We start from the raw sequence: 114,297 nt of genomic DNA on the forward strand, positions 1-114,297 counted from the left end.
ACCCACTAACGTTGCAAAGTTAGGGGATGACCTGTGGCTGGGGGTGAAAGGCCAATCAAACTCGGAGATAGCTGGTTCTCCCCGAAAGCTATTTAGGTAGCGCCTCGGACGAATACTACTGGGGGTAGAGCACTGTTTGGACTAGGGGGTCATCCCGACTTACCAACTCCATGCAAACTCCGAATACCAGTAAGTAATATCCGGGAGACACACGGCGGGTGCTAACGTCCGTCGTGAAGAGGGAAACAACCCAGACCGCCGGCTAAGGTCCCAAAGTTCTGGTTAAGTGGGAAACGATGTGGGAAGGCTCAGACAGCTAGGATGTTGGCTTAGAAGCAGCCATCATTTAAAGAAAGCGTAATAGCTCACTAGTCGAGTCGGCCTGCGCGGAAGATGTAACGGGGCTCAAACCAGGCACCGAAGCCGCGGATTCACACTTATGTGTGAGTGGTAGGGGAGCGTTCTGTAAGTCTGCGAAGGTGTGTCGAGAGGCATGCTGGAGATATCAGAAGTGCGAATGCTGACGTAAGTAACGATAAAGGGGGTGAAAAGCCTCCTCGCCGGAAGACCAAGGGTTCCTGTCCAACGTTAATCGGGGCAGGGTGAGTCGACCCCTAAGGTGAGGCCGAAAGGCGTAATCGATGGGAAGCAGGTTAATATTCCTGCACGACTTGTAATTGCGATGGGGGGACGGAGAAGGCTAGGTGGGCCAGGCGACGGTTGTCCTGGTGAAAGTGCGTAGGTGGTGTTTCTAGGCAAATCCGGAGACACAACACTGAGACACGAGACGAAGCCACTACGGTGGTGAAGCCATTGATGCCCTGCTTCCAGGAAAAGCCTCTAAGCTTCAGATTACAAGTCATCGTACCCCAAACCGACACAGGTGGTCGGGTAGAGAATACCAAGGCGCTTGAGAGAACTCGGGTGAAGGAACTAGGCAAAATAGAACCGTAACTTCGGGAGAAGGTTCGCTCTTGACAGTGAAGTCCCTTGCGGATGGAGCAGTTGGGAGTCGCAGTGACCAGATGGCTGGGACTGTTTATCAAAAACACAGCACTCTGCAAACACGAAAGTGGACGTATAGGGTGTGACACCTGCCCGGTGCCGGAAGGTTAATTGATGGGGTTAGCGCAAGCGAAGCTCTTGATCGAAGCCCCGGTAAACGGCGGCCGTAACTATAACGGTCCTAAGGTAGCGAAATTCCTTGTCGGGTAAGTTCCGACCTGCACGAATGGTGTAACCATGGCCATGCTGTCTCCACCCGAGACTCAGTGAAATCGAATTCGCCGTGAAGATGCGGTGTACCCGCGGCTAGACGGAAAGACCCCGTGAACCTTTACTACAGCTTGGCACTGAACATTGAACCTACATGTGTAGGATAGGTGGGAGGCTTTGAAGGCGTGACGCCAGTTGCGCTGGAGCCGTCCTTGAAATACCACCCTTGTATGTTTGATGTTCTAACGCAGGGCCCTGAATCGGGCTCGCGGACAGTGCCTGGTGGGTAGTTTGACTGGGGCGGTCTCCTCCCAAAGAGTAACGGAGGAGCACGAAGGTTGGCTAATCCTGGTCGGACATCAGGAGGTTAGTGCAATGGCATAAGCCAGCTTAACTGCGAGACGGACAGGTCGAGCAGGTACGAAAGTAGGTCATAGTGATCCGGTGGTTCTGAATGGAAGGGCCATCGCTCAACGGATAAAAGGTACTCCGGGGATAACAGGCTGATACCGCCCAAGAGTTCATATCGACGGCGGTGTTTGGCACCTCGATGTCGGCTCATCACATCCTGGGGCTGAAGTCGGTCCCAAGGGTATGGCTGTTCGCCATTTAAAGTGGTACGCGAGCTGGGTTCAGAACGTCGTGAGACAGTTCGGTCCCTATCTGCCGTGGGCGTTGGATGATTGAAGGGAGTTGCTCCTAGTACGAGAGGACCGGAGTGAACGAACCTCTGGTGTTCGGGTTGTCACGCCAGTGGCACTGCCCGGTAGCTAAGTTCGGAATCGATAACCGCTGAAAGCATCTAAGCGGGAAGCGAGCCCTGAGATGAGTCATCCCTGACCCCTTGAGGGTCCTAAAGGGCCGTTGGAGACCACAACGTTGATAGGTGGGGTGTGTAAGCGCGGCGACGTGTTGAGCTAACCCATACTAATTACCCGTGAGGCTTAACCATACAACACCCAAGAAGTGTTTCTGGCCTTGTAGCAAGTGCGTGAACTACTAACTAATTCAGTGATAGCGACGAGCCATTAAGGCCAAGTCGTTATTCACGTCAGCTTTCCGGATGAAGTTTTTTGCCTGGCGGCCATAGCGCCGTGGAACCACCTGATCCCATGCCGAACTCAGAAGTGAAACGCGGTAGCGCCGATGGTAGTGTGGCATTCGCCATGCGAGAGTAGGACACTGCCAGGCACCCAATTAAACAGTTGTGCACACATTGCATGATTGGCCGAGAGGATGACACCTCGTTGAGACGGCAGAAGATTTAGCGAAAGCTAACCGAATGCGGAGCGGTAGTTCAGTCGGTTAGAATACCGGCCTGTCACGCCGGGGGTCGCGGGTTCGAGTCCCGTCCGCTCCGCCACTAATTTGAAAGGTCTTCCCTAACGGGAAGGCCTTTTTGCTTTTGGATATTCGCGAACGGGATTAAGGAAACAAGGGACCACAGACAGGGCTGCGACTTGCCACTGGCAACTCGGTCCCTGCCTGTGGTCCCTTGTGCTTGAGCCGGACCGTGCCCGTCTCCCCGTCCGCTCCGCCACTACTTTGAAAGGCCTTCCCTCGCGGGAAGGCCTTTTTGCTATGCACATTCAGCACGCGAGTCAACAAGCCCAGTCAACAGACTGGGCTTTTTCGTGTTTGCAATCTGACTGTGATGAGTGGCGAATTGGGCGACCAGGGGGCTGGTTCGCGGCAGTGAGTATGCGTTGGCGGTTGGCCTAATATGCGTAAAAGAGATAAGCAAAGCGCTTTTTCTTTCTTCCTGATATATGTGGAAGGCGGCATTCTGTACTCAACCCAACGATATGGAGTATCACCATGAAACTGCGAATGACCGCCCTGACCCTGCTCTCTCTGCTGACACTCGGCCAGGCCAATGCGGCCGAGGTGCGCCTGCTCAACGTCTCTTATGACCCGACCCGCGAACTGTTCCAGGAATACAACAGCGCCTTTGCCAAGGAGTGGAAGGCCAAGACGGGTGATGATGTGGTGGTGAGCCAGTCACACGGTGGCTCCGGCAAGCAGGCGCGTGCCGTGGTGGATGGCCTGGAGGCTGACGTGGTGTCCCTGGCGCTGGCCTATGATGTCGATGCCGTGGCCAAGGCGGGTCTTACCGCCAGCGATTGGGAGGGGCGCCTTGCCAACAATGCGTCTCCCTATACCTCCACCATCGTCTTCCTGGTGCGCAAGGGCAACCCCAAGCAGATCAAGGACTGGGGTGATCTGGTTCGCAAGGATGTCGCCATCGTGACCCCCAACCCCAAGACCTCCGGCGGTGCGCGCTGGAATTACCTGGCTGCCTGGGGCTATGCCCTGAAGAAGAGCGGCACTGAAGAGGGTGCCAAGCAGTTTGTCGGCGACCTGTTCAAGAACGTGAAGGTGCTGGATTCCGGCGCCCGGGGCGCCACCACCAGCTTCATCGAGCGCGGCCTCGGCGACGTCTTGCTGGCCTGGGAGAACGAAGCCCTGCTGGTGCTGAGTCAGCCGGGGACCAGCGACAAGTTCGAGCTCGTGGTGCCGTCTGTCTCCATCCTGGCCGAACCCCCTGTTGCCGTGGTGGACAAGGTTGCCAAGAAGCACGGCACCGAAGCGGTCGCCAAGGGCTATCTTGATTACCTCTACTCCGACGAGGGACAGCGGATCATCGCCAAGTACCACTATCGCCCGAGCAACCCGGCGATCCTGAAGGAGACGGCGGCCCAGTTCCCGCAGCTGGCGCTCTTTACCGTCAAGGATCTGGAAGGGGATTGGGACAAGGCACAGAAGAAGCACTTCGCCCAGGGCGGGCTGTTCGACCAGATCTACCAACCTGGCCGCTGACAGTGACTGGCCCCTGTGACAACAGATAGGAGCACCATGATGAACAAGATCCTTCTGGTTCCCGGTCTGCACAACAGTGGGCCGGATCACTGGCAGAGTCGCTGGCACCAGCAATTTCCCCAGTGGCAGCGGATGCTGGGCCTGCCCTGGGACAAGCCGGACCTCACCGTCTGGAGTGCCAAGCTGGCGAGCAAGCTTAGAAGCCGCCGCAGCCGTGTCCACCTGGTTGCCCACTCCTTCGGCGCCCTGACGGCGATTGCCGCCGCCCGGCTGCAACCGGACAAGGTTTCCTCCATCCTGATAGTGGCACCTGCGGATCCGGCCCGCTTCGGCATCCCGGACGAGGCGCTGGCGGGATCCATCAAGGTGTCCGCCCAGCTCATCGCCAGCCGCAACGATCCCTGGATGAGCTTCGAACGTGCCGAGTATTGGAGTCGTCAGTGGCAGGTGCCGCTGTTCGATGCCGGCGAGGTGGGCCACATCAATGCCCAGTCCGGTCATGGGGAGTGGAGTCAGGGGCTCAACCTGCTGAACACCCTTCATCACAGGGCCGAGATGGTAGTGGATCCCGTCTCGACCGAATGGGATAGGCGGGCGGCCCTCAGCTTCCGCTGATCCTAGACCCATATGACAAGGAGAGTTCCCGCAAGATATAAGACAGGCTCGCCACCCGGATCCCATAGTGACTGTCTTTGCAGCTCAGGTTTCACCGCTCCGTTTGTTAGGTCTTTTATTTATATAAAAGACCTTTTTTTCTATTCATCGCTCTAAAAGCCCTGGTTTGCCGTTGTTAGACAAAAAAGTGCTTAGCAAAGGCGTTATTGGTGTTTGTTGTCACTGGCGGTCGTGAGCAGAATCAGCGTATCGAAAGTTTTTATAACAAACGGATGTGTTATGCGATTAAGTTCTTATTCCGTCCTCCCTGGCCTGGGGCCGACCCTGGGCTTCAGCCTGCTCTACCTGAGCATACTGGTGCTGTTGCCCCTCTCTGCACTGGTGCTGTTCGCGGTAAACAACCTGACGGCCGCCGAGTTCTGGCAGGTGATAGGCTCCCCCCGGGTGCTCGCCTCCTTTCGCCTCAGCTTCGGGGCCGCCTTTATCGCCGCCCTGCTCAACAGCCTGTTCGGGCTGATCCTGGCCTGGGTGCTGGTGCGTTACAGCTTCCCCGGTCGCCGCTTGGTGGATGCGCTCATCGACCTGCCGTTCGCCATGCCGACCGCCGTCTCCGGCATTGCCCTGTGCGCCATCTTCGCCCCCAACGGCTGGATAGGTCAGTGGGTTGCCCCCTTTGGCATCGAGCTCGCCTACAACCCCATAGGGGTGGTGATCGCCCTCACCTTCATCGGGCTGCCCTTCGTGGTGCGCACCCTGCAGCCCGTGCTGCGAGAGGCGGAGACCGAACAGGAAGAGGCTGCCGCCAGCCTGGGGGCCAATCGCTGGCAGACCTTCGCGCGAGTGTTGTGGCCTACCCTGATCCCGGCGCTGCTCACCGGCTTCGCCCTGGCCTTTGCCCGTGGGGTAGGGGAGTACGGCTCCGTCATCTTTATCGCCGGAAATTTGCCGATGGTTTCGGAAATCGCGCCGCTGATGATCATGAGTCACCTGGAGGAGTATGACTATGCCGGGGCCTCGGCCATCGCCTCCGTCATGCTGCTGATCTCGTTTGTTTTGTTGTTGATCATCAACAAGTTGCAGGCCTGGAGCTGGGCACGCATCGGAGGAAGCCGCATATGAATGCATCCAACGCAAGCCTGGACCTGGCCCTCGATGGGGCCCCTGCCACTCAGGTACGCCAGCCTGCCGTGACCCGTGAGCCCGTCTGGGTGAAGTGGCTGCTGATCAGCGTCGGACTTGGCTGGTTCGCCGCGCTTTTGCTGCTGCCGCTCGCGACCGTCTTTATCCAGGCCCTGAGCCCGGGCCTCGCCTTCTTCTGGCATGCCATCAGCGAGCCGGATGCCCTGAGCGCCCTCGGGCTCACCGCCCTGGTGACCCTCTGCTCGGTGCCGCTCAATCTGCTGTTCGGGCTGGCCGCCGCCTGGGCCATAGCCCGCTTCCGTTTCCCGGGCCGACAGCTGCTCATCACCCTCATCGATCTGCCGTTCTCGGTGTCGCCGGTGATAGCGGGCCTGATGTTCGTGCTGATGTTCGGCAGCCGCGGCTGGTTCGGTGACTGGCTGAGCGAGCACGACATCAAGATCATCTTCGCCACTCCGGGGATCATATTGGCGACCACCTTTATCACCGTGCCCTTCGTGGTGCGCGAGCTGCTGCCCCAGATGGAGGCCCGTGGTCCGGAAGAGGAGGAAGCCGCCATCATGCTGGGGGCGAGCGGCCTGCAGATGTTCTGGCGGGTCACCCTGCCCGGCATCCGCTGGAGCCTGATGTATGGCTTGCTGCTCTGTACCGCCCGTGCCGTGGGGGAGTTCGGTGCCGTCTCCGTGGTCTCCGGTCATATTCGCGGCCAGACCAACACACTGCCGCTGCACATCGAGATCCTCTACAACGAGTACCAGACCGGCGCCGCCTTCGCGGTGGCGAGCCTGCTGGCCCTGTTCGGGATCTTCACCCTGCTGGGGGAGACCCTGCTGGCCCGGCTGCGCGCTCAGCCCACCCAGTCCCATTGATATGGCCTGGCCTGCCTGCCGGCAGGTCAGCCCGGATAACCATGAATCCGGTTTAACGGTTTAGAGAGGCAGCCATGAGCATTCAGGTTCAACGACTCAACAAGCATTTCAATCAGTACGCGGCCCTGGCAGACATCAACCTCGATTTTCACGATGGTGAACTGGTGGCGCTGCTCGGTCCCTCCGGCTGCGGCAAGACCACACTGCTGCGGATCATCGCCGGGCTGGAGCAGGCCGACAGCGGCAACGTCATCATCCGCGGCGAGGATGCCTCTGATCTCCACGTGCGCGAGCGCAACGTCGGTTTCGTGTTCCAGCACTATGCCCTGTTCAGGCACATGACGGTGTTCGAGAACGTGGCGTTTGGCTTGCGGGTCAAACCGCGTTCCGATCGGCCGAATGAAGCCAGCATCCGCGCCCGGGTCAAGGAGCTGCTGGATCTGGTGCAGCTCAGTCACGTGGCCGCGCGCTATCCGACCCAGCTCTCCGGTGGCCAGCGCCAGCGGGTCGCCCTGGCGCGCGCCCTGGCGGTGCAGCCCAAGGTGCTGCTGCTGGACGAGCCCTTCGGCGCACTCGACGCCCAGGTGCGCAAGGAGCTGCGCCGCTGGCTGCGGGAGCTGCACGACGAGCTGCACGTCACCAGCCTGTTCGTGACCCACGATCAGGAGGAGGCGCTGGAGGTGGCGGATCGGGTGGTGCTGATGAACGCAGGGCGGGTCGAGCAGATCGGCACCCCGGCCGAGGTCTATGACCAGCCCGCCACCGCCTTTGTGCACAGCTTCCTCGGCAGCGTGAACCTGTTCCGCGGCCGGGTGGCCGGGCAGGGGCTCGGCATAGGTGAGCAGCAGCTGGGTGGCCCCATCAGCTCCCAGCTGGCACAGGGCAGCGCTGCCATTGCCTATGTGCGCCCCCACGAGCTGGAGATACTGCCGGCGGATGCACCGGGAGGCATCAGCGCCACCATCACCCGATTGTTGCCCATGGGGCCGCGGATCCGGGTGGAGTTGCGCGGGGATGGCGAGACCAGGGGCGCTCACTACGAGGCCGAGCTGAGCAAGGAGGCCGCCCGTGCCTTCGCCCCCGGCCAGGGGGTACGCCTGGTGGCCCGGCATGCGCAGCTCTATCCCGACTACCAGATTTGAAGACGAGCCCCCAAGGCGAGACTCTTTTCAGGCTTGCAGCCGGATCCTGATCCGGTCGCCCAATAACAAGAGGACGGTGGCAGCATCCACCGCCACTCAGCGCAGGAGGCGATGAGGTGAATTTTCAGCAATTACGCATTATCCGGGAAGCGGCGCGGCGGGATTACAACCTGACCGAGGTGGCCAATGCCCTCTTTACCTCCCAGTCCGGGGTCAGCCGCCATATCCGCGAGCTGGAGGAGGAGCTCGGGCTCGCGCTCTTCATCCGTTACGGCAAACGGCTGCTCGGCATGACGGAGCCGGGCAAGGAGCTGCTGGTGATCGCCGAGCGTATCCTGGGGGACGCCGACAATATCCGCAAATTGGCCAGCACCTTTGCCAACCGGGATTCCGGGCGGCTGCTGGTAGCGACCACTCACACCCAGGCGCGCTATGCCCTGCCCCGGGTAGTGAAGGCGTTTCGCGAGCAGTTCCCCCTGGTGCAGCTGGAGCTGCGTCAGGGCAGTCCGGAGGAGATAGTGCGGCTGGTGCAGACCGGCGAAGTGGATATCGGCATCAGCAGCGAGCAGCTCGACAAGAGCGAAGGTGTGGTCGCGTTTCCCTACTACCGCTGGCACCACAACATAGTGGTGCCGGAGCAGCACCCGCTCACCGCCGAGCGGGAACTCACCCTGGCGGCGCTGGCCCACTGGCCCATAGTCACCTATCAGGCGGGCCTGACGGGCCGGGTGCGGGTGGATGAGGCCTTCGCCGAGGCGGGGATACATCCGCAGATCCTGCTGACCGCCCAGGATTCCGACGTCATCAAGACCTATGTCGAGCTGGAGATGGGGGTGGGGATACTGGCGGACATGGCGTTCGATCCCCAGCGGGACAAGGGGCTGGTGCAGCTCGACGGCAGCCGGCTGTTTGCGCCGCACACCGCCTGGATCGGCCTCAAGCAGGGGCAGTTCCAGCACAACTTCACCTGGCAGTTCATCCAGCTCTGCAACCCAGAGCTGGCGCTGGCGGAGATCCAGGCCAGGGCCATGAGCAACGAGCCCCTGCTCGACTACCAGATCTGAGCCGAGCGGCGCATGAGAAACGGGGAGCCATGGGCTCCCCGTTTTATTGATGTCACTGCGACAGCGTTATTGTGCGATCCAGGCTTCCTGCCAGTGGGAGCCTATGCCCGGCTCATACTGGGTGGCCGTGCTGGACCACTGGCTGCACCAACCACTGTAGGGGAAGGGCTTGCACTGATAGACCTTGCCATTCTTCGGCTGCAATACCCGGGTGCCGGCCGTATAGGACTTGAGCCCTTCCGGGAAGCTGAACTGGTAGTCGCCACCGGCCGGATCCTTGAACATCAGATCCAGGGTCTGCTGCACCACTTCCCCCCCAGCCTTGGGTTTGCCCTCTATCACCAGCTGGTGGTGGCCCGCACTCAGACCCGTGGCCTCCATGGTGAAGCTCTGGCTGCTGTCCTTGATGTCTGCCCCGCTCTGGCCCTTGGCGACACCGCCATGGTCATACAGGGTATTGGTGACGGCGAGATCCCCTTGCGCCGTGACGGTGAAGCTCAGGGTGACCTTGCCGTTGTCGAGCTGGTAGTCGCTCGCCAGGCCGCTCACGTTGATGCTGTTGCCCACCGGCGGTTGCTGCTGCTCGAGCTGGATCTCGACCCGTTGCAGGTTGCTGCCGGCTTTCAGGTAGATGGGGTTCTGGCCGTAGACGGGGTTGAACTGGCCATCGGCCCCCTGCTGGCCGGCGCGGATCTGGGTCTGTTCGGCATTGATCTTGCCTGCCAGGGCGTGGGCCCAGTTGTTCTTCTGGCCCTGCTCGGCGCTGGCTATGGTCAGCACCGTCTGCAGGTCGGCACGCTCGCCGCTGGCATCAAACACCCGGGTCTTGGCCTTGTCACCTGCCGCAAGATCGATGGAGGGGTAGATGGTCCCGCCCTGGCTCCAGGTCAGCGGGGGCTGGGTGCCACCGTCGAAGCGGGCGTCGATCAGGTTGTAGAAGCTGTTGGCGGTATCGCCCACCTCCCAGACCCCGAGGATGACCTGATAGCCGGTGCGTGCCGGCAGGGTGCACTGATGGGTGACCTGCTTGGGGGGCTGCACCATGTTGCCGTCGATCACGCAGAACGGATTGAGATCGAAGGCGTCACGGGTCAGGGGCTGGTTCGGGTTCCAATCCTGCTTGGTGAGGTAATAGCGCCAGTTGCGGGTCACGTGGTTGGCGGTGAAGGTCCAGCTGATGGCGAAGGGACCGGCCTGCACATTGCGCTTGGTCCAGCGATCGCTGGTCTGGGCATTGAGCTCTCCGAATTGCGGGTGCCCGGCCGAGGCGATCTGGCCGTCGGCGGGGCCGCCATCGGGGAAGCCGGACGGCGCCTCCAGGCTCTGGGGCTCCCATTGAATGGCGCCACACTGGCTGTTGCCGCCGGTCTTGCACAGATAGTTGCGCCCTTCCGGCTGGCTGATGTAACCGTGGGCGAGCACGCCGCCGCTGGCCAGCAGCGCCAGCGCCGCGGCCACATGATTGAGTTGGATTTTTGCTGCCATACATTCCTCTGTTCGGTGATGTGGGCAGTCAAGTTGGCAGGGGAGTTCCCCGTGACACACCTGGGTGTGGCAACCCCGCTATCCTGGACGACATGTCTTTAGACCGGAGGCTTTGCGTCCTGGCCTTTCAACCAGTTTGCCAAATGACTACATAAAGGGTCAGGGTGCCGCCCTTGAGGACGGCGCCACCATGATGGCTTCTTTTGATTAAATTATTAAGTGTAAAACTTAACAGCTTGACCTCATCGGAGTAGGGTAATCACTTAACTATCTGTTTTTAAAATTATATTTAATTCATCAAGTTTGGTTTTACTTCGCCCGCTCCGTCAAAAGATGCAAAATCGCGACATTTTTCATCAATGAAAAAATCCCCTGTCGGCGAGGCCGGCAGGGGATGGGACTGTGTCAGACGGTCAGTGGTGCGGGTACTGGTCTGTGCGGCGGGAGGACGAGGGGCGCGGGGCCTGACCGGTCGCCAGATCCCGGGGGAGGGCATTGCCGAGCCTGAACACCGCCAGCCGTTCGTCCAGGCTGCGCGAAAGTCCGGCCAGCAGCTCGCTCTCCCGGGCCAGCTGGGAGGCGGCCTGGGACATCTCCAGGGCCGAGTCATTGATGCCGCTGACGTTGCGGTTCATCTCCTCGGCCACCATGCTCTGCTGTTCCGCCGCCGTGGCTATCTGGGTCGCCATGTCGCTCACGTGCTGGATGTGGTTGACGATGAGAGAGAGATCCTGCCCCGCCTTCTCGGACTGGCCGACGCTGCTCTCCGCCAGCTTGCGGCTGGCATCCATGGCGCTGGCGGCGGTCACCGCCCGTTGCTGCAACTGGGTGATGGTGCTCTGGATCTCCTCGGTGGAGTGGCGGGTACGGCTCGCCAGCTGGCGCACCTCGTCGGCCACCACGGCGAAGCCGCGGCCCTGCTCGCCGGCTCTGGCCGCTTCTATGGCGGCGTTGAGAGCCAGCAGGTTGGTCTGATCCGAGATGGCGCTGATGACGGCGGTCACCTCCCCTATCTGCATCACTCCCTCCTTGAGCCGATTGACCTGATGGGTGGCCTGCTCCACCTCGGTGGCGAGCGCCTGGATGCCGTGCACGCTGGCGTGGACGTCCTGGTTGCCGAGCCCGGCCTCGCTGGTGGCGTCCTGGGTGTCGCGGGCCGTGTTCTCGGCGTGACCCGCCACATCCGAGATGGTGGCGCTCATCTCGTTCATGGCGGTGGCGAGCTGGGCCAGTTGATCCCGCTGACTGTTGACCGCCTGGTTGGTCTGCTCGGCGGAGGCGGCGATGCGCAGGGCGGCATCCGCCACGTTGCGGGCCCCCTGGCTCGCCTCCAGCAGGGCGCGGCGAATGGCGTCCAGCCCCTGATTGGTACAGCGGGCGACGGCCCCCAGCTCATCCTTGCCATGCACGGGTATGCTGACCACCAGATCCCCGGCCGCCACCTGGGCCATGGCCCTGTTGATCTCCGCCAGCGGGTTGACGATGGAGCGGCTGATGGCCACCCCCAGCCACCCCATCAGCAGGATCACCAGCAGGGTGGCGCCCCCCATCAGCTGGTACTGGGACCAGATGGTGGCCTCTATGTCCTGCAGCAAGAGGCCGGAGCCCAGGATCCAGCCCCAGGGCTGGTAGCCGGCCACTAGCGACATCTTCTGGGCCGCCTCGCCGGAGGGGGAGATCCACTGGTATTCCAGGCGACCCTGATGGCCGCCCTTGCCGAGATCCACCATGCGCTGCCAGTGGGATTCGGCGGGCGTCCCGCCCATCTGCTGGCCGACCAGCTCTGGCTTGGCGGGATGCACCACCACGTGGCGGTTTTCATCCAGTACGAACAGGTAGTTGTCTCCATCGAAGCGCATGCCGTCGAGCATGGCCTTGGCTTGCGCCTGGGCCTCTGGGGCGGGCAGGGTGGCGGCCAGGGTCTGGATCCGGCTCATGGCCAGATCCAGCACCGCCTGCAACCGGGCTTCCCGCTCACTCATCAGGTTGCGATGCAGGGCACTGGCGGAGATGAGCAGCAGTGCGATGAAGCCGACCAGCGCCACCGAGAGCAGCAGCATCAGTTTGCGACTCACGGCGATATCACCGAGCTTGAACATAGTCTTTTCCTTCTTTCCCGTACGGATCTGGTGAGGGCCAGTCAGCTGGCTGGCCTTGATTGTTTTGTGTTTAACATTTATTTAACTTTCAAAGGGTTGTGATGGTTGGTTGCCAATTGAGTGTGTTGGCAACCAGTATAGCCAGCAGACAGAAACCCTCGCTTTTGGTAGCGTGGTCTGGCGCATCCCGGCGCACCATTTGTCGGCTCTATTTGCAAGAAGTGTGAATGAGTTGGCATTTCACCAAAAAGGAGTGGGCGCCTTCGCGGCCGCCCCATAACAAGAGGGAATTTATGAGTTCCATTGCCAGGAATTACTTGAACCAGCTCAATGCCGACTACCTGCGGGTACACAGGCGCAAGGAGGATCTCTTCTGGTCCACCTACATGGGCACCAGCGACGATCAGGCCGGTTTCACCGCCGCCGAGCAGGCCTACAAGGCGTTTTGTGCCGATCCGGCCAGGCTGCCCGCATTGCGGGAGATGCTGGCCCAGGCCGAGGGGGCGGATCTGAAGCGGGGTCTGGCGGGCTGGGCTGCCTTCTTCGAGTGCAACGTCATCGAAGATCCGGCCGCCGCCGCCCTGATGGACGAGCTGGTGGCCGCCGAGGCGGATCTCTTCGCCCGCCGCAAGGGGCTCAAGCTGACTTTACTGGACGAGCAGGGCCAACAAGTGGCCGGCAGCCTGCCCGCCGCCAGCACGGCGCTGGCCGCCAGTAGCGACGAGGCGGTGCGCCAGAGTGCGCTCGCCATGTTCCACCGCCTGGAGCAGTGGGTGGTCGGAAACGGCTTTCTCGAGGTGGTGGCCCTGCGCAACCGCTTCGCCCGGGCCATGGGCTATAACGACTACTTCGACTACAAGGTGCACAAGAACGAGCAGATGAGCCCGGAGCAGCTGTTCGCCGTGCTCGACGACTTTATTACCCGCACCGAGCAGCGGGTGCACCAGAGCCTGGCGGAGCTGAAAGCCGCCAAGGGGGAGGCGGCCCTGCTGCCCCACAACCTGCGCTACAGCGTGAGCGGCGACGTGACTCGTCAGCTCGACCCCTATGTGCCCTTCTCCCGGGCGCTGAAGGATTGGGTCCAGAGCTTCCGCCGCCTCGGCATCCAGTATCGCGGCGCCACCCTGACCCTGGATCTGCTGACCCGGGAGGGGAAATACGAGAACGGCTTCTGCCATGGCCCTGTGCCTAGCTTCTGGCAGGAGGGGGAGTGGGTGCCCGCCGTGGTCAACTTCACCAGTCTGGCCGATCCGGCCCAGGTGGGCAGCGGCTGGAGCGGCCTCAACACCCTGTTCCACGAAGGGGGACATGCGGCCCACTTTGCCAACGTGACCGGCAACGCCCCCTGCTTCTCCCAGGAGTTTCCCCCCACCTCCATGGCCTATGCCGAGACCCAGTCGATGTTCTGCGACAGCCTGCTGGACGACGCCGACTGGCTCAAGGGCTACGCCAGAAATGCGGCGGGAGAGGCGATCCCCGATGGGCTCATCAGGGCCATGATAGAGGCGCGCCAGCCGTTTCGGGCCTTCAACGAGCGCCAGATAGCGCTGGTGGCCTACTTCGAGCGGGATCTCTACGCCATGGCAGACGCCGAGCGTACCCCAGAGGCTGTGCTGGCACTGGCCCGCCAGTGGGAGCGCACCATCCTCGGGGTAGAGAGCCCGCGCCCGCTGCTGGCCATTCCGCACCTGCTCAATCAGGAGTCGGCCTGCGCCTACCATGGCTATCTGCTGGCGCTGATGGCGGTGGAGCAGACCCGCGCCTACTTCCTTGCGCGCGACGGCTACCTCACCGACAACCCGCGCATAGGGCCGGATCTGGCGGCTCACTACTGGGGGCCGGGCAACGGCATGACCCATGACGAGACGCTGCGCAGCCTTACTGGCGAAGGCTTCAGTGCCGTGCCATTGGCCGAGGCGTGCAACCAGAGCGTGGCGCAGGCGTGGGCAACGGCCGCGGCCTGCATGACGGCGGCGAGCCAGCGCCCGTCGGCAGGAGAGGGGACGCCGCTCGACGCCCAGATCCGGGTGATGCACGGCGCCGAGCTGATTGCCGACAACAGCGAGTCGGAGGCCAGCATGCTGGCCGACTTCGAGGCCTGGATCCGGCGCCTGGAGGCGCAGCAGAGGGCCGAGCCGACCCGGGCCTGAGCCCTGGCATGACAGACATAGCAGGGGCCCCGAAAGGGGCTCTTTTTTTGGCGGGATGACCGGGCGTGATGGCGCCCCACGGCAGCGTCGCCGGGAAAGAAGATCGGCCTTCGGGGTGAAGCATCGGAGGGCACGGCCAGGGTGAAATGCCATGACGGCGATTTATGTACGGAAAATTGATTTAAATCTGTTTTATCTTTGATTTTAACCGTTGCTTACATTTTTAATATGGACCAATCCGGGTCTTGAGTAGATGATAGACAAGCCACCCTCGGTGTGAACCGGGTTCGGAAAGTCACAGATCTCATTCCATGAGATGGCTGGACTGCCTTTGACGAGGGTCAGAGGACTCGCCTCCATATTTGTTCGATACCCATTCATGATGATGGCCCGCCTCAGCAAGAGCCGTGCGAACAGGGAATCTGTTGCGCAGACCAGTCGTCGCTGGTCTCGCCGCATCGGATCACTGCCGGGCGATCACCAGTTGGGGGTCAGTGCCTCCCTCTGCTTTCTCATCCTCCCGTAGCCTTGTAACCTATTGAAACCATACGGCAGTCGGCGCAGTGTTGCCTGGGTTGGTCGTCTAGACTCCCTGCTGTGACAAAGGCCCCGTAAACGGAGTGCATTGCGATGAAGAAAATCATGATGGTGTCGGGCACTCGCCCGGAAATAATCAAGCTTGCCCCTCTCTATCACGCCCTCAAGCAGGCCCCCTGGGCGGATGTACGCTGGGTACACACGGGTCAGCATGACAGCATGGCCACCCAGTTGCTCGACTGCTTCGATATAGCGCCGGACTGGGAACTGGTGCGTCAGGGCACCAGCCTGTTCGAGTTCAGCCAGGGGTGCCGCGCCCAGCTCGAAACCCTGATGAGCCAGGAACACTGGGACATGGTGGTGGTGCAGGGAGACACTGAGAGTGTCTTTCTCGGCGCCCTCACCGCTTTCTACCATCAGGTGCCCGTGGCTCATGTGGAGGCGGGACTGCGCACCTATCGCCTAGACCGTCCCTTCCCGGAGGAGGGGCTGCGCCAGATGGTTGGTCGTATCGCCAGTCTGCACCTGGCTCCGACCGAGGGGGCCCGCGATTGTCTGCTGGCCGAACAGATACCCGCGGACAAGGTGCATGTGACGGGCAATACCGTCATCGATGCCCAGCTTTGGGCCGCCGAACACCATGGCCTGAATCGCAACAACCCCCGGCCTGGTCATCTGCTGGTGACGGTTCACCGGCGGGAGAACTGGGGAGACGAGGTGGCGGGGATCTGCCGTGCCATCGCCCGCCTTGCCATGGCCCACCCCGAGATGCGGGTGCTGTTCCCGGTCCACCTCAATCCCGTCATCAAGCAGGCGGTCCATCCCCTGCTCGGTCATCTGCCCAACGTCACCCTGACCGAGCCCCTCGACTACCTCGCCATGCAGCAGGCCATCGCCGACGCCTGGCTGGTGATGACGGATTCCGGTGGCTTGCAGGAGGAGGCGCCGACCTTCGGGGTACCCCTGCTGGTGTTGAGGGAAGAGACGGAGCGGCCCGAGGCGGTGGCCTCAGGTTATGCCGAGCTGATGGGAACGGACGAGGAGCGGATCGTCCGGCGTGTCACCGAATTGTGGCAGGTGGGGGATTTTGCCCCGCGCGCCATGGCCAATCCGTTCGGAGATGGTCAGGCCTGTGCTCGCATCGTCGCCATCATGGCGGATACATTGCAGGGGTAATTGGATGTCGGAATATTGGTTGGTCGATGGCTTTGCCACCTATCTCTATGGTCTGAAGCTGATCGCCATCGTCGTGGCCATGGCCATGCTGATAAGCGGGGTGGACGATCTCTTCATCGATGTCGTCTACTGGCTGCGGGCCTGCTGGCGCCGGATGACCGTCTATCAGAAGCATGATCGGCTGGAGTATCAGGCGCTGTACGAGCGGGAGGAGCAGCCCCTTGCCATCATGGTGCCGGCCTGGCACGAGACAGGGGTGATCGGCCAGATGGCTGAGCTGGCGGCGACCCGTTTCGACTACGAAAACTACCAGATCTTCGTGGGTACCTATCCCAATGATCCCGATACCCAGAAGGATGTGGACGAGGTGTGTGCCCGCTTTCCCAATGTGCACAAGGTGGTCTGTGCCCGCCCCGGTCCCACCAGCAAGGCGGACTGCCTCAACAATGTGCTCGATGCCATCTTCCAGTTCGAGCGCAAGGCCAACCTGTCGTTTGCCGGTTTCATCCTGCACGATGCCGAGGATGTCATCTCCGACATGGAGCTGCGGCTGTTCAACTATCTGGTGGGGCGCAAGGATCTGATCCAGATCCCCGTCTATCCGTTCGAGCGACCTTGGTACAACTTCACCTGCCTGCATTATCTGGACGAATTTGCCGAACTGCACAGCAAGGACGTGCCGGTGCGCGAGGCCGTCTCCGGCCAGGTGCCGAGCGCCGGGGTGGGAACCTGCTTCAGCCGCCGCGCCGTCATCGCCCTGCTGGAAGACGGTGACGGCATCGCCTTCGACGTGCAGAGCCTGACCGAGGACTACGACATCGGTTTTCGCCTCAAGGAGAAGGGGATGGCGGAGGTATTCGTGCGTTTCCCCGTCATCCGCGAGGCCAAAAGTACCCCGAACAAGCGCTGGCGCCTGGGCATGCACGAACGGGATACCAACGTCATCTGCGTGCGGGAGTATTTCCCCGACACCTTCCAGACCGCGGTGCGCCAGAAGTCGCGCTGGATCATCGGCATCGTCTATCAGGGCTTCAAGACCCACAAGTGGAGCAGCAACTGGAAGCTCAACTACTTCCTGTGGCGGGATCGCAAGGGGGCGCTGACCAACTTCCTCAGCTTCACCGCCAGCCTGATCCTGCTGCAATTGCTGGCCCTCATCCTCTATCAGTGGCTGGCGCCGGACCCTTACTATTTCCTCTCCATCTTCGAGGGGGATGCCTGGCTGGTCACCCTGCTCTGGATCAACATGTTCCTGATGAGCAACCGCATGTTGCAGCGCCTCATCTTCGTGACCCGATACTACGGCCTGATGCAGGGACTGATGTCCCTTCCCCGGCTGTTCTGGGGCAACATCATCAACTTCATGGCGAACTGGCGGGCCCTCTCCCAGATCATCGCCCAGGGGGATCCGCGTCGGGTTGCCTGGGACAAGACGACCCATGACTTCCCGAGTCTCGGGGAAGAGAACCGCGCCCGTCGTCCTCTCGGCCAGATCCTGGTGAGCCAGGGGGCGCTGAGTCAGGCGCAACTGGAGCAGGCGCTGCTGGAGCGGGAGCCCGGGCTGCGCCTTGGCAGCAGCCTGGTGCACCAGGGCTGGATCGACAGCGAGCAGCTGGCGGCCGGGGTGGCAGAGCAGAGCGGCGTCGGCTGGGAGCATGTGGATGCCTGCTCCCTGCCCACAACGCTGTTGCAGAAGGTCTCCCCCAATGTGGCCATCCACTATGGGGTCCTGCCGCTTCGCATCGAGGAGAAGAGACTGATCCTGGCCTGTGAAACCTATCTCGACCCTGTCTCGCTTGGCGCCCTGTCCCGCAAGCTCGGCACCCCCGTCTCCTATGTGATTGCCTGCAAGGGGGAGGTGACAGTGGGTCTGCGTCGCTGGTATGCCAGGGGTCAACGCCAGGATCCCTATGCCGTGCTGCTGCGGGCGCAGGCAGAAGGTCAACTGGACGAGGCGCAACGCCATGCCGCCTGGTCCCGCTACCTGGCCAGTCAGGTGATGTTGCCGGAGATCCTCATCTCTCTGGGTCACATCGATGAGGCCGCGCTACGTTCCCTGCTGTTACGGCACGAACGCAGCGAGCTCACCCTGGCGCGCTTTCTGATTGAGCAGGAGGTGATTGGCGAGCAGGTGCTGGCCCAGGCCCAGGCGCTGCAGGCCAGTTATCAACGAGAATTGCATGAGGTGTTGCGTGAGGCCGGGGTCGACGAGTCCTGGTTGATGCAGCTGCCAGAGGAGACCCGCTGATGCGCCCCACACTACTGCTACTGTCCGGCCTGTTGCTGAGCCAGGGAGGACTGGCTGCCCAGGTTGAGTACGATTTGGGGCCGGATGTCAGCAACTATCAGCGCTTCGTGCTCTATCCCCATCTGCAGAAGGGCTTCTCGGCCCTGGAGCGGGGCCATCGTGACCGTGCCATTGCCGAGTTCGAACAGGCTCGCAGGCTGCAACCCCGCAACCCTGTGATCACCCTCTATCTGGCCAGGGCCTATGAACGGTTTGGCGAGGAGCCACGGGCGCTGGCACTGGTACGCGAACAGCTTGCGATCACGCCGGATGATGGCGAGCTGCTCGCCTTTGCCGAGGCGGTGCAGCGCAAGCATCCGCTGGATCCTGCCTGCAAGCTGCTCGAGTGCAAGGTGGCGCGGGCCGATCGCGATCTGCAGGATGGCGATCTGGTCGGTTTGACCGCGGCCCTGGCCGATCCTGCCCTGGCCAGGAGCACCGAAGGGATGGGGCTGAGGCGCAATCTGTTGCAGCGGGCCCTGGGGGAGCAGAACTGGGCGTTGGCGCAGGCGCAGTTCGCCTGGTTCGAGGATGCCGGCACCCTGAGCCAGGGGGAACGGAAGCAGTGGGTCACCATGCTGCTTGCCCAGGGTAAACTGGAGCAGGCCATCGCCCTGCGCCGCCGTCTGCCGAGCCAGGATGGCGAGTTGGACCTGGCCATTGCGCTGGCCCTTGGCAAGGATCAGCGGGGGGCGACCCTCGACCGCTACCAGCAGGCCCATGCCCCGCAGTTCCAACGGGCGGATCAGGAGCGGGAGTGGTTGCAACTGGCCGCCAATAACCAGACCCTCGACAGCGACGAGACCCTGCAATTTGCCGAGAATCAGGGATTTTATGCGGGCCTGATGTTGCCGGTGCTGCGCCGGGAGGGACGCTGGGCCGAGCTGGACAGGCTGCTGGCCATGGCGCCGGCGCAAGGGAATGCGGAGCTCGCTTTCGAGTCCGCCCTGCATCAGCGCCAGTGGAACAAACTGGCCAGCGAGGGGCGTCAGCTCATCAGGAGCTCGCGCCAGCCCATGGCTACGCTCGAGCAGGTGAGCTATCGCCTGCAGCAGGCGGGCCTGACGGCCGCGAGCCGGGCCCTGCTCATCGAATACTGGCCCTATCGAGGGGCCACTCAGGCTGGCAGGGAAACCCTGATCCGCCGGCTCAGCGCATTGCAGGAAACGCCGGGCGCAGGTCCCTTGCCGGCGCGACTGGCCGTGCCCCTGTCGGACCCCGACTTACGCTCCTTGCAAGCGAGCCTGCTGGCCCGGGCGGGCCAGTGTGATGGGGTGAGACAGGTCTTGGGGGATCTCTCCAGTCGCTATGATACCAGCAGCTGGCGGGCGCTCGGCGCCTGCTACCGCCAGGACAAGCCGGGGTTGGCGGAATATGCCTTTGCCCGCGCCGCCAGCTTCGGCCTGCCACAAGATGTACGCCAGCTGGCCTATCAGGCCTATGAGAATCGCCACTTCGATGCGGCACTTCACGCCTGGCAGCAACTTGTTCTGGCGCCAGAGGAGCAGGAGCAGATGGCGGCCATCCGCTCGGCGCTGGATGCAGGTGATCTGCCCCAGGCGCGCCAGTGGCTGAACCAGTATCGCGCTGCCGGGTTGCCCCTTGGTGCGGATTACTGGCGTGCCCTGGCTCGAACTCAGGAGGATGAACAGGCCATCGCCAGCTTGCAGCGGGTCATCGCCATGGCTCCCGAGGCTCGCGACTATGCCGCCCTTGCCCAGCACCAGCAGAGGCTGGGCAACAAGATAGAGGCCAGGGACGCCCTGCATGCCGCCAATGGACTCGAGCCGGATAATCGGGAGTATCAGCTTGCCTACGGCTATGCCCTGCTTGGCAATGACGAACGGCAGGCAGCCAGTGACTGGTTGGAAGGCGTCTATCGGGAAGGGGACACCCAGCTCGCCGAGCAGCTGGCCTACATCAACCAGTCGCTCGCCCGCAACCAGAAGGCCCGGGACTATGCCAGCAAAGCCATCGACGGGGAGCCGCCTGCCCAGGTGAGTTACGATCTGAGACGGCTGCACGAGGATCTGGGACGGCGCTGGACGGTCAGCGTCGACGCCTGGACCGGTACGGGGCAGGGCACTGTGAGTGGCATCGGCGGCAACGCCGTGGCCCAGAGCTATGCCCAGACCGAGTTGGAATACCGGCTGGGAGATGAGCCCATCCGTGATGGCAAGACCCTCTCCCTCTACGGGCGTCTCTATGGCAGCAGCCAGAGCCAGCGGATCTACCATCTGGATGAGGGCTCGCCTGATGACGGCACCTATGTGGAAGGGAGTGGCGGCAACCCCCTCGATTTTCGCGATCCCACCCTGGGAGTGGGGGTTCGCTGGAAGCCCTTCAGGAGCCAGGCCCTCTTCTTCGCGGCCGAAGAGCTGCTGCCCCTCAACAGCAGCCAGGGGGGCGAACACGATACCCTGATCCGGGCCAGCACCTCCTTCCTGAACGACGGCAAGTACAGCGACGAGTGGCACGTGGGGGAGAGCGGCTGGTGGGCCCAGAACCTCTATCTGGATGCGGCCCGCTACCTGCGTTCCCGGCAGACCAGTCTGGTGGCCGATTACCGCCTCAGCTATCACCACAAGATCCATCTTGGAGACACCCTGGAGCCTTACGGGCATGTGCAGGGGCGTCAGTACTGGAATGACAAGAGCCCGGACACAGGTTACTACAGCCAGAATGGCGAGACGCTGGCCTACTCCTCGGGATCGGATGACTACAGCCTGCTGATGGGGGGCGTGGGGGTACGCTGGAATCACTGGTTTGGCGAGACCCGCTACGATGCCTGGCCCCACAAGCTGAGCCTGGGGATCGAATACCAGCGCCGCCTCAAGAGCGACCCCGCCATCCGGGAGATAGAGTCGGGCAAGGCGTATGACAAGGACACCCTGATGATGACCATGGGAGTGAGATGGTGATGAGACACTGGATAACGGGGCTGGCCTTCATGCTGCTGGGGGCGGTATTGCCCGCCCAGGGGAGCCAGGGGATCTTCTATCAGCCCCAGTTGCGGGATGCCGCCCTTGGCGAGTCGCGTTGGGACGAGATACTGGCCCAGGTGAAGGGGGAGGGGTTCGACACCCTGATAGTGCAGTGGACCCGCTATGGCGATGCCTTTGCCAAGCCGGAGGAGCAAGGGTGGCTGGCGGCCAGGCTCAAGCGTGCCCAGGAGGCCGGGTTGACCCTGATCCTGGGTCTCTACTCGGATCCGGCCTTCTTCCAGCGCCAGGATCAGAGTGCCGGTTACCTCGAGCGTTATCTTCAGGGACTGGAGCGGTTGAATCTGGCCCAGGCCAAGGCGTGGCAGGACCGCATCGGGGAGGCTCGCATTGCAGGCTGGTATCTGCCCGCCGAGATAGATGATCTCAACTGGCGGGATCCCGAGCGTCAGGGGTTGCTGGCCGGTCATGTCCAGCGTTCGGTCGCGGCCCTCAAGGTGCTGGGAAACCAGCCCGTCTACATCAGCAGCTTCTTCACCGGCAAGATGAGCCCCCAGGCGTACCGTGAGCTGATGGGCAGGCTCAGTGGCGAGGGGGTCAGGCTGGTGGTGCAGGATGGCAGTGGCACCGGAGTGCTCAGCGTGGCGGAACGAGCGCTCTATCTGAGTGCGCTTGAACCCTGCCAGGGGAGGGTGGCCGGCCTGGTGCATGAGCTGTTTGTCCAGCAGAGCGGCGAGGGGAGCTTTCGAGCCTCCCCCCTGGCCGAGCCGCAGCAGCGTGCACTCTGGTCCGCGCCGACCCGCTGCGGCAGCGAGCGCTGGTTCTTCTCCCTGCGCTACCTGCCGGGGCTGGCCGACATGCTGTGACCCGGTGGCGACATCGGATGTCGCGCCGAGAACGGGGCGATTTGTTAATTCATAAGGGAAATAATCTACCCAGATTGCTCGGGGTGACGACGAGGAGGTGGCCCCCATCCAATGGGGGCCACCTCCTCTCCCTGCTCCGTTCATTTTTTCTACCGTGAAATTACTTCGTCCCATCCTCGGGACGGCTCCTCTGCCCCCTGGGCCCTGCCGTTGACTATTTCCCGGCCAGACCCAGAATCGACCCCCCTCGCCACCCCCGACGCGAGTCGGGCTCGGAAAGTCGCAGGTCTCATTTCAGAGACGGCTGGACCGCACATGAAACATGGCGCCAGCTCCCAACCCCTTCATAGCGTTCGCCATTTTCATGACCTTCGTCGAGAGAGTCGACGATGCCGTCGGCATCAAACCTGGCCGAGGGGGATGCGCGCAGATGCGATGCCTCTTTACCAGCCATTGTCCCGTCCTGAATATGGTTTACACCTTTCCCCCCAATAAATGGAGAACCCGATGGGACAAGGTGTGAAACGGACACAGCGCGATTACTCGCTGACTTTTAAATTGGCACTGGTCGAGCAGATTGAAAAAGGCGAGCTCACCTGCCAGCAGGCACAAGCCCGATACGGCATTCAGGGCAACTCCACCGTTCTGGTATGGTTGCGTAAACATGGTCGGCAAGATTGGAGCCAGGGGGCTTCTGTGCGCGCCGGCAGGAGCATCACTATGCCTGACCCCAACAACCAGACGCCCGAACAGCGCATCAAGGAGCTCGAGCAGCAGCTGGCGCTGATGAGCCAGAAGGCCCAGTTCTTTGAGGCCGTCGTCGATGTATTGAAGAACGACTACGGCGTCTCCATCGTAAAAAAGCGACCCGGCAAGTCCTCTCGCAGCGGCAAGTCCAGAGGCTGACCATCGTCAGGGCTTGTCGGTTTCTGGGGATAAGCCGTCAGGCTTACTACAAGCGCAATCGGGTTGCCGACCTGCGCCATGCACAGGGGCTGCAGGTGGTGCGCTTCGTGCGTCAGGTACGGCTGCGACAACCACGGGTGGGCACCCGCAAGCTGCATTATCTGCTTCAGGGTCAGGATGATGGCGGGCTCAAGGTCGGGCGGGACAGGCTGTTTCAGATATTGGCCGAGCACCGCCTGCTGGTGCAGCCAAAGCGGGCGTATCACAAGACCACCCACAGTTTTCACCGTATCTACCGTCATCCCAACTTGCTCAAGGCCGGGCCGGAGCAGGTCACGCCGGTGGCACCGGAGCAAGTCTGGGTCGCCGACATCACCTATCTGCCAGCCAGGAGCGGGCCGCTGTACCTGAGCCTGGTGACGGATGCTTACTCACGCAAGATAGTGGGCCATCACGTGCACGAAGGGATGCACGCCGAGTCGGTGGCGATGGCGTTCAGACAAGCGCTGAAGCAACGGCGTGGCGGCGGGGAGCTTATCCATCACTCGGACCGCGGCGTGCAGTATTGCTCGGGCCTGTATCAGTCATTGCATGCCCGGCACGGGGTGAAATGCTCAATGACGGATGGTTATGACTGTTACCAGAATGCGTTGGCGGAGCGGGTGAACGGGATTTTGAAAGGGGAGTTGTTGTTGCAAAGCCCGCAGGACCTGGCGCAAGCGCGGGAGATGGTGCGTGAGGCAGTGGATATTTACAACCTGGAGCGACCGCATCATGCCTTGAAATACAGAACCCCCGATGCAGTGCATCGGGGGTTCTGAGTCACGTGAAGCTAGACGAAAATGTGTAAACCTATTTCAGGACTAGACACATAGTTGATGCTGAGGTGCCGGTTCCTTCATTGAGTCGGTGCCTGTTTTTTAGTCTATGGAAGAGGCTATGTCCCATGATGAGTACGAGTGAACAACCCTGCCCGATCGCGTTGCTGGGAGGCTCGGTGGATGTTGCCACCCAGGCTCTTGCCGATTGGTCTCAATGGAATGCAGAGCAACAGCCGGTGTTATTGCTCAACCTGCCGGCCGAAGAGCAAGATCGGGTATTGCAGGCGGTTCGCCGCGATCCCTCCCGTTATTTGCAACCTGTCTTCTGCGTGGCGAAGAGCCCGCTTGCGCCCATGCTGGCCGATGGTCTCCTGCCCCAGCTGGATGAGCGAGTGCCCGACATGCTGGAACGTTTGGCGCTGCTGACGCCGCGTGAGCATCCGGACGAGCTGGAAAAACTGGCGCGCTACAGCTGGCCCCGCACGCATTTCCGCTTGTTGCCTCGCTGGCAGGCGGGATGTCGTCAGGGGTACGGCTATCCGCTGCTCGACTGCCTGCTGGGCAGCGAGGCCGAGGCCTCCTTGCCGCAGCTGGTGGCGGAGCGCCTGCTGCAAAACGAGCAACTGGTGGATCGGGTGCGTCTGTGCAACGGCTGTCATTCGGCCCATCTCAACTTCGTCGACGTGTGCCCTGAGTGCTCCCACATCGCCATCCAGGCCAAGCCCGCCGTGCACTGTTTCACCTGCGGGCATGTGGATGATCAGGATGTCTTCATGAAGCAGGGGATGCTGCGCTGCCCCAAGTGTGTGACCACCTTGCGCCATATCGGGGTTGACTATGACCGACCACTGGAGAAGTACCGCTGCCTCTCATGTCATGCCCGCTTCATGGAGGCTACCGTACAGGCGCGATGTTACGAGTGTGGTCAGGTCCATAAGCCCGATGATCTGGTTGTTTCGCCCATCTATGAGTACCGCATCGGCAAGTTAGCTCGTCATATTGCTCGTGAAGGTACCCAGCAGTTGCATTTGCCTCTGACCTGGGGGGCGCCGATGGCTATGGATCACTTCCCTTGGTTGCTGCAGTGGAGCAACAGCCTGCTGCAGCGTCATGGTGGCAGACATACCCTGTTGGCCATTCGGGTCGAACACCTAGCCGAATTGCGCACCGAGCTGGGGTTGTTGAAAACCCAGCTGCGACTGGGCGCTTTATTGGCTCGCCTACAGGCGCTGTTCCGGGATACTGATGTGGTCTGCCAGTATGCAGAAGATCAATTGTTGCTGTTGCTGCCACACACCAATGTGGAGGATTGGCAGATCCTGCAAGAGAGAATTTTGGCGCTCAACAATGTCGAGGGGTTGGATGCCCTGACACTGAATGTGAAGGTAGAGCCGCTCCCTACCACGCTGGGTGAAGATACCGGCCTCTGGCTAAGTCGCTGGCTGGATGGGAGCCTCCAGGATGCCTGAGTGGATAAGTACGGTCCGGTATATCTTGACCGAGATCCTGGGCAGTCTGCAGTTTTCGCCCAGGATGATCCTGTTGCTGCTGCCCATGCTGCTGTTGATGGAGGTGCCCCTGATGGCGCTGACCCTGACGGGGATCCTCAAATGGTTTTCCCGTCAGGTACCTAGAGCGTCAGATCTGCCGCTGTCACGCCGCTGCCCCAAGGTTTCCTGCATCATCACCTGTTACGGGGAGGGGGAGGCCATCCGCTCGACCATTCTGACCCTCAAGGAGCAGCTCTATCGTGGCCATCTGGAGATTATTGCTGTGATCGATGGCGCCAAGGCCAATGCCCATACCTATCAGGCTGCCCTGAACTGTGTCGCCGAATTTCAGGGATGCAAGACACGTACCCTGGTGCTGTTGCCCAAATGGCAGCGTGGCGGGCGGGTATCGACCCTCAATGCCGGGTTGTCGGCTGCAACCGGCGAGATAGTGATGAATGCTGACGGGGACACCTCCTTTGACAACAACATGATCGACGAGATTGTGGCCTGTTTCGATGATCCGGACGTACCGGCCGTCGGCGGAGCGCTGCGGGTGCGTAACTTGCGCGATGGCCTGCTCACCCGCATGCAGGGGATCGAGTACATGATCTCCATGCAGGGGGGCAAAACGGGTCTAAGCGAATGGAACCTGATCAACAATATCTCGGGGGCGTTTGGGGCATTTCGCCGCGATTTTCTGCGCCAGATCGGGGGCTGGGATACCCACACGGCGGAAGATCTGGATCTGACAGTGCGGATCAAGCACTACCTTAAGCGTCACCCCAATCTGAAGATCGGGTTTGCCCCCAGGGCCATAGGTCACACTGATGCACCTGCGGACCTGATGACCCTGGCAAACCAGCGTCTGCGCTGGGATGGGGATCTGCTGTTTCTCTATCTGCGCAAGCACAAGCTGTCGCTGACGCCACGCATTCTGGGTTGGAAGACCTTTCTGTTTACCTTGGTCTATGGCGTGGCGCAAAACGTGGTGTTGCCGTTGTTGGTCATGGGGTACAGCTGGTGGCTGGTGTTCAGCTATCCGAGCCCGTTTGTGGCGGCCCTGATGTTATGTCTCTATCTGGTTTATCTGTTTCTCACTTTGGTCAATTTTTTGGTGTTTCTGCTTGCCATCTCTGAGCGGCCCAAAGCGGACATGCGCATGTTGCCGTGGCTGTTGCTGTACCCGGTCTATACCTTGCTGATGCGTTTGTGGTGTGCCGTGGCGTTGCTCAATGAAATATTCCGGCGAGGTCATGAAGAGAGCAGCATGGCGCCTTGGTGGGTGCTAAAACGAGGAAACAAATTCTGATGAAAGTAACATTCAACCCTCCTAAGAAGCAGGATGCCACCTCGGATGAAGGGATCCGGGTGTTGTATGCCCCCGCCAAGCGTGTCGCGTTTCGGGTCCGCTGGTATCTGATCTTGCTGCTGGCATTCAGCCCCGTGATCATACTGCTTTGGTACCTTGGGCGAGAGTGGTGGCTGACCCAGGCGCCGGCCATCATCACGACGGAACCCCAGCTGGTGGTGGCCAATGGTGATGGATTCATCCGTAGCATCTATATGTCTCCCGGCCAATCTGTCTCACAAGGGGATACATTGATGCGATTTGAGTCACCGACGCTCAAGGCCAATATCGAAGGGCGTAAGGCTCGTCTGAAAGCGCTCGAGCTGAATAAGGAGAGTGCCGAGGAGGCGATATTGAACAACCTGAACGAGCAGATCAATATCGCAGATCGAGGCACCCGTGAGCAGGAGGAGATTTACAAGGAATATGCGGGCTACAGAAAGGAAAAGTTGGTATCCAGTGCCGAGTATGCAAGTGCCCTGCTGAGCTGGACACAGTCACGCATCTCACTGCAAAAAGCCAGGTCAGAGAAGACTCTACAAGAACTGCAGATCCTGGAGGATCACCTGACGGGGCCGCTGGCCAGTGCTCGCCACTTGCTGGCACAGGAGCTGACGGAGATGGAGGCCATATCAAGGCAGCAACAGCCCCAGTCCCCTACAACGGGAAGAGTCTCTGATGTGTTGGTACAAGAAGGTGACTGGGTCTTTTCGGGCGCACCGCTCGCTCTGATCTCCAAGCATGAGGATCCCTTAGTCATCGCTTATGTGTCGCCCAAATACCTCTCCTCGATGGAGACGGGCCACAAGGCTATCGTCAGGCTGCCAAGCGGGGAGCGCCTAGCTGCCAGGGTTGCGAGACCGGTAGAGCTGGCCGACAAGCTGCCGGCTCAACTGGCCGCCCCGTTCGAGGGGGAGAAGGCGACACTCAAGGTCGCCTTGTCACTGGATGAAAAGCTGCCTTCCGGCTTGTTGGTCGAGGGGTTGCCCGTCACGGTACTGTTTGATTGATACAATGCGCTGTGCCCCGTTGGGGGCACAGCGCATTCATCTAGCGTTCACTCGTCAAGCCGTGAAAGGGGGGTCAACGTTCATGCTCCTTATCTGGCATGATCCACACACTTATCTGCACTGCCAGCTCCCCCATATCCTCATATCCTTATTCTCGCCATAGGCTGGGAGCATCACCGCCCATCAGCGGCACAGGTGTGGGAGTCGTTGAGCCTCCTGTCAGTCTTGAACTACGGCGACGAATTTTTGGGAGAGGATGTTTTATAATTATGATTCTATTATTGTTTCAAGTTTTTCATGGACGGTGAACTCATAGTGGCGCCAGATATGTTTCTCTGGATATATTGAGTATTCACGGCGATCCCATATCATGGCGCTCGCTCGCCGCCAGAGAGTGGCGACATTCAGATGATTAGCTAAATACAAAGCCCTGAAGGCTTGTCGAGGGATGGAAATTGAGAGCCGTATTGTTGTGTTTGCTGGGGCTGTGGCCCGCATTGAGTTTTGCCACCCTGTCCGCCGACATGGTGGTGGTCAAGAAGTCGAGTTATAGCCTGACCCTGATGAAGGATGGCAAGCCGGTCAAGCGCTACTGGGTCGCCCTGGGTCCTGCACCCAAGGGGCACAAGCAGCAGGAAGGGGATCAGCGTACCCCGGAAGGGCGTTACACCCTCGACTACAAGAAGAGTAATTCCGGCTTCTATAAGGCGATCCACATCAACTACCCGAATCTGGACGACATCAAGCGTGCCAATGAGCTGGGAGTGCGCCCGGGCGGCATGATCATGATCCATGGTCAGCTCAACCGCATGGGGGATCGCAGGGTGCAGCCGTCCAACTGGACCAATGGCTGCATCGCCGTGCTCAACCACGAGATGGACGAGATCTGGAACGCCATCGAGCCTGGCACTCCCATCGTCATCGAGCCCTGATCCTCGCCGTTCACGCCCGCTGCCCAGCGGGCGTTTTGTTTCCTCCCAGGATGGCGTGACAGCCCCTCCCGCGCCGTGCTAGTTTTTCCGGCTCGCGTTGGAAGTCACAAGGATGATCCCATGATGTCAGGAACCCGCATCGCCGCGCCCGAGCGCACGGGTGCGCTCTGGTGGCGCGCCACCCTGGATATTCTCCCCCTCTCCATTTCCGTCATCCCCTGGGGGATATTGTGCGGCGCCCTGGCGTTGCAGGCGGGCTTGAGCCCGGTGCAGGCCCAGCTGATGTCGCTGCTGGTCTATGCCGGCGCCGCCCAGCTCTCGGCCACCACCTTGTTCGGGGCGGGCACGCCCTTGCTGCCCATCATGGGCTCCACCATGGTGATCACCTCCCAGCACCTGCTCTATGGCTTCACCTTCCGCCGTGACGTGCTGCCGCTCTCCCTGCGCTGGCGTGCCAGCCTCGCCTTCTTCCTGACCGACGAGATGTTCGCGGTGGCACTCAAGGACAGGGAGCGCAGCGGCGTCTTCAACCCCGCCTATGCCCTGATCGCGGGCTTCGTGTTCTACCTGTTCTGGAACCTGGCGACCCTGCTCGGCATCGCCGCCGGCCAGTACATAGAGGGGCTGGACAAGATGGGGCTGGACTTTGCCATCGCCGCCACCTTCATCGCCATGACCATACCCGCCATGAAGAACCTGCCCATGGTGGCGGCGACTGTGGTGAGCGGCGGCACTGCGCTGCTCACCAAGCCGCTGCTGGCGGAGATCCACATCATCATCTCGGCCCTGGCCGGCATGGTGGTGGGTTATGTATTGCACCGGATGAGGAGATGACCATGGGCTGGCTGATGATTGGCCTGCTGGCCCTGATCACCTTCTTCAACCGCTTTGCCTTCTTCTCGCGGCTGACCCGCTATCAGCCCGGTGCCGAGATGGGGGCCTTCCTCAGCTTCTCGGCCCAGTCGGTGTTGACCGCCATCTGGCTGCCCATCGTCTTCAGCTATGAGCCGGGCAAGGGGCTGGACTGGGATCCCGACTACCTGGCTGCCACCCTGCTGGTGACCGCCCTGACCCTGCTGCGGCTGCCGACCCTGGTGGTGGTGGTGGTCGGCATGGGGGGCTTCTTCCTGCTGCGCTGGCAGGGGGGACTGGCGGCGCTGCTGCCCGGGTTGGGTTGAGCCGTGATCCCGCATAACGGATGTCTCTATCAGACATCCGTTATGTTATGAATGTCACTTCAAAAAAGGCCTCTCGAGTGTAAGGATTTAGGAATCATCCGCCAAGGAGTTTCCCATGTCCCTCACCGCCAGCTGTCAGCGCATAGTGCGCGATCCTCTGCTCTCCCCGGCTCAGAAGAGCCATGCCCTGGCGCTCGCCGCCGAGAATGCGCTGCCCTATCCCGCGCTGCCTGCCGAGGTGGCCGAGGCAATGGCGCAAGGGGTGCTCTGCGACATGTTCGAGGGACATGCCCCCTACAAGCCGCGTTACGTGCTGCCGGACTATGAGAAGTTCCTGCGCCAAGGCTCCCCCTGGCTGGAGCTGGCGCCACCACGGGATTTCGACGAGGCCCTGGATGCCCTGCGCATCCTCTATCACCATGTGCCCTCGGTCACCGGCATGCCAGTCTGGCTGGGGCGCCTCGATCACCTGCTGCTGCCCTTCGTCGGGGAGCTGGATGACGAGGCCCTCCATCGCAAGCTGAAGGGCTTCTGGATCTACCTGGACAGGGTGCTGCCGGATGCCTTCATGCACGTCAACATAGGCCCGGATGACAACAGGATCTGCCGCCTGATCCTGCGCATCGATGGCGAACTCAAGCAGGTGGCGCCGAACCTCAGCCTGTTTCACGATCCCGCCTCGACCCCGGACAGCCTGCTGATGCAAGGGGTGCAGAACATAGCCCTGTGCGGCAAGCCCCACATAGTCAACTACCCGATCCACAGGGAGACCTTCGATGAGCGGGGCTTTGGCATCGTCAGCTGCTACAACGCCCTGCCCCTGGGGGGCGGCGCCAACACCCTGGTGCGCCTCTCCCTCAAGGGGATGGCCGAGCAGAGCGCCGACCTTGAGGAGTTCATGACGTGCTGGCTCCCCCACTATTGCGAGCAGGCCTCCCGCCTCATCGAGGCAAGGGCCGCCTTCCTGCACGAAGAGTCCGGCTTCTTCGCCAGCTTCCTGGTGGAGGAGGGATTGATCGAGGAGGAGCGTTTCGTGCCCATGTTCGGCATCCATGGCATGGCGGAGGCGGTGAACCTGCTGATGGATAAAGAGGGGCTGGCCGGGCGCTATGGTCACGACGAGGGGGCGAACCAGCTCGGCCATCGCATCTCGGCCCGGCTCTCGGCCTGGGTGGCAGCCCGACCCCAGCCCCACGCCTGGGGCGGGCGTGCCCTGCTGCACTCCCAGGGCGGGCTCAGCCTGGACAAGGGAGTCACCCCAGGGGTGCGCATCCCTTATGGGGAGGAGCCGGATCCCGCCAGCCACCTGCTGGCCCTGGCCCCGCACCACGGCTACTACCACTCCGGGATCAGCGAGATCCTGACCCTGGATCCCACCATTCGCCAGAACCCGCAGGCGCTGCTGCAGCTCTGCAAGGGGGCCTTTGCCCTCGGCATGCGCGAATTCAGTGCCAACGTGGCGGACAGCGATCTGGTGCGGGTGACCGGCTACATGATCCGCAAGAGCGATGTGGCCCGCTTCGCCGTCGAAGGCTCGCGGTTGCAGACCACCTGCCTCGGTGCCGAGGCGAGCGAGCTGACCGGCATTCGCCAGCGGGCGCCGCGGGTGCTGGGCCTAGAGGCTAGCCTGTGTGACTACTGAGGATGACAAGGGAGAGCGCACCGCGACGGTCAGCCGCTGGTTGCCCTTCTCCTGCGTGGACGGGCCGGGCAATCGGCTGGTGCTCTTCCTGCAAGGGTGCAACTTTCGCTGCCCGGGCTGCCACAACCCCCACACCATAGGGCTGTGCGATCACTGTGGCGACTGCGTGCCCGGCTGCCCGAGCGGCGCCCTGACTCCCATTGATGGCAGTGTGCGTTGGCAGGCGTCTCTCTGCACCCACTGCGACCGCTGCCTGGATGCATGTCCCCGCAGCGCCAGCCCCAAGACCCACCAGATGTCGGTGGCCGAGGTGCTGGCCCTGCTGCGCCGCTACGGCCCGCTGCTCACCGGCATCACAGTATCCGGCGGTGAGGCCACCACCCAGCTCCCCTTCGTGGTGGCGCTCTTTGCGGCCATCAAGGCCGCGCCCGACCTGACCCACCTGAGCTGCCTGCTCGACAGCAACGGCTCCCTTGGTGAAACGGGCTGGCAGCGGCTGCTGCCGGTGCTGGACGGCGCCATGATAGATCTCAAGGGGTGGCGCGAGTCGGTGCATCACTCGCTCACCGGTCAGGGCCGGGAGCGGGTGCTGGCCTCGCTGCAACTGCTCGCGCGTGCGGGCAAGCTGGCGGAGCTGCGGCTGCTCCAGGTGCCGGGGCGCAGCGACTTTCTTGACGCCAGAGGGGAGCTGGACGCCGGGCTCGCTGCCTTCTTGCAGACGCTGGGACCTGTGCCTATTCGTCTCAACGGTTTTCGCCATCACGGGGTGCGCGGGGAGGCGATGGGCTGGCAGGAGGCCGCCATGGAGGAGCTTGAGAGGTTGTCCAACGCATTGAAGGTGAAAGGATTTGGCCCAATCGCCCTGCCGGCGCTGTGACGGGCCCGACATGTTCTGCCTCCTGAGACCCGATATGACGCAACTGTGATGTCTGTCTATTTGGTGCGCGGAAAGTGGCGGCTAGAATGGGAAAACCGCCCATCACCAACAGATACCCATGAGTGAAGCCAACGCCTTATATCGAGTGCAGTTTATTTGTCACAACGAGCGTTACGAGGTCTATGTCAGGGACGTGAATCAGGGCCAGCTGTTCGGCTTCATCGAGATCGCGAACTTCGTATGGGACAACCACACGGCGCTCATCGTCGATCCCAGCCACGAGAAGCTCAAGAGTGAGTTTGCCGACGTCAACCGCACCCTGATCCCCATGCACCAGGTGCTGCGCATCGATCAGGTGCGCAAGCAGGGAGCGGCCCGCATCACTGAGCTGGGCAACAACGTCGCCTCCTTCCCGAGTCCCATCTACACCAAGAAGCCCTGAGCCCCCCGGGCACTCTCAGGCACCCAGCTCCAGGGCGAGCTGGAGGATCCGCTGGCGGAACCAGTGCAGGGCGGGATCTTCCCCCAGGGGGCCGTACCACACCAGGCTGTGGGTCACGGCGCCATAGTCGAACGGGACGGGCCGCCTCACCAGCCCGGACGGCTCGGCCTGCCCGGCCCAGCCCTCGATGGCGGTGAGGATGAGATCGCTCTGGCGCAGCAGGGCGGTGGCACTGCCAAAGTCCGGCAGGGTGGCACCAATCTGGCGCCTTACCTGGCGCTGGGCCAGGCTCTGCTCGAAGAAGGGATCGGCCAGCTCGCTGTCGCGAATGAGGATATGGCGCCAGCTTAAGTAAGCATCCAGATCCCAGGGCTGATCCTGCGCCGGATGATCCGCGCGCAGCAGGCAGACCAGCTTGTCTTCCCGCAGCGTCTCCCATACCAGGCCAGGCTGGCTGGGCAGGGGCTGGCTCTGATCGTGGGGCAGGATCACGAAGTCGAGCTTGCCCGCCGCCAGCGCCGCCAGTCCCTGCTGATCCTTGTTCCAGATGACGGGCACCAGCCCGGGTACTTCCTGCATCAACGTCCCCAGCACGGGCCCCATGGGCCAGATCATGCTGCTCTCGCGCATCGCCAGATTCAGCTCCCCCTGCCAGCTGGCGGGGTTGAAGCCCTCCGGGCTGGTGAGGCCGTTCAGCTCGCTCAGCAGTCGGCGCAGGCTGGGGCCGAGCCGCTCGGCAAAGGGGGTCAGCAACAACTGGTTGCCTTGGCGGTAGAGCAGATGATCCCCCAGCAGATCCCGCAGCTGGTTGAGGGTCTTGCTGACGGTGGAGGGAGTGGTGCAGAGGCGCTCGGCGCTGCGGGTGACGCTCTGGGTGTCCAGCAGCAGGTGCAGGGTCACCAGATGACGACCGCCCAGGCGGGAAAGCGCGATGAGATCCATAAAACCTCCCGGGATGAAGCCCGTGCGGGCGAGGATGAGGGGTGCGTCTGGCAGCCGGTATTGCCCCTCCAGACGTAGCAAACAAAAAGCCCCGCCTGAGCGGGGCATGGGGATTAACCCTTGAGCACGGCGGCCATGGCGTCCGCTACGTAGTCGACGTTGCGGCTGTTGAGGCCCGCCACGCACATGCGGCCTGAGCGCACCAGATAGACGGCGAACTCTTCGCGCAGGCGGTCCACCTGCTCCGGCGTGAAGCCGGTGTAGCTGAACATGCCGCGCTGGCTGATGAAGTAGCTGAAATCGCGGCCCGGCACCTTGGCGCTCAGCACCTCGAACAGCTTCTGGCGCATGGCCTTGATGCGGGTGCGCATCTCGGTCACCTCGCCGACCCAGAGGGCATGCAGCTCGGGTTGGCTCATCACGGCTGCGGCTACCTGACCACCGTGAGTGGGAGGGCTGGAGTAGTTGCGACGCACGGTGGCCTTCATCTGGCCCAGTACCCGGCTCGCCTCTTCCGCATCCTGGCAGATGACCGACAGGCCGCCGCAGCGCTCGCCGTAGAAGGAGAGATTCTTGGAGAAGGAGTTGCTGACGAAGAAGCTGACACCGGCGGCCACCATGGCGCGAATGGCGTAGGCATCCTCTTCCAGTCCATCGCCGAAGCCCTGATAGGCGATATCCATAAAGGGGATCAGGTTCTTCTCGACCACCAGCGCGATCACCTGGTCCCACTGGGCGCGGGAGAGATCCACCCCGGTCGGGTTGTGACAGCAGGGGTGCAGCAGCACTATGCTCTTGGCCGGCAGGGTGCTCAGGCAGTCGATCATGGCGTCGAACTGCACGCCGCCGGTGGCCGCGTCGTAGTAGGGGTAGTCGTGCACCTTGATGCCGGCTCCCTCGAACATGGCCTTGTGGTTGTCCCAGGTCGGATTGCTGACCCACACCTCTGAGGTCGGGAAGTAGCGCTTGAGCAGATCGGCACCGATCTTCAGGGCGCCGGAGCCACCTATGGTCTGGATGGTGGCGATGCGACCGGCCTTGACCGCCTCGTGATCGGCGCCAAACAGCAGGTGCTGCACCGCGGTGCGGTAGTTGGCGGCCCCTTCCATCGGCTGATAGGGGCGCGGCGCCGGCGCGGCAGCGCGCTGGGCTTCGGCCTGCTGCACCGAGGGCAGCAGCGGAATGCGGCCCTGCTCGTCGTAATAGAGGCCGATCCCCAGGTTCACCTTCTGCTCGCGGGTGTCTTTGTGGAAGGTCTCGACGAGCGTGAGTATGGGGTCGCCAGCATAGGCATCGACGTGTTCAAACATGGGGGGTCCTTGCGAAGTGGAATCCAGAGTATGGCGATCAATGATCGGCGGTCATGATGGCGTAAAGCGGGCGAGGGCTCAAGTCTGAAAGGGGTGGAGAGCGGTGGACTGGAGCCGCTCTGCTGTAAAGAGGGTGGTGTGCTGCAGAGTGGGGGCAGCTTATCTGCCCCGCACCTGCCGGCGTTATTTCAGATAGGAGCGCAGCACCCTCACCACCTGATCCAGATCCTCCAGCCGCTCGGCCGGGGTCGCCTCCGGCGCCCCCAGATGCTCGCGCATATGGCCTTCCAGCACCTCCAGCATCAGGCCGTTGACGGCGCCGCGGATGGCGGCTATCTGCTGCAAGATGGCGGCGCAGTCTGTCTCCTGCTCCAGGGCGCTCTCCAGCGCACCTGTCTGTCCCTTGATGCGCCTGACCCTGGCCAGCAGCTTCTTCTTGTCGTGAACCGTGTGTGACATGGGATCCTCTCGCGCAATAAAACTATACTGGGGTATAGTATATTTCATCGTGGCCCACAGGAGAAATCTATGTCATCCCTGCTCTCATTCCACTGCCATCAACCCGTCGTTCATGAAGGGAATCCGCTGGCGGAGCGCAAGACCCGCTGGGCCGTGCTGCTCACCCTCATCATGATGGTGGCGGAAATCGGCGGTGGCTGGTTCTACAACTCAATGGCGCTGCTGGCGGATGGCTGGCACATGAGCTCCCATGCCCTGGCCCTCGGCCTCTCCGTCGTGGCCTACCGCGCCGCCCGCCACTTCGCCCGGGATCACAGATTCAGCTTCGGTACCTGGAAGATAGAGGTGCTGGGAGGTTTCAGCAGCGCCTTGCTGCTGGTGGGGGTGGCGGGCCTGATGCTGTTCGAGTCGGTGGCCCGGCTACTGGATCCCAGCCCGATCCATTATCAGCAGGCCATCGGCATCGCCCTGCTCGGCCTGCTGGTGAACCTGGCCTGCGCCTGGCTGCTCAAGGATGATCAGGGCCATCATCACGGTCATGCTCATCATCACGACCATGACCATCACCACGGCCACGCTCATCATCACGATCATCACCAGGGTCACGACCATGATGCTCACCCCCACGACCACGGCCATCAGGATCTGAACCTGCGTGCCGCCTACCTCCACGTGCTGGCGGATGCGGCCACCTCTGTGCTGGCCATCATCGCCCTGGTGGGGGGCATGCTGTGGGGGGCCGACTGGCTGGATCCCCTGATGGGCATAGTGGGGGCCGTGCTGGTGGCGGTCTGGGCCCGGGGGTTGCTGCGGGACACGGGGCGGGTGCTGCTGGATGCGGAGATGGACGCTCCCCTGGTGGCGGAGATCCGCGAGGTGATAGCCGAGCTGCCTGACGCCGAGATCCGCGATCTGCACGTCTGGCGGGTGGGGCAGGTGCAGTATGCGGCCGTGCTCTCCCTGCGAATGGCGGTCCCGATCCCGGCCCAGGCGATCCGCGAACGGCTCGCCATCCACGAGGAGCTGGTACACCTGACCATAGAGATAGCGCAGGGATGAGGCCAGCCAGGGCCCCGGCACCTGGCCTCAGTGTGGCGGGCGCTCGTTTTCCCCCTTGGCCTGATCCTGCCAGAGCGAGCCCAGCATCAGCTTGAGCAGCAACCCAGGGGGATCATCCAGCAGTCGACCCGGCTCCAGCAGCAGGTGGCCGTCGGCGCGAAAGCCCAGGCTGGCGTGGGTCTTTCCCTCGTCATCCAGGATCTGGATGATGCCGATCAGGGTTCCCCGCTCACCGGGCTGACAGCGCAGCCGCAGCTCGCGGGGCTCACCCAGCAGGGTGAAGGCCCGGCAGAGGGGCGGTGTCTCTTCGTAATCGGGCCAGCTGAAGAAGTGATACTGCTCGGCGAGCCCCCCGGCCTGCTGGCAAAATTGGTGGAACAGCTGGGCAATCCCCTGATACTCCTGATCCAGCCGTTTTGCCTGCTCCTCGATCCGTTTCATAGGCCATGACTCCTTGCTATCCATTTGAACGGAAATTGATTTTTCCGCCATGAACCCCTCTCTCTGCTGGTATGGGCCCAAAGCCGGGGCGGGTCTGTGAGCGCGATCCAATTTTCGTTATGAAAACGTTATCTTGTTGAAACGGATTGGTTTTTTTTGCCTTGTTGCTCACATTTACAACAATCTCCGCTGATTAATATGGCATCGCTCGGCTACGACCGGGTACCTCGAGTATCGAGACCAACTACAGCGGGAATTATAAAAAAATGGATATGAAAAAGACCAAAGTGGCGCTGGTAACAGCCTCACTGCTCGCGCTTTTGTCAGGCTGTAACGACAACAGTTCTTCGACTCCTACCCCCACCCCTCAGGATGAGCCCGTCGCTCGTCTTCCCAACGTCCAGCCCCCGGCCGAGCTGCTGGTGGCCGGTCCCGATGAGGCCGTGATCGCCCTGGTGGATACCCAGAGCAGCGCGGCGCGCGGGATCACAGGGCCCTTCGCCAGCCACAGCCTGCACCTGTGGAACAACGATGCCTGCAGCGCCATCGATAAGACCAAGGTTCCCAGCTATGACGATTGGGACAGCAAGGCGAATGTTCCAGCCGATGCGGACAGCTTCGGCCCGGCCTGGGTGGTGCCGCTGGCCAAGATGGAGGGCTGCATCAACTTCATCGCGCGCAACGGCGATCTGGCCAACCTGACCGGCGCCAACATGGAGGTCATCTTCAGCGATCACCCGGATCGCACAGTGGCAATCGTCGCGGGCAAGAACGAGATCTTCGGCAGTCGTGCCGAGGCCTTCACCGCCGCCTTTGGCGTGGCGGGGGCCAGTGCCCACCTCATCGACGGCAACACTCTCATCTGGCAAGGGGGCAAGGACAAGCCCTATGTGCGCCTCTACCACACCGAATCAGGCACCATCACCGCCAATGCCGAAGGGGTATTCGACTTCCCCTATATCAAGCTGACCCCGACCAGCCTCTCGGCCTCGCAGCAGGCCAAGTACCCGCACCTCAAGGATGCCGCAGCCTTTGCCCTGCCATCGGGCGCGGATCTCAAGCCCCTGCTCAAGGGGGAACTGGTGGCCATAGGCACGGATGACGAGGGCGTGTTGCAGGGGGCTACCCTGGTGCAGAGCGCCGGTGCCCTCGATGCCCTCTATGCCGAGGCCGCCACCAAGCTGGCCTATGGCGCCATAGTGGAAGGGGGCAACGTCACCTTCCGGCTCTGGGCACCGACCGCCAGGTCGGTCAAGCTGGCGCTCTTTGACGAGCAGCACAAGGCCCTCGGCGAGCGTGCCATGACACAAGACGAAGCCAGCGGCAGCTGGAGCCTGCAGGGCGGCAGCGACCTGGTGGGCAAGTACTATCGCTATGCCGTCGAGGTCTATCATCCGGTCAGCCGCAAGCTGGAATCCTACCAGGTGACAGACCCCTACTCCCTGAGCCTGGCCATGAACTCCGAGTTCAGTCAGGTGGTGGATCTCGACGATCCCGCCCTCAAACCCGAGGGCTGGGACAGCCTCAAGGCTCCCCACAGCCAGGCCAATCCCGCCGACATCACCATCTATGAGGCCCATGTCCGGGACTTGACCGGCAACGACGACTCCACTCCGGCCGAACACCGCGGCAAGTTCCTGGGGCTGACCGACAGCGACAGCGTCCCCGTCACCCACCTCAAGTCCCTGGCCAAGAGCGGCGTCAGCCACCTGCACCTGCTGCCGGTGTTCGACATCGCCACCGTCAACGAGGATCCGGCCAAGGTGGCCAACATCGGCGATGACTTCAGCAAGCTGTGCGAGGTCAATGCCGAGGTCAAGAACTCCAGGTTCGCCAGCCACTGCGGCGGCGGTGAGACCATTGCGGCGGTGCTGGAAGATCTGCAGATGAGCGACAGCAAGGAGAATCCTGTGGTGCAGGAGCTGTATGGCTATCTGCGCGGGGTGGACTCCTTCAACTGGGGTTATGACCCCTACCACTACACCACCCCGGAAGGTTCCTATGCCACCAATGCGGAGGGGACGGCCCGGATCAAGGAGTTCCGCGAGATGGTCATGGCCATCAAGCAGAACATCGGCATGAACGTGGTGATGGACGTGGTCTACAACCACACCAACGAAGCTGGCCTCGGGCCCAAATCCGTGCTCGACAAGATAGTGCCCTGGTACTACCAGCGCCTCAATCCCGAGACCGGCTCGGTCGAGAACTCCACCTGCTGCTCCAACACGGCGCCTGAACACGCCATGTTCGCCAAGCTGATGGACGACTCCCTGGTGACCTGGGCGCGGGACTACAAGATCGATGCCTTCCGCTTCGATCTCATGGGTCATCACCCGAAAGATCAGATGGTGCAGGCCCTGGCCGAGGTGAAGAAGGTCAATCCCGAGATGTACTTCTACGGCGAGGGCTGGAACTTCGGCGAAGTGCAGGATGACAAGCGCTTCGTGCAGGCGACCCAGAAACACCTGGCCGGCACCGGCATCGGCTCCTTCTCCGATCGGTTGCGGGATGCGGTGCGCGGCGGCAGCCCGTTCGACGGCGGCGAGGCCATTCGCAAGACCCAGGGCTTCGGCAACGGCGCCCTGGTGGATGCCAACGAGCTGGACGGCGTGGATCTCGCCACCGCCCTGCATCAGTCAGACCTGGTGCGCCTCGGCATGGCGGGCAACCTCAAGGAGTTCGTGCTGACCGACAAGGACGGCGTGCCGAAGAAGGGCGCCGACATCGACTACAACGGTCAGGCTGCGGGTTATGCCCAGGATCCGACCGAAGTTCAGAACTACGTCGACAAGCACGACAACCAGACCCTGTTCGACAACCTGGTCTACAAGGCGCGGGGAGGGGCCGATCTGGTGCGGATGCAGGGGGTGTCGCTGGCCACCGCCATGCTGGGGCAGGGCATTCCCTTCACCCACGCCGGGGTCGAGCTGCTGCGCTCCAAGTCCATGGAGCGGGACAGCTACGACTCCGGTGACTGGTACAACAGAGTCGATTACACCCTCGGCGACAACAACTTCGACAAAGGCTTGCCGCGCAAGGACAAGGATGAGGCCAACTACGCGCTGATCGAGCAGGTGCTCGGCCAGCACGCCACGCCGGGGTCGGCCGAGATGCAGCAGATGGTGAGCTTCTACCAGGAGCTGTCCGAGCTGCGTCAATCCTCCCGTCTGCTGCGCCTTGGCAGCGGGGCTGAGGTGATCAAGCGGGTCGACTTCCGCAACACCGGGCCGGATCAGGTTCCTGGTCTCATCGTGATGAGCGTGGACGACGGTGCGAGCGCGGGTGCGGATCTGGATCCCGCCATCGATGGCCTGGTGGTGATGATCAACGCCACCAATGCCCCCCAGAGCATCGGCGACTTCCGTGACGGCAATGACCAGCCCATCGATCTCTCCGGCATGGTGCTGAGTGGCAAGCATCGCGGGGTCGACAGCATCGCCAGTGGCGCCGGCTATGACAACGGCCAGCTGACCCTCGGAGCCTGGTCTGCTGCCGTCTTCGTCAAGCCGCAGAGTGGCGCCCAGGGCGCGGGCCTGCCGGTGGGCAAGAAGACGGACCTGAGCACCCTGCCCCCCTTCGGTGACACCGCGCTCTTCATGAAGGGCTTCCTGGATACCAGCTTCGGGGAGAAGAACCCGCTGACCTTCACCAGCAACTTCATGTACGAGTTCAGCGCTGAAGTGACGGCGGATCAGCTTGGCAACACAGAGCTGAAGGTGGCCGACGCTGGCTGGAACATCAACTACGGCAGCTGCAACGCCGGTGACAAGCTGGTGGTGGGCACGCCGCTGACCCTGTGTGCTGGTGGTTCAACGGGCAACGTCGGGTTGGCGCTGGACAAGGCGGGCAGCTACAAGTTCGTCTTCACCGCCATGAACAAGGAGAAGCCGACCTTGAGCGTCAGCTACACAGAGCCGGTGCAGAGCTGCAAGGTGCTGGATACTGTGGCGGGCAACCCGCTGGGCTTCCCGCTCTATGTTCGCGGCAGCCTGAGCGACTGGAACGCACAACCGGCTTACCAGCTGAGCTACAAGGGGATGGAGGGCAACCTCGCCATCTATCAGGCCGCCTTCAACTACGGGGGCAGCTTTGACTTCAAGTTTGCCAACGATGACGGCAACTGGAGCAAGCAGTTCTTCGTCAAGGATGCCGGTGGCACCCTGATCGCGCTGGAGCCCGAGCAGTCCTATCCGCTGCAGCACGGCGATGGCGGCATGGGCAACAACAGCATGACTCTGGCCCAGGGCCAGTGGAGCTTCCTGGTCAAGGTCGATCCGGCCAAGACCTCTGGCGAAGTGGGCACAGTGATAGTACAGGAGTGCAGCGCCAAGTAAGCCTTCCCATCGAGCCCGGGACTGGCTCGGCAGCCCCGGGTTGAATTCCACCTCGCCAAGGGTGGGATAAACCGAGAGAGTAAGAACAAGGCGCGGACTGCCATCATCAGCCGCGCTTTGATTTTTTGGGCAAAGCCTCGGCGCCCGCATAAAGAAAAGCCGCAACCCAGGGTTGCGGCTTTTTGTTTGCACCTGTCCGGGCCAAGTGCCTCAGCGCTTGCGCAGAAGTCGCAGGGCGTTGGCGGTGACCAGGGCGGTGGCACCGGTATCCGCCAGCACCGCAATCCACAGACCCGTGATGCCGAGCAGGCTGGTGACCAGGAAGATGGCCTTGAGCCCCAGCGCCAGGGCTATGTTCTGGTGGATATTGGCGAGCGCGGCGCGGGACAACCGGATCATGGCGGCCAGGCCGCCGAGCTGGTTGTGGGTCAGGGCCGCATCGGCGGTCTCCAGCGCCACGTCTGTGCCGCCCCCCATGGCGATGCCGATGCTGGCACGCTTCATGGCGGGGGCGTCGTTGATGCCATCCCCTATCATGGCCACCTTGCGGGTCTTTGCGAGTCTGGCAATCTCCTCCACCTTGTCCTGGGGCAGCAGGCTGGCCCGCCACTCCATGCGGAGCTCACCGGCGATAGCCTCGGCGGCGCGCGGGTTGTCCCCGGTCAGCATCATGCTGCCAAGCCCCAGTGCCTTGAGCTCACGCAGCGCCGCGGCGGCGTCTGGCCGGATCTGGTCCCGCAGCGCCAGCAGCGCGACCGGTGTGGTGAGAGCAGTTCCCTCTCCCTCTGGGAGAGGGTGGGGTGAGGGTGCCTGACAGAGCACCACCACCGTCTTGCCCTGTGCCTCCAGGTGGCTGACTTGCTGGTTGATGGCATCGTCGAGGCTAGGAACCCGGCTCGGGGCCAGCAGCTGCCAGAGGGCGCCGTCGATGCGCCCCTCTACCCCCATGCCGGGGAGGGCGCGCAGATCCTGTGCGTTGGCCAGGGTCAGCCCCTGCTCGCTCGCGGCAGCCACCACGGCGCGGGCCAGGGGGTGGTGGGAACCCTGCTCTATGGCGGCGGCCAGGGCCAGCAGTTCGGCCTCCGGTCGGCCATCGAGGCTTGTCAGCTCGGTCAGCTGGGGCTTGCCCAGGGTCAGGGTGCCTGTCTTGTCAAAGGCGACTGTGTCTATATGGGCCAGTCGCTCCAGGGCCGCACCGCCCTTGATCAGGGCCCCCTGGCGGGTGGCGGCGGCCAGGGCCGAGGTAACCGCCGCCGGGGTGGAGATCACCAGGGCACAGGGGCAGCCGATGAGCAGCAGCGCCAGGGCGCGGTAGATCCACTCGTCCCAGCCCTGACCGAAGGCGAGCGGGGGGACCAGCATCACCAGCAGGGCGACCAGCATCATGGCCGGGGTGTACCAGCGGCTGAAGCGGTCGATGAAGCGCTCTATGGGGGCGCGCTGGCTCTCGGCCTCCTCGATGAGGTGCAGGATGCGGTCGATGGCGTTGTTGCCGGGCTCGGAGACTACCTCGAGCCGTAGCACTCTATCTGCCGCCAGACTGCCGGCGGGCACCTTGTCACCCAAGCGGCGCTCCACCGGGATGGACTCGCCGGTCAGGGCGCTCTCGTCAAAGGCCCCAAGGGCATCGATCAGGCGGGCGTCGGCCGGCAGACGGGCGCCGGGGGCGATTTCGATGATGTCGCCCGGGCGCAGCGCGTCGGCGGCCACCTCTTCCCGTATTTCACCTTCTGCGGTGGTACGAATGCGCAGCGCCTGGTCGGGCACCAGGGCCATCAGGGCGGTGATGCCGGCGCGGGCACGACCGGCGGCGTAGGCCTCCAGGTGTTCCCCCAGCATGAAGAGCAGCAGCACCATGGCCGCCTCGGCGGTTTCACCGAGGAAGAGGGCGCCGAGCGCCGCCACCGTCATCAGGGTCTCGATGGCGAAGGGGGAGCCGCTCCTGGTCAATGCCCAGGCCTTGCGGGCGACGGGCCATAGCCCCCAGAGTGTCGCCAGGGTAAAGAGCGGCTTGCCGAGGGTGTCGGGCAGCAGGGCCGCCACCAACATCAGGGCGGCCAGGGAGAGGGGTTGCCCATATTTGCCGAATAAGTTGCCGAGCAGGGTCAGCAAGGGGCTGCGATGCTTGTCATCGGCGGCTTTGGCACTGGCCTCGCCCTTGAGCCGGAAGCCAGCGGCCAGCACGGCGGCGGTGATGGGGTCGGGGGAGAGGCCGGGGGCGAGATCCACCACCAGCTTCTCGGTGGCAAACAGCACGCGGGCCTGCTGCACGCCGGCCACCCGACCGACGGCGGTCTCTATCTTGCGGGCGCAGCTGGGGCAGTCCATGCCCAGCACCTGCCAGCTATGGCGGCGACTGTTCTGGGTCGGCGAAGCCAGGGGCTCGGGGCTGTCGGCGACCGACTGATGATCATGACCAGCATGGTCGCTATGGTCATGAGCTGGCTGCGAGTCACAGCAACCCTGACTCTGGCAACTTCCTCTGGGGGGCTCTTCATCCCCCGGTGATTCGTTTACCCCCTGCTCCTGATGGGCATGGGAGGCCGTACCGGCGCTGCAGCTGACCGGGGCCGCATTGTCGCAGCAGTGGCTGTCGTGCCCGTGTTCGTGTTGATGGGGTGCGGCCTTGCCGATGGCCTTGATGGGGGCGGCATGGGAATGGCTGCAGCAGGATTTGCTCATGATGAGTCCCTCTTGAGTGGATCCCGCCCCTGCGGGATCCCTAATGTCTGAGCCCAGTGTAAACCTTGGTGTTAAGTCCAAGGTCAAGCCCCTCTTTGCACCCTCTCAGCGGGACGGGCGAGACAGGGCGGCATCAAATCCCTCTTGTTAGCGGGTGTTTGTCCCCTGCCGCTGGGCCTATACTGGGAACCCTGGATCCCCCATCGATAATCAAGGACCTAACATGAGCAATACCGTCACCCTGCAAGGCAACCCCGTCTCCGTCTCCGGCCACTTCCCCGTTGCCGGTGAGCAGGCCAAGCCCTTCTCCCTGGTTGCTGGCGATCTGTCCGATGCGACCCTGGCGACCTTCGCCGGAAAGCGCAAGATCCTGAACATCTTCCCGAGTGTCGATACCCCGACCTGCGCCACCTCAGTGCGCAAGTTCAACGAGCAGGCCAGCGCCCTGAACAACACAGTGGTGCTGTGCATCTCCGCGGATCTGCCGTTCGCCCAGGCTCGTTTCTGCGGCGCCGAGGGTCTGGACAAGGTGGTGAACCTCTCCACCCTGCGTGGCGTCTCCTTCCTGCAGGACTACGGCGTGGCCTTCTCCTCCGGTCCCCTGGTGGGTCTGGCTGCCCGTGCCATCGTGGTGCTGGATGAAAACGACAAGGTGCTGCACAGCGAGCTGGTGGCCGAAGTGGCCGACGAGCCGAACTACGCCGCTGCCCTGGCCGCCCTGTAAGTTTCGTCTTGCCCTGATTGCCGACGGCCTGCTGATGCAGGCCGTTTTTATTGCGGGCGCCGTGGCCCTCAGGGTTGAGGTGAACAGACTGGCTGGCCCATATACCCCCACTTCTTCTCACCGACCTTTTACTTATGGGGTCAGGCTGGCTAGACTTCGCCTCCCACTTCTTCCTGCCGCGTAGCCCCATGACTTTTAACGAACTCCACCTCGATCCCGCCCTACTGGCCGCCTTGCCTGCCGAATTGCATACCCCGACTCGCATCCAGCAGCTTGCCATTCCGGCGGCGCTGAAGGGTCAGGATCTGCTGGCGCTGGCCCAGACCGGCAGCGGCAAGACACTGGCGTTCGGCCTGCCGCTGCTGCAACGGCTGGACTCGGCCTCCGATCGGGTACAGGGGCTGGTGCTGGTGCCGACCCGGGAGCTGGCGACCCAGGTGAGCGCCGCGCTGCAGGGCGGTGCCGAGGCGTTGGGGCTGCGTCTCCTGACCCTGTGCGGCGGCGTGGCGCAGGAGCAGCAACAGGCCGAGCTGGCCCTGGGGCCCCAACTGCTGGTGGCGACCCCGGGGCGGCTGCGGGACTTGCTGGCCCAGCGGCTGCTGGGACTGAGCCATCTGCGCACCCTTGTGCTGGATGAGGCGGATCGCCTGCTGGAGATGGGCTTCTGGCCCGATATCCAGTGGCTGATGAACGCCATGCCGACCGAGCGGCAGAACCTGCTCTTCTCCGCCACCCTGCCAACCGAGCTCGAGACCCTGGCCACCGGCCTGCTGACGAACCCGGTGCGCATCGAGGCAACCCCCCTCAACAGCCTGGTGAGCGAGATCGAGGAGCGGCTCCATCTGGTCAACAAGAGCAGCAAGGTGCCGGCGCTGATCAGTTTGCTCAAGGAACAGGATTGGCCTCAGGTGCTGGTGTTTATCAGCGCGCGGGACGATGCCGACGCCGTGGCCAGAAAGCTCGCCAAGGCGGGCATAGCGGTGGCGGCCCTGCACGGGGAGAAGGATCAGGTGGTGCGGGAGCAGGCACTTGCCGATTTCAAGGCGGGCAGGGTGCGGGTGCTGGTGGCCACGGATCTGATGGCGCGCGGCATCCACGTGGAGGCGTTGCCTGTGGTGATCAACCTGGACCTGCCCGCCAATGCCCCCGTCTATGTGCATCGCATCGGCCGCACCGCCCGCGCCGGACAGAAAGGCCTCGCCCTCTCCCTGGTCTGCCATGGGGAGGCCGAGACCCTCGCCGCCATCCGCACCCTGACCGGTCGTGCGCTGCCGCTGGCCGAGCTTGAAGGCTTCCCGGTCACCGACCAGCCTGCGAGCGGGGAAGGCAAGCGAGCCCCCAGGGACAAGCAGGCGAATCGCCGCACCGCCAACAAGCGCAGCGTCAAGCAGTTCAAGGGAAAGGCCTGATGAACAGACCTCTTCCATGAGCCGACAGTGAACCCGGCTCATGGGGGTCACTCAGCGCTGGTCCTGCTCCTGGCCGAAGAAGTCCCGTCGCCACTGGCCGAGCACCGCCGCCCTGTGCTGCTGCCAGCGTGCGGCGCCCATGGCGTCCCGGCTTGCCGCCAACTGTTGCTCCAGCTCGGCCAACTGCTGCTGATAGCGGGCACCTTGCTCCGCTGGCAGCCAGAGCGCCATGCTGCCCTCGGCCTGCAGAAAGTGGCGGCTCAGGCTTCCCCGCATCGCCTCTTCCCACCCTTGCCATACCCCGCCGGGAGAGGGTTCCTGCCAGGCCAGATGGAGCAGCAACAGCATACTCAACAGGGCGGCATAACCGAGAGGCTTGGGCATCATGAGATCCTTGTCGAGGCTCGCCGGGAGCTGGGGAACGGGATCCATTCACCCAGATTTTCGTGACAAGGAGATGAAGGGGTCAGCGGCGTGTCGGGAGGGGAAAGGGCAGCGCGTCCATAGACGCGCCAGGCTACACGGGGGGCAAGCTCAGTCGTGGAACTGATTGATCAGGCGGGAGAGGTTTTGCAGCCGCTCCACCAGCAGTGTGATGCCATCGAGGGCCTGCCTGCTGTTGTCGGCGGTGTGGCTGGCCAGCTGATGGATCTGGTGAATACCCTGGTCCAGGGTGCTGGTCACATCCGCCTGCTGGCTGACGGCCTGGGCTATCTCGTCACTGGTGTGAGTCACCTGGGCCAGCATCTGGTTGATCTGGTCGAGCACCTCGGCGGTGGCGCCCATGTGCTGCTGGCAGAGGAGAGAGGTCTGGGCCCCCTGGGTCATGCCGTCGGAGAGCTGCCGGGTACTCTGCTGCAGCGCCCCTATCATGTCGCTGATCTCGCCGGTGGAGCTGCGGGTCTTCTGGGCCAGCGCCCGGATCTCGTCTGCCACCACAGCAAAGCCGCGCCCCTGCTCGCCGGCCCGGGCCGCTTCTATGGCCGCGTTGAGGGAGAGCAGGTTGGTCTGATCCGCAATCTGCCCGATCACTTCCAGGATCCCGCTGATCTTCTGGCTGTCCTGGGTCAGGCGCGCCAACACCCCCTGACTGGCATCCAGCTCCTGGTGGAGCTGGTTGACCGAGGCACGGGTGGTCGCCAGCGCCTGCTGGCCGCTGGCTGACACCTGCTGCACCTCGCTCACCAGGGCGTTGGCCTGATGGGCGTTGTCGGCCACGTCGCGGATCGACTGACTCATCTGGGTGATGGCGGCGGCCAGCTGCTCGCTCTGGGCCCGCTGCTGCTGCAGGTGGGTGTCTATGGTCTGAATATGTCCCCTGTCATCTTCCGCCGCCTGCAGTATCTGCTGGTTGGTATCTGCACTGCGCCCCACCACGGCCCTGAGCTCGGCCTTCTTCATGCGCAGCAAGAGTTCGATGGCCGCCAGGCTGTCCCGCCGCCTGGCATAGAGCACCTGACAGAGGGGCGTGCCCAGCTCCTCCCCCGCCATGGCCAGCAGCCGGGCCAGCCGCTGCTGCAGATGCCAGCCATGCCCCATCTGGGCCAGCAGGCAGAGCAGGGTGAGGCCGCCCCAGGCGGCCTCACCCGTGATCAGGCTGGCCCCCATGCCGGCCAGGGCGGTGCCCGAGAGCAGCAGGCTGAGTTGCCCCGGCTCCAGGGTGAAGCGACTCTGCCAGGGCAGCGTCTTGCCCGCCCGGATCCGGGCATAGAGCCGCTCCGCCCAGGCGATGTCGTGATCCTGGGGGCGGGTGCGCACCGACTGGTATTCGATGATCTGCTGCCGCTCGTTGAGGATGGGGGTGACGTAGGCATTGACCCAGTAGAACTGGCCGCTCTTGGCGCGGTTCTTCACCAGCCCCATCCAGCTCTTGCCTTGCTGCAGCCGCTGCCACATGTCGGCGAAGGCGGCCCTGGGCATGTCGGGGTGGCGTACCAGGTTGTGGGGAACCCCTTCCATCTCGGTGGCGCTGTAGCCGGCCACGTCGCAGAAGTGCTGGTTGGCATAGGTGATGTGGCTGCTGGGGTCCGTGGTCGAAATCAATGATATGTGATCGGGGAAACGGATCTCCCCTTCTTGCTGGGTGGTGGTCATGTGCGCATCCTGAATGAGCCAAGTAACTGATAAGTTTGTTTTTATTGTGTGTTGTTGTTACGGCTTCATTGTAGGGGCGACCCAAGTGGCCATCTTGGCTTGGGTCAATAAATCAACACTATGACGACTGAAAAAAGTAGTAGATGAAGGGCGACTTCAGGGCGGGCTCAACTGCGGGGGGTGAAGTCGTGGATCTCCCCCGTCCGGGGCTTGAAGCGAGGATCCTGGCTCTGATCGCGGGAGACCCAGGCCATGGCCTGGCAGAAGCTCTCCTGCTTGGCGAACTCGTCACGGGCCTGATCGATGGCCCGCTCGGCGTTGCGCCGCTCCATCTTGCTGGCCTTGCGATCGCTGAACTGCTTCTGCTGGCTCAGCATCCATTCGAGGAAGGCCTGGCGGCATTGGCTTTCATCGGCGGCCTTGGCCGGGAGGGCAAACAACAGGGCAAGCAGGAGCAGACAACGCATAGGGAGATCTATCTAACGGACTGATGGACGAAGAGAGGCGGCATTTTATGCCGGGAACTTGAATGGGTACAGTGCGAAGAGGGGGCCAGCCGGGCTGGCCCCCGAGGGATCAGTGTTTGACCAGGTAGAGCTGGCGGCTGTAGGCCACGTCTTCCGGGTTGTTGATGGGATAGCCCTTGAGCCAGGGCTTGATCAGACGGGCGTTGGTGTACTGGTAGATGGGGGCGATCGGCGCCTCCTCCTGCAATATGGTCTCGGCCTCGTCGAACAGGCGTGCCCGCTCGGCGGGATCCTGGCTGCTGGCCGCCCGGGTCAGCAGGGCGTCGTAGCCGGGGTTGGCGAAGCGGGCCATGTTGCCGCTGTGGTGGGATCCCCACAGACCGAGGAAGGCGGAAGGGTCGTTGTAATCGGCGACCCAGGAGGAGCGGATCACCTCGAACTGGCCGCTCTGGCGGCTGTCGAGGTAGGTTTTCCACTCCTGATTGGTGAGCTCGACCCGGGCCCCCAGCTTCTGCTTCCACAGGTTGGCGATGGCCAGCGCCATCTTCTTGTGAATTTCAGCCGTGTTGTAGAGCAGGGTGAGCTTGAGGGGCTTGTCCGGGCCATAGCCCGCCTCTGTCAGCAGCGCCTTGGCCTTCTCGTCCAGCGCCTGCTGGCTGCTGGTGGAGAGCAGGTTGGGCTTGGGGACGAAGCCTGCGGTCACGTCCGGGGTGAAGTGGTAGGCGGGTTTTTCCCCCGTGCCCAGCACCTTGTCTGCGATGAGCGCCCGATCGATGGTGTAGGAGAGCGCCTGACGCACCCGCACGTCGTTCAGGGGAGCCCTCTGGGTGTTGAAGGCATAGTAATAGGTGCCGAGCTGCTCCGGGGTATAAACCTCCCCCGGGATCTGCTTCATCAGCTTCTGGTACTGCTCCTTGGGGAAGGATTCGGTGATGTGCAGATCCCCCGCCAGATAGCGGTTGGTGGCGGCACTCTCCTGATTGATGGGCACGAAGGTGACCCGGGTCAGCACCGTATGGGCGCGATCCCAGTAATAGGGGTTCGGAGTCAGCTCCAGCTTCTCGTTCACCACCCTGTGGCTCAGGACGAAGGCGCCGTTGCCGACCAGCTTGCCCGGCTGGGTCCACTGGTTGCCATATTGCTCCATGCTGGCCCTGTGCAGGGGGGAGAGGCTGGGATGGGTCAGCAGGCTCAGGAAGTAGGGCACCGGCTGGGAGAGGGTCACCTGCAGGGTGTGGTCATCCAGGGCTTGCACCCCGAGCGCCTCGGGAGGCAGCTTGCCCTCGACTATCTCGTCCACCTTGTCGAAGTGGGCCAGCTGGGCAAACCAGGCGAAGGTGGCCGCCTCTTCGGGATCCACCAGCTTGCGCCAGCCATAGACGAAGTCGCTGGCGCGTACCGGATCCCCGTTGGACCAGCGGGCATCCGGCCGCAGGTGGAATGTGAATTTCTGGTTCCCCTCGTTATCCCAGCGAGATGCCACACCGGGCAGCACCTTGCCGTCCGCCCCCTGGGTCAAGAGCCCCTCATAGAGATCTCTGAGCACTTGCAGCTCGGGCAGCCCGACCAGTTTGAGCGGGCTCAGGCTGGCCGGTTCGTCCTTGAGATGACGCACGACGGCCTGTTCGGCGGCGAGTTGGGTACCGGCCGGCACATCGGCGGCCTGGACACAGACACAGCCCAGCAGGGCCAGCAGGGGGCTCCATCCTTTCATGGTGAATCCTTCAAATTGTGTGAAGCGAGGAGAAAACTCGGCGAGAATTCATCGCCGGCAGACGGGGAATCATGATATCCCCTTTGCTGGTCAGACCGCCAGCGTGAGTCCCATGATATCCGGGGCTGCAACCCTATGTACGCCCGCCCGAGCGCGGGCAAGAGGAGCAAACGATGAGAGTATGGATGTTATTGGCCTGTGTGCTGAGCCAGGGGGCCTGGGCACTGGCCCCTTGCGAGAAGACCAGCCAGGTGGGGAGCTGGTGCGAGGTGAGCATAGATCAACTGCATCCGACTCAGGGCGGGGTGGGGCAGTTGCAGGTCGACACCACAGTGGCTGAACTGGCGGACAAGAGCGAGAAGCAACTCGACAAGCTGATGAAAAAGAAAGAGATACCCATGGTCATCGCCCCCGATGGCGGCTACTGGCTGGTGGACAGGCACCACCTGACCAAGGCGCTGTGGCAACAGGGGGTGAAGGAGGCGAGGGTCAAGGTGATCGCCCGCTTGCAGGACAGGGCCAGTTTCTGGAGCCAGATGCAGAACAACCACTGGGCCTGGCTCAAGGATGAGCGGGGCCAGCCGCTCACCCCGGAACAGCTGCCCGGCCACATCAGGGATCTGCCGGATTATCCCTACCGCACCCTGGCGGGCCTGCTGCAGGATGCGGGCTACTTCAGCAAGCAGGATCAGGTCTACTTCGTCGAGTTCGCCTGGGCCAGCTGGCTCGGCCAGCAGATGGAGTGGCAGCCGGTCAATGCCGCCAATCTGGCGGAGCGCCTCGCCGAGGCCAAGCGGCTGGCCTGCAACAGCAAGGCCAGTGCCTTGCCCGGCTATCCCGGCAAGCAGTGTCGCCTCAACCCGCCACGCAGTGGCAGCTGACGCGGGATCAAGAAGGGGCGCCCAGGCGCCCCCTAGTCACAATCCCTGACTGGCCCCTTGCCAGCGGGCGGCGGCCTGTTCCAGCAGGGCCACCTCTCCTTGCTGGATCAGCGGCAGCAGGGCCTGTACCTTGTCATCCGGCCAATCCCACCAGGCGAGCGCCTGCAGCCGGGCAATATCATCGTCACCAAAGCGCATCCGCACCACCCTGGCCGGGGTACCCGCCACCATGGCATAGGGCGGCACATCCTGATTGACCAGTGCCCGGGCGGCTATGATGGCGCCATCCCCTATGGTGACGCCCGGCATTATCATGGCTTCCATGCCGATCCAGACGTCATTGCCGATGCGGGTATCGCCAGCGGGTCTGTAGCTGCGCTTGAGCGCCGCCACCTCGGCGAACGGATAGGTGCTGATAAAGGCCGGGTTGTGGGTATGGTTGCCCCCCATGATGATCTTCACCCCGGCGGCTATCTGCACGTAGTCGCCGAGATGGAGCCTGTCTATGTGCCAGATGGGGTCCCAGCCGGTGTCGGCTGAGTTGCTCCAGCTGTCGCCGTACAGGTAGCGCACGGCTTCCTCTTCGAAGGGGCCATCCCAGGCGCCCGAGTAGTAGCTGTGTCGCCCCTTGAGGCAGATGTTGGGATTGGTCACCGTCAGGTGCAGGTACTCGACCTGCGACCAATGTTGGCAGATGGTCATGGCTATGTTCCTCGTTGAATGGATCTGTATTGGATGCGCGGTTCGGCGCAGCTAATAGATCCAGACCAGCAGGCGGGGCACGCACAGGGTGGAGCAGCCCAGCGCCTGGGATGAACGGGGTCGTTGCATGAGGAAGGGCTCCCGACAGAAGAGGCCAGATGGTAAGGGATGGGGAGGGCGATGCCAAGGAGCAGGGGGAGGGGTTGGTCAAAACCTGCACAAAGGGTCTGGTTGATATTTATTCTCGATTAGCCATGATACAGGCTCCACTCGTATCGGCAGGAGAGAGGACAATGACGAATCAGAACTGGCAGCGTTACATGCTGGAGGCGGAGAATGCCCTTGGCATGGGGGCACTGGGCACGGCCATCTGCCTCTATCAGCAGGCCCTGGGAGAGGTGTATGAGCTGGCGTCCGGGGATCTGGACGAACTGGCCAGCATGCGGGTCGCCACCTGTCACCGCATGGCCGACTTCTGGCGCGCCATGGAAGAGCCCGCCTATGAGCTGCGCTACCTCAAGCTCGCCTCCGAGCTGGTCACCGCCCTGGTGCCCCAGTGCCCGAACCGGGAGTGCGAGTCTCTCATCAGCGAGCTAGGCTGCTGCCGCGCCGCCCTGCTCTCCTTCTTGAAGCGCCACCCCAACCCCGAGATCGCCAGGTTGATCCAGGTGCAGGACAAGGTGCAGGGCTGCGAGTTGATAGGCCGCTTCCGCCTCAACTAGCGGTTGTGCGCCCGAGCCGCCGTGCGATACGGCTCTGGGCTTCTTCCCCCTGCAGGGCGAGGGAGAAGGCGCGGGCCTCCAGATCGATGACGAAATGCACCGCCTGCCTGAGCTCCTGCTTGAGCAGCGCCTTGCTCTTTTGCAGTGCCTTGGGCGGCTTGGCCGCGAGTTTCACCCCCTGGGCCCGGGCGAAGGGGAGCAGCTCCTCCACCGCCAGCACCCGGTTGGCCAGCCCGAGCCGCAGCGCCTCCCCGGCGTCTATGGCCTCCGCCAGCAACAGCAGCTCCGCCGCCTTCAGGTGGCCCACGGCGCGGGGCAGCAAGAGGCTTGAGGCAAACTCCGGCACCAGCCCCAGCTCGACGAAGGGCAATTGCAGCCGGGCGTTCTCCCCCAGATAGACCAGATCGCAGTGCAGCAGCAGTGTGGTGCCTATGCCCACCGCCGGGCCACCCACGGCGGCGATCACCGGTTTGGGGAAGTCGGCCAGGGTGTGGAGGAACTGCAAGATGGGGTCATCCGCTTCCAGGCTGCTCTTGCCCATGAAGTCCGCGAGATCATTGCCCGCGGTGAAGCACTCCTGCTGCCCTTGCAGCAACACCACATGCACGCTCTCGTCCAGGGCAGCCTGCTGAAAGGCCAGGGTGAGGGCCAGGTACATCTCGGTGTTGAGGGCATTGCGCTTGTCCGGCCGGTTGAGGGTCAGGAGGAGCAAGCCATCCTGCTGCTCGGCCAGAATTGTGAGGGCCATGTCTGAATCCTTGTGTTCGGGGGCTGCCAAAAGCTTGCCACAGGGGTAAGCTTTGCTTCGTTTAACAACATCATAAAAGGATTTCAACCATGTTTAAACGTGCGTTTTATTCCAGCCTGGCCCTGCTCCTGGCTGCTCCCACACTGGCCAAGGTCGAGGCCGTCGACGGTTATGTGCGCCTGCTCCCCCCGGGGTCGCCCAACACGGCGGCCTTCATGGTGCTCAAGAATGACGCGGACAAACCTGTGACCCTGACTGCGGCAGCCTCTCCTGACGCGGGCCGTGCCGAGCTGCACACCCATCTGCACGAGAACGGCGTCATGAAGATGCGCCAGGTGGAGAGCATCGAAATCCCGGCCAGGGGGGAAGCTGTCCTCAAACCCGGCAGCCTCCACATCATGCTGTTCGAGGTGGGGGCTCTCTCAGAGGACAAACCCTTCCCCCTGACCCTGACCCTGGACGATGGTCAAACCCTGAGCCTGAGCCTGCCGGTGAAGCCGGTCGAGCCGATGAAGGGCATGCAGCACTGACATTAATGGACGCTTGTTCAGCTTTTTACTCTAGGTATTCCTTGCTCACCGGGTAAAATGATGGTCTTTCCAGTCCATAATGGAGCTATGTAATGAAGAAGACCCTGATTGCCGGCACCCTGATTGCCCTGTTCAGCCATGCAGCCATGGCCGCCGATGACTGGCGTTTCGCGGCGGGTGCCGATATGTGGAACTCCCAGGGGGGCGGCCAGGTCAGCGGCGTCGGTGCCGATGGCAGCTACGACGACAACTACAACTGGAGCGGCTACCTGCAACTGGAGCACGGCATCTTCCTGCTGCCGAATGCCAAGTTCGAGATGTCCGATTTCAGCACCAGCGGCGGCTCCTTCAGCAACGATCTGCTGGCCTATGATCTGAGCCTCTACTACCGCCTGATGAACAACGACCTGTTCCAGCTCGATCTGGGTCTGACCGGTCGTCGCTACGATGGCGACTTCAACACCCAGCACTACTCCTACGACAAGGATGTGCTGATGGCCTACACCGGTGGTGAAGTGCGCATCCCGGGTACCGGCTTTGCCGCCTTTGGTGATCTGCGGGTGCAGGATGCCGACAACTATGACTACCGCCTGGGTGGTTCCTACAAGTTCTCCACAGTGCCGCTCAAGATCCGTGCCGGCTGGCGTGAAGCCGAGTTGGACTTCGACCGCGTCGACCAGACCATCGACGGCTGGTTCATCGGTGGCGAATTCACCTTCTAATCTGACGAAGGGTGGCGATGCGCCACCCGGGCGTGTTTGACTGGCAAGGGTGAGGGAGGAGAGATAATGGGCCATATCATAGTGACTGGCGCGGGCTCCGGCCTTGGGCGCGCTCTGACAATCGGACTGGTTGAGCGCGGCCATAGAGTCTCCATGATGGGGCGCCGTTATCACAAGTTGCAGGAGCAGGAGCAGCGGCTCGGCAGCGCCGTGGTCGGCATCGCCGCCGATCTGGCCCACCACGAAGAGGTGGAGATGGCCTTCGGTGCCGCCGTGGCCTGGGGCGGCTTGCCTTCCCTTGTGATCCACTGTGCCGGCGTCGGGGAATTCGGCCCTGTCGGTGTCTACACCGCCGAACAGGTGCGCCGGGTGGTGGAGAGCAATCTCGTCTCCACCATACTGGTGGCCCAGCAGACGGTGCGCCTCATCGGCGAACAAGGCGGGGTGCTGGCCAATGTGCTTTCCTCCGCTGCCCAGACCGGCAAGGCCAACGAGAGCCTCTACTGCGCCTCCAAATGGGGGATGCGCGGCTTTCTGGAGTCCCTGCGGGCCGAGCTCAAGGGCTCGCCCTTGCGGCTGGTGAACCTCTACCCGAGCGGGATCCGCAGCGAATTCTGGGACAACTCGGATCATGTGGACCCGAGCAGCTTCATGACCCCGGAAGACGCGGCGGCCTACATGCTGGATGCACTGGAGGCGAGAAGCAGCTGCCACGTGACCGATCTCTTTATCGGTCGCAATGCCTGAGGCAGTGTCCTGCCATCCGGCTCCCGTCGTTCACGAAAGCAGAAACAAAAAGCGCGCCAAATGGCGCGCTTTTCTATTCAGGCAAGGGGGCGGAATTAACGGCCCAGCTTGGCCTTGAGCATGGCGATAATCTCTTTGATCGCTACTTCCTGTTTCTCGCCGGTGCGGCGGCACTTGTACTCCACCACGCCGTTGTCCAGGCCCAGGTCGCCGATGCTCTGGGGCATCGCCAGCGGGATATGGGTAATATGTTGTGCAATGGTATGTGGGAATGATTGATATATTTTAAGGCCGACAATGAAATGTATTAATTAAGGTTGGCGTTATCAAGGTGTAAAAATAAACGTTTAGAGTGAAATGACAAAAGCACCTATTTTTATAATGCGTTATCGCAACTTCCCACTCCAGCGTTTAATATTTAAAATATAACGAATGTATATCCAGTCCCATGCGGAATCATATTTAAATTCTGGTGAGGGTTAATCGTACCTGAGTGACTCATTTTTTAGTCGCATATCCCTGCAGGAAAGACTGAACTGCATGCTTTGATTTTTTACCAAGGGTTAGCAGCAATTCAAAATCAGGGTTGAAAATGCCATGCCGGCACTCTAATTCCTTTAACAGAGCGAGCCACAGATGCGCCGTCACTTCGGCATCGGCCAAGGCGCGATGAAATACCCCGTCATTGGGTAAATTCTGGTATTGCACCAAGGTAGCCAACTTATGGTTCGGCGCCTCGGGGAATAACCGTCTCGACAGCAGCAAGGAGCAGGCGAACTGCCCAGGATAGTGCGCCGACAGCCGTTCTATTTCAGCATCCAGAAAGCGCTTGTCGAAGGAGGCATTATGGGCGACCAGATTATCATTACCGATAAACTCGACGAAGTCCGCCATCACCTCGCCGCAAGGTGGCGCCTGTTTCAGCATGGCATTGCTGATCCCGGTATATTGCTCAATAAAGCTGCTTACGTTAAAGCCAGGATTCATCAACGCCGAAAAACGTTCACTGATGTGGCCGTTTTCAATCCGGACGGCGCCAATTTCGATCGCTCTATCACCTTGTCCTGGTGAGAGCCCGGTAGTCTCGAAATCGAGCACGACGACGGTATTGGCTAAGGCAGTGGACATAATCTCTCGGGCAATCTGGATAAAGAACGTCAGTCTAGAAAATCTGCTACTTCATGTACAGCGCAATATCGAGATGCTGCTGGCCCCTTGCTTTTGTGATGAGCAGCAGAGACAGGCAACATATAAAAAGCCCCGAGTGCAATTCACACCCGGGGCCTTTTTATCGAAAACGAAAAGCAGAATTAGCAGGCGCTATTAGCGACCCAGCTTGGCCTTGAGCATGGCGATAATCTCGCCAATGGCCACTTCCTGCTTCTCGCCGGTGCGGCGGCACTTGTACTCCACCACGCCGTTGTCCAGACCCCGGTCGCCGATGACGATGGCGTGCGGGATACCGATCAGCTCCATGTCGGCGAACATCACGCCCGGGCGCTCTTTACGGTCGTCGAACAAGACGTCCACACCGGCGGCTTTCAGCTCGGTATAGAACTGCTGCGCCTGCTCGGCGACGCGCTCGGACTTGTGCATGTTCATCGGCACTATGGCCACTTCGAACGGGGCTATGGCTTCCGGCCAGATGATGCCGTACTGGTCGTTGTTCTGCTCAATGGCGGCCGCCACCAGACGGGACACACCTATGCCGTAGCAACCCATCTCCATGGTGACGGACTTGCCGCCCTCGTTCAGCACGCTGGCCTTCATGGCTTCGGAGTACTTGGTACCCAGCTGGAAGATGTGGCCCACTTCGATACCGCGCTTGAGCAGCAGCTTGCCCTGGCCACAGGGGCTGGGGTCGCCTTCCACCACGTTGCGCAGGTCGGCAACTTCGTAGGTAGCGATGTCGCGATCCCAGTTGGCACCTGTCAGGTGGAAGCCGGTCTCGTTGGCGCCGCAAACAAAATCGGCGAGATGGGCGGCGCTGCGATCGACTATGATGCGACCGGCAAAGCCGACCGGGCCTATGGAGCCAGCATCGCAACCGGCGGCAGCCTTGATCTGCTCGTCGTTGGCGAAGGTCAGCGGGTTAGCCATGCCAGGGAGCTTCTCGGCCTTGATCTCGTTCAGCTCGTGGTCGCCACGCAGCACCAGGGCGATGACGGCCTGCTTGCCGTGCTCGTCCGCTTCCGCCAGTACCAGCAGGGTCTTGGCGATGGCGGTCGGCGCCACGCTCAGGAAGGCGGCCACTTCGTCTATGGTGTGGACGTTCGGGGTGGCGACCTTGGTCAGGGCGGCAGTGGCAGCAGCGCGCTCGCCAACGGGTGCCAGGGCTTCGGCCATCTCTATGTTGGCGGCGTAGTCGGAGCTATCGGAGAAGGCGATCAAGTCTTCACCGCTCTCGGCCAGCACCTGGAATTCGTGGGAGCCAGTACCGCCGATGGAGCCGGTATCGGCCTGCACCGGACGGAAGTTCAGACCCATGCGGGTGAAGGCGGCGCAGTAGGCGGCGTGCATCTTCTCGTAGGTCTCGATCAGCGAGGCCTTGTCGATGTGGAAGGAGTAGGCATCCTTCATCAGGAACTCGCGACCGCGCATTACGCCGAAACGGGGGCGCACCTCGTCACGGAACTTGGTCTGGATCTGGTAGAGGTTGAGCGGCAGCTGCTTGTAGCTGTTCACTTCGTAACGGACCAGGGCGGTGATCACCTCTTCGTGGGTCGGGCCCAGCACGAAGGGGCGGTTGTGGCGGTCGGTCAGGCGGCACAGCTCGGGACCGTAGTCATCCCAGCGGCCGGACTCCTGCCACAGCTCGGCGGGTTGCACCACCGGCATGGAGACTTCGATGGCACCAGCATTGTTCATCTCTTCGCGAACAATGTTCTCGATCTTTTTCAGTACCCGCAGACCGGTTGGCAGCCAGGCGTACATGCCGGAGGCCAGTTTACGGATCATCCCGGCACGCAGCATCAGCTGGTGGCTGATGACTTCAGCGTCGGAGGGGGTTTCCTTGAGAGTGGAAAGCAGATATTGGCTGGTACGCATCGCGGTAGACCTTAGCTAGAACGGGCGCGGGGCCCTGGAAAATTTCAAGTGCGGAATTTTAACAGGCCGGGCGTTGCTGCCCAAGGGCTAAATTTGCACAGCGGGAGAAAGCGGGGGCGGGCCCCCGCCTGCGCTAGACCCGAAACTGTGACAGCAGTCGCTGCTGCTGCAAGCTGGCCTGATGGAGGGAGGAGGCGAGCTGCAGGCACTCCTGTGCCTCCTGCTCACCGGTCTGGGCCTGCAGGCTGATGTCCGAGACCTTGTCGGTGGTGTGGCTCAGGGTGTGGGAGAGCTGGCTGGTGGCATCCGCTACCTGTTGCACCATGTCGGCTAGCTGGTCGATGGCCTCCTCTACCTTGAACAGGATCTGCTTGGTGTTGTCGGAATCCGCCATGCCTGATTCCACGGTTTTCAGGTTGCGTTGCATCATCAGATAGGCCTGTTCGGTCTGCTGCTGGATGCTGCTGATCACCTCGGTTATCTCGGCGCTGGAGGCGGCGGTGCGGTTGGCCAGGGTGCGCACCTCGTCGGCCACCACGGCAAAACCGCGACCCATCTCACCAGCCCGGGCGGCCTCGATGGCGGCGTTGAGGGCCAGCAGGTTGGTTTGCTCCGAGATGTTGCTGATGGTGGAGATGATCTGGCCAATCTGGCCAGCCTGCTCCTTGAGGGCATTGATGGCGTTGGCGCACTCGCCCACTTCCACCACCACGCGCTGCATGCCGTTGCTGGCGGAGGTCACGTACTGACTGCTTTCTGCGGTGAGCTGGCGGACCTCGTTGGCATTGTGCGCGGCCAGGCCGCAGTTGTCAGAGATGGAGGTGGCGACCCGCACCATCTGCTCGCTGTCATGGTGTAGCGCCTGGGCATGCTTGGCGGTTTGACGGCTGCTCTGGCTGATGGCCTCGACTCGGTTGACCGAGGTGTGCACGTGCTGGTTGATGTGCTGGTTGTTGTCCATGGTGGCGCTGATCATCTGCTGCAGTTTCTCGATGAAGCGATCCACGCTGCCGGCCAGCGAGCCCAGCTCGTCGTTTCGCTTGAGGTTGATGCGGGCATTGAGATCCCCATCGCCCGCGGCTATGTCCTGCATGCGCCGGTCAACTTGCAACAGGGGGCGGACTATGGTGCGCACCAGCCAGATGCCGCAGAGGGCGACAATCAGCAGGCTCAACACCAGGGCGCCCAGGATCAGGTTCCTGGTATGGCCGATGATGGTATTGAGTTGATTTACCTGATCCTCGACAGTGGCATCCCCCTTGGCCTCGACCTCGACCAGCGCCTGCTTGAGCTGTTCGGCACTGCTGTCGTAACGAGCCAGCTGGCTCTGGTAATCGGTCAGGGCGGAGATCCATTCACGGTTAAGGCGGGTGTTGTCGGCCAGCAGGGCGCGATACTGGGTGGCGAGGGATTGGCCGGCGAACTCCCCTTCACCGGGCACATCGAACAGGCCGGTCGCCAGCATGCCGTCGACCGCCTCCTGGTAGAAGCGGGTGGCCTCGGCCAGTTCAGCCTGGATGGCGGGGGTGGGGCCTTCACTCTGCATCTTCTCCAGGGCATAGAGCTGACGCAGGAAACCTATGTTGGCCTCCATACCGCCGTCGGCCGCCTGCCAGCGGGTGGCGAGGCCGCCATTCCAGCTGATGGCCTGATCCGGTGACCGGGTGAGGCTCTCGACCGCACCATCACCGATCACTTCCAACTGGGTCGAGAGGCGTGACATGCGCTCCGAGCTGGCGCGCAGCGCCCGATCAACACCGGTAAAGGTTCGGTAGAGCGTCAGCAGTTTTTCCTGCTGTTGCTGATAGGCCTGCTCATGCAAGTTCAGGGTGCCGAGCGCAGTCGCATCGATGAGCTTGCCTTGCTCTACCCGTCGCAAGGCGTCGGTGGCCGCCTGTCTGGCCCGTTGCAGCTCGGGCTCGTCAAGGGGCATGCCTCTGAGCATTTTCTGGATATAGAGCGACTGATTGCCCAGCTCGATGGATCCCTCCATGGCGCCATCGGCCGTTTGCCAGGCTGCACCCAGCACATAGGAGAGCAAATCGGCCAGCCGCTGGCTGCCATACCAGCCGATCACCCCCATGCCCAGTGTGCAGCCGAGCAAGATAGTGAGCCCAAGATTCGATGTCGTGACAATTTTCATGATGCAGGACCTTCCATGGTTCCGAACAAGCCCACTGAGTGTTCGCTCAATGGCCAAGATGCGCCATTCCCGGTGGAAAATAAAGTGACTGCCCATATCTGCGCAGAGAGTATCAGGGTAGGCAACCTCCCTTGCTGTCCTCCATGGCCCTATGCTGGATACTTATCCAGTTATTCTTTATGCTATGACCCAATTTGCAAGAGTCTGCGTGGCGAGGAAGAGAACATGATCGGTCGCTTGAGAGGCGTCATCATCGAGAAACAACCCCCTGAGGTGCTGATCGAAGTAGGGGGCCTGGGTTATGAAGTGCACATGCCCATGAGCTGCTTCTATGATCTGCCCGAGCTCGGGAAGGAAGCTGTCATTCACACCCACTTCGTGGTGCGCGAAGATGCCCAGCTGCTCTATGGCTTCAACCACAAGCAGGAGCGGGCGCTGTTTCGCGAGCTGATCAAGACCAACGGGGTCGGCCCCAAACTGGCGCTGGCCATCCTCTCCGGCATGACGGCCACCCAGTTTGTGATGAGCGTCGAGCGCGAGGAGATAAGTTCTCTGGTCAAGCTGCCCGGCGTGGGCAAGAAGACCGCCGAGCGGCTGGTGGTGGAGATGAAGGACCGCCTCAAGGGTTGGGTCAGTCACGATCTCTTCTCCCCTGCCGCCATCAGCTTGCCCGCCCAGGAGAGCCAGCTGCGCGCCCCCGATGCCAGTGAAGAGGCAGCCAGCGCCCTGGTGGCGCTCGGTTACAAGCCGCAGCAGGCGAGCCAGATCGTGGCCAAGGTGGCCAGCGAGGGCATGTCGGTGGAAGCCATCATCCGTGAATCCCTGCGCAGCCTGGTGTGAGGATGACAATGAAGCAAGCGGACCATCCCGGGTCACTCTACTGTGACCACGGGGATGCAGAGCGTGAGGTAGTGCATGATTGAAGCGGATCGTCTCATCTCGGCCGGTGCCGCCCGCGAGGACGAGGTCATCGACAGGGCCATCCGGCCCAAGAAGCTGGCGGATTACACCGGGCAGGATCATGTCTGCGACCAGATGGAGATCTTCATCGAGGCCGCCCGCCAGCGCGGGGAGGCCCTGGATCACCTGCTGATCTTCGGCCCGCCCGGGCTCGGCAAGACCACGCTGGCCAACATAGTGGCCAACGAGATGGGGGTCAACATCAAGACCACCTCGGGCCCCGTGCTGGAGAAGGCGGGGGATCTCGCCGCGTTGCTCACCAACCTCGAACCGAACGATGTGCTCTTCATCGACGAAATCCACCGCCTCAGCCCAGTGGTGGAGGAGGTGCTCTATCCGGCCATGGAGGATTACCAGCTCGACATCATGATAGGAGAGGGGCCTGCCGCCCGCTCCATCAAGCTCGATCTGCCTCCCTTCACCCTGATCGGGGCTACCACCCGGGCCGGCTCCCTGACCAGCCCCCTGCGTGACCGTTTCGGGATAGTGCAACGTCTCGAGTTCTACAACGTCAAGGATCTCACCGACATCGTCTCCCGCAGCGCCCGCTGCCTCGGGCTCGACATGTCGGGAGACGGTGCGCTGGAGGTGGCTCGCCGCTCCCGGGGGACCCCGCGGATTGCTAACCGTCTGTTAAGACGGGTGCGGGATTTCGCCCAGGTGAAATCCGATGGTCGCATTGATGGACCCATAGCGGCCCGTGCCATGGACATGCTGGATGTGGACAATGAGGGGTTCGACTTCATGGACCGCAAGCTATTGTTGGCCGTCATCGACAAGTTTATGGGGGGCCCCGTGGGGCTCGACAACCTGGCCGCCGCCATAGGGGAAGAGAAGGACACCATAGAGGATGTGCTGGAGCCTTATCTGATCCAGCAAGGCTATCTGCAACGTACACCCAGAGGGCGGATCGCGACACCGAGAGCTTATGCGCACTTTGGCCTGCAACGGCCAGATGAGCAGTAAAAGCAGCCTTTTGAACGACAAACCGCCCCCAAGGGCGGTTTTTTATTATCCGGGCAAAAAAAAGCCCACGGCGGATGCGGTGGGCAAAGACAATTCAGGATGGATGTTCACAGACAGTGAGTGCGTCTGCAGACCGGTCGGGAAAACACAAAGGAGCCGTCGCGAGGCCTCAGAGTCGGTTCATTTGATAGAGTTGAACGAACGAAAGCTTGTAGTAACGGATGGTCTTGGCAACAAACTTTTTCATCATTAATCCCAACAAACAGGTTCGAAATGTTCATCGAATACGTACCGGGAACCCGGAATGACCGGCCTGTATCCAGAGGTGTGCCCTCACTGCGAGGCGCATTGTAGGAGCTCTTGCCGGGCCGGACAAACAAGAAAATCTATGTGTTTAGGATTAGATAAATTAATGATTTTGTGAGGCGGGCCAATCCGCATAAACATGTGTTTTTGCTGGTTTTAAATTGATTTCATGATGGCCTGCATCATTCTTGAAATACCGGATTGATAAGGATGAGCCTGCTCATCTCGTCTATTTGTTTAACAGAATTGAAACTATTTTGACGAGAGTTAAAATTGATTTAAATCAAGTATTTACGGTTTAATGTTTTTTGTGAGCAAGCTCCCAAAATTAATGGGAAACGGCTTGTAAGTTGCCTTGAAAAGGCATGTATTGATGATGGGTTTACATTGATTTCAATCAAATAAAGATGATATAAAACAGCCATCATTATAGGCGAGAATAGAACTGCAGTTAATGTTTACCAGATGTTAAACATTAGCTTTTTTTGTTCCTCTATATTGCCTTGTTGTTAATGTGGTGGCAGTCGAATCCGGTCAGTCCGCGAGGGGTGATCGACCATTCGGGGACTTCCAATGGAAGCTTTGTCCTTAAAACTTAAAATAGCCGTGCCAATAATCGGTGAGGAAACATCATGATTGCTGAGCATGTGGTAGACCTATCGCGGTTCCAATTCGCTGCGACGGCCCTTTATCACTTCCTGTTTGTACCCCTGACGCTGGGAATGGCCTTCATTCTGGCGATCATGGAGTCTGTCTATGTGATGACCAACAACACAGTGTACCGGGACATGACCAAGTTCTGGGGCAAGTTATTTGGTATCAACTTCGCCCTTGGGGTTACCACCGGGCTCACCATGGAGTTTCAGTTCGGTACCAACTGGGCTTACTACTCCCACTATGTCGGCGATATCTTCGGGGCCCCGCTGGCCATCGAAGGCTTGATGGCCTTCTTCCTGGAGTCCACCTTCGTCGGCATGTTCTTCTTCGGTTGGGATCGCCTCACCAAGCGCCAGCATCTGGCGGCAACCTGGCTGATGGCACTCGGGACCAACCTCTCCGCTCTCTGGATCCTGGTCGCCAACGGCTGGATGCAGAACCCGGTCGGTGCCGAATTCAACTTCGAATCCATGCGGATGGAGATGGTGAGTTTCGCCGATCTGGTGTTCAACCCGGTTGCTCAGGTCAAGTTCGTCCACACAGTGGCGGCGGGCTACACCACGGGCGCCATGTTCGTGCTGGGCATCTCCTCCTACTACCTGCTGAAGAATCGTGATGTGGCCTTCGCCCGTCGCTCCTTCGCCATCGCGGCCGCATTCGGCATGGCCTCCATCCTCTCCGTGCTGGTGCTGGGTGACGAGTCAGGCTACGAGACCGGGGAAGTGCAGAAGGTGAAGCTGGCGGCCATCGAGGCCGAGTGGAACACCGAGCCGGCCCCCGCGTCCTTCACCCTGTTCGGCATTCCGAACCAGGAAGAGATGCGCACCGACTACGCCATCAAGATCCCTTACGCCCTCGGCATCATAGCGACCCGTTCCCTGGACGGTCAGGTGACCGGTCTCAAGGATCTGAAGAGCGAGCATGAAGTGCGCGTGCGCAGCGGCATGACCGCCTACGATCTGCTGACCAAGCTGCAATCTGGCGACAAGTCAGACGAGACCCGCGCTCGCTTCGACGAAGTGAAGCAGGATCTGGGCTACGGTCTGCTGCTCAAGCGTTACACCCCTAACGTGACCGACGCGACAGACGATCAGATCAAGGCCGCCGTGGATGACTCCATCCCGCAGGTGCTGCCGCTGTTCTTCGCCTTCCGCATCATGGTTGCCTGCGGCATGTTGATGCTGGTGCTGATCGGTCTGGCCTTCTATGACAGCACTCGCCACAAGATCGGTGAGCGCAAGTGGTTGCTCAAGGCGCTGCTGTACGGCATCCCGCTGCCCTGGATCGCCATCGAGGCGGGCTGGTTTGTCGCCGAGTACGGTCGTCAACCCTGGACCATAGCCGAGATGCTGCCGACCTCAGTCTCCGCATCCAATATCCCTGCGTCCGAGATCTGGTTCTCCCTGATCGGGATCTGCCTGTTCTACACCGTACTGCTGATCATCGAGATGTACCTGATGTTCAAGTATGCGCGTCTGGGCCCAAGCAGCTTGAAGACGGGCAAGTACCACTTCGAACAGAGCAAGGCATAAGGAGAGTAACCCATGTTTGATTACGAAATGTTGCGTCTGGTCTGGTGGGTGTTGGTCGGCGTGCTGCTGATCGGCTTCGCCATCACCGACGGCTTCGATATGGGGGTCGGTGCCCTGCTCCCCTTCGTCGGCAAGAAGGATGTGGAGCGTCGGGTGATGCTCAACACCATGGGGCCGCACTGGGAAGGCAACCAGGTCTGGCTGGTCACCGCGGGCGGTGCCCTGTTCGCGGCCTGGCCCATGGTCTATGCGGCGGCCTTCTCCGGCTTCTACATCGCCATGATCCTGACCCTGATGGCGCTCTTCTTCCGTCCGGTCGGCTTCAAGTACCGCTCCCTGCAGGAAGGCGCCCAGTGGCGCACCAGCTGGGACTGGGCGCTGTTCGCCGGTAGTGCCATTCCCCCCGTCATCTTCGGGGTGGCCTTCGGCAACCTGCTGCAAGGGGTACCGTTCAGCTTCAACCAGTTCCTGATGCTGACCTACCACGGCAACTTCTTCGGCCTGCTCAACCCGTTCGGCCTGCTGGCCGGTCTGGTGAGCCTGTTCATGATAATGACCCAGGGCGCTGCCTGGCTGATGATGAAGACCGAAGGTGAAGTGCTGGCCCGCTCCCGTACCGCCGCCATGATCTTCTCCCTGCTGACCCTGGTGCTGTTTGCCCTGGCCGGAGTCTGGGTGAGCGGCATGGATGGCTATGTGATCGTGGGCACCGTCGCCACCGACGCCGTCACCAACCCGCTTCACAAGGAAGTGGTGGTGCAGGCCGGTGCCTGGATGCAGAACTACAACCTCTACCCCTGGATGATTGCCGCCCCCGTGCTGGGTCTGGTGATGAGCCTGCTGACCGCGCTTGCGGCCAAGCTGGGCAAGGGCTGGATGGCGTTCCTGTTCTCCTCCCTGGCCATTGCCGGCATCATACTGACCGCGGGCTTCTCCATGTTCCCGTTCGTGATGCCCTCCAGCCTGGAGCCGTCCCAGAGCCTGACCATGTGGGATGCCACCGCCTCCTTCAACACCCTCAAGGTGATGACGGTAGTCGCAGTCGTCTTCGTACCGACAGTGCTTGCTTACACCATCTGGACCTACATCAAGATGTTTGGCCGGGTGAGTAACAAGCACATCGAAGACAACCAACAATCGCTCTACTAAGAAGGTGCCCTGATATGTGGTATTTCACCTGGATCCTGGGGCTGTTGCTGGCCTGTGCGTTTGGGATCATCAATGCGCTCTGGCTGGAGCACACCGAGAACCTGGATCGTCAGATCGATGAAGACAAGTGACTGGCTTGCCCGGCTGGCCGCTCCTCTGGAGCGCCAGCCATGGCAAGGTCTGATGTTGCTGGCGGCGGCCCTGTTGGGCGTCGCCATCTTGCAGGCACCGAATCTGGTGGCCGCCAACACCAGTGACCACGGTCTCTGGCTGGCCCCCTGGCTGATGTGGGCAGTCTGCTGCGGCGTCATGCACGGACTGGGGTTCCACCCCCGCAGCCTGGTTGGCCGCGTGCTGTTTTTCCCCTGGCTCGCCTTGCCAAGCCTGTTGTACGGGCTCTGGCTGACCAGCGGGTATTACCTGCCATAAACACCGAGGGAGGCCAGACATTTTCTGCCTCCCTCTGCTTTTGTACCCCGCAGTGCGGCCGTGGTTTTGCCCCCGGCGGATCGGCCGTTATTGCCTGCCATAAAAAACAGGGGGAGATGGGATTTCCCTGTCTCCCCCTGCTTCTTTCCTATTCAGCCCTGCGCTATGATAGCCCCCCATCTGACTGTCGAATGGATCACAGATTTTTATGGGGGAAGTCTCTGAGTTTCCGGTACGTGTCTACTACGAAGACACAGACGCCGGAGGCATCGTCTACAACGCCAATTATCTCAAGTTTATGGAACGGGCTCGCACCGAGTTCCTGCGCGCCGGCGACATCGAGCAAGATGTCCTGTTGCAGGCGGGGATCGCCTTCGTGGTGAGTCGCACCGAGATCGATTTCCGCTCCGCGGCCCGCTTCAATGAACTGCTGACCGTATTGACGCAAGTGACTGAAGTGAAACGTGCTTCCATGCGCTTTTCACAGCAGATCCTGGCGGCTGATGGACGACTGATCACCCAGGCCATGGTACAGATTGCCTGTGTCAGTCATCCGCAAATGAAACCTGTTGCAATACCTGAAAAAATCAAGGGAGTGCTGTTAAGTGCACGCTGAAATTTCGTTTATTGGTCTGTTCTGGCAAGCCAGTCTGCTGGTGAAACTGGTCATGATGACCCTGATGGGCATGTCGGTCGTCTCCTGGGCGCTGATCATCCAGCGTTCCAAGGTCATCAAGGCGGCCAACCTCGCCTCTGAGCAGTTTGAAGACAGATTCTGGTCCGGCGTCGACCTCAACCGTCTCTATCAGGAGTCCTCTTCCCGCCGTGATGACATCGAAGGCATGGAAGACATCTTCTATTCCGGCTTCAAGGAGTATGCCCGCCTGCTCAAGGCCGGCGCCCGTGGCCAGGATGCGGTGATGGACGGTACCTATCGTGCCATGCGCGTCTCGCTGTCCCGTGCGGTGGACGAGCTGGAATCCAACCTGCCAGTGCTGGCAACCGTCGGCTCCATCAGCCCCTATATCGGCCTGTTTGGTACCGTATGGGGCATCATGAACGCCTTTATTGCCTTGGGTCAGGTGCAGCAGGCGACCCTGCAGATGGTGGCGCCGGGCATCGCGGAGGCGCTGATCGCCACCGCCATGGGTCTGTTCGCGGCCATTCCCGCTGTTATTTTCTATAACAGATTCACCAACAAGGTAGAGAAGCTGGAGAACGCCTACGCCAACTTCATGGACGAGTTCACCACCATACTGAACCGTCAGATTGCACAGCAGCAGGGTGACAAGTAAATGCAAACCTATCAGCGGATCCGGCGCAAGAAGGTCGCCGAGATCAACGTGGTGCCCTATATCGACGTCATGCTGGTGCTGCTCATCATCTTCATGGCGGTGACGCCGGTGATCACGCAAGGGGTCAAGGTGGACCTGCCCCAGGCCGAGTCCGAGCAGTTGCCCGAGGACGCCAAGCCCCCCTTCATCGTCAGCGTCAACACCGAGGGTGAGTACGTCATCAAGGCCGGTGAGGCGGATGACGAGCCAGTGCCAAGTGGCACGCCCGAGGCGATGCAGCAATACATCACCGAGAAGGCCATGGGTTATCTGGCCATCAACCAGAACGCTCCCGTGGTGGTGGCGGGTGACAAGTCCGTGCGTTACGAAGAGGTGATCCTGCTGATGGTGGCCCTCAAGAAAGCCGGTGTGCCTCAGGTTGGCCTGATGACGGATCCGGTGAACTGACGGAGATGGATGTGAAGCGTGGTATTTCCGGTTATCTCGTCGCGTCGCTGCTGCTGCATCTGATCATCGGCATCATACTGCTGGTCGGCGTCGACTTCAGCAAGCCCAAGCGCCCCGAGTCGAAGGGACAGATCGTCAATGCAGTGATGCTGGACAGCGAGTTCCTGGAGCAACAGGCACAGCAGATCCAGCAGCAGAAAGCTCAGCCCAAGGCTGCCCAGCAGCAGAAAGAGAAGGACAAGGAAGACGCCGATCAGGCCCGGCGCGAGCTGGCGAAGGAGCAGGAGCGTCTGCGCATCGCCGAAACCAAGCGCAAGGAGGCCGAGGAGGCCACCCGCAAGGCCGAGACCGAGAAGCAGAAGAAGGTAGCCGAACAGAAGCAGGCGGAAGAGAAGGCCCAGAAGGCCGAGGAAGCCCGCAAGCTGGAGGCGCAGAAGGCCAAGCAGGCTGACGCCAAGCGCCAGGAAGAAGAACTCGCCAAGGCGTTGGCGCTCAAGAAAAAGAAAGAAGAGCTGGAGAAGAAGCAGGCCGAAGAGAAAGCCAAGGCAAAGGCGGATGCGGCCAAGAAGGCTGAAGCCGACAAGAAGGCCAAGGCCGAGGCTGAGAAGAAAGCCAAGGCGGAAGCCGAGAAGAAGGCCAAGGCTGAGGCAGAGAAAAAGGCCGCAGATGAAGCCGCCAAGAAGGCAAAAGCTGACGCAGAGAAGAAGGCGAAGGCCGAGGCTGACAAGAAGGCCAAGATAGAGGCGGAGCGCAAGCGCAAGGCGGCCGAAGAGGCCAAGTTGCAGAAAGAGATGGAAGCCATGATGCAGCAGCAGCTGGAGGCTGAGGCCAATTCCCGCAGCCAGGCCGCATCGGCTGCCGCCAAGGGGGAGGTCGACAAGTACGCCGCTCTCATCAAGGCAACGGTCGAGCGCTATATGATTTTGGATCCCACCATGCGGGGCAAAACCTGTACTATCGGTGTCAAATTGGCCAGTACCGGCTTCGTCATTTCGGTGGACAACGGCCAGGGTGACCCGGCGGTCTGCCGCTCCGGCAAGGCTGCCGTGCTGAAGGCGAATCAGTTGCCGGTGCCGAAGGATCCGGCGGCGTTCGAGATGTTGAAGGAGTTTAACCTCAAGTTAGAACCTAGCATCTAGACGTGATAAAACGGGGTCATTGACCGTGGTTGGCAGCATCTGCTGATAAAGGAATTTCACCTCTCATTTTTATTGGAACAGAGTATTTAAGCCATGATAAGAAAAGTGTTTTTTGCTTTGGTTGGCTGCCTTCTGCTAGGCCAGAGCGCTCAGGCGGCCTTGGACATCGTCATCACCGGCGGTATTGACAGTGCGCGCCCCATCGCCATCGCCCCCTTCAAGTGGGAAGGTAATGGTCAACTGCCACAGGACATCGCCGAGGTGGTCTCCAACGACCTGATGCGCAGCGGCAAGTTCAAGCCGCTGGCCCGTGGCCAGATGCCGCAGACCCCGAGCAGCAGTGGCGAGATCAACTTCGCCCCCTGGGCGTCCCAGGGTGTGGAGGCCGTGGTGGTCGGTTCCATCGCGGCGGTGGGTGATGGCACCTACAAGATCAACTTCGAGCTGGTCGATGTGCTGAAGGGCCAGCTGGCCAAGACCCAGGGCGGGGAAGCGAACGGTTACATCCTCGACAGCCGCATGGCGACCATACCGGGTGCCCAGATGCGCCAGTTCGCCCACCGCATCTCCGACATCGTCTACGAGCGTCTGACCGGTGAGCGTGGTGCCTTCCTGACCCGTCTGGCCTATGTCTCCGTCCAGCAGGGCACCCAGTTCCCGTACCAGCTGCGTATCTCCGATTACGATGGCTACAACGAGAAGACTCTGCTGCGCTCCCGCGAGCCGCTGATGTCACCGGCCTGGTCGCCGGATGGCAGCAAGCTGGCCTATGTGAGTTTCGAGAACCAGAAGTCCGAAATCTATGTGCAGGATATCTATACCCAGCAACGCAGTCTGATCACCAGTTTCCGCGGCATCAACGGTGCCCCCGAGTGGTCACCAGATGGTCGCCGTTTGGCTATTGTTTTGTCCAAAGATGGGCAGCCTGATCTCTATGTTGTTGATGTTGCTAGCAAGCAACTCACTCGAGTCACAAATAACCGTACCATAGACACCGAACCCTCCTGGATGCCGGACGGTCAAACTTTGCTGTTCACCTCTGAACGTGGTGGCAAACCCCAGATTTATAGCGTAAATTTGGCGACTGGCGTCACTCGCCGGATGACCTGGGAAGGGGATTCCAACCAAGGTGCATCCATCACGCCGGACGGCAAGTCCATGGTGGTGGTGACCCGGGTTCAGGGACAATATCGCATCGCTCGCCAGGATATGGAAAACGGAGCCATGTTGGTACTGACCCAGAGTGCTCTCGATGAGTCGCCAAGTGTGGCTCCCAATGGCAGCATGATCATTTATGCCACCATCTATCAGGGTCGTAAGAGTCTTGCGTTGGTGTCGACCGATGGTCGCTTCAAGGCAGTGCTTCCGACCAGTAGCGGTGAAATTCGTGCACCAGCTTGGTCGCCCTTCTTGAATTGATAAAAAAATCGATTGTTTTTTGTTTTGTTATAAAGGTTTAAGGAAATAGCATGCAACTCAATAAACTGCTCAAGGGTCTGGCCATCGCACTGCCACTGTTCACCCTGGCTGCCTGTAGTTCTTCTTCCGACTCCGACGCCGCTGGCGCCGAGTCTGGCATGACCGACGGCATGGGCGGTGTACAAACCGGTGGCGCCAACGGCATGTTGTCCCCGGAAGAGCAGATGCGTCAGAAGTTCGAAGCTCTGCAGCGCGATAACGTGATCTACTTCCCGTACGATGGTTACGACATTCAGGGTCAGTACGCCGACCTGCTGGATGCCCATGCCAGCTACCTGCGTGAGCGTCCGAGCGTCAAGGTTTTGATCGAAGGCCACGCCGATGAGCGCGGTACTCCGGAATACAACATCGCCTTGGGCGAGCGTCGTGCCAAGGCCGTTGCCAAGTATCTGCAAACCCTGGGTGTGCAGGCCGAGCAGCTCTCCATCGTCAGCTATGGCGAAGAGAAGCCGCTGGATCTGTCCCACACCGAGGATGCCTTTGCCAAAAACCGCCGTGCGGTTCTGGTTTACTAAGGTTTGAATCGAACGAAGTTCGTTTATATGCAAGCGGCCATTTCGATGGCCGTTTTATTTGCACTAAACGCCAAGGTTTGATCCGAATGAAATCTGTATAAGCGAGCGACTATGGCGCTGGCCGTTTTATTTGCACTAAACGCTAAGGTTTGATCCGAATGAAATCTGTGTACAAGCAAGCTGTTGTTGCGCTGGCCGTATTGGTTGCTCTGAATGCGCATGCGGCGGCTCCTGTCAGCGATCTGGGCGGTGACTCGGGTGGTGGGGTTGTCCTTAGCGGCAACAACGGTGCCATAGTGCCCACGGGCAGCCTGGAAGACAGGGTCGCCCTGCTGGAGCGCACCCTGAACGCCCGTCTGCGCCTGCAGGCCGAGCTGCAGCAACAGGTCGACTCCCTGCAAGGGGAGGTCTCTGAACTGCGTGGTCAGCTGGAGCAGCAGACCTACCAGATGGAGCAGTCGCAAGAGCGTCAGCGCCAGCTCTATCAGGAGCTCGACAAGGTGGCCAACAGCCAGCCTGCCGCTGCCGCGCCCGCGACTCCGGCAGCCGGCGCCACGACGCCTGCCGCAGCGGCCAACTACTCGACCAATCAGGACGAGAACCAGGCCTATGACGCAGCCGTGAACATGGTGCTCAAGGAGAAGAACTACGACAAGGCCATTCCTGCCTTCGAAGGGTTCATCAAACAGTTCCCGAGCTCCAGCTATGTTCCCAATGCGCACTACTGGCTCGGCCAGCTGATGTTCAACAAGGGTGACAGAGCCGGTGCAGCCAGCCAGTTCTCCACTGTGGCGAACAAGTACAGCAAGTCGCCCAAGCGGGCCGATGCCCTGCTGAAACTCGGCATGCTGGCGCAGCTCGACGGCAAGAAAGCGGAAGCCAAGACCTTCTATGAGCAGGTGATCAAGGGTTACCCCAATACCTCGCCGGCCCAGTTGGCCAAGCAGAGCCTCGGCAAGCTGTAACATTGCTGCATGTCACTGTTTTCGTAACAGTCTTGTAAATGCGGCTCTGCTTTGTATGCGCAGTGAGCAAACAGATTTAATTTAAGATTTTTCTATTGCGCCAGGATGATAAATCCGTAATATAGGCCGCCGTCAGAGCCGGTGCAGCAGTGCGCTCGGAACTGGTCGTGGTGAGGGTCGTTAGCTCAGTCGGTAGAGCAGTTGACTTTTAATCAATTGGTCGCTGGTTCGAATCCAGCACGACCCACCATTTCTTCACAATGGGTGAAGACAGAATTCCCAGGTCGTTTAGCTCAGCTGGGAGAGCACCTCCCTTACAAGGAGGGGGTCACTGGTTCGAGCCCAGTAACGACCACCAGTTTTAACGCGGTCTGCCACGGCAGGCGGTGACAGGTTCAAGGTGTGGGTCGTTAGCTCAGTTGGTAGAGCAGTTGACTCTTAATCAATTGGTCGCTGGTTCGAACCCAGCACGACCCACCAATCTTGACCACAGAGTATCCCAGGTCGTTTAGCTCAGCTGGGAGAGCACCTCCCTTACAAGGAGGGGGTCACTGGTTCGAGCCCAGTAACGACCACCATGTTTTGAAAAAATGATACAGATGGGTCGTTAGCTCAGTCGGTAGAGCAGTTGACTTTTAATCAATTGGTCGCTGGTTCGAATCCAGCACGACCCACCATCATTTAGCCATATCCCAGGTCGTTTAGCTCAGCTGGGAGAGCACCTCCCTTACAAGGAGGGGGTCACTGGTTCGAGCCCAGTAACGACCACCACTTTCTTGAAATAGAAAGAAAAAATGATACAGATGGGTCGTTAGCTCAGTCGGTAGAGCAGTTGACTTTTAATCAATTGGTCGCTGGTTCGAATCCAGCACGACCCACCATCATTTAGCCATATCCCAGGTCGTTTAGCTCAGCTGGGAGAGCACCTCCCTTACAAGGAGGGGGTCACTGGTTCGAGCCCAGTAACGACCACCACTTTCTTGAAATAGAAAGAAAAAATGATACAGATGGGTCGTTAGCTCAGTCGGTAGAGCAGTTGACTTTTAATCAATTGGTCGCTGGTTCGAATCCAGCACGACCCACCATCATTTAGCCATATCCCAGGTCGTTTAGCTCAGCTGGGAGAGCACCTCCCTTACAAGGAGGGGGTCACTGGTTCGAGCCCAGTAACGACCACCACTTTCTTGAAATAGAAAGAAAAAATGATACAGATGGGTCGTTAGCTCAGTCGGTAGAGCAGTTGACTTTTAATCAATTGGTCGCTGGTTCGAATCCAGCACGACCCACCATCATTTAGCCATATCCCAGGTCGTTTAGCTCAGCTGGGAGAGCACCTCCCTTACAAGGAGGGGGTCACTGGTTCGAGCCCAGTAACGACCACCATGCTTTGAAAAAAATGATACAGATGGGTCGTTAGCTCAGTCGGTAGAGCAGTTGACTTTTAATCAATTGGTCGCTGGTTCGAATCCAGCACGACCCACCATCATTTAGCCTTATCCCAGGTCGTTTAGCTCAGCTGGGAGAGCACCTCCCTTACAAGGAGGGGGTCACTGGTTCGAGCCCAGTAACGACCACCATGACTTGCAAACAAGAAGGCCCGCACTCCAGTGCGGGCCTTCTTGTTTTAGCTGCAGCTGGCTCCCTGTCTGGTGATCGCGATTTGTTGATGGGTTTGTGCGCGGCTTCTGGTTATAATTTTGGCCTTTCCAAGCGTTGATGGAACAGTCGCAATGAGCAATGCACTGATCAGTGTCCCTCCGGTCATCGAGATGGACTATCCCTTTCCGGTCAAACCGGCTCCCCTGACTGCCGAACAGAAGGCGGCCCTGATCATCGAGATCAAGGCGCTGCTCGAGGCGCGTCAGGCCGTGCTGGTTGCCCACTATTACACGGATCCCGAGATCCAGGCGCTGGCCGAGGCCACCGGCGGTTTCGTCGGCGACTCCCTCGAGATGGCTCGCTTCGGTCGTGATCACGCCGCCCAGACCCTGATCGTGGCCGGTGTGCGCTTCATGGGGGAAACCTCCAAGATCCTGAGCCCGCACAAGCGGGTGCTGATGCCGACCCTGGAGGCTGAGTGCTCCCTGGATCTGGGCTGCCCCATCGACCAGTTCTCCGCCTTCTGCGATGCCCATCCCGACCATATAGTTGTGGTCTATGCCAATACCTCGGCGGCGGTGAAAGCCCGGGCCGACTGGGTGGTCACCTCCAGCATAGCGCTCGAGATAGTCGAGCACCTGGACAGCCAGGGCCACAAGATCATCTGGGGTCCGGACAGACACCTGGGTGCCTACATCGAGAAGAAGACGGGCGCCGAGATGCTGCGCTGGCAGGGTCACTGCATAGTCCATGACGAGTTCAAGGCCAAGGCCCTGCGCGAGCTCAAGGCCCAGAACCCGGACGCGGCCGTGCTGGTGCACCCGGAGTCCCCGGCTTCCGTCATCGAACTGGCTGATGCGGTGGGTTCTACCAGCCAACTCATCAAGGCGGCCCGTGAGCTGCCCCAGCAGAAGCTGATAGTGGCGACCGATCGCGGCATCTTCTACAAGATGCAGCAGGCCTGCCCGGACAAGGAGATGGTGGAGGCACCGACCGGTGGTGATGGTGCCACCTGCCGCAGCTGCGCCCACTGTCCCTGGATGGCGATGAACGGTCTGGTTGCGATCAAGGAGGCACTGACCGATGGCGCCGAGCGTCACGAGATCCTGGTGGATGAGGAGTTGCGAGTGAAGGCACTGATCCCGCTGGATCGCATGCTGAACTTCGCTGCCGAGCTCAAGCTAAAGACCCAGGGTAACGCCTGAGTGTGCGAAGCATTGAATAGAAAGGCTGAATAGAAGAGGGCACCCGTTGGGGTGCCCTCTTTCGTTATGGGTTTCGCGAAGACGAAGATCAGATGATCACGGTAGAGAAGCTGTGCTCCTCATCCGGCGCGATAACGACGCCAGCCTCGGCCGTGATGGCCGCCTCGACGCAGAGCATGGTGCGGTAGCCATCGTCGCTCATGTCCGCCATGGCGGTGGCCCCTTCCAGCCAGGGGGTCCAGACCACGACGCTGTCGTTGTTGCCGCTCACCACTTTAGTGGTGCGATCGCCATCCTTGACCATCACCATAGCCTCGGCTTGGTGGTAGACCCGATCAATGGCAGCTGTGAGCGTCAGAGCGCCCTGCTGCTGCCCATCCTGACCCGTCAGCTTGTCGGCATAAGGCTCACCCAGCCCGGTCACACTGACGGCCTCTGGGGCACTTATCTGCAGATAGGTGTGCAGGGCCGCATTGTAGGTGAGGGGTGTCTTGCCGGTGTTGCGGGTGGTCAACACCAGGGAGAGCTCCTTGCCCACCAGCACATCCAGCTCCAGCTCGAAGGCGTGGGGCCAGAGGGCACGGCTGGCGTCGGTGTCGCGCAGAGACAGATGGACCAGGGTGCCATCCCCGTGATCGGAGACGCCATCCAGGGTCCACAGGCTGGTGCGGGCGAAGCCATGGGCCGGCTTGCCGCTGCCGACGCGAGCGGGGGAGGGGCCGAACCAGGGCCAGCACAGGGGGATGCCGCCCCGGATCGGCTTGCTGCCATCCAGCACGGCCTTGTCGCTGAGCCAGATCGAGGCGGGTTCGCCGTGGCGCTGATAACGCAGTACATGGGCGCCAAACAGGCTGATCTCCGCCCTGGCATGCTCGTTGTTGATGGTCAGCAGAGGCTGGCCATCCGCGGGGTGGCTGAGGGTACAGTGGGCTGTCAGAGTACGTGTCGGTTGCATGGAGACTCCTGTGCTCGCGCACATTCAAGAAAGAGGTCGGCAGATCCAGAATACAAAAAGGCGGCCAATGGCCGCCTTTTTTCAAGCTACGCGATTGCGCATCCCAAATTACTTGGAGATGTGAGCGATCAGGTCCAGAACCTTGCTGGAGTAGCCCATTTCGTTGTCGTACCAGGATACAACTTTAACGAATTTGTCGTTCAGTGCGATACCAGCCTTGGCATCGAACACTGAAGTCTGACGCTCACCCAGGAAGTCGGTGGAAACCACTTGATCTTCGGTGTAGCCCAGCACGCCCTTCATGGAGCCTTCGGAGGCTGCTTTCATGGCTGCGCAGATTTCTGCGTAGGTGGCAGCTTTCTTCAGGTTGACGGTCAGGTCAACAACGGACACGTCCGGAGTCGGTACGCGGAAAGCCATGCCGGTCAGTTTGCCGTTCAGTTCCGGGATAACAACGCCAACAGCCTTGGCAGCACCGGTAGAGGACGGGATGATGTTCTGAGCCGCACCGCGGCCACCGCGCCAGTCTTTGGCAGACGGACCATCAACGGTCTTCTGGGTAGCAGTGGTAGCGTGGACAGTGGTCATCAGGCCGGATTCGATACCGAAGGTATCGTTCAGAACCTTGGCGATCGGGGCCAGGCAGTTGGTGGTGCAGGAAGCGTTGGAAACGATGTCCTGGCCAGCGTAGGTAGCGTCGTTAACACCCATGACGAACATAGGGGTAGCGTCTTTGGACGGACCGGTCAGTACGACTTTCTTGGCGCCGGCAGCGATGTGCTTGCGAGCAGTGGCGTCGTCCAGGAACAGACCGGTAGCTTCGGCAACAACGTCAACACCGATGGCATCCCATTTCAGGTTTGCCGGGTCACGCTCAGCGGTAACACGTACGGTTTTGCCGTTAACAACCAGGTTGCCGTCTTTAACTTCAACGGTACCGTTGAAACGACCGTGAGTTGAATCGTACTTCAGCATGTAAGCCATGTAGTCAACGTCGATCAGGTCGTTGATACCAACCACTTCGATGTCAGCACGCTCAGCGGCCAGACGGAACACGAAACGACCGATGCGGCCAAAACCGTTAATACCTACTTTGATAGTCATATTTGGTTACCTAACTGTTCAGTAGTCAAAGAAAATTCCGTTTGTAAATTTACTAGAACTCACCGGTGAGTCAACCAACAATCTGCGCGAAATTGCGCTATATCATGAAAAACTGTGAAATTTATTTTCGTTTTATGTAACTGGCTACCAACTTTTGTCGAATGCATCATCAGCGGATCCGGTCGCAGAGATCAACAATAGTGCCTGTTCGGTCACACAACCAGCCGGGGAGATATGTAAAAATGTGCGCGGTTTAGCATGGCCAAAGAGCCACTGTTCAAGTACCACCCATAAAAATTAATCACAAATAGTGTAGATAGAATCCACAGCGGGAATTCTCAAACTATGACCACCCTGATTGAACAGCTGGCTGCCGCCAAAGGTATCGCCAGTGAGTATGTTGATGCCTGGGGCCACCCGGCCCAGGTATCCGAAGAGAGCAAGGCCGCCATGCTGGGCGCCATGGGCTACCGCGTCGACGACGAGGCCGCCCTGACCGAGCAGCTGGAGCAGGAGCACCGTCAGCACTGGTTGCGGCCTCTGGATCCCGTGATGGTAGTGCGCAGTGGCGATCCCCTCAGCCTCGAGGTTCGTCTGCCCATAGAGTTCGTCAACGACGCCCTCCACTGGCAGATAGTGCTGGAGCAGGGAGCCCTGTTGTCCGGCCAGCTGACCCCCATCGAAGGTGAACTGGTCGGCGTCGCCGAATTCGAGGAGATGGAGTGCCAGGCCTATAGGGTCGCGCTGGATGTGCAGCCGGAGCTCGGCTATCACCAGCTGATGCTGCTGGAAGAGGGCAACGACGAGCCGCTCGCCACCATGCGCCTCATAGTCGCGCCCAAGTCCTGCTACAAGCAGGCGCCCATCGCCAACGGCCGCAAGGTGTGGGGCCCGAGCGTGCAGCTCTACTGCCTGCGCAGCCGCCACAACTGGGGCATAGGTGATTTCAGCGATCTCGGCCAGCTGGTCGAGCAGGCCGCCGCCTGGGGAGCCCATTTCGTGGGGCTGAACCCCATCCATGCCCTCTATCCTGCGAATCCCGAGAGTGCCAGCCCTTACAGCCCCTCTTCCCGCCGCTGGCTCAACGTGGCCTACATCAATGTGGAAGCCGTGCCCGAGTTTCTGGCCAACGAGCGGCTCAAGGCCGATGTGGCGAGCCCGGCCTTCCAGCAGCATCTGGCCTCCCTGCGGGCCAAGGAGAACGTGGATTACACCGGCGTCATCGAGACCAAGATCGGCATGCTGCGCCAGGTGTTCGATGAGGCCAGGCTCAGCGCCGAGCGTCAGGCCGCCTTCGATGCCTTCGTGGCCGCCGGTGGCGACAGCCTGCAACAGCAGGCCGCCTTTGATGCCCTGCAGGCCCATTTCTATGGCAAGGGTGAGAACGCCTGGGGCTGGCCGGTCTGGCCGGATGCCTTCCGCGATTACCACAACCCGGAAGTGGCTGTCTGGATGCAGGAGCACAGCCAGGATGTGAATTTCTACCTCTATCTGCAGTTCCTGGCCGATGAGCAGCTAGCGCAAGCCGATGCCCGCGCCAAGGCGGCCGGCATGGTGATGGGGATCTACCGGGATCTGGCGGTGGGCGTCTCCGAAGGCTCCACCGAGATCTGGGCCAACCGGGAGCTCTACTGCCCGAAAGCCTCGGTCGGTGCGCCCCCCGACATCCTGGGCCCCCTCGGTCAGAACTGGGGCCTGCCCCCCATGAACCCGAACCAGCTGTTCGAGGCGGCCTATCAGCCCATGGTGGATCTGTTCCGCGCCAACATGCGTGCCTGCGGCGCGCTGCGCATCGATCACGTGATGGCCTTGCTGCGCCTGTGGTGGGTTCCGCCCGGAGCGTCCGCCGCCAAGGGCGCCTACATCTACTATCCGGTCAACGACCTGCTGGGGATACTTGCCCTCGAGTCCCACCGCAACCAGTGCCTGCTGATCGGTGAAGATCTCGGCACAGTGCCGGAAGGCATAGACGTCACCCTCAAAGAGAACGGCGTCCACTCCTACAAGGTGTTCTTCTTCGAGCGCTCCAAGGGGGACGGCGGTTTCATCTCCCCGGCGCACTACACCGAGCAGGCGATGTCTGCCCTGACCACCCACGACATGCCGACCCTGAAGGGCTTCTGGCATTGCGACGATCTGGCGCTGGGTCGCGAGCTGGGCCTGTACCCGGATGAAGAGGTACTCAAGACCCTGTATGCTGATCGCCACCAGGCCAAGCAGCGGATCCTTGACAGCCTGCATGCCCATGGGGTCATCTCTGGCAACATCAGCCATGACGTGAACTGGGTCGGGATGAACACCGAACTCAACCATGGCCTGCAACTGCACATGTCCCGCGGCAGCTGTGCCCTGTTCAGCACCCAGCTGGAAGACTGGCTGGAGATGGACAAGCCGGTCAACGTGCCGGGCACCAGTTACGAATACCCGAACTGGCGTCGCAAGCTTTCAAAGGATCTGGAAGATATTTTTGCCGATGAGGCGCTCAAGGCGCTGGCGGGCAAGATGAGCCAGGCCCGTGACGAGGCCAGCCGTTGAGCCCTTGCTGTCAACATGTGACTCACTTTCATCCGCTTCGGCCCAGGCCGGAGCGGATGTTCAGCCATGAAAGGAAATGTCGATGCCCGTTGAACGTTTGGTTGCCGCCCGCTGTGCCGATCCCTTCTCCCATCTAGGCCTGCTGGCCAATCCGGATGGGCCAGGCCTGAAACTGACGGCCTGGTTGCCGGATGCCCTCGAGGTCCGGGTCAGGGACCTCAAGTCAGGCAAGATAGTTGCCACCCTGACCGCCGCCGACGAAGCGGGCCTTTTTGAAACTGTTTTCACTCGCCGAAAGAATCCCTTCCCCTACCAGCTGATCGCCAGCTACCCCGATGCCAGTGCCGAATCCATCGACCCTTACCAATTCCAGGCTGCCGCCTGGGAAGGCTTGGCTGAGCTCGGCTTCCAGCCGGAAAACCTCTACCACACCCTGGGCGCGCAGCTGCGCACCGTGGAGCATCTCGGTCAGCAGGTGGCAGGGGTGCGCTTCGCCGTCTATGCGCCGAGCGCCACCGCGGTGAGCCTGATCGGCGATTTCAACTTCTGGGATGGCCGTCGTCACCCCATGCAGCGCAGCCAGTGCGGTCACTGGGTGCTGTTCGTGCCGGGCCTCAAGGCCGGGGATCGCTACAAGTTCGAACTGAAAGATCCGGCCGGCCATCGGCTGCCCCACAAGAGCGATCCGGTCGGCTTCTACTGCGAGCAGTACCCGTCGTTCGCCTCCGTCATCCACGACCACGAGCAGTACCAGTGGCAGGATGCCGCCTGGCGCGAGAGCCAGCGCAATGACAAGCGGGAGCAGCCGCTCTCCATCTACGAGCTGCACGTGGGCTCCTGGAAGCGTCACCCCAACGGGGACAGCCTGAACTGGCGCGAGCTGGCGGTGGAGCTGGTCAACTACGTCACCGAGATGGGCTACACCCACATCGAGCTGATGCCGGTCTCCGAGCACCCCTTCAGCGGCTCCTGGGGTTATCAGCCGGTGGGCATGTTCTCCCCCACCAGTCGCTACGGCAGTGCCGATGACTTCAAGCATTTCGTCGACGCCTGCCACCAGGCCGGCATTGGCGTCATCCTCGACTGGGTGCCTGCCCACTTCCCGGCCGATGCCCATGGTCTCGCCCGCTTCGACGGCACCCCGCTCTACGAGTACGAGGATCCGCGCCGTGGCTGGCACCCGGACTGGAACTCCTACATCTACGATTTCGGTCGCAACAACGTGCGCCAGTTCCTGGTGGCGAGCGCCCTGTTCTGGCTCGACAAGTTCCATATCGACGGCCTGCGGGTGGATGCGGTGGCCTCCATGCTCTATCTGGATTATTCCCGCAACGCCGGTGAGTGGGTGCCAAACGTCGACGGGGGCAACCACAACTACGAGGCGATCAGCCTGCTCAAGTGGACCAACGAGGAGGTATACGGCAAGTATCCCCACACCATGACCATCGCCGAGGAGTCCACCGCCTTTGCCGGTGTCTCCAAACCCACCTTCCTGGGTGGCCTCGGGTTTGGCTTCAAGTGGAATATGGGCTGGATGCACGACACCCTGAGCTACATGCAGAAGGAGCCTATCCACCGCCGTTATCACCACAACGAGATGACCTTCTCCATGGTCTATCACTATGACGAGAACTTCATCCTGGCCCTGTCCCACGACGAGGTAGTACACGGCAAGCACTCCCTGCTCTACAAGATGCCGGGTGACGAGTGGCAGCAGGCCGCGAACCTGCGGGCTTACATGGGCTTCATGTATGGCCATCCGGGCAAGAAGCTCAACTTCATGGGCACCGAAATCGCCCAGAGCAACGAGTGGAATCACGATGCCCAGCTGCCCTGGCACCTGCTGCAATTCCCCAAGCACGGCGGCCAGCAACGGCTGATCCGCGATCTCAACCGGCTCTATCGTCATGAAGCTGCCTTGTATCAGGCGGATTATGAGCAGAGCGGCTTCCGCTGGCTGGATCACAACGATGCCGACAACAGCATCTTCGCCTGGCTGCGCGCCGACAAGCAGGGGGCCAATCCTGTGGTGATCGCCTCCAACTTCACCCCCGTGCCGCGCCTCGCCTATCGCCTCGGGGTGCCAGAGGCGGGCCGCTATGCCGTGGTGCTCAACACAGATAGCGAGCATTACTGGGGCAGCAACTATGATGTGGGTTTGACCTTAGTCGCCGAGCCGACCCCCTGGCAGGGGATGGCGCACAGCATAGTGCTGGACTTGCCGCCGCTCGCGACCTTGTTCATCAAACAGGAGTCCTGATGTTTGTAATGGAAAATGGGGTGGACTACCCGCTGGGGGCCCGGCTCGACGAGGCAGGCTGCCACTTCTGCGTCTGGGCCCCCCAATCGGACAAGGTGGAGCTCTGTCTGTTCGACGAGCAGGAGCAGGAGCTGGTCCGGCTGGCCCTGCCCGGTCGGCGCGGCCAATACAGATTCGGCTATGTGCGCGGGGTGCGGGCCGGTCAGCGTTACGGCTACCGGGTTCATGGCATGCCCCAGGAGGGCATGCTGTTCGACCCGGACAAGCTGCTGATCGACCCCTATGCCAGGGCACTCAGCCGGGCGACCCGCTGGAATGACGACCTCTATCAGGGGGACAGCGCGGCCATGGTGGCCAAGTCTGTGGTGGTGGACGATGCCTTCGACTGGCAGGGGGTCGGCAAGCCCGGGATCCCGCCCGAGCGGGTGGTGCTCTACGAGACCCACGTCAAGGGATTCACCCGCCAGCATCCCGGGGTGCCCGAGGCGCTGCGGGGCACCTACCTCGGCGTTAGCCATCCGCTGATGATCGAACACCTGCTCTCTCTCGGGGTCACCTCGGTGCAGCTGATGCCGGTGGCCGCCTTCATGTCGGAGCCCCGCCTGGAGCAGCTTGGCCTCACCAACTACTGGGGCTACAACCCCATCGCCTTCTTCGCCCCCGAGCCGCGCTATGGCGCGGGGGAGGCGGTGACCGAGTTCAAGACCATGGTGCGCGAGCTGCACCGGGTCGGGCTCGAAGTGATACTGGATGTGGTCTACAACCACACCGCCGAATCCGGTGTCGACGGCCCCATGCTGTCCCTCAAGGGGTTCGACAACGCGGGTTACTACGCCTTCGAGACCGGGGCTCACGGTCCTGACTACCACCGCCATGCCAACGTCACCGGCTGCGGCAACAGCGTCAACCTGGATCACCCCAACAGCCTGCGACTGGTGCTCGATGCCCTGCGCTACTGGGTCACCGAGATGCAGGTGGACGGTTTCCGCTTCGATCTGGCTGTCACCCTGGCGCGGGAGGCGGGGGAGTTCGATCCCATGAGCGCCTTCTTCAAGGCCCTGCTGGCGGATCCCGTGCTGGCGCGGGTGAGGCTGATTGCCGAGCCCTGGGACATAGGCCCCTTCGGCTATCGCCTCGGCCAGTTCCCGAGCCAGTGGCTGGAGATAAACGACCGCTATCGCGACACTGTGCGCGCCTTCTGGCGCGGCGACGCGGGCAAGATGGGGGACTTCGCCACCCGGCTGGCGGGGTCGCGGGATCTCTTCCCGAAGAACTGGCGCTCCCCTCATACCAGCGTCAACTACCTCTGCTATCACGACGGCTTCACCCTGGAGGACCTGGTCTCCTACAACCAGCGCCACAACCAGGCCAACGGCGAAGACAACAGAGACGGCCACGGCAACAACCTCTCCTACAACCACGGGGTGGAGGGGCCGACCCTGGACCCCAGGGTCAACAACCTGCGCCAGCAGCAGAAGCGCAACCTCATCGCCACCCTGCTGCTCTCCCAGGGCACGCCGCACTTCCTGGCCGGGGACGAGATGGGCCGCAGCCAGCTTGGCAACAACAACGCCTACTGCCAGGACAACCAGATAAGCTGGGTCAACTGGCAGTTGCGCCCCGAGGATGAACGGCTGCTCGCCTTCACCCGCCAGATGATGGCGTTGCGGGCCGAGTCGGGGGTCTTCGCCAACCTGCAACTGAGCGACGACAGCTGGAACGGCGCCTCGACCAGCTGCCACAGCGTCAACTGGTATCACCCCGATGGCCATCAGCTCACCGATCAGGACTGGCACGCCCCCATGGGGCAGGCGTTCGCCATGGACATCGGCATGCTGGCGTGCGGCGGGGAGCGCTGGTACGTGCTGTTCAACGCCAGCGACTACGACATCCAGTTCCGCCTGCCGCCGCCGGGGGAAGGGCTGGAGTGGATCCAGACCATAGACACGGCCACCAACGACGGCCTGCCTTTCCTGCCGGACGACATCAAGCGGCAGGTGGCGGTGGGGCGTGCCCACTCCCTCAAATTGCTGGAGCGGGTTTCGCTGCCTGGGGTGGCGCTGGCCAAGGAAGGGGTGGTCGCCACGCCGGATGTTGCCGCCGTGTTGCCAACGGGATCACAGTTCCCGCTGGCGGGGTAGAGTCGGGGCGTGTGAGTGGGTATGCTGGGCGCCGTGATAAAAGGCAAGGAGTCAGTATGAAGGGCAACAATCCCGAGCAATGGCGCAGCAAGTTGAATACTGAGAGCCGAGCAGTGTCATGTTTTGGCAAGGGGTCAATATGAGCGGCAACAATCCCGAGCAGTGGCGCAGCAAATTGAGTGCCGAGCAGTTTCACGTTTGCTGGGAGAAGGGCACAGAGCGCCCTTACAGCGGCGCTCTGCTGCACAATCGCAAGAGCGGTGACTACCTCTGCGTCTGCTGCAAGAGCGTACTGTTCCATGCGGATGCCAAGTTTGACTCCGGTTGCGGCTGGCCCTCCTTCGATCGGGCCATCGAGGGGACAGTGACCTACACAGAGGATCGCAGCCACGGCATGGCAAGGGTGGAGATCACCTGCAGCCAGTGCGGCTCCCACCTGGGTCATGTCTTCCCGGACGGGCCGACCGAGACAGGCCAGCGCTACTGCGTCAACAGCCTGAGCCTGGACTTCGAGCCCGATACAGACGCCTGAAAGCGTCAGAAATGAAAAATGGCGCCTCCGCTTGCGGAGGCGCCATTTTTTATGGGGTCCTGGTTGGCCCTCAGATCAGCAGCAGGCTGGCCCCCACCAGCAGGGCGGCGAGCGCCAGTATGGGCAGCCTGATGACGCGCAGCAGATAGAAGGCCACGGCGGCCAGCGCCAGATCGGCCGGTGCCAGCACGGCGCTCTGCCACACCGGCTGATAGAGGGCGGCCAGCAGCAGCCCCACCACGGCTGCGTTGATGCCGGCCACGGCCCCCGCCAGCCTGGGGTGGGCCAGCCAGCTCTGCCAGCAGGGGCCCAGGGCCCACAGCAGCAAAAAGCCCGGCAAAAATAGTGCGAGGGTTGCCAGCAGGGCGCCCGCCAGCGGCGCTGCGGGCAACAGCTGGGCGCCGAGGTAGCTGGCCAGGGTGAACATGGGGCCGGGCACCAGCTGGGCCAGGCCGTAGCCGGTCAGGAATTGCTGCTGACTGAGGCTGTGGCCGACGCTCTCCTGCAACAGGGGCAGCACCACGTGGCCGCCGCCAAACACCAGGCTGCCCGCTCGATAGAAGTCGGCGACCAGCTGGCTGGCGGGGCCTTGGGCCAGCATCGGCAGGCCGACAAACAGCAGGGCAAACAGCAGCAGGGTCGGCCAGTGAGGGGCGCGACGGGCTTGTGGCGCCGCAGGAGAGGCGCCGACCACCTCCCGTTGGGCACAGAGCAGGGCCGCCCCCAAAAGCATTCCCAGCTGGGTCAGCAGACCGGGCTGCCACCAGAGGGCTGCCGCGGTTGCCACCATGACTCCCTGTTGCAGCACCGTCTTGCAGAACTGGCGACTCATGGTGAGCACGGCATCGGCCACTACCACCAGCGCCAGCAGCTTGAGGCCGTGCAGGGCCCCATCCAGCCAGAGGTTATTGCCTAGCTGGCCCACGCCGATGGCGGCAACCAGCAACAGCAGGAAGGAGGGCAGGGTGAAGCCGATGAAGGCGGCGAGCGCTCCCCCAAGGCCCGCCCGGTGGCGGCCGATGGCAAAGCCGAGCTGGCTGGAGGCGGGGCCGGGCAACAGCTGGCACAGGGCCAGCAGTTGGGCATACTCGGCCTGGCTGAGCCAGCCCAGGCGCTGGACAAAGGTGCGCTGGAAGTAGCCGATATGGGCGGCCGGCCCGCCGAAGCTGATGCAGCCCAGCCACAGAAATTGAAGGAATACCTGTCCCACCACTCGCTCCTGTCGTCATCGCAGATGGGCAGGAATGATATGACAGAGTGATGACTTTTTTATGACATTTCGGGCTGGGTTGCTGGTTGACTCGCTGTTGGCAGATGAACGACTTGCTGGCTAGGGGCTTTGGGTGGGCCAACCGGCCAACCGGCCAACCGGCCAACCGGTTTATTCAGCTGATGGGGTTGCCGCTGGCTGGTAGCAGCACCACGCCAGCCAGTGGGCTATGGGGATTAGGTCGGCTGGCCCGGCTGCGGCAGGTAACAGCGTCCGGCCAGCCAGCAGGCGATGGACTGGCGACTGGCATCGAAGTGGGGCTCGGGCAGCGCGCGGGGATCGCACCAGACCCAGCCCTCGCACTTGTCCGGCTCCAGCAGTTGCGGCTCGCCCTCCACCTCGGCCAGCAGGGTGACAGAGATGTAGTGCAGCCCGCTCTCGCGCCAGGTCTCCAGGTTGTTGGTGACGGCGATGACGCTGGGGTTGGTGATGAAAAAACCTGTCTCCTCGGCCACCTCCCGGATGGCCGCCGACTCGAAGCTCTCGCCAAGCTCCAGGTGGCCGCCGGCGATGGACCAGTAGGGGGCGTGGCTCCCCTTGCGCTTGCCAAGCAGCACCTGGCCCTGATGGTTGACGAGGATGACACCGACCCCGACGCGGGGATAGGGAGTGGACATAAGAAGAGCTCCTTGCTGTGGCTGTGCTGCCAGGGGTTACCCCCGGATGACTCATCGACCCCCGACGCCGGTACAGTGTGTGGTGGAGATGGGCAGGGCGCCGTGCCGAAACGGGATGACACTATAAAAAACGGGCCCACCTTAGGACGGATGGACCCGTTTCGCAAGTTGCCGCTGGATGATCCCGGGGACACGAGAGCTTGCCGTTTATCTATCTGCCAATCAGATGGCTATCGCGATATCACATCTGCCAGGCAGATGGTAAACACAAGGCCAGGGGCCCCACTGTGGCTGGCAGGCCGTCAGTCCAGCTTGATCTGCATCTTGCCGGCGCTATGCCCCTCGGCTTGCCACTGTCGATAAAGGCCAGGGCCGGCCGCTTGTCAGCCCAGCTTGACCGGCCTCTTGCCGGCGCTATGCCCCTCGATTTGTGGCTGGTTGTCAGTCCAGCTTGACCGGCATCTTGCCGGCGCTGTGCCCCTCGATTTGTGGCTGCTTGTCAGCCCAGCTTGACCAGCATCTTGCCGGCGCTGTGCCCCTCGATTTGTGGCTGGTTGTCAGCCCAGCTTGACCAGCATCTTGCCGGTGTTGCGGCCCTCGAACAGCCCGATAAAGGCCTGCGGCATGCTGGCCAGCCCCTCGCTGATGGTCTCTTCGGCCTGCAGGGCGCCAGCCTCGAAGGCGGGGATGGCCTCGGCCAGGAAGTCCCCGTAGTGCTGCCAGTGATCGGAGACCAGCAGCCCCTGCATCAGAATGCGCTTGCGGATCATCTGGGAGAGGTTGCGCGGGCCCTTTGCCTCGCCATTGCTGTTGTACTGCTCGATGAGGCCGCACAGGACGATGCGCCCGTGCAGCGCCATGTTGTTGAGGGCCGCGTCCAGCATGGCGCCTCCCACGTTCTCGAAATAGACCTGAATGCCCTCCGGAGCGAGGCGGGCCAGCTCGGCGTCGAGATCCGGCGTCTCCCTGTAGTTGATCACCGCATCTGCGCCCAGGGTCTTGAGATAGGCGACCTTGTCGGCTGAGCCGGTGGAGCCGATCACCCTGGCACCGGCCCGCTTGGCGAGCTGCACCGCCATGGTACCGACCGCGCCTGATGCGGCCGAGACCAGCAGGGTCTCGCCGGCCTGCAGGCGGGCGACCTTGTGCAAGCCCGCCCAGGCGGTCATGCCCGGCATGCCGAGGGCGCCGAGGAAGAGTTGGGACGGCAGCGCCGTGGCGGGCAATCGGGTCAGCTGATCCCCCTTGGCGACGAAGGCATCCCGCCAGCCCAGCATGCTGCTCACCTGGTCACCCGGCTTGAAGTCGGGGTGACGGGAGGCCTGCACAGTGCCGATGGCGCCGCCGTCGAGGGGGCCGTTCAGGGGGAAGGGGGGCACATAGCTCTTGGTCTCGCTCATGCGACCACGCATGTAAGGGTCCACCGACAGCCACTGGTTGGCCACCTGCACCTCTCCCTCCTGAAGCGCGGGCAAGGGCACCTCCTTCAAGATGAAGTCGCTCTGGGCGGGCAGGCCGGTCGGGCGACGGAGCAGTTGAATCTGATGGCTGATCGGGGTCATGGTCGTTCTCCAGCGGGTAGGGGGTCGTCGGCGCCGCGCCAGCCAGTAGGCTGAGGCGGTGGCTCGGGCATTCTGTTTGTGTGCAAACTAAAATCAGGTTAATCCCGAAAAGACGGGGTGACAACTGTTTTGTGTGCAAATTATTCAGACCTCAGTTGTCCTGGGGTATACTGGCCCCAGTCGTCAGCGAGGTGCCCCATGAGTGAATTGAAAAAGCAGGTCTGTTTTGCCCTCTACAGCGCCTCCAATGCGGTGATGCGTGCCTATAGGCCTCTGCTGGACAAGCTGGATCTGACCTACACCCAGTACCTGGTGATGCTGTCGCTCTGGGCGCGGGACGAGGTCAGTCTCAAGGAGATTGGCCAGGAAACCGGCCTGGATGCGGGCACCCTGACCCCCATCGTCAAGCGGCTGGAGAGCAAGGGCTGGCTGACCCGCACCGTCTCCAGCGAAGACGAGCGACAAAAATGCATCCGTCTGACCGAGGCGGGACGCCAGTTGCAGCAGGGGGTCAGGGAGTGCTGTCTGGCGGACAACTTGCGCAATCAGGTGGATCTGGCCGATGCCGAACTGGCCGAGCTCAAGCGACTCTGTGAACGCGTGGCGGCCCAGCTCGGGCGCTGATCTCTCTCCCTTCTTGTCTGGAGCCATCCGATGAAACCCTGGTTACCCCTGTTTGTTCTGCTGCTAAGTGGCTGCGCCGGTGGCCCTCACTCCCCATCCGAGTTGCAGATCGATGATGCGGATGCCTGGCAGGCCCTCTGCAAGGATGGCGTCCGGGTCAGGGCCATCAGCGAGGAGGGGATCTGCGCGGATCACCGCGGTCTGGCCATGTGGACGAATAAGCCAAGGGCGGTTCGAATGGCAGAGGAAGCCGCCAAATAGTGTGATCCAGACGCCATAAAATGACACAGCCGGCCCCTTGGCCGGTTTTTTTCGCGATCTCGCCTGCACTTTGCGGCCTTGTTCATGGTGCACTCATGCTTCCCTTTCCATACTGGCCCCACAGTTTCATGAGAGGAGAGAGAGATGCAGTCATCCATCGTCGGGCTCTCCATTCTGTGGGGGCTGGCCAGTTTTGGTGTTCAGGGGGATTTCATCGAGAGCCGTGATTCCGTTGCGCCGTCCTGGCAAGCCGAGTCCAGAGTGGAGATGGAAGGTTATCTGATTGAGTCGCTTGGCGAAGATCGCTGGGTGTTCGACAACGGCAGCGAGAGTCTGCTGGTCTCCCTGCCCGAGGGGCAGTGGGTGTCAGAGGGGGAGCGGTTGCGACTGAGCGGTGAACCCCAGCAGGAGCAGGCCGGCTGGCTGTTGCAGGTGCAGGACGTCAGCCAGGTCGGCGTCTGATCCTGTCACTCCCTGACATCAGAGACGACAAAGAGGAGGCCTGGGCCTCCTCTTGCTTTTTGCGCCTCTGGCCCTCAGCCCAGGTGGTTGAGGGGAAGGGCCGTCTTGTGCTTGATGCGGCGCAGCACGAAGCTGGAGCGCACCCCGGTCACCCCCGAGATGTGGGTCAGCTTGTCCAGCAGGAAGTGCTGGTAGTGCTCCATGTCCCGCACCACCACCTTGAGCTGGTAGTCGGCGTCGTTGCCGGTGATGAGGTCGCATTCGAGCACCTCTGGCAGATCCTGGATGGCCCGATCGAAGTTTTCGAACCGCTCCGGGGTGTGCCTGTCCATGGAGATGTGAATGTAGGCGGTGAGGGTGAGCCCCAGCTGGCGGGCGTTGAGCAGGGTGACGTGGGTATCGATGAGACCGGCATCCTCCAGCGCCTTGACCCGGCGCGAGCAGGGAGAGGGGGAGAGCCCGACCAGTTCGGCCAGCTCCAGGTTGCTGATGCGGCCATTCTCCTGCATCAACTCCAGAATATGCCTGTCTATGCGATCAAGTTTCAGCATTCTCCGTTCCTCGTTGCAATTACTGATTCACTTTTCCTAGATTAAGGGTGAACTATTGCAAAAACAACTGAAAATACCTACTACTTCACAACCACTCACCGCACCGGCAGGAGTACCATGGTTTCATCTTCCGGTGGCAAGACAGATGCCCAACCAGGCCTCTGTGGTGAAGGACCTTACCGGGTCAACAACCCCATCAGCCGTCCGACCTTATCGGGAAACGACGGGCTGGAACGAGATCATCCCCTCCCCGAAGGCAACAAAGCAGGCATCCCGGCGCCTGCTTTGTTGTTTTTGCGCTCCGGCATCCTCAGGCCTGCGGCGGCCGGATGCGATAGAGGCAGCGCCTGTCCCCGTCCAGCAGGTATTGCTCCCGCTCCACCTCGGCCGGAGCCAGCAACTGGCGAAACAGCGCCAGCTCGCTCCTGCAAAAGCCCCGGCAGGCCCGCGCCGCGGCGCAGATGGGACAGTGACTCTCCCACCATAACCAGCTGCCATCCTCCTCCTGGCTCATGTCCGCCATATAGCCTTCCCGGCTGCGCAGCTCCTTGAGCGCGGTCAGCCGATCCGCCAGCGCCGGCTGGGTCAGTCTGGCCTGATAACGGCTCAGCATCTGCTGCTCCCGCCGCGCTATCAGTTGATCCAGGCCGCTCTCGCCAAACAGCTGCTGTACGTCGTCGATAAGCTGCAGGGTCAGCTCGCTGTGGGTGTCGGGGAAGCGCTGCCAGGCCTGATCTGTCAGGTGCCAGAGCCGTATCGGGCGACCTCGGCCCCGCGCCTCGTCGCTAAAGCCGACCCAGCCGTCGGCCTCCAGCGCCGTCAGATGCTGGCGGGCACCCATGGAGGTCATCTGCAACTGCTCCCCCAGCGCGGCGGCGCTCTGAGGGCCGTGAGTCTTCAGCAGATGGAGGATCTTGTCGGTGCTGGCGTTCATGGGGTGGCTCCGGTTGTCGGCTCGGGTTCTCGACAGGCGTTCGCTGCGGGAAAGCCAGGGCGGCACTGGCGTTGATAGGGTCATTATGGGCAGCGGTCTCATTTAAATCAATAATTCACTTTACTTAATGCCGTTCCCTTCGCAGTATAAATAAACAAATAACTTTATTTAATGAGGCGAAGATGGAAGGGATCAAGGGACAGGCGACCCTCTGGGTATTGGTGATGACGGTGACCCTGGCGGTGGCGGGCTTCAGTCTACCCTCGCCGGTGCTGGCGCCGCTGATGCTGGATCCGGCCCAGGGTATGCTGACGCCACAAGCGTCTGACTGGAGCCGCAAGCTGTGGCTCGGGGTCATCATGGGGCTCTATCCGCTGTTTCAACTGCTGGGGGCCCCCTGGCTGGGCAAGCTGTCGGATCGTCATGGTCGCAAGCCGGTGCTGACCCTCTGCCTGGTCGGGGTGCTGGCGGGTTATGTGCTGATGGCCCTGGGGATCGCCTGGCGCTCCCTGCCGCTCTTGCTGCTGAGCCGGGTGGTGGAGGGCTTCTTCAACGGCGACATCGCCATAGTGCAGGCGATGGCGGCGGACATGAGCACCACCAGGACCAAGGCGCGCAACTTCGCCCGCATCAACATCGGCATGAACCTGGGCTGGGTGCTGGGCCCCATGATAGGGGGCTATGCCGCCGTGGTGTCCGGGGACTACAGCCTGGCGGCCTGGCTGGCGGTGGCCATGACGGTGGGCAACCTGCTGCTGGTGCTCTGGCTGCTGCCCAACCGGCCGCCGGTGCCCGCCGAGCAGGAGCTGGCCTCCCTCTCGACCCGCCAACTGCTGCTGCAACCTCGCCTGCTGCCCTACTTTGTGCTGACCCTCCTCAGCTACGGGGCCGTGCAGCTCTACTTCACCTACTTCAACGTCTGGTTGGTGGAGCGGCTGGCCTGGGATCCGGTGCAGCTGGCGCAGGCCGCCGTGCTGGTGAGCGTGCCCATGATGCTGGGTTCCTGGCTGGGGGAGCAGCTTGCTCGCCACTGGCGCGGCAGCTCCCTTGGCATAGTCGGGCATCTGGTGATGGCGGCGGGCATGCTGATGTTCATTCTGCCGACCCAGTGGTGGGGGCTGGCGCTCACCTTCATCCCGGCCGGCATCGGCATGAGCCTGGGAGAGCTTGCCACCTCGGTGGCCATCTCCAACCGCAGCCATGCCCAGCAACAGGGGCAGGCGATGGGGATCTACCGCGGCCTGGCGGTGGGCAGCGAGATCCTGGCGGTGGTGCTGGGCAGCCTGGCGCTGCTGGCAGGCACCGAGTGGCCCTTCTATCTGGCGGCGCTTTGCGGCGTGATCTGCGCCCTCGGTTTCTACGGGTTGCGCAGACGGGCGGACAGACGAAGTGCTGTGGCCGCCTGCGCCGAGCCGGGCTGAGGCGGCTGGATCACAGATCGGCGCCGGGGTGGCAGGCGGGGCTTGCATCCCGGCGCCGAGTTTGGGACGGTATGGCTCTTTGTCCCCTTTTACCCCGTCGCCCGGCGAACCTGGCCAGCACAGGCCTTCATCATGCGCCCCGCGATACACAGTCTTTGGAGGTGATATGAGTCATTATCAAGCCATTGCGCTGGACGCGGGATTGTACGGTGCCGCATTCGTTTCGACATTCTTGGAGGTGATATGAGTCGTTTTCAGGCCATTGCACTGGATATGGACGGTACCCTGCTGACCCGGGATCACAAGATCTCGTCCGCGACCCGGGCCGCCCTGGCCCAGGCCCGCGCCCACGGCATCAAGGTGCTGCTGGTGACGGGCCGCCACTTCATGACGGCCCGTCCCTTCCATCACGAGCTGGCCCTCGACACCCCCCTCATCTGCAGCAACGGCGCCTACCTCTATGATCCGGCGCAAGGCAGGATCCTGGCCGGGGATCCCCTGGCGGTGGCGCCGCTCACCGCCCTGCTGGCCGAGGTGCAGGCGCAGCAGATGGGCGCCCTGTTCCACCTGGACGGGGGCATAGGTTATCTCGGCTGCGAGGAGCATGTGGGCCGGATGCGGCGCTGGTCGGCGAACCAGCCGGATCACCTCAAGGTCTCCCTGCTGCCCGCCGAGGATATCGACAGCTGGCTGCAAAAGCCCATCTGGAAGCTGGAGCTGTTCAATCAGGATCCCGGCCTGCTGCACCGCTTCGTGGGGGAGGTGGTGCAGAAACTGCCCTTCACCCAGGACTGGGCTGCGCCCTATGCGGTGGAGCTGGTGCAGCCCGGGTGCAGCAAGGGCAACCGACTGGCCCAGTGGGCGGCGAGCGAGGGGATAGCGATGGAGAAAGTGGTGGCCTTTGGGGACAACAACAACGACATCAGCATGTTCGAGCAGGTGGGGCTGGCGGTGGCCATGGGCAATGCGGCGCCCCAGATCCAGGCCCATGCGGACAGGGTCACCGCCGATCACAACGAAGACGGCATAGCGCTGGCGCTGCAGCGCTGGGTCCTGCCCTCCTGAGCGGCAACAGAAAGGGGCCAGTGCGGCCCCTTGTTTGTCAGCTCCCGAAGGAGAACTGGATCACCCGATCCGGGAAACGGATCCGGTTGTAGTCGCGGCGTACCCCCTCGTAGTGGCGGATGGCGCGCTCGCGCTGGGCCCGGTAGTAGTCCCGCTGTTTGCTGTCGCTCTCGCCCCGGATCTGCTGATCCAGCTGATAGATGGTCCGCTCGGTGCGCTCCAGCTCCTGTTGCAGCTCGCCGAGGCGCTGCTCCAGCAGGAACTCCTTGCGGCCGCGCTCGAACTGGGTGAGGAAGCTGGTGTCGTTGGGGCAGACCCCCAGGTATTCGTTCCCCTCCCGCCCCTTGCTGTAGGCGAGCTCCGGGATGCAATAGAGCTCGAGCCCCTTGGCGTAGCCGCGCTGCCACTCGTCTTCGTCCACCCTGAGGCCGTACTCCCCGCAGGTCTGCTTGTAGTCACGGGTGGCCGTCCGGGTCTTGCCCTGCTCCCCGTCCTGATAACCCTGGTTGTACCAGCTCATGGCGCGGCACTCCTCCTCCGACAGGGAGCTGCACCCGGCGAGCAGCAGGGGGAGGGTCAACAGCAGGATCTTGGGGGACATGAAGGGGCTCCGACAGCAAGGATGGTGTGGCATTCTAGAAGAGGAAGCCCGCCCGGGACAAGCACCGGGCGAGGGCGCCGTATCATGATGTTTTTATCACTATTTTCAAGCCGTTGTGAACGGGCTTCCGGCGACCTTTTCTTGCCGGGGGAGGCAGGGTAAACTGCGCCTACTTTTAACTGGCACGTAACAAAAACAATGAAAGTCCTGACCGTCGATTATCGCTCCCCCGACGCGGCCGAGCGCTTCACCGAATCCCTGCGCACCACCGGCTTCGGGGTGCTGACCCACCACCCCATCCCGAAGGAGCTGGTGCAGTCCATCTATGACAACTGGTATCGCTTCTTCATGAGCGAGCAGAAGCAGGATTTCCTGTTCAACCGCGAGACCCAGGACGGCTACTTCCCGCCCTCGGTGTCCGAGGTGGCCAAGGGCAACACCCAGAAGGACATCAAGGAGTACTTCCACCTCTACCCCTGGGGCCAGATGCCGGAAGAGCTGAGGGCGCAGGCGATGGAGTACTACCGCCTCGCCAACGATCTCGCCGCCGAGCTGCTCTCCTGGGTGGAGCAATACACTCCGGCGGACATCGCCGCCCACTACAGCTGCCCGCTCTCCTCCATGATTGAAGATAGCCAGAAGACCCTGCTGCGGGTGCTGCACTATCCGCCGTTCGACGGCACCGAAGCGCCGGGGGCCATCCGCGCCGCGGCCCATGAAGACATCAACCTGCTGACCATTTTGCCCGCCGCGAGCGAGCCCGGCCTGCAGGTGAAGGGCTCTGACGGGGAGTGGATGGACGTGCCCTGCGACTTTGGTACCCTCATCATCAACATAGGTGACATGCTGCAGGAGGCCTCCCACGGCTATTACCCCTCCACCACCCACCGCGTCATCAACCCGACCGGCGGCAGCGTCAGCAAATCCCGCATCTCCTTGCCGCTGTTCCTGCATCCGCGCCCGGACGTGGTGCTGTCCGAGCGCCACACAGCCCACAGCTACCTGATGGAGCGGCTGCGGGAGCTGGGGGTCATCTAGTCCCAAAACGCACACTCATGACAGCAAGAACCGGAGCAAAAACGCTCCGGTTTTTATTTTGTGGCACGATTGGTTGGTTATCCGAATTTTATTGGCAACTTATGCCAATAAGGCAGTTTTAAGACGGATATTTGCCGAGTGATTGCGCGCCCCCGGGCGTACTCTGAGCGCCATTCCGGGCCCCGCTGGCGGGCCCCTCGATTGGAGTTCCCATGAAGCAGTCCCAATGGTCATCCCGGCTCGGTTATATCCTGGCCGCCGCAGGTTCGGCGGTCGGTCTCGGCGCCATCTGGAAGTTCCCCTATGTGACTGCCGCCAACGGTGGCGGCGCCTTTTTGCTGGTGTTCCTGCTGTTCAGCTTCACCCTGGGGGTGGCGGTGCTGATGGGGGAGACACTGCTCGGCAGCCTGACCCGGCGCGGGGTGGTGGGGGCCTTCGATGAGCTGATGGGCAAGCGCTGGCGCTGGGTCGGCGCCATGGGGCTCTTGTGCAGCCTGCTCATCTTCAGCTTCTACAGCGTGGTGGGGGGCTGGACCCTGGGCTACACCGGCATGGCGCTGGCGGGTAGCCTGCAACAGGGGGATGGCGCTGCGCTGACCGCCCGCTTCAACGACTACGTGGGGGATCCGCTCTGGCCCGTGCTGACCCACCTGCTGTTCGCCGCCCTCACCTGGTGGTTCGTGCAGGGGGGCGTGCAGAAGGGGGTGGAGCGTACCCTGCGCTGGATGATGCCGGCCCTCTTCATCATGATCTTGCTGCTGGTGGCCTTCGGTCTCACCCTGCCCAATGCCATGGCCGGGGTGCGCCACTTCCTGATGCCGGACTTCAGCAAGCTCGGCATGTCAGGTGTGCTCGACGCCATGGGGTTGGCCTTCTTCTCCCTCTCCATAGGCCTTGGCATCCACACCACCTATGGCGCCTACCTGCCCTCCAGCGAAGGGGTGGGCCGCTCCAGTCTCTGGGTGGTGCTGCTGGCGAGCCTGATCGCCGTGCTGGCGGGCTTGATGATCTTCCCCGTGCTGGCGGCGACCGGCATAGATCCCGCCTCAGGCCCCGGCCTCACCTTCATGACAATGCCGGCCGTATTCCAGCAACTGCCCTTCGGCCAGGGGCTGGCGGTGGTCTTCTTCGCCCTGCTGGTGGTGGCGGCGCTCTCGTCTTCCATCTCCCTGCTGGAGCATCTGCAGTGCTTCGTCTGCGAGAGCCTGGGCTGGTCGCGCCGGGCGGCCTGCAGCCTGATCACCGCCCTGGTGATGGCGGGGGGCATCCCGGTCAGCCTGTCGTTCGGCCCCTGGGCGCAGGTGACCCTGTTTGGCAAGAACATCTTCGAGCTGCTGGACTTCATCACTTCCAACCTGATGATGCCCCTGTTCGGACTGGCGCTCACCCTGCTGCTGGGCTGGCAACTGGGCCTGCGGGCTTTGCCCCAGGGGCTGGCACCGCACTGGCGCACCCTGCTGATGGGCTGCTGGCGCTGGCTGGCGCCCCTGCTCATCGGCGGCATCCTGGTGCGGGGTCTGCTGTAACCCCTGCCGCATGGGTGGGCCCCGGGCCCGCCCGTTACCCGGGCTCAGAGGGCATCCTCGCCGGCAGGATTGACTGCCTCGAAAAATCCATGAAATAGAGGTTTGTTGAAACTTTTATTCACCACTTGGCATATATGTTGGTAAATATTCTGTATTGCGGGCAAAAATGGACTATTGGCTGTCAACTTCTCTTGCCGTGGTTTAGGCTGTGGCTCCTTTTTTGCGTCCAGGTTACCCATAGCATGTCACCCCTCATCGCCCGGTTCGGCCGATTTTTCCGCTCGCAAGAGAGGTGACCCTGCACGCGCACTCAGTCTGAATGTTCATTGCAAAGGTCGCCCCCGGGCGGCCTTTTTGTTGCGACCCAGGTTGCACTTATCCATGGAGTATCGATTCGATGTTGTCTTCCCCGGAGGTTGTATGAGCCAGGTTCAGTGGTCTTCCCGTCTCGGTCATGTGCTGGCGGCGGCCGGCACGGCCATCGGCCTCGGCGCCATCTGGAAGTTTCCCTATGTGACCGCCACCAATGGCGGCGGCGCCTTCCTGCTGGTGTTCCTGCTGTTCAGCTTCACCCTGGGGGTGGCTGTGCTGGTGGGGGAGACCCTGCTCGGCAGCCGCAGCCAGCGCGGGGTGCTCGGCGCCTTCCACCGGCTGGTGGGGCCGAACTGGCGCTGGATGGGTTACATGGGGATCCTCTGCGGCTTCTTCATCTACAGCTTCTACAGCGTGGTGGGGGGCTGGACCGTGGGCTATGCGGCGCTGGCGGTGATGGGCAAGCTCAACCTCGGCGAGGGTTCGGCGCTGACCGCCCTGTTCAACGGCTATGTCAGCCATCCCTGGTGGCCTGTGCTGACCCATCTGGTGTTCGCCGGGCTCACCTGGTGGTTCGTGCAGGGGGGCATCCAGAAGGGGGTGGAGCGGGCGCTGCGCTGGATGATGCCGGCGCTCTTCGTCATGATGCTGCTGCTGGTGGGGGTGGGTCTCTCCATGCCGGGGGCCATGGCGGGCGTGCGCCAGCTGCTGCTGCCGGACTTCTCCATGCTGACCGGCCAGAGCGTGCTGGATGCCCTGGGGCTGGCCTTCTTCTCCCTCTCCATCGGCCTTGGGGTACACACCACCTACGGCGCCTACCTGCCCAATAGCGAAGGAGTGCTGCGCTCAGGCGTCTGGGTCGTGACCCTGGCGAGCCTCATCTCCGTGCTGGCTGGGCTGATGATATTCCCGGCGCTGGCCTCCACCGGCATAGACCCCACTGCCGGGCCAGGGCTCACCTTTATGACAATGCCCGCCGTGTTCAGTCACCTGCCGTTCGGTCAGGGGCTGGGGGTGGTCTTCTTCCTGCTGCTGCTGGTGGCGGCGCTCTCCTCCTCCATCTCCATGCTGGAGCACCTGGTGCGCTTCACCTGCGAGGAGTGGGGCTGGTCGCGCCGTGGCGCCTGCCGGGTGCTGACCCTGCTGATCATGGCCTCCGGCATTCCGGTCAGCCTGTCGTTCGGTCCCTGGGCCGACTACACCCTGTTTGGCAAGACCCTCTTCGACTTGCTGGACTACCTCACCTCCAACCTGATGATGCCGCTGTTCGGCCTGGTGCTGACCCTGCTGCTGGGCTGGCGACTGGGGGATACCATACTGCCCGAGGGGCTCTCCCCGGCCCTGCGTCTGTGCCTGCTCTGGTGCTGGCGGCTGGTGGCGCCGCTCTTGATCGCCGGTATCCTGGTGCGGGGTCTGATCTAGCCGTCGCCCTGTGGCGGATGCCGGAGTCCTGAGTCGAGCGGATCGAGTCGTAGATGAACACAGGGGTTGGCCACAGGCCAACCCCTGATCACATCTGGGGCGGGATCACTGCAGGCCGGGCCCTTTGGCGGAGAAGGGGCAGTCGCGCTGGCGGATGAGCTGACTGCCCTGATGGCCGCTCTCCTGCCAGGCGAGCTCGAGCTGGCCGAGGCGACCGAGGTGGCGCAGCTCGAATTCGTAGCGCAGGCAGGGGTTGTCCGTGGGCAGCCGGGTCATGGACGCAGGCAGGCGGTAGTCGTAGCGCAGCAGGGGGCCGTCCTGCAGCTGGCTCTGGGCGGGCACCAGGCCCTCCGCCGTGGGGGAGGGGGCGCTCAGGTAGCGGCGCAGGGCCAGGGGGGCGTCGATGGCCCTCTGATAGTGGAGCCCGTTCATGGCGGCCAGCTCCTCCTCCAGCCGCTGCAACTCCCCTTCCAGGCCACTCAAGGCCTGGCCCAGCTGCCGATGTGCGGGGGAGGCGCAGCCTCCCAGCAACAGGGTGATGAGCAGCAGGGCGGGGCGGACGGGCAGCATGGTCACTCCTTCGGGATCAGGGCCACTGACTATAGCAGGGGATTGGTGGGCGGCGCCGCGCGCAGCAGCCCGGCGAGGCGCTCCAGCCCCTCGGCGACCCGGGCGTCGGTGGCGGGCTGGCTCAGGCTCAGGCGCACCCCTTGCGGAGCGGCAAACTGGCCGGCGGCAAAGTGTTCTCCGCTCGCGACCCCGACGTCAAGGGTGTTGGCCGCCTCGGCGAACTCCTGACTGCGCCAGGGTTCGGGCAGCGGCAGCCAGGCGTGCATGGAGCCCGGCTGCCAGCGGGCCCCCGGCAGCAGGTGGCGCAGCAGCTCTCCCCGACGCGCCAGGACCCGTCTCTGCTGCTCGATGAGCGGCATGATCTGGTGCTGGCTCACCAGCTTGCAGGCCAGCTCGATGAGCAGGGGGCTCACCATCCAGCTCGACAGCCGCATCGCCTGGGCGAAGCCGTTGCGAAGGGCGGGGGGAGCCAGCACGAAGCCGACCCGCAGGCCGCCGCAGGCGATCTTGGCCAGGCTGCCGAGGTAGATGACCCGCTCCGGCGCCAGGTTGACCAGGGGCGGGAGCGAGACCTCGGGCAGCAGGCCGTTGACGTCATCCTCGACGATCAGCAGATCATGGCGGCGTGCGATGGCGACTATCTCCTCTCGCCGCGCTAGGCTCATGGTGGCCGTGGTGGGGTTCTGCAGGGTGGGGGTCAGGTAGAGCAGCTTGGCTCGCCGCTGGCGGCAGGCGGCCTCCAGGGCGGCGGGGATCAGCCCCTCCTCGTCCATCGCCAGCCCCATCACCTGATTCTTCAGCTGGCGCGCATTGCCCAGCATGCCGGGGTAGCTGAGCCCCTCGCAGAAGAGAGTCTCCCCCACGCAGCCGGTGGCCAGCAGGGCCAGCATGATGCCGTGCTGGGCGCCATGGCTGAACAGCAGCCTCTCCTCGCTCCCCCGGATGCCCTGCTCGGCGAGCCAGTCGACGAATAGCTGGCGCTGCGGGGCACGCCCGGCCTCCTTGTCATAGCCGAGCAGGCCGTTGAGATCCCCGTCCGCCAGCTCGGTCAGCATGGGTTTGATGATGGCGGCCCTGTCCAGCTGCACCGGCAAGTTCTGCCACAGCTCGATGCGCTGGTTGTCCTCGTTGCGGATCACCCATTCGTTGGCGGGATCCGCCGCGGCCCTGACCCAGGTGCCATGACCCACCCTGGCCGCCAGCAGACCTCGCCGCTCGGCTTCGGTGTAGGCGCGGGTGATGGTACCCACAGTCACTCCCAGCCGGTCCGCCAGCGCCCTGTGGGTGGGCAGCCGGGTCTGGGGAGGCAGGGCGCCATCGGCAATGGCCTGCTCTATGGCCTTGACCAGTTTCAGGTAGAGGGGGCCCTCGAAGGGGGTGAGGTCGGGCGTCCAGATTGTCATGGTGACAATAAATCCATTGATCCAATATTGTCCCCAATATAGCGTGATAATCAGCCTGTTAACAACCCGATAGCTCACATTGTACCGATACAATGTGGCAAGAAAGGAGTCACCTCATGACCATTGAATGGTATGCCACCCTGTTTGGCTTCGCCCTGCTCACCTGCGGCACCCCGGGGCCCAACAATCTGATGTTGACGGCATCCGGTGCCAACTTCGGGGTGCGCCGCACCCTGCCGCACCTGATAGGTGTGGTGGTGGGCCAGCCGGTGCTGCAACTGGTGCTGGCGCTCGGCTTCTATCCGCTGTTCGAGCGCTGGCCCCTGCTCAAGCTGAGCCTGCAGGTGCTGGGCAGCCTCTATCTGCTGTGGCTGGCCTGGCGCATCGCCGTGGCCGGTGCTCCCGGCGATCCGGCGAGGCGCGCCCGCCCGCTGACCCTGCTGGAAGGCCTGGGCTTTCAGTTCCTCAACCCCAAGGCCTGGATGATGGGGATCTCCGCCATCAGTCTGTTCAGCCTGCCGGGGAGCGACTACTGGGCGAGTATGTGGGGCATCATGTCCGTCTTCCCCATGGCGGGGCTGCCGGTCTGCTTCGCCTGGGTGCTGTTCGGTCATCAGCTCAGCCGCTGGATCAACTCGGACAGAGGCTGGCGCCGTCTCAATGGCAGCCTGGGCGCGCTCACCGCCCTGTGCGTGGTGATGCTCTGGTATTAATGACCGCCTGATTATTCATGCAAAGAAAATGCATTGCTGACCTTGTCGTCAGGGCGCTGGCTCTGCATATTAGGAGGCTTGCCGTATCTGAATGAGGTTGAGATGGATCTGAACTGGTTGTTTCCCCTGGCGGGCTTTGCCCTGATCACCTGTGGCACCCCGGGCCCCAACAACATGCTGCTCACCAGCGCCGGGGCCGCTCAGGGATTTCGCCGCTCCATCCCCCTGCTGGTGGGTGTGGTAGGGGGCATCAACCTGATGATCCTGGCCACGGCCCTGGGGCTGGGGGTGGTGTTCGAGAAGGTGCCGCTGCTGCACGACGGCCTCAAGCTGGTGGGCTCGGCCTACCTGCTCTGGCTGGCCTGGAAGGTGGCCACCGCCAGCGGCCCGGCGGATGGCAGTCGGCCGCTCATCCCGGCCCATCAGGGGGCCATGTTGCAGTTGCTCAACCCCAAGGCCTGGATGATGGCGCTCTCCGCCATCAGCGGCTTCACCCTGGCGGGGGAGGCTTACTGGCCGTCCGCCGGCTGGGTGCTCGGCATCTTCTTCGTGACCGGCCTCTATACCGGGGCCTTCTGGGTGCTGTTTGGTGCCCAGGTGCGCCGCCTCATCCGCACCGCCAAAGGCTGGCGTCGCTTTAACCTCGGCATGGGGATCGCCACGGCGGCCTGCGTGCTGATGATCTGGATTTAGGCCTTGGCCTGAGCCTGAGCCTTTACCGGCTGTCTTGTTGGCCCTTCGGGGCCTTTTTTGTCTGTGGGTGGCCGTCACCCGATGTGAAAAGGAGCGGTTATGAAATGTATCGGTCTGCTGGGTGGCATGAGCTGGGAGTCCACCGTCAGCTACTACCAGGCGCTCAACCGGGGTGTGCGGGCGCGGCTCGGCGGCCTGCACTCGGCGCGGGTGTTGCTCAATAGCGTCGATTTTGCCGAGATAGAGCGGCTGCAACATGCCGGTGACTGGCCCGCCACCGCCCGTCTGCTGGCGGCCGAGGCCAGGGCCATCCAGGCCGGTGGCGCCGATTTCCTGATGATAGGCACCAACACCATGCACAAGGTGGCCCCCGAGATCGAAGCCGCCATCGAGATCCCGCTGCTGCATATCGCCGACGCCACCGCCCGCCGTCTGCAAGCCGACGGGGTGACCCGGGTCGGCTTGCTCGGTACCCGCTTCACCATGGAGCAGGATTTCTACAAGGGACGGCTGCAAGAGCTGTTCGGGCTGGAGGTGCTGGTGCCGCAGGAGGCTGCGCGGGAGCGGGTGCACAGCATCATCTATGACGAGCTCTGCCTCGGCGACATTCGCGAGTCGTCCCGGGCCGAGTATCTGGCCATCATCGCCGAACTGGCCCGGGCCGGGGCTCAGGCGGTGATCCTCGGCTGCACCGAGATCGCCCTGCTGGTGGGGGAGTGTCAGGCCGCAGTGCCGCTCTACGACACCACCGCCATTCACGCCGACGCCGCCGTGGCGTGGGCGCTGGAGTAGGGCAGAGAGAGAATCCCGTGGAGGTGCTCCGGCGCCTCCCTCTTCCTTCCTGCCCGCCATCCCCCCGATCCTGACTGTGAGTCAGCCTTCACTTCAGCAAGCCGATTGACGCTTTTATTGTCAAACGGCTCACATTTCCCTCTTTTGTCCCTTGAGTCTGGTGCGTCAGGGGCCTAGTTTTCGATAACTGAAACGATTCAGCTTTCACGAAAACCACTCACAAGAACAAGAGACACGAGGATAAAGCCATGTTGAAGAGACTCTCCATTGCCGTGCTGCTCGCCCTGGGGGCGAGCTCGGGCCAGGCCGCCGAATACCTGCTGACCGATTCCCAGCAGGGGCTGGATGTGGGGGACTGGAAGATCACCAGCGACAAGCTGGGGATCAAGAGTCCGGTACCCTTCTCCATCGAGAAGAAGCGCCTGCACGGCGGGCGTCAGGAGGGGGTGGATCTGCTCATCGTCGACAACGGGGTGATGAAGATCACCCTGGTGCCGACCCGTGGTATGGGGATCAAGGAGGTCAAGGGGGCCGATGTGCGCCTCGGCTGGGATTCGCCGGTCAAGGAGGTGGTCAACCCGGCCTTCATCGATCTGGAGAGCCGCGCCGGTCTCGGCTGGCTCGATGGCTTCAACGAGATGCTGGTACGTTGCGGCTATGAGTGGACAGGCCACCCCGGGGTGGATGACGACGGCCGCCTCAAGAGCCTGCACGGCCGGGTGCAGAACATACCGGCCTCAGTGGTCAGCGTGACAGTGGATGAGGAGCCGCCCCACGCCATCCACGTGCGGGGCCGGGTGGACGAGCGCACCTTCAAGATGAGCGAGCTGGTCACCTGGACCCAGCTGAGCGTGGTTCCCGGTCAGGCGGAGTTTGCCCTGCAGGACAAGCTGACCAACCACGCCGACTACGAGAACGAGTACCAGATCATCTATCACGGCAACTTCGGGGCGCCCATCCTGGAGGAGGGGGCGCGGGTCAGTACCCCGGTGAAGCAGATCTCCCCGTTCAACGACTACGCCAAGGCGGGGCTCAAGGGCTGGCAAACCTACCTGGGGCCGACCAAGGGCTTCGACGAGATGGTGTTCAACCTGGTGCCCTACAGCGATGCCGAGGGCAATACCCTGGCGGTGCTCAACAACAAAGCGGGCAACGTCGGGGTGGCTGTGGGTTACAACACGCACCAGCTGCCTGTGCTGACCCTGTGGAAGAACACAGACACCCGGGCTCAGGGTTATGTGACCGGCATAGAGCCCGGCACCAGCTATGCCTACAGCACCAAGTACCAGCGTCCGCTGGGGCTGGTTCCCAGGATCCAGCCGGGGGAGACCAAGACCTTCGATCTGACCTATCGCCTGCTGCGCAATGGGGAGGAGGTGAAGCAGGCCCTGGCCCAGGTGGATAAGATCCAGGCCGGCCGCCCCACAGAGCTGCGGGAGCAACCCCTGGTCAAGCTGCCCTGAGTGGCAGGCAGACAGCAAAAAGCCGCTCCATGAGCGGCTTTTTCATGCCAGATGAGGGATCAGCCGTGGCTGGGCTCAGACATGGCTGTACATGGCCTCGATCTCGCTCTGGTACTTGGATTCGATGATCTTGCGGCGCAGCTTCATGGTGGGGGTGATCTCCCCGAGCTCCATGGAGAAGGCGCTCGGCAGCAGGGTGAACTTCTTCACCTGCTCGAACTTGGCCAGCTCCTGTTGCAGATCCGCGATCCGAGCCTCGAAGAACTCCACCACCTTGGAGTGGCGCAGCAGCTCCGTCTTGCACTGGTACTGCAGGTTGATGGAGCGAGCGTACTCCTCCAGGGACTCGAAGCAGGGGACTATCAGCGCCGAGACGAAGTGGCGGGCGTCGGCGACGATGGCGATCTGCTCGATGAAGCGATCCTTGCCGAGGGTCCCCTCCACCAGCTGCGGCGCCACGTACTTGCCGTTGGAGGTCTTCATCAGCTCCTTGAGACGCTCGGTGAAGTAGATGTTGCCCTCGTCGTCCAGCTCGCCGGCATCGCCGGTACGCAGGAAGCCATCGGCCGTCATCACTTCGGCCGTGGCCTCCGGCTTGTTGTAGTAGCCGCGCATCACTGTGGGTGAGCGCACCAGCAGCTCGTTGTTCTCGCCGAGTTTGACCTCTATGCCGTCCATGACGGTGCCGATGGATCCCAGCTTGAACTGGCTGTCCTCGTAGCAGCAGACGGTGGCCGTGGTTTCTGTCATGCCGTAGCCGTACTTGAGGTTGAGCCCCATGGCCTGGAAGAAGAGGTTGACGTCGTCCGCGAGGCGAGCGCCCGCCACCGGCAGGAAGCGGGTACGGCCGCCGAAGCGGGCACGCAGCTTGCGAAACACCAGCCGCTCGGCCAGGGCCAGCTGCAGGTAGAGCAGGGGGGAGGCGGACTTGCCGGCCTGGCGGGTGGCGACCATCCGCTTGCCGACGCCGGTGGCCCAGCCGAACAGGGCGCGGCGCAGGCGCGGGGCCTGGGCCAGCTTGGCCTGGATCATGGCGTAGGCCTTCTCGTAGAGGCGCGGCACGGCGCACATCACGGTCGGCTTCACCTCGCCGATGACATCCATCACCTTCTGCGGGTCGCGGATATAGACGTTCTCGGCGCCGCAATAGAGCACGTAGTAGCTCCAGGCGCGCTCGAACACGTGGCTGAGCGGCAGCATGCAGAGGGACACGTCCTGCTCGCCAAGATCCAGGCGGCGGTCGTGCATCTCGAAGCAGGCGGCGATGTTGTTGAAGTCGAGCATGACCCCCTTGGGTTCACCCGTGGTGCCCGAGGTGTAGATCAGGGTCAGCAGATCATCCATGCGGTAGTGCTGTTCACGCATCCGCAGTGCCAGCTCGCTCGGCTGATGGTTGCCGGAGGAGAGAAAGGTCTGGAAGTGGCTCGCCTGCTCGCAGCCGCGCAGATCGACTGTGCCGTCCAGGGTGACTATCTGGTTGATCTCGCCACTCTCGAGCAGCAGGAGCGCCTGATCGAACTGGGGCTGCTCCCCCACGAACAGCAGCTTGATGCCGGCGTCCTTCACTATGTAGCGCAACTGATCCAGGGTGCTGGTGGGGTAGATGGGCACGCTGACGCCGCGGGCGGCCAGGATGCCGAGATCGGCCTGGGTCCATTCCGGCATGTTGCGGGCATAGATGCCGACCATCTCGGTGGGCTGGTGGCCGGCGCGGATCAGCGCCTGGGCACAGTAGTCCATGGCCTGTCCCAGGGTACGCCAGCCGATGGCGCGCCATTGGCCATCCTGCTGGACGCGCAGGGCGGCCTTGTTGCCAAGGCGGGCAATACGCTCACGCATCACTCTAACCAGATGAAGCTGCGACATCTAAATCATCCTCAAGTAACAGTTGTGCGCCCGCAGGGGCACTAAAATCGGGGCTGGAGTTTAAACTCTAACATTACAGCTTACAAGTGTGCGCCATTTGTCCTGGATCACAAAGTCGTCAACTCAGGGAGAGTCAGGCATGATAAGGGCAAGGGTCGGATTCATTCAGGGAGGTGCGCCATGGGGATCGGAGTCAAGAGTCTGTTGACGGGCATGTTGTTGCTGCTGGCGGGAGCCGGTGCACTCTGGTTTGTCCTTGGTGGATCCGAGGGGCAGGACAATCCCTGGCTGAGCGGGGCCGAGGGCTATGAGCAGGCGCAGCGGCTGGCGCTCAGGGAAGGATACCCGTTGCTCTACGTGATAGAGCGCGCCAAATGCCGACGCTGCAAGGCACTCAATAGCGAGCTGTGGCGCGCCCCCGAGATGCAATCCGCCCTGGCGGGGCTGGCCAAGGTGCGGCTCAACCCGGATGCGGGGGATGGCAGCGAGCACATACTGCGGCGCTTCCCGCAGGTGGCGACAGCGCCCGGCATCTATGTGCAGCGACCGGGGGAGCCGCTTAGGCCCATCAAGGTGGTGGTGGATATCCAGCAGATCTGGATGCCCGGCGTCACCTACGGGCGCGGCTTCTTCATGCCGCTCTCGGGGGCGGCCTTCGAGGCGGTGCTGAGGGTCACCCTCAGCCTGGAGGATCCCGCCATCGACAATGCCCCCCTGCCCTGAGGGGCGACCGGGGTGTCGGGATGAGAGAGCGACAAGGGGACGGTATAGTCCCCTTGTCCGTTGCGGATGGCCTCCTGGCCCAAGCCGGGGAATCAGCCGAAGTCGAACAGGCGGGACATCAGCACGGCGTCTTCCCGATCCTGGCCGGTGCCATAGTAGTCGGCGCGGCGGCAATACTCGGCAAACCCCTCGCTCTCGTAGAGGCTGATGGCGGTGCGGTTGCCCGCCCGCACCTCCAGGAACCAGGCCTCGGCCCCCTTCCCCTTGCTGCGGGCCAGATACTCTTTCAGCAGCGCCCGGCCCAGCCCCTTGCCCTGAAACTCGGGGTGCACGCAGATGTTCATCAGGGAGCTGTCTCCCGCCACCAGATCCGAGATATAGAAGCCGGCGGGGCGGCCTTCCACCAGCATCAGGCCATTGAGATAGCGCGGCCCGAAGCAGGAGAGCAGGTTGACCTGGCTCCAGGGCTCCTGGTGGGCGGCCTGCTCTATGGGGTAGATGGCATCGAAATCGGATTCGAGCAGGGGACGAAAGCTGGGCAAGAGGTCAGACATGGTTACTCCGGACGGGATTCGGACTTGCGACGGACGGCATGGTCATGCCATGGTCGTGGCTTCAAGGGATTTGGCGGCTGGCCGCTTCAACCGGGCTGGCGCTGCCGGCACTGCTGCCACAGGGCGCGCTTGTGCGCCGCGCTGGGCTTGAGCGGGCAGACGAGAGCATGGGGCCAGCGCGGATCCGGGGCCGTCAGCCAGAGCAGGGGGGGCGTCATCCCCTCGGGCAATTCGCCGAGCAAGGAGACCTCGTCCGTGCCTATGCCGAGCCACTGGCAGATATCCCCGAGCAGGGAGGGCGCGGGCAGCGCCTCGGCCTGCAGCCACAGCTTGCCGGTCGGCACCGCCAGCGGCTGGCGTGGGGTCGCCGCATCCTCTGCCGCCAGGGTCACCGGCGGCTGCCGGGTTGTAGCAGCTTCTGCCGGTTTGCCTGGCAGGCCCCGGGCTCTCAGTTGCCAGAGGGGGATGCCCATCCTGGCCAGGATGCGCTGACGCAGTGGGTCCAGCAGGGGATCTTGCATGCGAAGGCTCACTCTTGATCTGCGTTGGGGTAAATTCTGATGCGCAGAGTACACTCTCGCAGGTTTTGCTGCACCCCCTTGCGTGCCGGGATTGTCCCGCCAGGGCCGTGCAGGATCCCGACCCCGATCGCGGGATGAACAGATTCAACAGACCATGACAGTGAGGCGGGGCCTGAGGCCGGACCCCGCGGACACTGATGACAATACAAGCTTCGGAACTGTGCCTATGCCGCCTTTAGCCCAGAATACTGTTCGTGCCACCCCCATCCATGAGCGCCTGCCACGGCTGCTGGCCGCCCTCGGGGAGGGGCTCTATGAGCGCCAGGATGCCCTGCGGCTCGGCCTGCTGGCGGCCTTGAGTGGCGAGAGCGTCTTCCTGCTGGGCCCACCCGGCATCGCCAAGAGCCTGATCGCGCGGCGCCTCAAGCTCGCCTTTCACGATGCCCGCCACTTCGAATACCTGATGACCCGCTTCAGCACGCCGGAGGAGGTGTTCGGCCCCCTCTCCATCCAGGCGCTGAAGGAGGATGGCAAGTACCTGAGGCTGACCCACGGCTACCTGCCGGAGGCCGAGGTGGTCTTCCTCGACGAGATCTGGAAGGCGGGCCCGGCCATCCTCAACACCCTGCTCACCGCCATCAACGAGCGGCAGTTCCGCAACGGCGACAGCCAGCACCCCATTCCCATGCGGTTGCTGGTGACCGCCTCCAACGAGTTGCCCGCCCCGGACAGCGGGCTGGAGGCGCTCTACGATCGCATGCTGGTGCGGATCTGGATGGACAGGGTGCAGGAGAAATCCAACTTCCAGGCCATGCTGGCGAGCGATGGCCAATCCCACCAGAACCTGCCCCCCTCGGTGCAGATCCGGGGGGAGGAGTACGACGCCTGGCAGGAGGAGATCGAGCAGGTGCGCCTGCCCGACGCCTGCTTCGAGCTCATCTACCAGCTGCGCCAGCAGCTCGACAGCCAGCTGGGTCACGGCTGCTATGTGTCGGATCGGCGCTGGAAGAAGGCGGTGAGGCTGATCAAGGCGAGCGCCTTCTTCAACGGCCGCGACGAAGTGGCCCCGCTGGATCTGCTGCTGTTCAAGGATTGCCTCTGGCACGACGAGGCCTCCCGCACCGCCTTGCTGGAGATGATCGGCGAGTTCTCCCGTCTCTACGGCTACCAGCAACTGGTGCTGACCCGCGAGCTGCTGGCCCTGCGCGAGCGGTTCAAGCAGTTGAGGGGGGCCGTCGCCCAGCGCCTCGCCTGCAAGGCGGTCAAGCGCAAGCAGTGGTTCGGCCGCCGCGCCCGCGGCATCGAGTTGCCGCTGGCCAACGCCAAACCCTTCGGCAAGCAGGTGCACTTCCAGCTGCTCACCCCGGCACCCCTGGATGGGGGGGATCCCGAGCGGCTGACCGAGACCCTCACCTTCGATCGAACCCTGCTCTCCCACTGGCACCCCAATGGGGAGGCGCTGGTGGGCTGGCCCCTTGGCAACCCCAAGGAGGGGCACTACGAGCTGGTGCTCGACGAACAGCTGCGGCTGCACGTGCTGGATGTCCAGCGCCAGCCCGTGCCCCTGGTGTTGGTGGAGCGAACCCCCATCCCCGAGGTGGTGACGGCACCCTGGCAGGCCGAGCTCGGTGAGCTGGCGAGCCAGGTTGTCCGGGTGCAGCAGAGCCTCAAGGGGCAGCGCAGCCTGTTCGATCGTCACCAGCCCCATCTCTTTGTCGGGGAGCACTGGCTGCGTCAGGTGGAGGACAGCTTCTTCGTGCTGAACCGGGATCTGGAGCGGCTGGGCGAGGAGCTGCAGCAGTGGCGGGATCGCCTGCCCAGGCTGGATGCCTGATGCTCTCTGGACTGACGTGGCCCCAAGCGCCTGGCCGCTTGCCGTACCGGCAGCATGGCTTTGTGCGTCCCTTGCATAGGAAGTGCCCATGCTAGAGATCGGCATGATGGATCTGGGGCTCCTCATAGGTGAGGGGGAGCTGGCGGGGGAGATGGCACTGCTGCTGGCGTCCACCCCCAAGATCTCCGAATTCCTCAAACGCTCCCCGCTGCAGGGCAAGCTGCTGAAAAAACGCATCCAGCACTGGAGCGAGCAGCTCGGCGAGGAGATGCGCCACAAGCCGGTGCCGGTGGCCCTCGAACGAGAGTACCTGCTCTATCAGTCCCACAGATTGCTGCCCCTGCCCGAGCTGGTGGGGCGGCTGCCGGCCCTGCTGGAGGCGCTGGAGCAGCACAGCCCCTTCGCCGGGGATGCCCGCAGCCTGGTGCGCCAGATCATGGTGCAACCGACCGAGGGGCTGCGTCAGCTGTTCGTGGAGAAGTGGCGGGCCAGCCTGGTGGGTAGCCTGCTGCAGTTGCAGCAGCAGATCGCCGAAGCGGAGCGGGAGAAGCAGCGCCAGGAGATAGAAGATCAGTTGCTGGCGAACAGGACCCTGGCCGACGCCCTGGACCCGCACCAGATCTCGGCGGGTGGACTCTGGGATCTGGCCCAGGGCAGCTGGCACAAGCGCAGCCTGGTGCTGGTGCAGCAATATGCCCGCATGTTGCAGCGCGAACCCCTGCTGGGGGAGATAGCGGCGCTGCTGGGGCGCAGCGAGCGGGATCGGCGGACCGACACCCGGACGCTGCCCCCTGTGCCCATGCACGAGCTGGAAGAGGTGCAGACCGACGACGTGCCTGACGATCTGGTGGGGGTGCACCCGGCCAGCGATCTGATGCGGCTCTTGCCGAGCGAGGCTGTGATGCTGGCCCTGCCGGAGCTGGAGCTGGAGTTCTATCGCCGCTATCTGGAGCGGCGCCTGCTGAGCTATCAGTCTCGGGGCACATTGCCGCGCCAGCGGCTGATGCAGCGCTCCCCGGAGCAGGGCGGGCAGGAGGTGCAACCGCGGGGCCCCTTCATCGTCTGCGTCGATACCTCGGGCTCCATGGGGGGTTATCCGGAGGAGTGCGCCAAGGCGCTCTTCCTCGCCCTGCTCAAGCTGGCGATGGACGAGAAGCGGGGCTGCTATCTAATGTTATTTTCCACCGAGGTGGCGACCCTGGAGATCACCGCAGACACGGGGCTGGACAAGGCGGAGCGCTTCCTCTCCATGAGTTTCCACGGTGGCACCGATCTGGTGCCCTGCCTGGAGCAGGCGCTGGTGCAGCTGGAGCAACCGGATTTTGCCAAGGCGGACGTGCTGGTGATCTCCGACTTCATCGCCCAGAGCCTGCCCCATGCCCTGCTCGATCGGATGAACCGGCGGCGAGCGCAGCAGACCCGCTTCCACGCCGTCGCCATGTCCAGGCACGCCAAGTCGGCCATCCTGCGGGTGTTCGACAACAGCTGGTTGCTGGACTGTGGCCTGCGGGGCCGGCTGCTGAGGCGCTGGCAACGCAGCTAGGGGCAGGTCGGCGTCAGCCACCTTGCCTGTGGTAGAGGCCCCGTTCGCTGACCTGATCCTGATCCAGCAGCGGCTGGCCGCTCGGCCTGGCGATATAGAATCCCCGTTTGCCGCTGCGCTTTACCCTGTACATGGCCTGATCGGCCCGGGCCAGCGCCGTGCTGAAGTCATCCTGGGGCCGGATGGCCGCTATCCCCATGCTCATGCCCACGGCCGCCTCCCCATTGGGCAGCTCGAACGGGGTGGCTATGGTGTCGACGCATTGACGGGCCAGGTGGCTGGTCCTTGGATCCTCGCTGGGCCAGGGCAGCAGCAGCACGAACTCATCCCCCCCGAGCCGACCCAGCCGGATGTCGTCGCCGCAGCAGGCGCGCAGGCGCTGGCTGATGGCCACCAGCAGCTCGTCGCCGGCGCGGTGGCCCAGGTTGTCGTTCACCTGCTTGAAGTCATCCAGATCGATGAAGCAGATGGCCCTGTGCTCCCCGGGGAACTGGCGGTGCATGGCGGTGCGATTGAGCAGGCCGGTGAGGGGATCCCGGTGGGCCAGCAGGGCCAGCTGCTGCTCGTACTCCTTCTCGTGGGTGATGTCGATGTGGGTGCCCATCACCCGCACGGCGTTGCCCTCTTCATCCCGCTCCACCACCCGGCCGCGGTCCAGCACCCAGGTGGTCTTGCCATCCTTGCCGATCATCCTGTGCATCACCTGATAGAAGGGGCTCTTGCCCTCCAGGTGGTCGAAGAAGGCCTGCAGCACCCGCTCCCTGTCTTCCGGATGCAGATGCTCACGCCAGATGTCGAAGTGGGCGGACAGCTCCTTGGGCTGATAGCCGAGCATGGATCCCCAGCGCCGGTTGAAGATGATGAGCTTGCCGGTGGGAACATGGTTCTGCCAGATGCACAGGCCTGTGCCGTCCATGGCGGCATCCAGCTTCTCCCGTGCGTCATCCGCGATGCGTTTGAGGCGCTCGTTCTCCAGCAATAACCTGTCGTAAGCCTCCCGCAGCTCCTCGTAGGTCATTCATCATCCCTTCCCTTGTGTCAGTTCGCTTATAGTCGATGCAGACTTTCCTTCTGTAAAGAATGAGATAGCAGGAGTGAGCGCTGACACGGCAATGCATGCCGTGGCTGTGCGCCCATGACAAGGAGGGATATGATTGGGGCGGTGGGCACGGCGTCCGGGCCATCGAACGGGGAGACTGAATCTGCATGAAGATCCTGACGGGCATTAGCCTGCTGTTATGGCTGGGAGTGACACCCGCCTTCGGAGTGTACCCCCGGCTGACCGAGCCCGCGCTCTCCCTGGAGCTGCAGCAGCTGGAAGATGATGCCCCGCCCCTGCAGGTATTTCGCGACCGTGTCGCCGCCCTGGTTGCTCACGTCGATGACTACCCGCCCGAGGTGCAGGGGCGCATCGCCCGCCTGCAGTGCTGGGCCCAGCCGAGCGAGCGGGACGAGGAGTTCCTGCGCGCCGTGCAGTTTGCCGACAAGGCGCTGGCTGAGGTGAGGGGCCGCAAGGACAGGGTCACCGAGAGCGGCCTGCTCGCCTGTCGCGGTTATCATCAGCAACTGCTCGGCAACATGGACGAGGCGCGGCAGGACTACGACGCGGCCCTGACCCTGGCGCGCAGGCTGGGGGATGAGCGGCAACGGGCCGACATCCTCAGCCTGCGGGGGGAGATGTACTCCTACCAAGGGGAGCTGGCCGAAGGGCTGATGGAGCTTATCGATGCCCATCGCCGTTACGAGACCCTGGGGCTGGAGAGCAAGGGGCGCGAGGTGCTGGCCAGGATCGCCAATGCCTATCGCCGGATGGGACTCTTCGAGCGGGCCGAGGGCTATTTCCAGGAGCTGGAGCACGACTACCGGACGCTGGGGGATCAGGAGCGGCTGGTGGATATCCACACCCAGCAGGGGCTGCTCTATGTGGACACCGCAGAGTACGACAAGGCGCTGCCCCTGATGGTGGAGGCCGAGCGCTACTATGAGGCGCAGCGGCAGGACGGTGTGCTGGCCTGGAGCAGGATAGAGCTGGCCACCATATTGCTCAGGCAGGGCAAGACGGCGCAGGCCATGGCCAAGCTGGAGCAGGCCGCCACCTTGCTGCATCAGGGGGAGGGGGCGGACAGCGTGACTCTAGGCCACTGGCACATCGTCATGGCCACCGCGCTGGATGCCATGGGCAAACCGGCCGAGGCGCTGCGGCACCTGGACGAGGCCGAGCCGATTTTTGCCCGGGAGCAGAACCTGCGCTTCCTCGCCTGGGTGCACGAGGTGCGCGCCCGGGTGCTGGAACATCAGGGACGGATCGCGGAGGCCCTGGCCAGCCTCAAGGCCTTCGTGCAGACCCGTCATGCACTGGATCAGCGGCTGCGGGAGCAGCGGGCCCTGCAGATGCGCTTCGAGTTCGATCTGGCGCGCAAGGAGCTGGAGAACCAGACCCTCAGATCCAGCCAGCAGTTGCAGGCAGAAAAGCTCAAGCAGTTGCAGGAGCGGCGCTACTGGCAATATCTGGTGGTGGTCCTGTCGCTGCTGGTCATGGGGGTACTGGTGCTCTATCAGCGCAGCCGCACCCGCAAGATGCAGCACCTCGCCATGACGGATGAGCTCACCGGCATCCACAACCGGCGTCAGATCCAGGCCAAGGGGCGCAAATGGTTCAGCCAGGCACGCGAGAGCGGCAAGCCCCTGTGCGTGCTGCTGCTGGACATAGATCACTTCAAGAAGGTGAACGACCGGCTGGGCCACCACGTCGGCGATCTGGTGCTGACCGCCGTGGCCCAGTGCATCGAGGATCAGCTGCGCAGCCTGGACAGGGTGGGGCGCAACGGCGGCGAGGAGTTCCTGGTGCTGCT

Annotated in this window: 95 protein-coding genes, 15 tRNA genes, 2 rRNA genes and 1 riboswitch (2 of these 113 only partly in view); of the genes, 81 read left to right on the plus strand and 31 right to left on the minus strand. The window is 62.3% G+C overall.

Going from position 1 to position 114,297, the window contains the following annotated elements:
- The 9 genes from OC537_RS18850 to cbl form a co-directional block, all read left to right on the plus strand.
- A 23S ribosomal RNA gene (locus tag OC537_RS18850) occupies positions 1-2,167 on the plus strand; it begins 723 nt to the left of the window's first position.
- A 124-nt stretch (positions 2,168-2,291) separates the two neighbouring features.
- Positions 2,292-2,406 (plus strand): 5S ribosomal RNA (rrf, locus tag OC537_RS18855).
- A 95-nt stretch (positions 2,407-2,501) separates the two neighbouring features.
- Positions 2,502-2,578 (plus strand) — tRNA-Asp (locus OC537_RS18860).
- Between the two features lie 455 nt (positions 2,579-3,033).
- On the plus strand, positions 3,034-4,035 hold the full coding sequence (locus OC537_RS18865) for a sulfate ABC transporter substrate-binding protein (protein WP_262113547.1): 1,002 nt from the start codon (positions 3,034-3,036) through the stop codon (positions 4,033-4,035).
- Between the two features lie 39 nt (positions 4,036-4,074).
- Positions 4,075-4,650, plus strand: a complete 576-nt coding sequence (locus OC537_RS18870) for an RBBP9/YdeN family alpha/beta hydrolase (RefSeq protein WP_163147416.1) — start codon at positions 4,075-4,077, stop codon at positions 4,648-4,650.
- A 279-nt stretch (positions 4,651-4,929) separates the two neighbouring features.
- Positions 4,930-5,769 carry a sulfate ABC transporter permease subunit CysT gene (cysT, locus tag OC537_RS18875; protein WP_025325753.1) on the plus strand — a complete coding sequence of 280 codons (840 nt, stop codon included), beginning with the start codon at positions 4,930-4,932 and terminating at the stop codon, positions 5,767-5,769.
- Positions 5,766-6,659 (plus strand): sulfate ABC transporter permease subunit CysW, encoded by an 894-nt coding sequence (gene cysW, locus OC537_RS18880; protein WP_106884955.1) that lies wholly within the window; start codon positions 5,766-5,768, stop codon positions 6,657-6,659. Before cysT ends, cysW begins: the two co-directional genes overlap by 4 nt.
- Before the next feature lie 74 nt (positions 6,660-6,733).
- Positions 6,734-7,801: a sulfate/molybdate ABC transporter ATP-binding protein gene (locus OC537_RS18885; protein ID WP_163138195.1), complete on the plus strand. Its 1,068-nt coding sequence runs from the start codon at positions 6,734-6,736 to the stop codon at positions 7,799-7,801.
- Between the two features lie 116 nt (positions 7,802-7,917).
- On the plus strand, positions 7,918-8,865 hold the full coding sequence (cbl, locus tag OC537_RS18890; protein ID WP_025325756.1) for an HTH-type transcriptional regulator Cbl: 948 nt from the start codon (positions 7,918-7,920) through the stop codon (positions 8,863-8,865).
- A gap of 66 nt (positions 8,866-8,931) precedes the next feature.
- Here the strand turns inward: cbl and gbpA are convergent, their stop codons facing one another.
- Together gbpA and OC537_RS18900 are read right to left on the minus strand one after the other, a co-directional pair.
- Positions 8,932-10,350 (minus strand): N-acetylglucosamine-binding protein GbpA, encoded by a 1,419-nt coding sequence (gbpA, locus tag OC537_RS18895; protein WP_171275445.1) that lies wholly within the window; start codon positions 10,348-10,350, stop codon positions 8,932-8,934.
- 65 nt (positions 10,351-10,415) lie between these two features.
- Positions 10,416-10,501, minus strand: a riboswitch (cyclic di-GMP riboswitch).
- Between the two features lie 262 nt (positions 10,502-10,763).
- Positions 10,764-12,449, minus strand: a complete 1,686-nt coding sequence (locus tag OC537_RS18900) for a methyl-accepting chemotaxis protein (protein ID WP_262113560.1) — start codon at positions 12,447-12,449, stop codon at positions 10,764-10,766.
- A 293-nt stretch (positions 12,450-12,742) separates the two neighbouring features.
- On the opposite strand from OC537_RS18900, the gene OC537_RS18905 reads away from it, so the two are divergent.
- The 15 genes from OC537_RS18905 to OC537_RS18975 all read left to right on the plus strand — a co-directional run bounded on the left by OC537_RS18905 (position 12,743) and on the right by OC537_RS18975 (position 33,056).
- Positions 12,743-14,599 carry a M3 family metallopeptidase gene (locus OC537_RS18905; protein ID WP_262113562.1) on the plus strand — a complete coding sequence of 619 codons (1,857 nt, stop codon included), beginning with the start codon at positions 12,743-12,745 and terminating at the stop codon, positions 14,597-14,599.
- A gap of 630 nt (positions 14,600-15,229) precedes the next feature.
- Positions 15,230-16,312, plus strand: coding sequence for a non-hydrolyzing UDP-N-acetylglucosamine 2-epimerase (gene wecB, locus OC537_RS18910; RefSeq protein WP_262113564.1), 1,083 nt, complete (start codon positions 15,230-15,232; stop codon positions 16,310-16,312).
- A 4-nt stretch (positions 16,313-16,316) separates the two neighbouring features.
- On the plus strand, positions 16,317-18,560 hold the full coding sequence (nrfB, locus tag OC537_RS18915) for a cyclic di-3',5'-guanylate-activated glycosyltransferase NrfB (RefSeq protein ID WP_262113566.1): 2,244 nt from the start codon (positions 16,317-16,319) through the stop codon (positions 18,558-18,560).
- Complete coding sequence (locus OC537_RS18920) at positions 18,560-21,520, plus strand: NfrA family protein (protein WP_262113568.1); 2,961 nt, start codon at positions 18,560-18,562, stop codon at positions 21,518-21,520. Before nrfB ends, OC537_RS18920 begins: the two co-directional genes overlap by 1 nt.
- Positions 21,520-22,407, plus strand: coding sequence for a DUF4434 domain-containing protein (locus OC537_RS18925; protein ID WP_262113570.1), 888 nt, complete (start codon positions 21,520-21,522; stop codon positions 22,405-22,407). Before OC537_RS18920 ends, OC537_RS18925 begins: the two co-directional genes overlap by 1 nt.
- Before the next feature lie 507 nt (positions 22,408-22,914).
- A protein-coding gene (locus OC537_RS18930) for an IS3 family transposase (RefSeq protein ID WP_262110598.1) occupies positions 22,915-24,134 on the plus strand; the annotation gives its coding sequence in 2 pieces (ribosomal slippage) (positions 22,915-23,263 and positions 23,263-24,134; 1,221 coding nt in all).
- A gap of 125 nt (positions 24,135-24,259) precedes the next feature.
- Complete coding sequence (locus OC537_RS18935; protein WP_262113572.1) at positions 24,260-25,603, plus strand: diguanylate cyclase domain-containing protein; 1,344 nt, start codon at positions 24,260-24,262, stop codon at positions 25,601-25,603.
- On the plus strand, positions 25,596-26,936 hold the full coding sequence (locus tag OC537_RS18940) for a glycosyltransferase family 2 protein (protein ID WP_262113574.1): 1,341 nt from the start codon (positions 25,596-25,598) through the stop codon (positions 26,934-26,936). Before OC537_RS18935 ends, OC537_RS18940 begins: the two co-directional genes overlap by 8 nt.
- Positions 26,936-27,985, plus strand: a complete 1,050-nt coding sequence (locus OC537_RS18945) for an HlyD family secretion protein (protein WP_262113576.1) — start codon at positions 26,936-26,938, stop codon at positions 27,983-27,985. The genes OC537_RS18940 and OC537_RS18945 overlap by 1 nt, the downstream gene beginning before the upstream one ends.
- Before the next feature lie 455 nt (positions 27,986-28,440).
- Positions 28,441-28,917: a murein L,D-transpeptidase family protein gene (locus tag OC537_RS18950; protein ID WP_106884950.1), complete on the plus strand. Its 477-nt coding sequence runs from the start codon at positions 28,441-28,443 to the stop codon at positions 28,915-28,917.
- A gap of 120 nt (positions 28,918-29,037) precedes the next feature.
- Positions 29,038-29,751 (plus strand): AzlC family ABC transporter permease, encoded by a 714-nt coding sequence (locus tag OC537_RS18955; RefSeq protein ID WP_106884949.1) that lies wholly within the window; start codon positions 29,038-29,040, stop codon positions 29,749-29,751.
- A 2-nt stretch (positions 29,752-29,753) separates the two neighbouring features.
- On the plus strand, positions 29,754-30,095 hold the full coding sequence (locus OC537_RS18960; protein ID WP_106884948.1) for an AzlD domain-containing protein: 342 nt from the start codon (positions 29,754-29,756) through the stop codon (positions 30,093-30,095).
- Between the two features lie 115 nt (positions 30,096-30,210).
- The gene (locus tag OC537_RS18965; RefSeq protein ID WP_262113581.1) at positions 30,211-31,737 is read left to right on the plus strand and encodes a YjjI family glycine radical enzyme; all 1,527 of its coding nucleotides are present in this window, start codon (positions 30,211-30,213) and stop codon (positions 31,735-31,737) included.
- Positions 31,727-32,614, plus strand: coding sequence for a YjjW family glycine radical enzyme activase (locus tag OC537_RS18970; RefSeq protein WP_262113583.1), 888 nt, complete (start codon positions 31,727-31,729; stop codon positions 32,612-32,614). The genes OC537_RS18965 and OC537_RS18970 overlap by 11 nt, the downstream gene beginning before the upstream one ends.
- Before the next feature lie 118 nt (positions 32,615-32,732).
- Complete coding sequence (locus OC537_RS18975) at positions 32,733-33,056, plus strand: DUF1820 family protein (protein ID WP_106884945.1); 324 nt, start codon at positions 32,733-32,735, stop codon at positions 33,054-33,056.
- 15 nt (positions 33,057-33,071) lie between these two features.
- On the opposite strand, the gene OC537_RS18980 is transcribed toward OC537_RS18975, so the two are convergent.
- The 3 genes from OC537_RS18980 to OC537_RS18990 all read right to left on the minus strand — a co-directional run bounded on the left by OC537_RS18980 (position 33,072) and on the right by OC537_RS18990 (position 35,767).
- Positions 33,072-33,998: a LysR family transcriptional regulator gene (locus OC537_RS18980; RefSeq protein WP_262113586.1), complete on the minus strand. Its 927-nt coding sequence runs from the start codon at positions 33,996-33,998 to the stop codon at positions 33,072-33,074.
- Between the two features lie 113 nt (positions 33,999-34,111).
- Positions 34,112-35,308, minus strand: coding sequence for an aromatic amino acid transaminase (locus tag OC537_RS18985; protein WP_262113592.1), 1,197 nt, complete (start codon positions 35,306-35,308; stop codon positions 34,112-34,114).
- A 183-nt stretch (positions 35,309-35,491) separates the two neighbouring features.
- A complete protein-coding gene (locus tag OC537_RS18990; RefSeq protein ID WP_106884936.1) occupies positions 35,492-35,767 on the minus strand; it encodes a metal/formaldehyde-sensitive transcriptional repressor in 276 nt (91 codons plus the stop codon).
- Positions 35,768-35,836: 69 nt separating this feature from the next.
- On the opposite strand from OC537_RS18990, the gene dmeF reads away from it, so the two are divergent.
- A complete protein-coding gene (gene dmeF, locus OC537_RS18995) occupies positions 35,837-36,826 on the plus strand; it encodes a CDF family Co(II)/Ni(II) efflux transporter DmeF (RefSeq protein WP_234677325.1) in 990 nt (329 codons plus the stop codon).
- A gap of 27 nt (positions 36,827-36,853) precedes the next feature.
- Here dmeF and OC537_RS19000 read toward each other — a convergent pair whose 3' ends face one another.
- Positions 36,854-37,267, minus strand: a complete 414-nt coding sequence (locus OC537_RS19000; RefSeq protein WP_168236440.1) for a hypothetical protein — start codon at positions 37,265-37,267, stop codon at positions 36,854-36,856.
- A gap of 266 nt (positions 37,268-37,533) precedes the next feature.
- On the opposite strand from OC537_RS19000, the gene pulA reads away from it, so the two are divergent.
- On the plus strand, positions 37,534-41,601 hold the full coding sequence (pulA, locus tag OC537_RS19005) for a pullulanase-type alpha-1,6-glucosidase (protein WP_262113595.1): 4,068 nt from the start codon (positions 37,534-37,536) through the stop codon (positions 41,599-41,601).
- Between the two features lie 210 nt (positions 41,602-41,811).
- Here pulA and OC537_RS19010 read toward each other — a convergent pair whose 3' ends face one another.
- Complete coding sequence (locus OC537_RS19010) at positions 41,812-44,283, minus strand: zinc/cadmium/mercury/lead-transporting ATPase (protein WP_262113597.1); 2,472 nt, start codon at positions 44,281-44,283, stop codon at positions 41,812-41,814.
- A gap of 223 nt (positions 44,284-44,506) precedes the next feature.
- Between OC537_RS19010 and tpx the strand changes: the two genes are divergently transcribed.
- Together tpx and OC537_RS19020 are read left to right on the plus strand one after the other, a co-directional pair.
- Entirely contained in the window at positions 44,507-45,007 is a 501-nt protein-coding gene (gene tpx / locus OC537_RS19015) for a thiol peroxidase (protein WP_042044238.1), read from the plus strand.
- 188 nt (positions 45,008-45,195) lie between these two features.
- Positions 45,196-46,416 (plus strand): DEAD/DEAH box helicase, encoded by a 1,221-nt coding sequence (locus tag OC537_RS19020; protein WP_163157973.1) that lies wholly within the window; start codon positions 45,196-45,198, stop codon positions 46,414-46,416.
- Between the two features lie 51 nt (positions 46,417-46,467).
- On the opposite strand, the gene OC537_RS19025 is transcribed toward OC537_RS19020, so the two are convergent.
- From OC537_RS19025 to OC537_RS19040, 4 genes are all read right to left on the minus strand, one after another.
- Positions 46,468-46,800 (minus strand): hypothetical protein, encoded by a 333-nt coding sequence (locus OC537_RS19025; RefSeq protein WP_262113602.1) that lies wholly within the window; start codon positions 46,798-46,800, stop codon positions 46,468-46,470.
- Between the two features lie 150 nt (positions 46,801-46,950).
- The gene (locus OC537_RS19030) at positions 46,951-48,510 is read right to left on the minus strand and encodes a methyl-accepting chemotaxis protein (protein ID WP_262113604.1); all 1,560 of its coding nucleotides are present in this window, start codon (positions 48,508-48,510) and stop codon (positions 46,951-46,953) included.
- A 167-nt stretch (positions 48,511-48,677) separates the two neighbouring features.
- Positions 48,678-48,977, minus strand: a complete 300-nt coding sequence (locus OC537_RS19035; protein ID WP_025325786.1) for a hypothetical protein — start codon at positions 48,975-48,977, stop codon at positions 48,678-48,680.
- Between the two features lie 109 nt (positions 48,978-49,086).
- On the minus strand, positions 49,087-50,691 hold the full coding sequence (locus tag OC537_RS19040) for an ABC transporter substrate-binding protein (protein ID WP_262113608.1): 1,605 nt from the start codon (positions 50,689-50,691) through the stop codon (positions 49,087-49,089).
- Positions 50,692-50,864: 173 nt separating this feature from the next.
- On the opposite strand from OC537_RS19040, the gene OC537_RS19045 reads away from it, so the two are divergent.
- Entirely contained in the window at positions 50,865-51,572 is a 708-nt protein-coding gene (locus OC537_RS19045; RefSeq protein ID WP_262113610.1) for a ParB-like protein, read from the plus strand.
- A 36-nt stretch (positions 51,573-51,608) separates the two neighbouring features.
- On the opposite strand, the gene OC537_RS19050 is transcribed toward OC537_RS19045, so the two are convergent.
- Positions 51,609-52,274 carry a CatB-related O-acetyltransferase gene (locus OC537_RS19050; RefSeq protein WP_262113613.1) on the minus strand — a complete coding sequence of 222 codons (666 nt, stop codon included), beginning with the start codon at positions 52,272-52,274 and terminating at the stop codon, positions 51,609-51,611.
- A gap of 293 nt (positions 52,275-52,567) precedes the next feature.
- Between OC537_RS19050 and OC537_RS19055 the strand changes: the two genes are divergently transcribed.
- Positions 52,568-52,996 (plus strand): DUF2753 family protein, encoded by a 429-nt coding sequence (locus OC537_RS19055; protein WP_106884927.1) that lies wholly within the window; start codon positions 52,568-52,570, stop codon positions 52,994-52,996.
- Here OC537_RS19055 and OC537_RS19060 read toward each other — a convergent pair.
- Positions 52,989-53,744: an enoyl-CoA hydratase-related protein gene (locus OC537_RS19060; RefSeq protein ID WP_162520033.1), complete on the minus strand. Its 756-nt coding sequence runs from the start codon at positions 53,742-53,744 to the stop codon at positions 52,989-52,991. The genes OC537_RS19055 and OC537_RS19060 overlap by 8 nt on opposite strands.
- A gap of 89 nt (positions 53,745-53,833) precedes the next feature.
- Between OC537_RS19060 and OC537_RS19065 the strand changes: the two genes are divergently transcribed.
- The 3 genes from OC537_RS19065 (at position 53,834) to OC537_RS19075 (ending at position 55,743) form a co-directional block, all read left to right on the plus strand.
- Complete coding sequence (locus OC537_RS19065; RefSeq protein WP_262113616.1) at positions 53,834-54,274, plus strand: copper chaperone PCu(A)C; 441 nt, start codon at positions 53,834-53,836, stop codon at positions 54,272-54,274.
- A 92-nt stretch (positions 54,275-54,366) separates the two neighbouring features.
- Positions 54,367-54,996, plus strand: coding sequence for a TIGR04219 family outer membrane beta-barrel protein (locus tag OC537_RS19070; protein ID WP_111913301.1), 630 nt, complete (start codon positions 54,367-54,369; stop codon positions 54,994-54,996).
- Between the two features lie 66 nt (positions 54,997-55,062).
- Positions 55,063-55,743, plus strand: coding sequence for an SDR family oxidoreductase (locus OC537_RS19075; RefSeq protein ID WP_106884923.1), 681 nt, complete (start codon positions 55,063-55,065; stop codon positions 55,741-55,743).
- A 95-nt stretch (positions 55,744-55,838) separates the two neighbouring features.
- On the opposite strand, the gene OC537_RS19080 is transcribed toward OC537_RS19075, so the two are convergent.
- The 4 genes from OC537_RS19080 to OC537_RS19095 all read right to left on the minus strand — a co-directional run bounded on the left by OC537_RS19080 (position 55,839) and on the right by OC537_RS19095 (position 60,934).
- A complete protein-coding gene (locus tag OC537_RS19080) occupies positions 55,839-55,970 on the minus strand; it encodes a hypothetical protein (protein ID WP_262113621.1) in 132 nt (43 codons plus the stop codon).
- 271 nt (positions 55,971-56,241) lie between these two features.
- Positions 56,242-56,871, minus strand: a complete 630-nt coding sequence (locus tag OC537_RS19085) for a PolC-type DNA polymerase III (protein ID WP_111913299.1) — start codon at positions 56,869-56,871, stop codon at positions 56,242-56,244.
- 195 nt (positions 56,872-57,066) lie between these two features.
- The gene (locus OC537_RS19090; protein ID WP_262113625.1) at positions 57,067-58,791 is read right to left on the minus strand and encodes a proline--tRNA ligase; all 1,725 of its coding nucleotides are present in this window, start codon (positions 58,789-58,791) and stop codon (positions 57,067-57,069) included.
- A 133-nt stretch (positions 58,792-58,924) separates the two neighbouring features.
- Positions 58,925-60,934, minus strand: coding sequence for a methyl-accepting chemotaxis protein (locus OC537_RS19095; RefSeq protein ID WP_262113627.1), 2,010 nt, complete (start codon positions 60,932-60,934; stop codon positions 58,925-58,927).
- Positions 60,935-61,159: 225 nt separating this feature from the next.
- Here OC537_RS19095 and ruvA point away from each other — a divergent pair, with 225 nt between their 5' ends.
- The 28 genes from ruvA to nadA all read left to right on the plus strand — a co-directional run bounded on the left by ruvA (position 61,160) and on the right by nadA (position 75,577).
- Positions 61,160-61,774, plus strand: a complete 615-nt coding sequence (ruvA, locus tag OC537_RS19100) for a Holliday junction branch migration protein RuvA (protein ID WP_043128860.1) — start codon at positions 61,160-61,162, stop codon at positions 61,772-61,774.
- A gap of 75 nt (positions 61,775-61,849) precedes the next feature.
- A complete protein-coding gene (gene ruvB / locus OC537_RS19105; protein WP_025325798.1) occupies positions 61,850-62,860 on the plus strand; it encodes a Holliday junction branch migration DNA helicase RuvB in 1,011 nt (336 codons plus the stop codon).
- A gap of 938 nt (positions 62,861-63,798) precedes the next feature.
- Positions 63,799-65,355, plus strand: coding sequence for a cytochrome ubiquinol oxidase subunit I (cydA, locus tag OC537_RS19110; RefSeq protein WP_106884919.1), 1,557 nt, complete (start codon positions 63,799-63,801; stop codon positions 65,353-65,355).
- Positions 65,356-65,367: 12 nt separating this feature from the next.
- Positions 65,368-66,504: a cytochrome d ubiquinol oxidase subunit II gene (gene cydB, locus OC537_RS19115; protein WP_262113631.1), complete on the plus strand. Its 1,137-nt coding sequence runs from the start codon at positions 65,368-65,370 to the stop codon at positions 66,502-66,504.
- 14 nt (positions 66,505-66,518) lie between these two features.
- Complete coding sequence (gene cydX, locus OC537_RS19120; protein WP_005331536.1) at positions 66,519-66,635, plus strand: cytochrome bd-I oxidase subunit CydX; 117 nt, start codon at positions 66,519-66,521, stop codon at positions 66,633-66,635.
- Positions 66,622-66,933: a cyd operon YbgE family protein gene (locus OC537_RS19125; protein ID WP_262113633.1), complete on the plus strand. Its 312-nt coding sequence runs from the start codon at positions 66,622-66,624 to the stop codon at positions 66,931-66,933. Before cydX ends, OC537_RS19125 begins: the two co-directional genes overlap by 14 nt.
- 208 nt (positions 66,934-67,141) lie before the next feature.
- Entirely contained in the window at positions 67,142-67,549 is a 408-nt protein-coding gene (gene ybgC / locus OC537_RS19130; protein ID WP_005331541.1) for a tol-pal system-associated acyl-CoA thioesterase, read from the plus strand.
- 1 nt (position 67,550) lies between these two features.
- A complete protein-coding gene (gene tolQ, locus OC537_RS19135) occupies positions 67,551-68,228 on the plus strand; it encodes a protein TolQ (protein WP_213345242.1) in 678 nt (225 codons plus the stop codon).
- A complete protein-coding gene (gene tolR, locus OC537_RS19140; RefSeq protein WP_005331545.1) occupies positions 68,229-68,675 on the plus strand; it encodes a protein TolR in 447 nt (148 codons plus the stop codon). It begins immediately after the preceding gene.
- A 5-nt stretch (positions 68,676-68,680) separates the two neighbouring features.
- Positions 68,681-69,814, plus strand: coding sequence for a cell envelope integrity protein TolA (gene tolA, locus OC537_RS19145; RefSeq protein WP_025325803.1), 1,134 nt, complete (start codon positions 68,681-68,683; stop codon positions 69,812-69,814).
- A gap of 93 nt (positions 69,815-69,907) precedes the next feature.
- Positions 69,908-71,233 carry a Tol-Pal system beta propeller repeat protein TolB gene (gene tolB, locus OC537_RS19150; protein ID WP_041206742.1) on the plus strand — a complete coding sequence of 442 codons (1,326 nt, stop codon included), beginning with the start codon at positions 69,908-69,910 and terminating at the stop codon, positions 71,231-71,233.
- 50 nt (positions 71,234-71,283) lie between these two features.
- Positions 71,284-71,808, plus strand: a complete 525-nt coding sequence (gene pal / locus OC537_RS19155) for a peptidoglycan-associated lipoprotein Pal (RefSeq protein ID WP_005331552.1) — start codon at positions 71,284-71,286, stop codon at positions 71,806-71,808.
- 158 nt (positions 71,809-71,966) lie between these two features.
- Positions 71,967-72,773: a tol-pal system protein YbgF gene (ybgF, locus tag OC537_RS19160; RefSeq protein WP_162520034.1), complete on the plus strand. Its 807-nt coding sequence runs from the start codon at positions 71,967-71,969 to the stop codon at positions 72,771-72,773.
- 174 nt (positions 72,774-72,947) lie between these two features.
- Positions 72,948-73,023 (plus strand) — tRNA-Lys (locus OC537_RS19165).
- Positions 73,024-73,055: 32 nt separating this feature from the next.
- A tRNA-Val gene (locus OC537_RS19170) sits at positions 73,056-73,131 on the plus strand.
- Between the two features lie 46 nt (positions 73,132-73,177).
- Positions 73,178-73,253: transfer RNA gene (locus OC537_RS19175), tRNA-Lys, on the plus strand.
- 22 nt (positions 73,254-73,275) lie between these two features.
- A tRNA-Val gene (locus OC537_RS19180) sits at positions 73,276-73,351 on the plus strand.
- A gap of 23 nt (positions 73,352-73,374) precedes the next feature.
- A tRNA-Lys gene (locus OC537_RS19185) sits at positions 73,375-73,450 on the plus strand.
- Positions 73,451-73,468: 18 nt separating this feature from the next.
- A tRNA-Val gene (locus OC537_RS19190) sits at positions 73,469-73,544 on the plus strand.
- A gap of 34 nt (positions 73,545-73,578) precedes the next feature.
- A tRNA-Lys gene (locus tag OC537_RS19195) sits at positions 73,579-73,654 on the plus strand.
- Positions 73,655-73,672: 18 nt separating this feature from the next.
- A tRNA-Val gene (locus OC537_RS19200) sits at positions 73,673-73,748 on the plus strand.
- A 34-nt stretch (positions 73,749-73,782) separates the two neighbouring features.
- Positions 73,783-73,858, plus strand: a tRNA-Lys gene (locus OC537_RS19205).
- Positions 73,859-73,876: 18 nt separating this feature from the next.
- A tRNA-Val gene (locus tag OC537_RS19210) sits at positions 73,877-73,952 on the plus strand.
- A 34-nt stretch (positions 73,953-73,986) separates the two neighbouring features.
- Positions 73,987-74,062 (plus strand) — tRNA-Lys (locus OC537_RS19215).
- A gap of 18 nt (positions 74,063-74,080) precedes the next feature.
- Positions 74,081-74,156: transfer RNA gene (locus tag OC537_RS19220), tRNA-Val, on the plus strand.
- A gap of 24 nt (positions 74,157-74,180) precedes the next feature.
- Positions 74,181-74,256 (plus strand) — tRNA-Lys (locus tag OC537_RS19225).
- An 18-nt stretch (positions 74,257-74,274) separates the two neighbouring features.
- Positions 74,275-74,350 (plus strand) — tRNA-Val (locus OC537_RS19230).
- Between the two features lie 153 nt (positions 74,351-74,503).
- Positions 74,504-75,577: a quinolinate synthase NadA gene (gene nadA / locus OC537_RS19235; RefSeq protein ID WP_162520013.1), complete on the plus strand. Its 1,074-nt coding sequence runs from the start codon at positions 74,504-74,506 to the stop codon at positions 75,575-75,577.
- A gap of 88 nt (positions 75,578-75,665) precedes the next feature.
- Here nadA and OC537_RS19240 read toward each other — a convergent pair whose 3' ends face one another.
- Complete coding sequence (locus OC537_RS19240; protein WP_262113642.1) at positions 75,666-76,532, minus strand: D-hexose-6-phosphate mutarotase; 867 nt, start codon at positions 76,530-76,532, stop codon at positions 75,666-75,668.
- 108 nt (positions 76,533-76,640) lie between these two features.
- Positions 76,641-77,636, minus strand: coding sequence for a type I glyceraldehyde-3-phosphate dehydrogenase (gene gap, locus OC537_RS19245; RefSeq protein ID WP_005313250.1), 996 nt, complete (start codon positions 77,634-77,636; stop codon positions 76,641-76,643).
- 345 nt (positions 77,637-77,981) lie between these two features.
- Between gap and malQ the strand changes: the two genes are divergently transcribed.
- From malQ to msrB, 4 genes are all read left to right on the plus strand, one after another.
- Entirely contained in the window at positions 77,982-80,171 is a 2,190-nt protein-coding gene (gene malQ, locus OC537_RS19250) for a 4-alpha-glucanotransferase (RefSeq protein WP_262113647.1), read from the plus strand.
- An 82-nt stretch (positions 80,172-80,253) separates the two neighbouring features.
- Complete coding sequence (gene glgB, locus OC537_RS19255) at positions 80,254-82,431, plus strand: 1,4-alpha-glucan branching protein GlgB (protein ID WP_262113650.1); 2,178 nt, start codon at positions 80,254-80,256, stop codon at positions 82,429-82,431.
- On the plus strand, positions 82,431-84,572 hold the full coding sequence (gene glgX / locus OC537_RS19260) for a glycogen debranching protein GlgX (RefSeq protein ID WP_262113652.1): 2,142 nt from the start codon (positions 82,431-82,433) through the stop codon (positions 84,570-84,572). The genes glgB and glgX overlap by 1 nt, the downstream gene beginning before the upstream one ends.
- A 139-nt stretch (positions 84,573-84,711) precedes the next feature.
- Positions 84,712-85,104, plus strand: a complete 393-nt coding sequence (gene msrB, locus OC537_RS19265) for a peptide-methionine (R)-S-oxide reductase MsrB (RefSeq protein ID WP_163157750.1) — start codon at positions 84,712-84,714, stop codon at positions 85,102-85,104.
- A 70-nt stretch (positions 85,105-85,174) separates the two neighbouring features.
- Here msrB and chrA read toward each other — a convergent pair whose 3' ends face one another.
- The 3 genes from chrA to OC537_RS19280 form a co-directional block, all read right to left on the minus strand.
- Positions 85,175-86,314, minus strand: coding sequence for a chromate efflux transporter (chrA, locus tag OC537_RS19270; RefSeq protein ID WP_262113658.1), 1,140 nt, complete (start codon positions 86,312-86,314; stop codon positions 85,175-85,177).
- Between the two features lie 236 nt (positions 86,315-86,550).
- Complete coding sequence (locus tag OC537_RS19275; protein WP_262113660.1) at positions 86,551-86,991, minus strand: nucleotide triphosphate diphosphatase NUDT15; 441 nt, start codon at positions 86,989-86,991, stop codon at positions 86,551-86,553.
- 557 nt (positions 86,992-87,548) lie between these two features.
- A complete protein-coding gene (locus OC537_RS19280) occupies positions 87,549-88,553 on the minus strand; it encodes an NADP-dependent oxidoreductase (protein ID WP_262113662.1) in 1,005 nt (334 codons plus the stop codon).
- 198 nt (positions 88,554-88,751) lie between these two features.
- Here OC537_RS19280 and OC537_RS19285 point away from each other — a divergent pair, with 198 nt between their 5' ends.
- The 3 genes from OC537_RS19285 to OC537_RS19295 all read left to right on the plus strand — a co-directional run bounded on the left by OC537_RS19285 (position 88,752) and on the right by OC537_RS19295 (position 89,900).
- Entirely contained in the window at positions 88,752-89,177 is a 426-nt protein-coding gene (locus tag OC537_RS19285; protein ID WP_262113664.1) for a MarR family winged helix-turn-helix transcriptional regulator, read from the plus strand.
- A gap of 30 nt (positions 89,178-89,207) precedes the next feature.
- Positions 89,208-89,438 (plus strand): hypothetical protein, encoded by a 231-nt coding sequence (locus tag OC537_RS19290; protein WP_262113666.1) that lies wholly within the window; start codon positions 89,208-89,210, stop codon positions 89,436-89,438.
- A gap of 144 nt (positions 89,439-89,582) precedes the next feature.
- Positions 89,583-89,900 (plus strand): hypothetical protein, encoded by a 318-nt coding sequence (locus OC537_RS19295; protein WP_005324594.1) that lies wholly within the window; start codon positions 89,583-89,585, stop codon positions 89,898-89,900.
- A 74-nt stretch (positions 89,901-89,974) separates the two neighbouring features.
- On the opposite strand, the gene OC537_RS19300 is transcribed toward OC537_RS19295, so the two are convergent.
- Both OC537_RS19300 and OC537_RS19305 read right to left on the minus strand, forming a co-directional pair.
- Positions 89,975-90,451 carry an Lrp/AsnC family transcriptional regulator gene (locus OC537_RS19300; RefSeq protein ID WP_025325819.1) on the minus strand — a complete coding sequence of 159 codons (477 nt, stop codon included), beginning with the start codon at positions 90,449-90,451 and terminating at the stop codon, positions 89,975-89,977.
- Positions 90,452-90,761: 310 nt separating this feature from the next.
- Positions 90,762-91,385, minus strand: a complete 624-nt coding sequence (locus tag OC537_RS19305; RefSeq protein WP_262113670.1) for a helix-turn-helix transcriptional regulator — start codon at positions 91,383-91,385, stop codon at positions 90,762-90,764.
- 182 nt (positions 91,386-91,567) lie between these two features.
- On the opposite strand from OC537_RS19305, the gene OC537_RS19310 reads away from it, so the two are divergent.
- Positions 91,568-92,806, plus strand: coding sequence for an MFS transporter (locus OC537_RS19310; RefSeq protein ID WP_111913092.1), 1,239 nt, complete (start codon positions 91,568-91,570; stop codon positions 92,804-92,806).
- Between the two features lie 243 nt (positions 92,807-93,049).
- Entirely contained in the window at positions 93,050-93,871 is an 822-nt protein-coding gene (locus tag OC537_RS19315; RefSeq protein ID WP_025325822.1) for a Cof-type HAD-IIB family hydrolase, read from the plus strand.
- Positions 93,872-93,908: 37 nt separating this feature from the next.
- Here OC537_RS19315 and OC537_RS19320 read toward each other — a convergent pair whose 3' ends face one another.
- The gene (locus tag OC537_RS19320) at positions 93,909-94,472 is read right to left on the minus strand and encodes a DUF2799 domain-containing protein (protein ID WP_106884903.1); all 564 of its coding nucleotides are present in this window, start codon (positions 94,470-94,472) and stop codon (positions 93,909-93,911) included.
- Between the two features lie 198 nt (positions 94,473-94,670).
- On the opposite strand from OC537_RS19320, the gene OC537_RS19325 reads away from it, so the two are divergent.
- The 3 genes from OC537_RS19325 to OC537_RS19335 all read left to right on the plus strand — a co-directional run bounded on the left by OC537_RS19325 (position 94,671) and on the right by OC537_RS19335 (position 98,770).
- The gene (locus tag OC537_RS19325) at positions 94,671-95,510 is read left to right on the plus strand and encodes an isopenicillin N synthase family dioxygenase (RefSeq protein ID WP_262113675.1); all 840 of its coding nucleotides are present in this window, start codon (positions 94,671-94,673) and stop codon (positions 95,508-95,510) included.
- Positions 95,511-95,722: 212 nt separating this feature from the next.
- Positions 95,723-97,036 carry a sodium-dependent transporter gene (locus OC537_RS19330; RefSeq protein ID WP_163137774.1) on the plus strand — a complete coding sequence of 438 codons (1,314 nt, stop codon included), beginning with the start codon at positions 95,723-95,725 and terminating at the stop codon, positions 97,034-97,036.
- A 420-nt stretch (positions 97,037-97,456) separates the two neighbouring features.
- Complete coding sequence (locus OC537_RS19335; protein WP_262113678.1) at positions 97,457-98,770, plus strand: sodium-dependent transporter; 1,314 nt, start codon at positions 97,457-97,459, stop codon at positions 98,768-98,770.
- 105 nt (positions 98,771-98,875) lie between these two features.
- On the opposite strand, the gene OC537_RS19340 is transcribed toward OC537_RS19335, so the two are convergent.
- Both OC537_RS19340 and OC537_RS19345 read right to left on the minus strand, forming a co-directional pair.
- Entirely contained in the window at positions 98,876-99,340 is a 465-nt protein-coding gene (locus tag OC537_RS19340; RefSeq protein ID WP_262113680.1) for a hypothetical protein, read from the minus strand.
- A 29-nt stretch (positions 99,341-99,369) separates the two neighbouring features.
- The gene (locus tag OC537_RS19345) at positions 99,370-100,743 is read right to left on the minus strand and encodes a PLP-dependent aminotransferase family protein (RefSeq protein ID WP_262113683.1); all 1,374 of its coding nucleotides are present in this window, start codon (positions 100,741-100,743) and stop codon (positions 99,370-99,372) included.
- Between the two features lie 116 nt (positions 100,744-100,859).
- Between OC537_RS19345 and OC537_RS19350 the strand changes: the two genes are divergently transcribed.
- The 4 genes from OC537_RS19350 (at position 100,860) to OC537_RS19365 (ending at position 104,404) form a co-directional block, all read left to right on the plus strand.
- Positions 100,860-101,456, plus strand: a complete 597-nt coding sequence (locus OC537_RS19350) for a LysE family translocator (protein ID WP_106884898.1) — start codon at positions 100,860-100,862, stop codon at positions 101,454-101,456.
- Positions 101,457-101,558: 102 nt separating this feature from the next.
- Positions 101,559-102,149, plus strand: a complete 591-nt coding sequence (locus tag OC537_RS19355; RefSeq protein ID WP_262113686.1) for a LysE family translocator — start codon at positions 101,559-101,561, stop codon at positions 102,147-102,149.
- A gap of 99 nt (positions 102,150-102,248) precedes the next feature.
- Positions 102,249-102,941 (plus strand): aspartate/glutamate racemase family protein, encoded by a 693-nt coding sequence (locus OC537_RS19360; protein ID WP_262113688.1) that lies wholly within the window; start codon positions 102,249-102,251, stop codon positions 102,939-102,941.
- Between the two features lie 248 nt (positions 102,942-103,189).
- On the plus strand, positions 103,190-104,404 hold the full coding sequence (locus tag OC537_RS19365) for an aldose 1-epimerase family protein (protein WP_262113690.1): 1,215 nt from the start codon (positions 103,190-103,192) through the stop codon (positions 104,402-104,404).
- Between the two features lie 75 nt (positions 104,405-104,479).
- Here the strand turns inward: OC537_RS19365 and OC537_RS19370 are convergent, their stop codons facing one another.
- Positions 104,480-106,270: an AMP-dependent synthetase/ligase gene (locus OC537_RS19370; RefSeq protein ID WP_262113692.1), complete on the minus strand. Its 1,791-nt coding sequence runs from the start codon at positions 106,268-106,270 to the stop codon at positions 104,480-104,482.
- A 180-nt stretch (positions 106,271-106,450) separates the two neighbouring features.
- Between OC537_RS19370 and OC537_RS19375 the strand changes: the two genes are divergently transcribed.
- On the plus strand, positions 106,451-106,993 hold the full coding sequence (locus OC537_RS19375) for a thioredoxin family protein (RefSeq protein WP_262113695.1): 543 nt from the start codon (positions 106,451-106,453) through the stop codon (positions 106,991-106,993).
- 92 nt (positions 106,994-107,085) lie between these two features.
- On the opposite strand, the gene rimI is transcribed toward OC537_RS19375, so the two are convergent.
- Positions 107,086-107,535, minus strand: coding sequence for a ribosomal protein S18-alanine N-acetyltransferase (rimI, locus tag OC537_RS19380; RefSeq protein ID WP_262113800.1), 450 nt, complete (start codon positions 107,533-107,535; stop codon positions 107,086-107,088).
- Positions 107,536-107,633: 98 nt separating this feature from the next.
- Entirely contained in the window at positions 107,634-108,068 is a 435-nt protein-coding gene (locus tag OC537_RS19385) for a DNA polymerase III subunit psi (protein ID WP_262113697.1), read from the minus strand.
- Between the two features lie 226 nt (positions 108,069-108,294).
- Between OC537_RS19385 and OC537_RS19390 the strand changes: the two genes are divergently transcribed.
- Both OC537_RS19390 and viaA read left to right on the plus strand, forming a co-directional pair.
- Complete coding sequence (locus tag OC537_RS19390; RefSeq protein WP_262113700.1) at positions 108,295-109,902, plus strand: ATPase RavA domain-containing protein; 1,608 nt, start codon at positions 108,295-108,297, stop codon at positions 109,900-109,902.
- A gap of 88 nt (positions 109,903-109,990) precedes the next feature.
- Positions 109,991-111,445, plus strand: a complete 1,455-nt coding sequence (viaA, locus tag OC537_RS19395; RefSeq protein ID WP_106884891.1) for an ATPase RavA stimulator ViaA — start codon at positions 109,991-109,993, stop codon at positions 111,443-111,445.
- Positions 111,446-111,458: 13 nt separating this feature from the next.
- Here viaA and OC537_RS19400 read toward each other — a convergent pair whose 3' ends face one another.
- Positions 111,459-112,463 (minus strand): sensor domain-containing diguanylate cyclase, encoded by a 1,005-nt coding sequence (locus tag OC537_RS19400; RefSeq protein WP_262113702.1) that lies wholly within the window; start codon positions 112,461-112,463, stop codon positions 111,459-111,461.
- Positions 112,464-112,651: 188 nt separating this feature from the next.
- On the opposite strand from OC537_RS19400, the gene OC537_RS19405 reads away from it, so the two are divergent.
- On the plus strand, positions 112,652-114,297 hold the 5' portion of the coding sequence (locus tag OC537_RS19405) for a GGDEF domain-containing protein (RefSeq protein WP_262113704.1). 229 nt of this gene lie beyond the right edge of the window; 1,646 of the gene's 1,875 nt are visible here — the first part of the coding sequence; it begins with the start codon at positions 112,652-112,654; its stop codon lies beyond the right edge, outside the window.

This window comes from Aeromonas sp. Marseille-Q5825, assembly GCF_946892685.1.
GTDB lineage: Bacteria > Pseudomonadota > Gammaproteobacteria > Enterobacterales > Aeromonadaceae > Aeromonas > Aeromonas rivipollensis.

Coding starts and splice junctions, on each gene's coding strand:
- pulA (WP_262113595.1), top strand. CDS start 37,534: ATGGATATGAAAAAGACCAAAGTGGCGCTGGTAACAGCCTCACTGCTC.
- OC537_RS18905 (WP_262113562.1), top strand. CDS start 12,743: ATGAGTTCCATTGCCAGGAATTACTTGAACCAGCTCAATGCCGACTAC.
- OC537_RS19055 (WP_106884927.1), top strand. CDS start 52,568: ATGACGAATCAGAACTGGCAGCGTTACATGCTGGAGGCGGAGAATGCC.
- OC537_RS19275 (WP_262113660.1), bottom strand. CDS start 86,991: ATGTCCACTCCCTATCCCCGCGTCGGGGTCGGTGTCATCCTCGTCAAC.
- OC537_RS19010 (WP_262113597.1), bottom strand. CDS start 44,283: ATGAGCAAATCCTGCTGCAGCCATTCCCATGCCGCCCCCATCAAGGCC.
- OC537_RS19360 (WP_262113688.1), top strand. CDS start 102,249: ATGAAATGTATCGGTCTGCTGGGTGGCATGAGCTGGGAGTCCACCGTC.
- glgX (WP_262113652.1), top strand. CDS start 82,431: ATGTTTGTAATGGAAAATGGGGTGGACTACCCGCTGGGGGCCCGGCTC.
- OC537_RS18925 (WP_262113570.1), top strand. CDS start 21,520: ATGAGACACTGGATAACGGGGCTGGCCTTCATGCTGCTGGGGGCGGTA.
- tolB (WP_041206742.1), top strand. CDS start 69,908: ATGATAAGAAAAGTGTTTTTTGCTTTGGTTGGCTGCCTTCTGCTAGGC.
- OC537_RS19090 (WP_262113625.1), bottom strand. CDS start 58,791: ATGCGTACCAGCCAATATCTGCTTTCCACTCTCAAGGAAACCCCCTCC.
- cydX (WP_005331536.1), top strand. CDS start 66,519: ATGTGGTATTTCACCTGGATCCTGGGGCTGTTGCTGGCCTGTGCGTTT.
- cydA (WP_106884919.1), top strand. CDS start 63,799: ATGATTGCTGAGCATGTGGTAGACCTATCGCGGTTCCAATTCGCTGCG.
- OC537_RS19375 (WP_262113695.1), top strand. CDS start 106,451: ATGGGGATCGGAGTCAAGAGTCTGTTGACGGGCATGTTGTTGCTGCTG.
- OC537_RS19315 (WP_025325822.1), top strand. CDS start 93,050: ATGAGTCGTTTTCAGGCCATTGCACTGGATATGGACGGTACCCTGCTG.
- ruvA (WP_043128860.1), top strand. CDS start 61,160: ATGATCGGTCGCTTGAGAGGCGTCATCATCGAGAAACAACCCCCTGAG.
- OC537_RS19345 (WP_262113683.1), bottom strand. CDS start 100,743: ATGACAATCTGGACGCCCGACCTCACCCCCTTCGAGGGCCCCCTCTAC.
- OC537_RS19020 (WP_163157973.1), top strand. CDS start 45,196: ATGACTTTTAACGAACTCCACCTCGATCCCGCCCTACTGGCCGCCTTG.
- OC537_RS19085 (WP_111913299.1), bottom strand. CDS start 56,871: ATGTCCACTGCCTTAGCCAATACCGTCGTCGTGCTCGATTTCGAGACT.
- OC537_RS19095 (WP_262113627.1), bottom strand. CDS start 60,934: ATGAAAATTGTCACGACATCGAATCTTGGGCTCACTATCTTGCTCGGC.
- cysT (WP_025325753.1), top strand. CDS start 4,930: ATGCGATTAAGTTCTTATTCCGTCCTCCCTGGCCTGGGGCCGACCCTG.
- OC537_RS19310 (WP_111913092.1), top strand. CDS start 91,568: ATGGAAGGGATCAAGGGACAGGCGACCCTCTGGGTATTGGTGATGACG.
- pal (WP_005331552.1), top strand. CDS start 71,284: ATGCAACTCAATAAACTGCTCAAGGGTCTGGCCATCGCACTGCCACTG.
- tolA (WP_025325803.1), top strand. CDS start 68,681: ATGGATGTGAAGCGTGGTATTTCCGGTTATCTCGTCGCGTCGCTGCTG.
- OC537_RS19400 (WP_262113702.1), bottom strand. CDS start 112,463: ATGACCTACGAGGAGCTGCGGGAGGCTTACGACAGGTTATTGCTGGAG.
- nrfB (WP_262113566.1), top strand. CDS start 16,317: ATGTCGGAATATTGGTTGGTCGATGGCTTTGCCACCTATCTCTATGGT.
- cysW (WP_106884955.1), top strand. CDS start 5,766: ATGAATGCATCCAACGCAAGCCTGGACCTGGCCCTCGATGGGGCCCCT.
- OC537_RS18965 (WP_262113581.1), top strand. CDS start 30,211: ATGTCCCTCACCGCCAGCTGTCAGCGCATAGTGCGCGATCCTCTGCTC.
- glgB (WP_262113650.1), top strand. CDS start 80,254: ATGCCCGTTGAACGTTTGGTTGCCGCCCGCTGTGCCGATCCCTTCTCC.
- OC537_RS19305 (WP_262113670.1), bottom strand. CDS start 91,385: ATGAACGCCAGCACCGACAAGATCCTCCATCTGCTGAAGACTCACGGC.
- OC537_RS18945 (WP_262113576.1), top strand. CDS start 26,936: ATGAAAGTAACATTCAACCCTCCTAAGAAGCAGGATGCCACCTCGGAT.
- OC537_RS19390 (WP_262113700.1), top strand. CDS start 108,295: ATGCCGCCTTTAGCCCAGAATACTGTTCGTGCCACCCCCATCCATGAG.
- tpx (WP_042044238.1), top strand. CDS start 44,507: ATGAGCAATACCGTCACCCTGCAAGGCAACCCCGTCTCCGTCTCCGGC.
- OC537_RS19335 (WP_262113678.1), top strand. CDS start 97,457: ATGAGCCAGGTTCAGTGGTCTTCCCGTCTCGGTCATGTGCTGGCGGCG.
- OC537_RS19295 (WP_005324594.1), top strand. CDS start 89,583: ATGCAGTCATCCATCGTCGGGCTCTCCATTCTGTGGGGGCTGGCCAGT.
- ybgF (WP_162520034.1), top strand. CDS start 71,967: ATGAAATCTGTGTACAAGCAAGCTGTTGTTGCGCTGGCCGTATTGGTT.
- OC537_RS19370 (WP_262113692.1), bottom strand. CDS start 106,270: ATGTCGCAGCTTCATCTGGTTAGAGTGATGCGTGAGCGTATTGCCCGC.
- OC537_RS18920 (WP_262113568.1), top strand. CDS start 18,560: ATGCGCCCCACACTACTGCTACTGTCCGGCCTGTTGCTGAGCCAGGGA.
- OC537_RS19080 (WP_262113621.1), bottom strand. CDS start 55,970: ATGCCCCAGAGCATCGGCGACCTGGGCCTGGACAACGGCGTGGTGGAG.
- OC537_RS19030 (WP_262113604.1), bottom strand. CDS start 48,510: ATGACCACCACCCAGCAAGAAGGGGAGATCCGTTTCCCCGATCACATA.
- OC537_RS18885 (WP_163138195.1), top strand. CDS start 6,734: ATGAGCATTCAGGTTCAACGACTCAACAAGCATTTCAATCAGTACGCG.
- gbpA (WP_171275445.1), bottom strand. CDS start 10,350: ATGGCAGCAAAAATCCAACTCAATCATGTGGCCGCGGCGCTGGCGCTG.
- OC537_RS19350 (WP_106884898.1), top strand. CDS start 100,860: ATGACCATTGAATGGTATGCCACCCTGTTTGGCTTCGCCCTGCTCACC.
- OC537_RS19280 (WP_262113662.1), bottom strand. CDS start 88,553: ATGACCCCGATCAGCCATCAGATTCAACTGCTCCGTCGCCCGACCGGC.
- OC537_RS19340 (WP_262113680.1), bottom strand. CDS start 99,340: ATGCTGCCCGTCCGCCCCGCCCTGCTGCTCATCACCCTGTTGCTGGGA.
- OC537_RS19000 (WP_168236440.1), bottom strand. CDS start 37,267: ATGAAACGGATCGAGGAGCAGGCAAAACGGCTGGATCAGGAGTATCAG.
- OC537_RS19385 (WP_262113697.1), bottom strand. CDS start 108,068: ATGCAAGATCCCCTGCTGGACCCACTGCGTCAGCGCATCCTGGCCAGG.
- OC537_RS19025 (WP_262113602.1), bottom strand. CDS start 46,800: ATGCCCAAGCCTCTCGGTTATGCCGCCCTGTTGAGTATGCTGTTGCTG.
- OC537_RS19070 (WP_111913301.1), top strand. CDS start 54,367: ATGAAGAAGACCCTGATTGCCGGCACCCTGATTGCCCTGTTCAGCCAT.
- OC537_RS19300 (WP_025325819.1), bottom strand. CDS start 90,451: ATGCTGAAACTTGATCGCATAGACAGGCATATTCTGGAGTTGATGCAG.
- gap (WP_005313250.1), bottom strand. CDS start 77,636: ATGACTATCAAAGTAGGTATTAACGGTTTTGGCCGCATCGGTCGTTTC.
- OC537_RS19035 (WP_025325786.1), bottom strand. CDS start 48,977: ATGCGTTGTCTGCTCCTGCTTGCCCTGTTGTTTGCCCTCCCGGCCAAG.
- OC537_RS18940 (WP_262113574.1), top strand. CDS start 25,596: ATGCCTGAGTGGATAAGTACGGTCCGGTATATCTTGACCGAGATCCTG.
- OC537_RS19045 (WP_262113610.1), top strand. CDS start 50,865: ATGAGAGTATGGATGTTATTGGCCTGTGTGCTGAGCCAGGGGGCCTGG.
- OC537_RS18985 (WP_262113592.1), bottom strand. CDS start 35,308: ATGTTTGAACACGTCGATGCCTATGCTGGCGACCCCATACTCACGCTC.
- OC537_RS19125 (WP_262113633.1), top strand. CDS start 66,622: ATGAAGACAAGTGACTGGCTTGCCCGGCTGGCCGCTCCTCTGGAGCGC.
- OC537_RS19060 (WP_162520033.1), bottom strand. CDS start 53,744: ATGGCCCTCACAATTCTGGCCGAGCAGCAGGATGGCTTGCTCCTCCTG.
- OC537_RS19320 (WP_106884903.1), bottom strand. CDS start 94,472: ATGTCCCCCAAGATCCTGCTGTTGACCCTCCCCCTGCTGCTCGCCGGG.
- OC537_RS19075 (WP_106884923.1), top strand. CDS start 55,063: ATGGGCCATATCATAGTGACTGGCGCGGGCTCCGGCCTTGGGCGCGCT.
- OC537_RS19365 (WP_262113690.1), top strand. CDS start 103,190: ATGTTGAAGAGACTCTCCATTGCCGTGCTGCTCGCCCTGGGGGCGAGC.
- malQ (WP_262113647.1), top strand. CDS start 77,982: ATGACCACCCTGATTGAACAGCTGGCTGCCGCCAAAGGTATCGCCAGT.
- OC537_RS19240 (WP_262113642.1), bottom strand. CDS start 76,532: ATGCAACCGACACGTACTCTGACAGCCCACTGTACCCTCAGCCACCCC.
- OC537_RS19040 (WP_262113608.1), bottom strand. CDS start 50,691: ATGAAAGGATGGAGCCCCCTGCTGGCCCTGCTGGGCTGTGTCTGTGTC.
- dmeF (WP_234677325.1), top strand. CDS start 35,837: ATGTCATCCCTGCTCTCATTCCACTGCCATCAACCCGTCGTTCATGAA.
- OC537_RS19290 (WP_262113666.1), top strand. CDS start 89,208: ATGAAACCCTGGTTACCCCTGTTTGTTCTGCTGCTAAGTGGCTGCGCC.
- OC537_RS18865 (WP_262113547.1), top strand. CDS start 3,034: ATGAAACTGCGAATGACCGCCCTGACCCTGCTCTCTCTGCTGACACTC.
- cydB (WP_262113631.1), top strand. CDS start 65,368: ATGTTTGATTACGAAATGTTGCGTCTGGTCTGGTGGGTGTTGGTCGGC.
- OC537_RS19050 (WP_262113613.1), bottom strand. CDS start 52,274: ATGACCATCTGCCAACATTGGTCGCAGGTCGAGTACCTGCACCTGACG.
- OC537_RS18980 (WP_262113586.1), bottom strand. CDS start 33,998: ATGGATCTCATCGCGCTTTCCCGCCTGGGCGGTCGTCATCTGGTGACC.
- tolR (WP_005331545.1), top strand. CDS start 68,229: ATGCAAACCTATCAGCGGATCCGGCGCAAGAAGGTCGCCGAGATCAAC.
- ruvB (WP_025325798.1), top strand. CDS start 61,850: ATGATTGAAGCGGATCGTCTCATCTCGGCCGGTGCCGCCCGCGAGGAC.
- OC537_RS18870 (WP_163147416.1), top strand. CDS start 4,075: ATGAACAAGATCCTTCTGGTTCCCGGTCTGCACAACAGTGGGCCGGAT.
- OC537_RS19325 (WP_262113675.1), top strand. CDS start 94,671: ATGAAAGTCCTGACCGTCGATTATCGCTCCCCCGACGCGGCCGAGCGC.
- nadA (WP_162520013.1), top strand. CDS start 74,504: ATGAGCAATGCACTGATCAGTGTCCCTCCGGTCATCGAGATGGACTAT.
- OC537_RS18955 (WP_106884949.1), top strand. CDS start 29,038: ATGATGTCAGGAACCCGCATCGCCGCGCCCGAGCGCACGGGTGCGCTC.
- OC537_RS18935 (WP_262113572.1), top strand. CDS start 24,260: ATGATGAGTACGAGTGAACAACCCTGCCCGATCGCGTTGCTGGGAGGC.
- viaA (WP_106884891.1), top strand. CDS start 109,991: ATGCTAGAGATCGGCATGATGGATCTGGGGCTCCTCATAGGTGAGGGG.
- OC537_RS18975 (WP_106884945.1), top strand. CDS start 32,733: ATGAGTGAAGCCAACGCCTTATATCGAGTGCAGTTTATTTGTCACAAC.
- ybgC (WP_005331541.1), top strand. CDS start 67,142: ATGGGGGAAGTCTCTGAGTTTCCGGTACGTGTCTACTACGAAGACACA.
- OC537_RS19285 (WP_262113664.1), top strand. CDS start 88,752: ATGAGTGAATTGAAAAAGCAGGTCTGTTTTGCCCTCTACAGCGCCTCC.
- OC537_RS19355 (WP_262113686.1), top strand. CDS start 101,559: ATGGATCTGAACTGGTTGTTTCCCCTGGCGGGCTTTGCCCTGATCACC.
- OC537_RS18900 (WP_262113560.1), bottom strand. CDS start 12,449: ATGTTCAAGCTCGGTGATATCGCCGTGAGTCGCAAACTGATGCTGCTG.
- OC537_RS18960 (WP_106884948.1), top strand. CDS start 29,754: ATGGGCTGGCTGATGATTGGCCTGCTGGCCCTGATCACCTTCTTCAAC.
- OC537_RS19065 (WP_262113616.1), top strand. CDS start 53,834: ATGTTTAAACGTGCGTTTTATTCCAGCCTGGCCCTGCTCCTGGCTGCT.
- OC537_RS18990 (WP_106884936.1), bottom strand. CDS start 35,767: ATGTCACACACGGTTCACGACAAGAAGAAGCTGCTGGCCAGGGTCAGG.
- wecB (WP_262113564.1), top strand. CDS start 15,230: ATGAAGAAAATCATGATGGTGTCGGGCACTCGCCCGGAAATAATCAAG.
- msrB (WP_163157750.1), top strand. CDS start 84,712: ATGAGCGGCAACAATCCCGAGCAGTGGCGCAGCAAATTGAGTGCCGAG.
- OC537_RS19330 (WP_163137774.1), top strand. CDS start 95,723: ATGAAGCAGTCCCAATGGTCATCCCGGCTCGGTTATATCCTGGCCGCC.